This is a genomic window from Leucobacter fengyongliangi (genome assembly GCF_050971685.1).
Lineage (GTDB): Bacteria > Actinomycetota > Actinomycetes > Actinomycetales > Microbacteriaceae > Leucobacter.
The window spans coordinates 57,672-169,621 of the sequence record NZ_JBPCEU010000001.1; the positions used below are offsets into that span (position 1 = coordinate 57,672).

General features: G+C 64.1%; 109 protein-coding genes (1 of these 109 only partly in view). 39 read left to right on the top strand and 70 right to left on the bottom strand.

Annotated features, from left to right (window positions below):
• On the bottom strand, positions 1-649 hold the 5' portion of the coding sequence (locus ACR0R4_RS00220; protein ID WP_433645307.1) for an ABC transporter ATP-binding protein. Its footprint begins 245 nt before the window's first position; only the first 649 of its 894 coding nucleotides appear in the window; its start codon is at positions 647-649; its stop codon lies off the left edge, out of view.
• A gap of 226 nt (positions 650-875) precedes the next feature.
• On the opposite strand from ACR0R4_RS00220, the gene ACR0R4_RS00225 reads away from it, so the two are divergent.
• Positions 876-1,970 (top strand): threonine aldolase family protein, encoded by a 1,095-nt coding sequence (locus ACR0R4_RS00225; protein WP_433645308.1) that lies wholly within the window; start codon positions 876-878, stop codon positions 1,968-1,970.
• On the opposite strand, the gene ACR0R4_RS00230 is transcribed toward ACR0R4_RS00225, so the two are convergent.
• Positions 1,967-2,581, bottom strand: coding sequence for a LysE/ArgO family amino acid transporter (locus ACR0R4_RS00230; protein WP_433645309.1), 615 nt, complete (start codon positions 2,579-2,581; stop codon positions 1,967-1,969). The genes ACR0R4_RS00225 and ACR0R4_RS00230 overlap by 4 nt on opposite strands.
• A 134-nt stretch (positions 2,582-2,715) precedes the next feature.
• Between ACR0R4_RS00230 and ACR0R4_RS00235 the strand changes: the two genes are divergently transcribed.
• From ACR0R4_RS00235 to ACR0R4_RS00245, 3 genes are all read left to right on the top strand, one after another.
• Positions 2,716-3,627 carry a LysR family transcriptional regulator ArgP gene (locus tag ACR0R4_RS00235; RefSeq protein ID WP_433645310.1) on the top strand — a complete coding sequence of 304 codons (912 nt, stop codon included), beginning with the start codon at positions 2,716-2,718 and terminating at the stop codon, positions 3,625-3,627.
• Positions 3,624-4,544: an AEC family transporter gene (locus tag ACR0R4_RS00240; RefSeq protein WP_433645311.1), complete on the top strand. Its 921-nt coding sequence runs from the start codon at positions 3,624-3,626 to the stop codon at positions 4,542-4,544. Before ACR0R4_RS00235 ends, ACR0R4_RS00240 begins: the two co-directional genes overlap by 4 nt.
• Before the next feature lie 273 nt (positions 4,545-4,817).
• Positions 4,818-5,393: a nitroreductase family protein gene (locus ACR0R4_RS00245; protein WP_433645312.1), complete on the top strand. Its 576-nt coding sequence runs from the start codon at positions 4,818-4,820 to the stop codon at positions 5,391-5,393.
• A 12-nt stretch (positions 5,394-5,405) separates the two neighbouring features.
• On the opposite strand, the gene ACR0R4_RS00250 is transcribed toward ACR0R4_RS00245, so the two are convergent.
• Complete coding sequence (locus tag ACR0R4_RS00250; protein WP_433645313.1) at positions 5,406-5,825, bottom strand: hypothetical protein; 420 nt, start codon at positions 5,823-5,825, stop codon at positions 5,406-5,408.
• A 90-nt stretch (positions 5,826-5,915) separates the two neighbouring features.
• Entirely contained in the window at positions 5,916-6,701 is a 786-nt protein-coding gene (locus ACR0R4_RS00255) for a uroporphyrinogen-III synthase (RefSeq protein WP_433645314.1), read from the bottom strand.
• Positions 6,702-7,022: 321 nt separating this feature from the next.
• Here ACR0R4_RS00255 and ACR0R4_RS00260 point away from each other — a divergent pair, with 321 nt between their 5' ends.
• Complete coding sequence (locus ACR0R4_RS00260; protein WP_433645315.1) at positions 7,023-7,913, top strand: hypothetical protein; 891 nt, start codon at positions 7,023-7,025, stop codon at positions 7,911-7,913.
• 17 nt (positions 7,914-7,930) lie between these two features.
• Here ACR0R4_RS00260 and ACR0R4_RS00265 read toward each other — a convergent pair whose 3' ends face one another.
• The 6 genes from ACR0R4_RS00265 to ACR0R4_RS00290 all read right to left on the bottom strand — a co-directional run bounded on the left by ACR0R4_RS00265 (position 7,931) and on the right by ACR0R4_RS00290 (position 12,996).
• Entirely contained in the window at positions 7,931-8,194 is a 264-nt protein-coding gene (locus ACR0R4_RS00265; protein ID WP_433645317.1) for a DUF3618 domain-containing protein, read from the bottom strand.
• A complete protein-coding gene (locus ACR0R4_RS00270; protein WP_433645318.1) occupies positions 8,191-8,631 on the bottom strand; it encodes a phage holin family protein in 441 nt (146 codons plus the stop codon). The genes ACR0R4_RS00265 and ACR0R4_RS00270 overlap by 4 nt, the downstream gene beginning before the upstream one ends.
• Positions 8,628-9,020, bottom strand: coding sequence for a YtxH domain-containing protein (locus tag ACR0R4_RS00275; protein ID WP_433645319.1), 393 nt, complete (start codon positions 9,018-9,020; stop codon positions 8,628-8,630). Before ACR0R4_RS00275 ends, ACR0R4_RS00270 begins: the two co-directional genes overlap by 4 nt.
• A gap of 112 nt (positions 9,021-9,132) precedes the next feature.
• Positions 9,133-10,467, bottom strand: a complete 1,335-nt coding sequence (locus ACR0R4_RS00280) for a hypothetical protein (protein ID WP_433645320.1) — start codon at positions 10,465-10,467, stop codon at positions 9,133-9,135.
• Entirely contained in the window at positions 10,464-11,594 is a 1,131-nt protein-coding gene (locus ACR0R4_RS00285; protein WP_433645321.1) for a CPBP family intramembrane glutamic endopeptidase, read from the bottom strand. Before ACR0R4_RS00285 ends, ACR0R4_RS00280 begins: the two co-directional genes overlap by 4 nt.
• A gap of 16 nt (positions 11,595-11,610) precedes the next feature.
• Entirely contained in the window at positions 11,611-12,996 is a 1,386-nt protein-coding gene (locus ACR0R4_RS00290) for a glycine--tRNA ligase (RefSeq protein ID WP_433645322.1), read from the bottom strand.
• 178 nt (positions 12,997-13,174) lie between these two features.
• On the opposite strand from ACR0R4_RS00290, the gene ACR0R4_RS00295 reads away from it, so the two are divergent.
• The 3 genes from ACR0R4_RS00295 to ACR0R4_RS00305 all read left to right on the top strand — a co-directional run bounded on the left by ACR0R4_RS00295 (position 13,175) and on the right by ACR0R4_RS00305 (position 14,668).
• Positions 13,175-13,420, top strand: coding sequence for a FitA-like ribbon-helix-helix domain-containing protein (locus ACR0R4_RS00295; protein WP_433645323.1), 246 nt, complete (start codon positions 13,175-13,177; stop codon positions 13,418-13,420).
• A complete protein-coding gene (locus ACR0R4_RS00300) occupies positions 13,417-13,830 on the top strand; it encodes a type II toxin-antitoxin system VapC family toxin (protein ID WP_433645324.1) in 414 nt (137 codons plus the stop codon). The genes ACR0R4_RS00295 and ACR0R4_RS00300 overlap by 4 nt, the downstream gene beginning before the upstream one ends.
• Before the next feature lie 70 nt (positions 13,831-13,900).
• Positions 13,901-14,668, top strand: a complete 768-nt coding sequence (locus ACR0R4_RS00305) for an NADPH-dependent oxidoreductase (RefSeq protein WP_433645325.1) — start codon at positions 13,901-13,903, stop codon at positions 14,666-14,668.
• A gap of 9 nt (positions 14,669-14,677) precedes the next feature.
• Here ACR0R4_RS00305 and ACR0R4_RS00310 read toward each other — a convergent pair whose 3' ends face one another.
• Genes ACR0R4_RS00310 through ACR0R4_RS00330 form a run of 5 tightly spaced genes read right to left on the bottom strand, consistent with a single transcriptional unit; the run spans position 14,678 to position 20,434 of the window.
• Positions 14,678-16,216, bottom strand: a complete 1,539-nt coding sequence (locus tag ACR0R4_RS00310) for a peptide MFS transporter (protein WP_433645326.1) — start codon at positions 16,214-16,216, stop codon at positions 14,678-14,680.
• A gap of 56 nt (positions 16,217-16,272) precedes the next feature.
• On the bottom strand, positions 16,273-17,247 hold the full coding sequence (locus tag ACR0R4_RS00315) for a quinone oxidoreductase family protein (protein ID WP_433645327.1): 975 nt from the start codon (positions 17,245-17,247) through the stop codon (positions 16,273-16,275).
• Positions 17,248-17,285: 38 nt separating this feature from the next.
• Positions 17,286-18,278: a DUF2804 domain-containing protein gene (locus ACR0R4_RS00320; protein ID WP_433645328.1), complete on the bottom strand. Its 993-nt coding sequence runs from the start codon at positions 18,276-18,278 to the stop codon at positions 17,286-17,288.
• Positions 18,279-18,313: 35 nt separating this feature from the next.
• Positions 18,314-19,261: a 2-hydroxyacid dehydrogenase gene (locus tag ACR0R4_RS00325; protein ID WP_433645329.1), complete on the bottom strand. Its 948-nt coding sequence runs from the start codon at positions 19,259-19,261 to the stop codon at positions 18,314-18,316.
• A 9-nt stretch (positions 19,262-19,270) separates the two neighbouring features.
• A complete protein-coding gene (locus ACR0R4_RS00330; protein WP_433645330.1) occupies positions 19,271-20,434 on the bottom strand; it encodes an alpha/beta hydrolase in 1,164 nt (387 codons plus the stop codon).
• A gap of 50 nt (positions 20,435-20,484) precedes the next feature.
• Between ACR0R4_RS00330 and ACR0R4_RS00335 the strand changes: the two genes are divergently transcribed.
• Together ACR0R4_RS00335 and lplAB are read left to right on the top strand one after the other, a co-directional pair.
• Positions 20,485-21,357: an alpha/beta fold hydrolase gene (locus tag ACR0R4_RS00335; protein ID WP_433645331.1), complete on the top strand. Its 873-nt coding sequence runs from the start codon at positions 20,485-20,487 to the stop codon at positions 21,355-21,357.
• A 20-nt stretch (positions 21,358-21,377) separates the two neighbouring features.
• Positions 21,378-22,436 carry a lipoate-protein ligase LplAB gene (gene lplAB, locus ACR0R4_RS00340; RefSeq protein ID WP_433645332.1) on the top strand — a complete coding sequence of 353 codons (1,059 nt, stop codon included), beginning with the start codon at positions 21,378-21,380 and terminating at the stop codon, positions 22,434-22,436.
• A 217-nt stretch (positions 22,437-22,653) separates the two neighbouring features.
• On the opposite strand, the gene ACR0R4_RS00345 is transcribed toward lplAB, so the two are convergent.
• From ACR0R4_RS00345 to ACR0R4_RS00355, 3 genes are all read right to left on the bottom strand, one after another.
• Entirely contained in the window at positions 22,654-23,835 is a 1,182-nt protein-coding gene (locus ACR0R4_RS00345) for a zinc-binding dehydrogenase (RefSeq protein ID WP_433645333.1), read from the bottom strand.
• Positions 23,836-23,945: 110 nt separating this feature from the next.
• On the bottom strand, positions 23,946-25,880 hold the full coding sequence (locus ACR0R4_RS00350) for a YhgE/Pip domain-containing protein (protein WP_433645334.1): 1,935 nt from the start codon (positions 25,878-25,880) through the stop codon (positions 23,946-23,948).
• Positions 25,877-28,687, bottom strand: coding sequence for an MMPL family transporter (locus tag ACR0R4_RS00355; RefSeq protein WP_433645335.1), 2,811 nt, complete (start codon positions 28,685-28,687; stop codon positions 25,877-25,879). Before ACR0R4_RS00355 ends, ACR0R4_RS00350 begins: the two co-directional genes overlap by 4 nt.
• Positions 28,688-28,825: 138 nt before the next feature.
• Between ACR0R4_RS00355 and ACR0R4_RS00360 the strand changes: the two genes are divergently transcribed.
• Both ACR0R4_RS00360 and dcd read left to right on the top strand, forming a co-directional pair.
• On the top strand, positions 28,826-29,473 hold the full coding sequence (locus ACR0R4_RS00360) for a TetR/AcrR family transcriptional regulator (protein WP_433645336.1): 648 nt from the start codon (positions 28,826-28,828) through the stop codon (positions 29,471-29,473).
• A gap of 23 nt (positions 29,474-29,496) precedes the next feature.
• Positions 29,497-30,087, top strand: coding sequence for a dCTP deaminase (gene dcd, locus ACR0R4_RS00365; protein WP_433645337.1), 591 nt, complete (start codon positions 29,497-29,499; stop codon positions 30,085-30,087).
• A 142-nt stretch (positions 30,088-30,229) separates the two neighbouring features.
• Here the strand turns inward: dcd and ACR0R4_RS00370 are convergent, their stop codons facing one another.
• From ACR0R4_RS00370 to rpmB, 8 genes are all read right to left on the bottom strand, one after another.
• A complete protein-coding gene (locus ACR0R4_RS00370; protein WP_433645338.1) occupies positions 30,230-30,985 on the bottom strand; it encodes an ABC transporter ATP-binding protein in 756 nt (251 codons plus the stop codon).
• On the bottom strand, positions 30,982-31,809 hold the full coding sequence (locus ACR0R4_RS00375; RefSeq protein ID WP_433645339.1) for an ABC transporter permease: 828 nt from the start codon (positions 31,807-31,809) through the stop codon (positions 30,982-30,984). Before ACR0R4_RS00375 ends, ACR0R4_RS00370 begins: the two co-directional genes overlap by 4 nt.
• A gap of 19 nt (positions 31,810-31,828) precedes the next feature.
• Complete coding sequence (locus tag ACR0R4_RS00380; RefSeq protein WP_433645340.1) at positions 31,829-32,842, bottom strand: aliphatic sulfonate ABC transporter substrate-binding protein; 1,014 nt, start codon at positions 32,840-32,842, stop codon at positions 31,829-31,831.
• 112 nt (positions 32,843-32,954) lie between these two features.
• Positions 32,955-34,949: a bifunctional copper resistance protein CopD/cytochrome c oxidase assembly protein gene (locus tag ACR0R4_RS00385; RefSeq protein WP_433645341.1), complete on the bottom strand. Its 1,995-nt coding sequence runs from the start codon at positions 34,947-34,949 to the stop codon at positions 32,955-32,957.
• Between the two features lie 191 nt (positions 34,950-35,140).
• A complete protein-coding gene (locus tag ACR0R4_RS00390) occupies positions 35,141-35,419 on the bottom strand; it encodes an HU family DNA-binding protein (protein ID WP_433645342.1) in 279 nt (92 codons plus the stop codon).
• 286 nt (positions 35,420-35,705) lie between these two features.
• The gene (gene rpsN, locus ACR0R4_RS00395) at positions 35,706-36,011 is read right to left on the bottom strand and encodes a 30S ribosomal protein S14 (RefSeq protein ID WP_433645343.1); all 306 of its coding nucleotides are present in this window, start codon (positions 36,009-36,011) and stop codon (positions 35,706-35,708) included.
• A 2-nt stretch (positions 36,012-36,013) separates the two neighbouring features.
• Positions 36,014-36,181 (bottom strand): 50S ribosomal protein L33, encoded by a 168-nt coding sequence (rpmG, locus tag ACR0R4_RS00400; protein ID WP_433645344.1) that lies wholly within the window; start codon positions 36,179-36,181, stop codon positions 36,014-36,016.
• Entirely contained in the window at positions 36,181-36,417 is a 237-nt protein-coding gene (gene rpmB, locus ACR0R4_RS00405; protein ID WP_433645345.1) for a 50S ribosomal protein L28, read from the bottom strand. The genes rpmG and rpmB overlap by 1 nt, the downstream gene beginning before the upstream one ends.
• Positions 36,418-36,651: 234 nt before the next feature.
• Between rpmB and ACR0R4_RS00410 the strand changes: the two genes are divergently transcribed.
• Positions 36,652-37,431, top strand: a complete 780-nt coding sequence (locus tag ACR0R4_RS00410) for an SGNH/GDSL hydrolase family protein (RefSeq protein WP_433645346.1) — start codon at positions 36,652-36,654, stop codon at positions 37,429-37,431.
• Between the two features lie 48 nt (positions 37,432-37,479).
• Here the strand turns inward: ACR0R4_RS00410 and ACR0R4_RS00415 are convergent, their stop codons facing one another.
• Positions 37,480-38,187, bottom strand: a complete 708-nt coding sequence (locus tag ACR0R4_RS00415; protein WP_433645347.1) for a GntR family transcriptional regulator — start codon at positions 38,185-38,187, stop codon at positions 37,480-37,482.
• Between the two features lie 367 nt (positions 38,188-38,554).
• Here ACR0R4_RS00415 and ACR0R4_RS00420 point away from each other — a divergent pair, with 367 nt between their 5' ends.
• From ACR0R4_RS00420 to ACR0R4_RS00435, 4 genes are read left to right on the top strand one after another with little or no spacing between them, the layout of a single operon-like run.
• On the top strand, positions 38,555-39,316 hold the full coding sequence (locus tag ACR0R4_RS00420) for an SDR family oxidoreductase (RefSeq protein WP_433645348.1): 762 nt from the start codon (positions 38,555-38,557) through the stop codon (positions 39,314-39,316).
• Entirely contained in the window at positions 39,313-40,596 is a 1,284-nt protein-coding gene (gene lhgD / locus ACR0R4_RS00425; RefSeq protein WP_433645349.1) for an L-2-hydroxyglutarate dehydrogenase, read from the top strand. The genes ACR0R4_RS00420 and lhgD overlap by 4 nt, the downstream gene beginning before the upstream one ends.
• Positions 40,597-40,637: 41 nt before the next feature.
• The gene (locus tag ACR0R4_RS00430; RefSeq protein ID WP_433645350.1) at positions 40,638-41,822 is read left to right on the top strand and encodes an iron-containing alcohol dehydrogenase family protein; all 1,185 of its coding nucleotides are present in this window, start codon (positions 40,638-40,640) and stop codon (positions 41,820-41,822) included.
• 23 nt (positions 41,823-41,845) lie between these two features.
• Positions 41,846-43,300, top strand: a complete 1,455-nt coding sequence (locus ACR0R4_RS00435) for an aldehyde dehydrogenase family protein (RefSeq protein ID WP_433645351.1) — start codon at positions 41,846-41,848, stop codon at positions 43,298-43,300.
• Positions 43,301-43,346: 46 nt separating this feature from the next.
• Here the strand turns inward: ACR0R4_RS00435 and ACR0R4_RS00440 are convergent, their stop codons facing one another.
• The 5 genes from ACR0R4_RS00440 to ACR0R4_RS00460 form a co-directional block, all read right to left on the bottom strand.
• A complete protein-coding gene (locus ACR0R4_RS00440) occupies positions 43,347-44,441 on the bottom strand; it encodes a glycerol dehydrogenase (RefSeq protein ID WP_433645352.1) in 1,095 nt (364 codons plus the stop codon).
• Positions 44,434-45,255, bottom strand: a complete 822-nt coding sequence (locus ACR0R4_RS00445) for an SDR family NAD(P)-dependent oxidoreductase (protein WP_433645353.1) — start codon at positions 45,253-45,255, stop codon at positions 44,434-44,436. The genes ACR0R4_RS00440 and ACR0R4_RS00445 overlap by 8 nt, the downstream gene beginning before the upstream one ends.
• Before the next feature lies 1 nt (position 45,256).
• Entirely contained in the window at positions 45,257-46,237 is a 981-nt protein-coding gene (locus tag ACR0R4_RS00450) for a transketolase family protein (protein ID WP_433645354.1), read from the bottom strand.
• Entirely contained in the window at positions 46,230-47,060 is an 831-nt protein-coding gene (locus ACR0R4_RS00455; protein WP_433645633.1) for a transketolase, read from the bottom strand. The genes ACR0R4_RS00450 and ACR0R4_RS00455 overlap by 8 nt, the downstream gene beginning before the upstream one ends.
• 134 nt (positions 47,061-47,194) lie before the next feature.
• A complete protein-coding gene (locus ACR0R4_RS00460; RefSeq protein WP_433645355.1) occupies positions 47,195-48,832 on the bottom strand; it encodes a flavin-containing monooxygenase in 1,638 nt (545 codons plus the stop codon).
• Between the two features lie 396 nt (positions 48,833-49,228).
• On the opposite strand from ACR0R4_RS00460, the gene ACR0R4_RS00465 reads away from it, so the two are divergent.
• The 4 genes from ACR0R4_RS00465 (at position 49,229) to ACR0R4_RS00480 (ending at position 54,259) form a co-directional block, all read left to right on the top strand.
• Entirely contained in the window at positions 49,229-50,428 is a 1,200-nt protein-coding gene (locus tag ACR0R4_RS00465; RefSeq protein ID WP_433645356.1) for a thiolase family protein, read from the top strand.
• Positions 50,425-50,775, top strand: a complete 351-nt coding sequence (locus tag ACR0R4_RS00470; protein ID WP_433645357.1) for a Zn-ribbon domain-containing OB-fold protein — start codon at positions 50,425-50,427, stop codon at positions 50,773-50,775. The genes ACR0R4_RS00465 and ACR0R4_RS00470 overlap by 4 nt, the downstream gene beginning before the upstream one ends.
• Positions 50,772-52,892: an acetate--CoA ligase family protein gene (locus ACR0R4_RS00475; protein WP_433645358.1), complete on the top strand. Its 2,121-nt coding sequence runs from the start codon at positions 50,772-50,774 to the stop codon at positions 52,890-52,892. Before ACR0R4_RS00470 ends, ACR0R4_RS00475 begins: the two co-directional genes overlap by 4 nt.
• 101 nt (positions 52,893-52,993) lie before the next feature.
• A complete protein-coding gene (locus ACR0R4_RS00480; protein WP_433645359.1) occupies positions 52,994-54,259 on the top strand; it encodes an alkene reductase in 1,266 nt (421 codons plus the stop codon).
• On the opposite strand, the gene ACR0R4_RS00485 is transcribed toward ACR0R4_RS00480, so the two are convergent.
• Positions 54,198-54,992 (bottom strand): IclR family transcriptional regulator, encoded by a 795-nt coding sequence (locus ACR0R4_RS00485; protein ID WP_433645360.1) that lies wholly within the window; start codon positions 54,990-54,992, stop codon positions 54,198-54,200. The two genes, ACR0R4_RS00480 and ACR0R4_RS00485, sit on opposite strands and share 62 nt — an antisense overlap.
• A gap of 101 nt (positions 54,993-55,093) precedes the next feature.
• On the opposite strand from ACR0R4_RS00485, the gene ACR0R4_RS00490 reads away from it, so the two are divergent.
• From ACR0R4_RS00490 to accC, 3 genes are all read left to right on the top strand, one after another.
• Positions 55,094-56,614, top strand: a complete 1,521-nt coding sequence (locus ACR0R4_RS00490) for a hydroxymethylglutaryl-CoA lyase-like TIM-barrel protein (protein ID WP_433645361.1) — start codon at positions 55,094-55,096, stop codon at positions 56,612-56,614.
• 5 nt (positions 56,615-56,619) lie between these two features.
• Complete coding sequence (gene accB, locus ACR0R4_RS00495) at positions 56,620-57,153, top strand: acetyl-CoA carboxylase biotin carboxyl carrier protein (protein WP_433645362.1); 534 nt, start codon at positions 56,620-56,622, stop codon at positions 57,151-57,153.
• 166 nt (positions 57,154-57,319) lie between these two features.
• On the top strand, positions 57,320-58,666 hold the full coding sequence (gene accC, locus ACR0R4_RS00500) for an acetyl-CoA carboxylase biotin carboxylase subunit (protein WP_433645363.1): 1,347 nt from the start codon (positions 57,320-57,322) through the stop codon (positions 58,664-58,666).
• A gap of 186 nt (positions 58,667-58,852) precedes the next feature.
• Here the strand turns inward: accC and ACR0R4_RS00505 are convergent, their stop codons facing one another.
• From ACR0R4_RS00505 to ACR0R4_RS00515, 3 genes are read right to left on the bottom strand one after another with little or no spacing between them, the layout of a single operon-like run.
• Positions 58,853-59,614: an SDR family NAD(P)-dependent oxidoreductase gene (locus ACR0R4_RS00505; RefSeq protein ID WP_433645364.1), complete on the bottom strand. Its 762-nt coding sequence runs from the start codon at positions 59,612-59,614 to the stop codon at positions 58,853-58,855.
• Positions 59,615-59,667: 53 nt separating this feature from the next.
• Positions 59,668-61,122, bottom strand: coding sequence for an NAD-dependent succinate-semialdehyde dehydrogenase (locus tag ACR0R4_RS00510; protein WP_433645365.1), 1,455 nt, complete (start codon positions 61,120-61,122; stop codon positions 59,668-59,670).
• A gap of 28 nt (positions 61,123-61,150) precedes the next feature.
• Complete coding sequence (locus ACR0R4_RS00515) at positions 61,151-62,242, bottom strand: zinc-binding dehydrogenase (protein WP_433645366.1); 1,092 nt, start codon at positions 62,240-62,242, stop codon at positions 61,151-61,153.
• Positions 62,243-62,540: 298 nt separating this feature from the next.
• Here ACR0R4_RS00515 and ACR0R4_RS00520 point away from each other — a divergent pair, with 298 nt between their 5' ends.
• Positions 62,541-63,272, top strand: coding sequence for an N-acyl homoserine lactonase family protein (locus tag ACR0R4_RS00520; protein ID WP_433645367.1), 732 nt, complete (start codon positions 62,541-62,543; stop codon positions 63,270-63,272).
• 527 nt (positions 63,273-63,799) lie between these two features.
• Here the strand turns inward: ACR0R4_RS00520 and ACR0R4_RS00525 are convergent.
• From ACR0R4_RS00525 to ACR0R4_RS00535, 3 genes are all read right to left on the bottom strand, one after another.
• A complete protein-coding gene (locus ACR0R4_RS00525) occupies positions 63,800-66,361 on the bottom strand; it encodes an ATP-binding cassette domain-containing protein (protein WP_433645368.1) in 2,562 nt (853 codons plus the stop codon).
• Between the two features lie 89 nt (positions 66,362-66,450).
• Positions 66,451-67,710 carry a substrate-binding domain-containing protein gene (locus ACR0R4_RS00530; RefSeq protein WP_433645369.1) on the bottom strand — a complete coding sequence of 420 codons (1,260 nt, stop codon included), beginning with the start codon at positions 67,708-67,710 and terminating at the stop codon, positions 66,451-66,453.
• 50 nt (positions 67,711-67,760) lie between these two features.
• Positions 67,761-68,810: an ABC transporter permease gene (locus tag ACR0R4_RS00535; protein WP_433645370.1), complete on the bottom strand. Its 1,050-nt coding sequence runs from the start codon at positions 68,808-68,810 to the stop codon at positions 67,761-67,763.
• A gap of 292 nt (positions 68,811-69,102) precedes the next feature.
• On the opposite strand from ACR0R4_RS00535, the gene ACR0R4_RS00540 reads away from it, so the two are divergent.
• Entirely contained in the window at positions 69,103-70,905 is a 1,803-nt protein-coding gene (locus tag ACR0R4_RS00540; protein ID WP_433645371.1) for a sigma-54-dependent Fis family transcriptional regulator, read from the top strand.
• A gap of 76 nt (positions 70,906-70,981) precedes the next feature.
• Here ACR0R4_RS00540 and ACR0R4_RS00545 read toward each other — a convergent pair whose 3' ends face one another.
• From ACR0R4_RS00545 to ACR0R4_RS00565, 5 genes are all read right to left on the bottom strand, one after another.
• On the bottom strand, positions 70,982-71,386 hold the full coding sequence (locus ACR0R4_RS00545; RefSeq protein WP_433645372.1) for a Fur family transcriptional regulator: 405 nt from the start codon (positions 71,384-71,386) through the stop codon (positions 70,982-70,984).
• A 70-nt stretch (positions 71,387-71,456) separates the two neighbouring features.
• Positions 71,457-72,284 (bottom strand): metal ABC transporter permease, encoded by an 828-nt coding sequence (locus tag ACR0R4_RS00550; RefSeq protein WP_433645373.1) that lies wholly within the window; start codon positions 72,282-72,284, stop codon positions 71,457-71,459.
• Complete coding sequence (locus ACR0R4_RS00555) at positions 72,281-73,141, bottom strand: metal ABC transporter permease (protein ID WP_433645374.1); 861 nt, start codon at positions 73,139-73,141, stop codon at positions 72,281-72,283. Before ACR0R4_RS00555 ends, ACR0R4_RS00550 begins: the two co-directional genes overlap by 4 nt.
• A 2-nt stretch (positions 73,142-73,143) precedes the next feature.
• Positions 73,144-73,950 (bottom strand): metal ABC transporter ATP-binding protein, encoded by an 807-nt coding sequence (locus ACR0R4_RS00560; protein WP_433645375.1) that lies wholly within the window; start codon positions 73,948-73,950, stop codon positions 73,144-73,146.
• Positions 73,947-75,029 carry a metal ABC transporter substrate-binding protein gene (locus tag ACR0R4_RS00565; RefSeq protein WP_433645376.1) on the bottom strand — a complete coding sequence of 361 codons (1,083 nt, stop codon included), beginning with the start codon at positions 75,027-75,029 and terminating at the stop codon, positions 73,947-73,949. Before ACR0R4_RS00565 ends, ACR0R4_RS00560 begins: the two co-directional genes overlap by 4 nt.
• Before the next feature lie 241 nt (positions 75,030-75,270).
• Between ACR0R4_RS00565 and ACR0R4_RS00570 the strand changes: the two genes are divergently transcribed.
• Entirely contained in the window at positions 75,271-76,647 is a 1,377-nt protein-coding gene (locus ACR0R4_RS00570) for an amidase (protein WP_433645377.1), read from the top strand.
• A gap of 122 nt (positions 76,648-76,769) precedes the next feature.
• Here the strand turns inward: ACR0R4_RS00570 and ACR0R4_RS00575 are convergent, their stop codons facing one another.
• From ACR0R4_RS00575 to ACR0R4_RS00595, 5 genes are all read right to left on the bottom strand, one after another.
• Positions 76,770-77,480 (bottom strand): SDR family oxidoreductase, encoded by a 711-nt coding sequence (locus ACR0R4_RS00575; RefSeq protein ID WP_433645378.1) that lies wholly within the window; start codon positions 77,478-77,480, stop codon positions 76,770-76,772.
• A gap of 203 nt (positions 77,481-77,683) precedes the next feature.
• Positions 77,684-78,022 (bottom strand): HepT-like ribonuclease domain-containing protein, encoded by a 339-nt coding sequence (locus ACR0R4_RS00580; RefSeq protein WP_433645379.1) that lies wholly within the window; start codon positions 78,020-78,022, stop codon positions 77,684-77,686.
• Complete coding sequence (locus ACR0R4_RS00585) at positions 78,019-78,348, bottom strand: nucleotidyltransferase family protein (protein WP_433645380.1); 330 nt, start codon at positions 78,346-78,348, stop codon at positions 78,019-78,021. Before ACR0R4_RS00585 ends, ACR0R4_RS00580 begins: the two co-directional genes overlap by 4 nt.
• Before the next feature lie 9 nt (positions 78,349-78,357).
• On the bottom strand, positions 78,358-79,587 hold the full coding sequence (locus ACR0R4_RS00590; protein WP_433645381.1) for a glycosyltransferase: 1,230 nt from the start codon (positions 79,585-79,587) through the stop codon (positions 78,358-78,360).
• A 67-nt stretch (positions 79,588-79,654) separates the two neighbouring features.
• The gene (locus ACR0R4_RS00595) at positions 79,655-80,386 is read right to left on the bottom strand and encodes a maleylpyruvate isomerase family mycothiol-dependent enzyme (protein WP_433645382.1); all 732 of its coding nucleotides are present in this window, start codon (positions 80,384-80,386) and stop codon (positions 79,655-79,657) included.
• A gap of 192 nt (positions 80,387-80,578) precedes the next feature.
• Here ACR0R4_RS00595 and ACR0R4_RS00600 point away from each other — a divergent pair, with 192 nt between their 5' ends.
• The 5 genes from ACR0R4_RS00600 to katG all read left to right on the top strand — a co-directional run bounded on the left by ACR0R4_RS00600 (position 80,579) and on the right by katG (position 87,262).
• Positions 80,579-80,788 carry a heavy-metal-associated domain-containing protein gene (locus ACR0R4_RS00600; RefSeq protein ID WP_433645383.1) on the top strand — a complete coding sequence of 70 codons (210 nt, stop codon included), beginning with the start codon at positions 80,579-80,581 and terminating at the stop codon, positions 80,786-80,788.
• Positions 80,789-81,027: 239 nt separating this feature from the next.
• Positions 81,028-83,415: a heavy metal translocating P-type ATPase gene (locus ACR0R4_RS00605; protein WP_433645634.1), complete on the top strand. Its 2,388-nt coding sequence runs from the start codon at positions 81,028-81,030 to the stop codon at positions 83,413-83,415.
• A gap of 10 nt (positions 83,416-83,425) precedes the next feature.
• Positions 83,426-84,463 carry a cation diffusion facilitator family transporter gene (locus ACR0R4_RS00610; protein ID WP_433645635.1) on the top strand — a complete coding sequence of 346 codons (1,038 nt, stop codon included), beginning with the start codon at positions 83,426-83,428 and terminating at the stop codon, positions 84,461-84,463.
• 65 nt (positions 84,464-84,528) lie between these two features.
• The gene (locus ACR0R4_RS00615) at positions 84,529-85,014 is read left to right on the top strand and encodes a Fur family transcriptional regulator (protein WP_433645384.1); all 486 of its coding nucleotides are present in this window, start codon (positions 84,529-84,531) and stop codon (positions 85,012-85,014) included.
• Positions 85,007-87,262, top strand: coding sequence for a catalase/peroxidase HPI (gene katG / locus ACR0R4_RS00620; protein WP_433645385.1), 2,256 nt, complete (start codon positions 85,007-85,009; stop codon positions 87,260-87,262). Before ACR0R4_RS00615 ends, katG begins: the two co-directional genes overlap by 8 nt.
• A 253-nt stretch (positions 87,263-87,515) precedes the next feature.
• On the opposite strand, the gene ACR0R4_RS00625 is transcribed toward katG, so the two are convergent.
• From ACR0R4_RS00625 to ACR0R4_RS00640, 4 genes are all read right to left on the bottom strand, one after another.
• Positions 87,516-88,712: an NAD(P)-dependent malic enzyme gene (locus ACR0R4_RS00625; RefSeq protein ID WP_433645386.1), complete on the bottom strand. Its 1,197-nt coding sequence runs from the start codon at positions 88,710-88,712 to the stop codon at positions 87,516-87,518.
• Positions 88,713-88,970: 258 nt separating this feature from the next.
• Entirely contained in the window at positions 88,971-90,332 is a 1,362-nt protein-coding gene (locus tag ACR0R4_RS00630; protein ID WP_433645387.1) for a dihydrolipoamide acetyltransferase family protein, read from the bottom strand.
• A gap of 26 nt (positions 90,333-90,358) precedes the next feature.
• Positions 90,359-91,345, bottom strand: a complete 987-nt coding sequence (locus tag ACR0R4_RS00635; protein WP_433645388.1) for an alpha-ketoacid dehydrogenase subunit beta — start codon at positions 91,343-91,345, stop codon at positions 90,359-90,361.
• Entirely contained in the window at positions 91,345-92,523 is a 1,179-nt protein-coding gene (locus tag ACR0R4_RS00640) for a thiamine pyrophosphate-dependent enzyme (protein WP_433645389.1), read from the bottom strand. The genes ACR0R4_RS00635 and ACR0R4_RS00640 overlap by 1 nt, the downstream gene beginning before the upstream one ends.
• A 98-nt stretch (positions 92,524-92,621) precedes the next feature.
• On the opposite strand from ACR0R4_RS00640, the gene ACR0R4_RS00645 reads away from it, so the two are divergent.
• The 4 genes from ACR0R4_RS00645 (at position 92,622) to ACR0R4_RS00660 (ending at position 95,970) form a co-directional block, all read left to right on the top strand.
• Positions 92,622-93,035, top strand: a complete 414-nt coding sequence (locus ACR0R4_RS00645; RefSeq protein WP_433645390.1) for a phage holin family protein — start codon at positions 92,622-92,624, stop codon at positions 93,033-93,035.
• Positions 93,036-93,119: 84 nt separating this feature from the next.
• Complete coding sequence (purB, locus tag ACR0R4_RS00650) at positions 93,120-94,505, top strand: adenylosuccinate lyase (RefSeq protein WP_433645391.1); 1,386 nt, start codon at positions 93,120-93,122, stop codon at positions 94,503-94,505.
• Positions 94,506-94,580: 75 nt separating this feature from the next.
• Complete coding sequence (locus tag ACR0R4_RS00655) at positions 94,581-95,477, top strand: LssY C-terminal domain-containing protein (RefSeq protein WP_433645392.1); 897 nt, start codon at positions 94,581-94,583, stop codon at positions 95,475-95,477.
• Positions 95,470-95,970 carry a hypothetical protein gene (locus ACR0R4_RS00660; RefSeq protein WP_433645393.1) on the top strand — a complete coding sequence of 167 codons (501 nt, stop codon included), beginning with the start codon at positions 95,470-95,472 and terminating at the stop codon, positions 95,968-95,970. Before ACR0R4_RS00655 ends, ACR0R4_RS00660 begins: the two co-directional genes overlap by 8 nt.
• A gap of 31 nt (positions 95,971-96,001) precedes the next feature.
• Here the strand turns inward: ACR0R4_RS00660 and ACR0R4_RS00665 are convergent, their stop codons facing one another.
• The 9 genes from ACR0R4_RS00665 to ACR0R4_RS00705 form a co-directional block, all read right to left on the bottom strand.
• A complete protein-coding gene (locus tag ACR0R4_RS00665; RefSeq protein WP_433645394.1) occupies positions 96,002-96,310 on the bottom strand; it encodes an ABC transporter ATP-binding protein in 309 nt (102 codons plus the stop codon).
• 24 nt (positions 96,311-96,334) lie between these two features.
• A complete protein-coding gene (locus ACR0R4_RS00670) occupies positions 96,335-96,940 on the bottom strand; it encodes a hypothetical protein (RefSeq protein ID WP_433645395.1) in 606 nt (201 codons plus the stop codon).
• A 98-nt stretch (positions 96,941-97,038) separates the two neighbouring features.
• The gene (dnaB, locus tag ACR0R4_RS00675) at positions 97,039-98,421 is read right to left on the bottom strand and encodes a replicative DNA helicase (protein WP_433645397.1); all 1,383 of its coding nucleotides are present in this window, start codon (positions 98,419-98,421) and stop codon (positions 97,039-97,041) included.
• 488 nt (positions 98,422-98,909) lie between these two features.
• Positions 98,910-99,359 (bottom strand): 50S ribosomal protein L9, encoded by a 450-nt coding sequence (rplI, locus tag ACR0R4_RS00680; protein ID WP_433645398.1) that lies wholly within the window; start codon positions 99,357-99,359, stop codon positions 98,910-98,912.
• A gap of 11 nt (positions 99,360-99,370) precedes the next feature.
• Positions 99,371-99,631 (bottom strand): 30S ribosomal protein S18, encoded by a 261-nt coding sequence (gene rpsR, locus ACR0R4_RS00685; RefSeq protein WP_433645399.1) that lies wholly within the window; start codon positions 99,629-99,631, stop codon positions 99,371-99,373.
• Between the two features lie 42 nt (positions 99,632-99,673).
• Positions 99,674-100,213, bottom strand: coding sequence for a single-stranded DNA-binding protein (locus tag ACR0R4_RS00690; RefSeq protein WP_433645400.1), 540 nt, complete (start codon positions 100,211-100,213; stop codon positions 99,674-99,676).
• Positions 100,214-100,216: 3 nt separating this feature from the next.
• The gene (rpsF, locus tag ACR0R4_RS00695; protein WP_433645401.1) at positions 100,217-100,576 is read right to left on the bottom strand and encodes a 30S ribosomal protein S6; all 360 of its coding nucleotides are present in this window, start codon (positions 100,574-100,576) and stop codon (positions 100,217-100,219) included.
• A gap of 151 nt (positions 100,577-100,727) precedes the next feature.
• On the bottom strand, positions 100,728-101,549 hold the full coding sequence (locus tag ACR0R4_RS00700) for a PIG-L family deacetylase (RefSeq protein ID WP_433645402.1): 822 nt from the start codon (positions 101,547-101,549) through the stop codon (positions 100,728-100,730).
• Positions 101,549-102,982 carry a CCA tRNA nucleotidyltransferase gene (locus ACR0R4_RS00705; RefSeq protein WP_433645403.1) on the bottom strand — a complete coding sequence of 478 codons (1,434 nt, stop codon included), beginning with the start codon at positions 102,980-102,982 and terminating at the stop codon, positions 101,549-101,551. Before ACR0R4_RS00705 ends, ACR0R4_RS00700 begins: the two co-directional genes overlap by 1 nt.
• 42 nt (positions 102,983-103,024) lie before the next feature.
• Here ACR0R4_RS00705 and ACR0R4_RS00710 point away from each other — a divergent pair, with 42 nt between their 5' ends.
• The 3 genes from ACR0R4_RS00710 (at position 103,025) to trxA (ending at position 106,619) form a co-directional block, all read left to right on the top strand.
• Entirely contained in the window at positions 103,025-105,274 is a 2,250-nt protein-coding gene (locus ACR0R4_RS00710; RefSeq protein WP_433645405.1) for a DUF6049 family protein, read from the top strand.
• A gap of 75 nt (positions 105,275-105,349) precedes the next feature.
• Positions 105,350-106,273, top strand: a complete 924-nt coding sequence (gene trxB, locus ACR0R4_RS00715) for a thioredoxin-disulfide reductase (protein ID WP_433645406.1) — start codon at positions 105,350-105,352, stop codon at positions 106,271-106,273.
• A gap of 22 nt (positions 106,274-106,295) precedes the next feature.
• Positions 106,296-106,619: a thioredoxin gene (gene trxA / locus ACR0R4_RS00720; protein WP_433645407.1), complete on the top strand. Its 324-nt coding sequence runs from the start codon at positions 106,296-106,298 to the stop codon at positions 106,617-106,619.
• Positions 106,620-106,780: 161 nt separating this feature from the next.
• On the opposite strand, the gene ACR0R4_RS00725 is transcribed toward trxA, so the two are convergent.
• The 8 genes from ACR0R4_RS00725 to rpmH are packed head-to-tail and all read right to left on the bottom strand — an operon-like array spanning position 106,781 to position 111,717.
• Positions 106,781-107,779: a ParB/RepB/Spo0J family partition protein gene (locus tag ACR0R4_RS00725; RefSeq protein WP_433645408.1), complete on the bottom strand. Its 999-nt coding sequence runs from the start codon at positions 107,777-107,779 to the stop codon at positions 106,781-106,783.
• A gap of 2 nt (positions 107,780-107,781) precedes the next feature.
• Positions 107,782-108,681, bottom strand: coding sequence for a ParA family protein (locus ACR0R4_RS00730; RefSeq protein WP_433645636.1), 900 nt, complete (start codon positions 108,679-108,681; stop codon positions 107,782-107,784).
• A gap of 37 nt (positions 108,682-108,718) precedes the next feature.
• Entirely contained in the window at positions 108,719-109,354 is a 636-nt protein-coding gene (gene rsmG / locus ACR0R4_RS00735; RefSeq protein ID WP_433645409.1) for a 16S rRNA (guanine(527)-N(7))-methyltransferase RsmG, read from the bottom strand.
• Positions 109,355-109,367: 13 nt separating this feature from the next.
• Positions 109,368-109,871, bottom strand: a complete 504-nt coding sequence (locus ACR0R4_RS00740) for a Jag family protein (RefSeq protein ID WP_433645410.1) — start codon at positions 109,869-109,871, stop codon at positions 109,368-109,370.
• A gap of 10 nt (positions 109,872-109,881) precedes the next feature.
• Entirely contained in the window at positions 109,882-110,829 is a 948-nt protein-coding gene (yidC, locus tag ACR0R4_RS00745; RefSeq protein ID WP_433645411.1) for a membrane protein insertase YidC, read from the bottom strand.
• Between the two features lie 5 nt (positions 110,830-110,834).
• The gene (gene yidD, locus ACR0R4_RS00750; protein ID WP_433645412.1) at positions 110,835-111,152 is read right to left on the bottom strand and encodes a membrane protein insertion efficiency factor YidD; all 318 of its coding nucleotides are present in this window, start codon (positions 111,150-111,152) and stop codon (positions 110,835-110,837) included.
• Positions 111,149-111,562, bottom strand: coding sequence for a ribonuclease P protein component (rnpA, locus tag ACR0R4_RS00755; RefSeq protein WP_433645414.1), 414 nt, complete (start codon positions 111,560-111,562; stop codon positions 111,149-111,151). The genes yidD and rnpA overlap by 4 nt, the downstream gene beginning before the upstream one ends.
• A 17-nt stretch (positions 111,563-111,579) precedes the next feature.
• On the bottom strand, positions 111,580-111,717 hold the full coding sequence (rpmH, locus tag ACR0R4_RS00760) for a 50S ribosomal protein L34 (RefSeq protein ID WP_382446410.1): 138 nt from the start codon (positions 111,715-111,717) through the stop codon (positions 111,580-111,582).
• Positions 111,718-111,950: the final 233 nt, after the last annotated feature.

A 111,950-nucleotide genomic window follows, 5' to 3' on the forward strand; every position in this document is an offset into this window, starting at 1 on the left:
CACCCGTCAATACGCCAACGCGATCCGCCAGCACCGCCGCCTCGTCGAGATAGTGGGTGGTGAGCACGATCGCGGTGCCCTCGGTCGCCAGCGCCTCGAGCATCGACCAAAACTGGCGCCTCGCCTCGGGGTCGAAGCCCGTGGTCGGCTCATCAAGGAACAAGAGCTCGGGGCGTCCGACGATCCCGAGCGCGACATCGAGGCGGCGCTGTTGCCCGCCCGACATCTTGCTCGCGCGCTTTCCCGCGTGCTCGGCCAGCCCCACCATGTCGAGTACCTCGTCGACCCCACGGGGATTCGGGTAGAAGGTTCGGAAGTGCGCGACCAGCTCTCGCGGTGTGCTCGGGCCGAGGTCTCCGGTCTGCTGCGAGACGATGCCGATGCGGGATCGCCACTCCCGTGAGGCGCCAAGCGGATCCGCGCCGAGCACGCGCACTGTGCCCGAATCGGCGCGACGAAACCCCTCCAGTATCTCGATGGCGGTACTTTTGCCCGCTCCGTTCGGGCCCAGCAGAGCATAGGTTTCCCCGGGGGCGATCGCCAGATCCACCCCGTCGAGCACCTGGCGGTCGCCGTAGCGCTTACTCAGGCCGCGCACCTCAATGACCGCGTCGTGACGGCTCTCACTGTGTGTCGCGTGTGGTTGCATATCGCAAGCCTGTCAGTGTCCGCGTTGCTGCAACAGCGTCTGCTGGGGCGCTGGCCCCGTCGAGGGGGCGCAATTCCACGTCCGGACAGAGTCTCGCGGTGGAATTGCGACTCCTCGGCGGAGGGGGAAGGGCGGGAAGGGAGGGAGGGAAGGAGGGAAGAGAGGGAGAGGGAAAGGGAAAGGGAAAGGGAGAAGAAGGAGGCAGGGGGCTGAGTAGGCTGGGCGAGTGACCGTCAGCGACCCGCAGCACCTGCCAAGTTCAGACCCCACCGCACACCCGCGCGGCTTCGCCTCAGACAACTACGCCGGGGCCCACCCCGAGGTGCTCGAGGCCATCGTCGCGGCCAACGTGGGCCACGCTCCCGCTTACGGCGACGATCCCTGGACCGCCCGCCTCACCGACTGGGCCCGCACGGCATTCGGCCCTATGGCGCAGATCTTCCCGGTGTTCAACGGCACGGGCGCGAATGTGCTCGGTCTGCAGGCATCCCTCCCCCGCTGGGGCGCAGTCATTTGCGCTGCGAGCGCACACATCAACGTCGACGAGGGCGGCGCGCCCGAGAAGGTCGGCGGTCTCAAGCTCCTGACCATCGACACTCCCGATGGCAAGCTCACCCCCGATCTGGTGGATCGCGAGGCCTGGGGGTGGGGAAATGAGCATCGCGCGCAACCGCTCGCGGTCTCGATTACCCAGACCACCGAGTTCGGCACGTGCTACACGCTGGCTGAGATTCGGGCGCTGGCGGATCAGGCCCACCGCCACGGCATGGAGCTGCACATGGACGGGTCCCGCCTCGGCAACGCGGCCGCGCACCTCGGCGCCTCGCTCGCCGAGATCACCACCGAGGCTGGCGTCGACGTGTTGAGCCTCGGGGGCACGAAGAACGGGCTGCTCGGGGCCGAGGCTGTCGTGGTGATCCACCCGGAGAAGGCGCGCGGGCTGCACTACCTGCGCAAAACGAACATGCAGTTGGGCTCGAAAATGCGGTTTCTCTCGGCGCAGTTGCTTGCGCTGTACGACGGCGACCTCTGGCTGCGATCGGCAACCCACGCGAATTCCATGGCCGCGCGGCTGAGTGCCGGCATCGAGCGGCTTTCGATGAGCGGAGGGGTGCCCGGTCTGCAACTCGCGCAACGCACCGAGTCGAACGCGGTGTTCGCTCTCGTGTCGGCGGCCGCTCAGGAACGCGCACGGCGACAGTTTCATTTCTACAGCTGGCCCGGCAATGACGAGCTTGTGCGCCTCATGTGCTCGTTCGACACCACACCCGAAGACGTCGACGCGCTCCTCGCCACCTTCGCCGAGCTTGCTCGTAGCTAGACCCCGACCCCGTCGAACACGAGCCTCGCGGCGATCAGCACCATCACCACGGCGACCGACCAGTCAAGCACCTGCCACGCACGCGGCGACGCAAAGAAGCGGGTCAGCGCGCGTGCACCGTATCCGATCAGCGCGAACCAGGCGAGGCTCGCGATCGCGCCGCCCAGCGCAAACCACCAACGCTCGGGGTCTCCCTGCGCATTCCCGATTGACCCCATGAGCACCATCGTGTCGAGGTAGACGTGCGGGTTCAGCCAGGTGATGGCGAGGCACGCGAGCACGGCCTTCTTGAGCGAAACCTGCGAGCCTTCGGTCGCCACCAACCCGATCGGGCGGATCGCGCGTCGCACCGCGCCCCACGCGTACCAGAGCAGGAACACCACGCCACCCCACCGCACGATCTCGATGACGAGCGGGGCCCGCTCGATCACGAAGCCGATCCCCGCGACCCCCGCAAACTCGAGGAGCGCGTCGGCAAGGCCGCAAATCAGCACGACGGGCAGCACAAACTGCCGCCGGATCCCTTGCTGCAGCACGAACGCGTTCTGCGCGCCGATGGCCGCGATAAGCGAGAGTCCGGTGCCGAAGCCGACGAGCATGGGGGTAATCACCCTTTGACGCTACGACCCAAACCAACGCAGTTCCTAATTTAGAATGCCTAACTTTATTTACGAAGCATTAGCATTACTTCATCAAGCTCCGCCACCAACAATGAGTTCCTGCCGGCGCAGAAACGAGGGAGCGCATGGATCTGCCAGTCGAGCACCTCGCAACCTTCGCGGCCATCGTGGATGAGGGCAGCTTCGAGGGTGCCGCGCGGCGACTCCATATCACCCCATCTGCAGTCAGCCAGCGGGTGAAAGCCATGGAACAGCGGGTGGGCTCGGTACTGCTGCAGCGCACCCGCCCCGTGCTCCTTACCGCCGCGGGCACCACCGTCTTGCGCGTTGCCCGACAGCTCGATCGCATCGTCGACGATGCAACGAGAGAGCTCGGCAGCGGTCCTTCAGGCGGCACGGTCATCCCAATCGTGGTGAACGCCGATTCCCTTGCAACCTGGTTCATTCCCGCTCTCGCGCGCGCCTCGCGGGAGACGTCAGCTCACTTTGAAGTGATCCGCGCCGACGAGACCCTCAGTACTGAACAATTGCGACGAGGAGAGGTGATGGCGGCTCTCACCGCGACCCGCGAGCCAGTTCCGGGGTGCACGAGCACCCGGATTGTCACCGACCGATACCGTGCGGTCGCCGCGCCCGAGTTTGCGGCACGCCACTTCCCCGTTGGCGTCACCCCAGATGCGTTGCGCCTCGCACCAATGATCGAATTCGACCGGCAGGATGCATTCCAGCGTCGATTCATTCGCCGGATCACCCAGACAGAAGTCGATCCGCCACGACATTACATACCGTCGTCGGCGGAGTTTGCTCTCGCGATTGAGCTCGGTATGGGCTGGGGAATGCTGCCAGAACTGCAGTGCCGGACGCCACTTTCGGACGGTCGCCTCGTGGAGATCGGACCGGGATCCACAATCGCCTTGCCGCTGTACTGGCAACGCTGGAACTTGCATTCTGCAGTCCTCGACCGGCTCTCCGAAATCGTGACGGAGGAGGCACGGGCCGCACTAGGCTCGATAGAGTCGAAGGGGGCCCGCGCATGATGGGGGTGATGCAGGGGTTTGCCCTGATTCTCGGCATTATCGGCGCCGGCTATCTCGCGTCACGGTTCGGCGTGGTCAAGGGCGACCAGCGGCTCGTGCTCAATCGGGTCGCCTTCTACGTTGCCACCCCGGCGCTTCTGTTCGTGGTGCTGCAGCGCAGTGATCCAGCGGTCATCGTCTCTCCGGTGATCCTCATTACCGGGCTGGCCGCGGTGGTGGTCGCGGGCATCTACGTGGTCGTGTCTCGGCTCTGGTTTCGCCGCAACCTCGCGAGCACTACGCTCGGGGCCACAAGCGCGGGCTACGTGAACTCGAACAATCTGGGTCTCCCCGTCGCAATCTACATCCTCGGTGATGCTGCGTACGTCGCGCCGCTTATTCTGCTGCAGGTGGTGGTGTTCGCACCGCTGATCCTCGCCATTCTCGAGTCGACCCGGGGCAACCAACGCGGTGCGGTGGTCGCGCTGGGTCGGGCGGCACGCAACCCCATCATTGTCGCCTCGATGTTGGGCCTGCTGGTTGCGTTGCTCGATCTGCGGGTGCCCGAGATCTTCCTGAATCCCATCGAGATGATCGGTGACGCGTCAATCCCCATGGTTCTGTTGAGCTTCGGCATTTCGCTGCACGGGCAGCGCGTGCTGCAAGCCGGTGCGGATCGCCCCGCCGTTCTCGTGGCAAGCGGCATCAAACTGCTCGTGATGCCCGCCCTCACCTGGGTGCTGTGCCTCGCCTTCGGGCTGAACGCGCACGAGACCTTCGTCGCGACCACGATCGCCGCGCTTCCGACCGCGCAAAACGTGTACAACTACGCTGCCACCTATCGGCGTGCAGAAACGCAGGTGCGCGACACCGTGTTCTTGACCACGTTCGCCTCCCTCCCGGTGATCGCGGCGATTGCGTGGTTGTTGGCCGCTTAGGTGGGGAAAGGGCCGTGGACGCTCCAGCCACTGCCACAGTCCCAGTCCCAGTCCCTGTCCCTTATTCAGTTCACGGTGCCCTATTCGCGGAAATTAGGGTGCCTCAGGTGAACAAGGCACCATTTCCCCAGCTTTGTCTCGCGTTTTCGTTACACAGTGGATCACGGCCAGGAATATTGTCCAGCACCGGAGCGTTCACACCCACGGCACTTCCGACAGTTCTAAAGCTCGCCGGGCGCCCACGCAGCTGTGATCCACCAGTAAAGGAACCTCATGAACGCCCGTCACGCCGAAACCAGCGCCCCCATCATTGACCCGATTGCCAGCCGCTGGAGCCCCCGCTCCTTCGCCACCGAGCACTCGCTGCCCGAGGGCGCGCTGCGTGGGGTGTTTGAGGCCGCCCGCTGGGCCCCGAGTGCGAGCAACACGCAGCCGTGGCGCTTCATCATCGCTCGTCGCGGCGGCGAGGCCTTCGCGAAGGTCGAGGCCACGCTGATCGGCTTCAACCAGCAGTGGGCCGGCCGTGCCGCCGCGCTCGTAGTCAACGTCGCGGAGACCGTCGATGCCGAGGGCAAGACGCAGCGCTGGGCCGAGTACGACCTCGGGCAGGCCGTGGCGACGTACTCGCTGCAGGCTCGCGCCGAAGGCCTGTACGCGCACCAAATGGGTGGGTTCGACCCCGAGGCCCTACGAACCGCATTCGGCCTGACCGAGCATCAGGTGCCCGTATCGGTGAGCGCGATCGGCGCGATCGGCGAGCCCGAGCAGCTTCCAGACACCCTCCGCGAGCGCGAAGTGGCCCCGCGCAGCCGCATGGATCTAGACGACCTGATCTTGCTCAACGACTGACGCGGCGATGGGTTACGCGACGGTGCGGTACACCGTATCGTCGCCGTCCAGCCGCAACGCCCTAATGAGTTCGGCGGCGTGCGTCGTCGACAGCACCACGCGGGCAAAGCCATCGAATTCCGACACCCACCCGTGATCTTCCTCAATACTCTCGGGCACATCAATGTCAATCACGATGGCGGATCGCCGACCTCGGACGAGCGCGAAGTCCCGGCCGGAAATGCTTCTCCATGTGCCGAACGCCAGTTTTCCCGGAATCATCGTGCCGGGAGCACGCACCCCCCGCAACCAGACCCACGGATCATCGGTGATGAGCGCAGAGGTGATGGCATCGCGGTCGATCACCACATCGCGCCGATGCATTGCGAGTACTTTTTCGGTCGCGGTGAGCTGGATCACCACTCGGTCTGGGTACACCTCAACTCGCGCCATGCCCCCTAGTTTGCCGGTCGCAGCGAAGTTTTGCCGCATATAACGCCCATGCGGCACCGAATCGTTACCGCGCGGGCACGAGAATGCTCATTAGTCGAGCATGTCGCTCTGGTCGATGGCGGATTCCACCGTCTCGATCAAGGCCCGCTTCACCGGCGAGCTGGTGTGTTCGGGATTGTGGATCAGCCCAGCAGCTTCCGCCTCGTCGTGGGTGCGCGGCCCCACGCAGGCGACGATCGTACCCTCGGGAAGCTCGGGAAATTGACTCGCAACCTCGCGGGCAATTTTCGCCGAAGCAACGAGCAAGGCGTTGATGCGCCCGGACTCGACGTCTTCTCTGATGTGGACGGAAACTGGGATGCCAATGGTCTGGAATGCCACGACCTGGGTGACATCGTGGCCGCGATTGATCAGGCCTTCAGTGAGGACTGGCTTGGCTACGTCTGAGCGCAGGGTGAGCACCTTCAGCACGTTGCCCGCGTCGATCTCTGGCCAGACCTCAAGCAGGCCAGCGGTCGAATAGTTCTCCACGCTCGGCGTGCGGCTCACTTGATAACCCGCCTGCACGAACGCCGCCTCAGTGGCCTCGCCGACCACTGCGACCTGAGTGGTGCTGGGAATGACGGCCTGGTGGTGCGCCAGCACGTCCACCACGGTCGCACTGGTCGCGGTGATCCAGTCGTAGTATCCAGCCTCAAGCCGATGGAGCGCCTCGACCAGTCGATCTTCCTCGCTGGTGTGAGCAAAATCAACGAGCGGAGCGATGACTGGACTCGCTCCTTGCTCCCGGAGCGCCTCTGCAACTAGCTCGCCCCACGTACCGCCGCGCGGCACGAGCACACGGAGACCGCTTAGCGGTTTCGCCTCAGCCGCCATAGACTCCACTCACTTTGTTCGGACACACCAAAAGCCAACCTACGAACGAGTCTTCCGTTGACGCGGTTTCGGCTTTCCGGAAAAGTCGTTCCAGATGTCCCTATTCTGACCCTGCGGGGGCAAAGACGCAAAACAGAGCGGACAGATGCGCGAAACGCAACCGAAACGTAACACTCGGCGCGCGCGGCTTCAGCTTGCTCACGGCGCACCAGATCATATATGACTCTCAGGAAGAGCACGTAACCTGTAGCAGCCCTGCGCCAATGTCGCACGGGTGGACTCAATGGGGAGGCCTGTTCCTTCACTTCCCCGGGAGTCCGTGTGTCATTTTCTGTGCCCAAGTTCGGTGTGGGCCTCGTGCTCAGCGCGCTCGTCGTCACCCAGGTCCTCACCGGCGCCGCGGCCGTCCCGACCCAGGCTGAGCTGCTCCAGCCAGCCGGCTCGGCTGCGACTAGCCAAACTCTGGAGGCCGATGCGAGCGAGCGCATACCTGAGTTATTGGCCGAGCTGACCGACGCTACCCAGGCAGCCACCCAAGCGATCGAGGCAAACGCCGTCAGTTCCCCCGCCATCGATGAGGCCGGCACTGCACTGTCCCAGCACATCCGCGCGGCAGAGCACCTCAGTCCGAGCGCCTGGCTCACCGCGAATGACACGGGTGCCCATCTGGTCGAAGGAAATGCGGAGCTGCTCGCGGAGCTCGAACGCGACTTGAACGAGTTGCGCGGCAGTCTGAGCGCTTGGGAAGGCGCCATCGAAGCGCACCTGGCAGAGGAGGACGCTCGGCAGGCCGAGGCCGCTCGGGTTCTCGCAACGGCCGCTGCGGTCTCCGCTGCCCCCCAGCGGCCCGCGGTCGCTTCGCCGCCAGCGCAGGTGAGCCCAACCCAGTCCGGCTACACGGTGTCACCTGCGGGCTCGGGCGGCCAGGCCCTGATCGACGCGTGCGTGGGCCCCGTGTGGTGGACGCCTTCCTGGTTTCCCTATCTTGCCGAGCACTGGCATTGCGGCGGGGCGGCGTTCCCGAAAAAGGCTGGAGCAATCGTCACTATCGCGGGCAGCGGGGTGTACCAGTCCGCTGGCATCGTGAAGCAGGTCAATGCGTACATGGAAGACATGAACGCGGTTCCGAGTGGTTACGACGTGTACTACCAGACGTGCTTGAACAATGACCCGTCAACATCAGTCATCATCGGGCTCGTGCGGATCGGCTAGTCCGTTACCGGGGCACGTCAGTCGAAGGCGCGCATCACGAGCCGTGCAACACCCCAGACCGTGAGACCAGCGGCGACAGCAGCCCCGGCGACACCAGCAGCGAAGGCCAAGGGATTCTCGTTCCCGACATCCGCCACACGCTGCTTGGCGCGTGCAATGGTGTCGTCAATGCGCTGGGCGTAATCGAGACGTCCACGGAGTTGCCCGAGCGTGTCGTAGAGTTCGGCCCGCGCCAGTTGGGCCTTCTGTACTCCACTTGGAACCTGCGGTGCATCACTCATCGCCAGTTTCCCTTTCCGTCGGCCTGCGGCATATGGGTCGAGGAATTGAAGCGAACCTCAGACATTGCTTGAAAGTCGCCCTCGACACGGTCAATGGTCTGCTCGGGCACAGGGATACCGCGCTTGATCAGGGCGATTCCGCCGAGAATTGCCCCAGCGGCGAGAAGGATCAACCCGAAGGCCACCACGAGCGCGGAGAGCCAGACCGGCCACACCACAGCGATTCCAGCAATCGCCGCCGTCACAAATGCTGCAATGGCAAAGAAGAGGAAAAACAACGCGACGACAATCGACAACAGGCCGATGCCACTCCGCTTCGCCTTCGCGGTAATTTCGCGCTTCGCATTTTCATACTCTGCTTTCGCGAGCGCAATGAATTGCTGTGGCAGCCGCGCGAGGAGCTCGAACGTGCCCGCCTGATCACTCTTACGGCTCATGACTTGGCTTCCGGTTTCTTGGCTTCGTTCTTCCTGTCACCGGCAGCGGTGGCCGCCGGTTCCGGTGCGGGCGCTGCGGTCTTTGTCGTAGCTGCGGCCTGAGCGGGCGATGTGCCCGTCGAAGCCGTTTCTGAAGTCCGCGATCCACCGCCCGCTTTCTGGGCAATGTTGCTGACCGCGTCTGCGCCCACTCGCTTGGCGAATCCCTTGAGATTGTCGATCTGGCCGTCGACCGTCTCGCGCCAGGCCGCCACCCCGCGCTGCACTGGTTCCGTATTCCAGACCGCCTCCGCGCGCCGCTTGATTTGTTCGTAGCGTTCACGACCCGCGCGGGCACCGAGTACGTACCCCACGGCTGCTCCGAGAACGAATGCGAGTTTGCCCTTCATGGTTCCTCCGATTCCCGTGACGAGCGCCACCATTCCTAGTTCAGCCAGCCTACAGAACTTCGAGCCTGAGAGATATTCCAGAATCGAGATACATCAGGATTGCGGCCAGGAACTAGGCGGTGAGCCCGGTGAGTTCGCGCCGCAGCGCAACAGCGTCGGCGTGTGCCGCGGCAAGTGCCGACGGAAGGTCGTCTCCGAAAAGCGCCCGGCCCACCGCACGCATGGGTGGGTGTTGTGCCGCGATGCTGGCCACACGCGATGCCGCCTGGCCTCGGTCAGCATGCGACGAGAACGGGGCTGCCGCAACACCCATCGACCATTCGGCGCCTGGCAGCGGTTGGAGCGCATAGTCGAGGAGGATCCGCGAGAGCACCCCGTCAAGACCGTCGAGTGCGGGAGGCTCTGAAAGCACATCACTGGACAGGATTACCCGAGCTGTGCGACCAGTTCGACATTCGGCGAGGATCGTCCAACCTCCGCGCACCGCGAGCGCTCGCTCTCCCTCAGTGAGCCAATCCGGGCAAGATATGTCAATTTCAGCATGAACACGAACTTGTTGTGCATGAAGCCCGGGTGCGAGCTCGGAAAGCAGTTCAGTGCGGGTCGCGTTCCGGCTGAAATCGAGGATCAGGGACCGGGATTCGAGCGCCCGACCATCGCTCAGAGTAACTGACCAGGATCCGACGTGTGGCTCGGCTGCCTGGCCGAGACCCTCAGACGCAACCGCCTGCGTCACCCGCCCGTCAAAGAACTCGGCACCATAAAGCGTGAGCTTTCGCAGGAGCTCCGCCTTGAGCGCTGTTCCCCCGCCCGCAGGCTCCACTCGCGTTTCACGTGCAACATTCCGATCGGAGTATGCAAGCGCCGCACCCGTCAACGACCCGACTCGCGAGAGCGCCTCGTTGAGTCCAGGGGCCGCGAGCGCCACTTCCACTTCATCGGCACCCACTCCGTACCGCTCGCGCACTTCTGGCTCGACCAGGCGCGCGAGCGTCCGGGCTCCGACGCGTTTCCGCACGAGGGGCCCGAGTGTCTTCGCCTTCCCCACTGCGAGGAGGGGCATGACGCGATCGAGGTACGCACGAATGGCGGCACCCGTGCCGAGCAACCGCACGGTCTCGGTCGCGAGGGGAGATGCCGGGATACCCAAAACCGCGGGAGTAGCTTGCGGCGCCCACTCGCCGGCGCGATCCTGCAGCAACGGGGGCTCGGGTGAGCTCACACGCGGGAGCGCACCAGCTGGCGGCGCCGCATCGGTGCCGGCGATGGGTGCCGCAACACGGTTCAGAAACTCGGTCACGATCCCATCCGGGTCCCGCACCGGAGCCGCGGGAGGCTCACCCACACGTTCGTCGGTCGCCAGGCCGACACGGAGGCCCACCTCGGCAAGATCGAGCGCGGCAAGCAACGCGGCGATGCTGCGCCCAGTCACCAGCGCGTCAATCATGGGGCCACCTGCGGGGTCGCAGTGGCGGTCGCCGGCGGGGCGGCGAGTCGCGACTGCACGAGGTCGATGCGGGTGCGCGGGCCGCCCTTGCGCACGAAGATGCGCTCCACCCACCAGACGTACAGGCCCAAACCAACGATTTCGCCAATGAGTGCACCCGGGCCAGCACCACTCGCGGTTTGCTTGGTTTCGCCTCCGATAGCGAACACCATGAGTCCAAATGCGATCCAGTTATTCACGACATGAATGGTGATTGCGGCCTCGAGCCCACCCGTGCGCCAGCTCAGCCAGCCGGCAACCAAGGCAAGCAGCACCACTGCCATCCAACCCCAGATGTCGTAGATGTGTGCGAACCCGAAGATGATGCTGGGCACGACGATCGGGATCCACGGCCCACGCAAGAACGCCCCAACCGCACCCGCCGCGCGGGATCCACCGAACCAGGCGCCGAGCGTCTGCATGAACATGCCGCGGAACACCAGCTCCTCGGCCGTCGCCTGAATCGGCACGAGCAACAGGATGATGAGCGCAGACCACAGCGCGAGTGTCGGGTCGATGGTTGGCACCTCGGCGATCGGCGTCGAGTCACCAATGACGGCAGCGAACGCGAGCTCAAATGCAATACCGACCACGTTCATCACCACGAGCGCAACGAACGCGGGGATGACGGTACGGAACAGCAACCGCCAGCGAATGCGGAGAGCGACCGACCAGCCGCGACCGATCGGGGTCAGTCCGGTGCTGAGCATCGCAAGCCACACCGCCGGGATCATGAGCGCGACCGATCCGAGGGTGACCACCAACGAGATCGGCTGCTGTGTGTCGGGGATCGCGAGCGCGAGAATGGTCTCTTCGCTGAGCTCCGCCCCCGAGAGCAGAAGATAGGGCACCATCACCACGACGCTGAACACCACGGTGAAGGTCAGATAGTAGAAGAACCCCAACACGAGTGCGAGCAGCGGCTTCCACCAGCGATATTTCGGTGCCCCGCGCAGCAGTCGGTGGTATTCGAGCGGTTCAGTCTCAACCCAGTGGATCGGCGCAGCTGCACGCTGCGCCCACCCCCACTCCTCAGGTGGTGCGGGTCGCTCCACTGGCCCCTGTTGGGGGTGCTGTTCGTTGCTCATGCGCTGAACCGGTGGGCTACGAGCCGCGCAGGCGCTCGGCGAGGTATGCGTGAAGCTCGGCGCGAGGCACGCGCTCCTGCTGCATGGTGTCGCGGTCGCGCACGGTCACGGCGTGATCTTCGAGCGAGTCGAAGTCGACGGTCACGCAGAATGGCGTGCCAATCTCATCCTGGCGGCGGTAGCGGCGGCCGATCGCCCCCGCGTCGTCAAAGTCAATGTTCCAGTCGTCACGCAGCTCGGCGGCGATCTCGCGCGCGAGCGGAGACAGCGCCTCGTTGCGGCTGAGCGGCAGGACCGCGGCCTTGATCGGCGCGAGTCGTGCGTCAAGCGCGAGCAGTGTGCGAGTGTCGGTGCCGCCCTTGGCGTTTGGCACCTCCTCCTCACGGTACGCGTCGACGAGGAACGCCATCAGCGAGCGCGTCAGGCCCGCGGCCGGCTCGATCACGTAGGGCACCCAGCGCTCGTTTTTCGCCTGATCGAAGTACGACAGGTCTTTGCCCGAGTGCTTCGAGTGGGTGGTGAGGTCGAAATCGGTGCGGTTCGCGATGCCCTCGAGCTCACCCCACTCGCCGCCGGTGAAGCCGAAGCGATACTCGATATCGGCAGTGCGCTTCGAGTAGTGCGAGAGCTTCTCCTTCGGGTGTTCGAAGAAGCGCAGGTTGTCCGGGTCAATGCCGAGCCCGACGTACCACGACATCCGCTCGTTCATCCAGTACTCTTGCCACTCCTCGTCGGTGCCGGGCTCGACGAAGAACTCCATCTCCATCTGCTCGAACTCGCGGGTGCGGAAAATGAAGTTGCCGGGGGTGATCTCGTTGCGGAAACTCTTGCCGATCTGACCGATACCAAACGGGGGCTTCATGCGAGCCGACTGCAGCACGTTCGCGAAGTTCACGAAGATCCCCTGCGCGGTCTCGGGGCGCAGGTAGTGCATGCCCGCCTCGTCGTCGACGGGCCCGAGGTAGGTCTTCAGGAGGCCAGAGAATGCCCGCGGCTCGGTCCACTGGCCGCGGGTGCCACAGCTCACGCAGACGATCTCGGCGAGCCCACCCTCGGGTGCCCGCCCCTTCTTGTCTTCGAACTCCTCGATGAGGTGATCCTCGCGGTACCGCTTGTGGCACTGCAGGCACTCGACGAGCGGGTCGCTGAAGACCTCGACGTGGCCCGAGGCCTCCCAGACCTGCTTCGGCAGTATCACGCTCGAGTCGATCCCGACCACGTCGTCACGCCGCTGCACCATGGCCTTCCACCACTGGCGCTTGATGTTCTCCTTCAGCGCCGTGCCCAGTGGGCCGTAGTCCCAGGCGCTGCGCGATCCACCGTAGATTTCACCCGCCTGGTAGACGAAGCCGCGGTGACGGGCGAGGGCGATGACTTTATCGAGACGGGACTGTTCGGCCATGGTGAAGCACACTCCAAGGGGCAAGCGGGGATCTTGGGAAAGGCCCGGCGAGAGCGCCGGGCACACCGCTCAAGTCTAGCTGGGCGGGTGAAGGGGCACCGGGCAAACGGTGTCGGATCGGCCCTGTCACAGGCATCCTGGCTGATATCATCGATATCAATACACACAGGAGGCAAGAATGGCGCAGTTACTCATCAGAAATCTCCCAGCGCCGGTGAAGGAGGAACTCCGGGCCAGAGCACGCAGCCATGGGCGCTCAATGGAAGCAGAAGCCAGGCAAATTCTCGTCGATATTGTGACGCCGACGGCTTCAGATCCGATTTTGATGTGGCTTGCAGAGGGCGAAGAATCGCGGCTCGCAGAGCAGGGTATCGACATCCAGCTCCCCACGCGCGGCGAGGCTCGCGAGGTACCGCCGCTGTGATCCTCGTCGACACCAACGTCTGGTCGGAAACGTTGCGGCAAGAACCAGACACACGGGTTCTTGAGTGGTTGCGGGCAGAGCGCCACGATCTCGTGCTGTGCGTCATCACGGTGCACGAGCTGAAGTTCGGGGTTAATCGGCTGCCAACTGGGCGGCGAAAAGAAGCGCTCTCCGCTCGCATCGATGCCCTGTTCGAGGGGATGGCCCAGCGGGTGTTAGCTTACGATCAGCATGCTGCTCGACTCCACGCTGAGATCCGCGGGCGAGCGGAGCGCGCTGGCCGGGGGCTCAGTTTCGCCGACGGCCAGATCCTCGGCATCGCGCAGGCCCAGGGTGCACGGATCGCGACCCGCAACACGGGTGATTTCGAGGGACACGGCACGGAACTCATCAACCCCTGGCTCGCGTGAACCCCGAGCGCAAATTCTTCCCGGGCTAGGCTGTACCACGTCGAAGACGTGCGTACTCGAGAGGACCACCATGCAGAAAGAACTCGAATCAGCAGTCATCGCGCAGCAGTTCGCGCACAAGTCGGTGCGAAAGTACCTCGACGAGCCCGTCACCGACGCGCAACTCGAACTCATCGTGGCCGCGGCCCAGCGGGCATCGACCTCGTCGAACCTGCAGGTGTGGTCGGTCATCGCCGTGCGCGATGAGGCTCGCAAGGCACGACTCTCCGAGATGCTGGGGGGTCGCGACTACGTGGCCGAGGCGCCCGTATTTCTCGTGTGGATCGCGGATCTCAGCCGTAACGATGCGCTCATGCGCGCGCACGGTGCCGAACCCGAAACCCTTGGCCTGATTGAAAACACGCTCATCAGCGCGATCGACGTGGGCATCGCCGCGCAGAACGCGCTGCTCGCCGCAGAATCCTTGGGTCTCGGCGGGGTGTTCGTCGGGAGTCTGCGCAACGCCCCCGAGGCGGTGTGCGCCGAGCTGGGGCTCCCGAAGCACACGTTTCCGCTGGTGGGGATGTCGATCGGCGTGGCGGATCCGTTCGAGGGTACCGGGGTCAAGCCGCGGTTGCCGCTGACGGGCGTGCTGCACCACGAGGTGTACGACCCGGAACGGTGGCGATCCGCCACCGACGAGTATGAGGTGAGCTACGAAGCGTACTTCGCCGGGCAAGGGCACCCGGGGCGCAGTTGGGCGCGCACCGTCGTCGGCCGCCTCGCGAAAATTGCGGGATTGCACGGCCGCCACACGATGCGCGCGTCGCTGCGGGCGCAGGGCTTCGAGTCAGAGTAGACGCGCCAGCTACCGAACCCCGCGCATGAGCTTCAGCACCGGCTTCACGGCGACAAGCATCAGCAGGCCGATACCGATCGCGATCGCTCCGAGCAGCGCAAAGTAGGGAACCTCGGTGGCGGGGTCATAGAACTGTGCGAGCCAGCCAGCGATCGACGTGCCGAGCGCAACCGAGAGGAAGTACAGCGCAACCATCTGCGTGCGGAAGCGCTCGGGGGCGAGCTTCGTGGTGACCGAGAGCCCGGGAGGCGAGATGAAGAGTTCGGCAACGGTGAACACCAGCAGGATCAGCGCCATCGCGAGAAGCGGCGTCGATGACGGGCCGCCGCCCGCCCACGGGATGAAGAGCAGGAACGCCGCGCCCATGATGATCGAGCCGAGCCCGAACTTCGCGGGCGCCGCGGGCGCGCGAGTGCCGAGCTTCGACCAGACCGCTGCGAACACTCCCGACAGGATGATGACGAAGATCGGGTTGATCGAGTTGATCCACGAAATCGGCATCTCCCAACCAAAAATCGTTCGATCGAGCTGCTGATCTGAGTAGATCGTGAGCACCGTGAACTGCTGCTGGTACAGCGACCAGAACCCCACGTTCACAATGAAGAGCGGGATGAAGCTGATCACCCGCGAGCGCTCCGTCGCGTCGATGTGCTTCGAGCCGATGATCACGATGAAGTAGGCGATCGCCGCGGCGAGGATGATGATGATGGCGATTGTCGCGAGATTGTCAGCGCGGATCACGCCGGTGACCACCCCGATCGCGAGCACTGCCACCCCGGCGACGCCCGCAACAACGAAGCGGCCCCGCTGGTTTCGCGGCAACGGGTTCGCGACCAGCCGGGAATCTTCGGGGAGGTGCTTTCGCCCGAACGAGTACTGCACGAGGCCGATCGCCATGCCGACGGCGGCCGCGCCGAAGCCCCAGTGAAAGCCCATGGTCGACTGGAGCAGGCCCGTAATGATTGGCCCGAGGAAGGCCCCGAGGTTGATGCCGAGGTAGAAGAGGGAGAAGCCGGCATCGCGCCGGGTGTCACCCTCGGCATACAGCGTGCCGACGACCGCGGTGGCGTTGGCTTTCAGCCCGCCCGAGCCGATCGCGACGAGGGCGAGACCCACGCCGAGCCCCCAGGCGTTCGGAAGCACCGCGAGAGCGACGTGCCCGGCCATGATCACGATGGCGCTGTAGAAGAGCACCCGCTCGGAGCCGAGCACCCGGTCGGCGAGCCACGCACCCAGAATGGCAACAAGATAGACGGTGCCGCCGTAGGCACCCACGATACCCGTCGCCACGGCACGATCGATACCGAGGCCGCCCTCCGACACGGTGAAGTACATGTAGATGAGCAGGATGCCCTGCATGCCGTAGAAGCTGAAACGCTCCCACATCTCGACACCAAACACGTTGGCGAGCGCCCACGGCTGTCCGAAGAATCGCGTGTCGTGCGAACCCTCGTGATGCGTCGGTCGTCCGGCCTCCGCGGCCACCCCGGTCTCGGCGGGAGCGCCCACCGGCACCTGTTCGGGTAGGTTTTCGCGTGTGTCAGCCATTTCGCCAGAATACCGCTACGGGCAAGGCCGCCGAGGGTATCCGTGCGGCGCGGCGATTAGGGGATGAGGATCACCTTGCCGGTCGTGCCCCGACCCTCCAGGGCGCGGTGGGCGCCCGCGGCATCAGCGAGAGGAAACCTCGCGCCGATCCGCACCTTCAGCGAGCCCGCTGCGATCGCGTCGAATAGTTCGCGATAGCGCCAGGCGCGCTCGTCGGGGGTACGCAGAAAGTGCGGCAGCGCAGGCCGCGTGATGGACAGGGATCCACCCGCGTTCAGCCGTTGCAGGTCGAAGGGCGGCACCTGGCCGCTTGCGCCGCCGAAGAGCACCATCTGGCCGCGCACGCGGAGGGCAGAGAGGGAAGCGTCGAAGGTATCGCGGCCCACCCCGTCAAAGACCACCGCGGCACCCTCGCCGCCGGTGAGCTCACGCACACGATCGGCGAATCCCTCGTATCCCAGCACCTCTGCGGCACCGGCCTCACGGCTCAGCGCGCGCTTTTCCTCGGTCGACGCGGTGGTGAGCACCCGCACCCCTCGCGCAACGAGTAACTGGGTGAGCAGCAGCCCCACCCCTCCAGCCCCGGCGTGCACGAGCACGGTGTCGCCGGCCTGCACGCGAGCGGCCGATGTGGCCAGGTAGTGCGCGGTGAGTCCCTGCAGGGGGAGGGCGCCAGCCGTGTCGAGATCCACCGCATCCGGCACCCGCACGGCACGCTCTGCCTCGACGAGAAAGCGCTCGGCGTAACTCGACCGTGCCTCACTCGTGGTCACCCGGTCGCCGGGAACAAACCCCGACACCCCGTCGCCGACCGCAACCACGGTGCCCGAGGCCTCGGCTCCCGGTGTGAAGGGGAACGACACGGGGTACACGCCCGAGCGCTGGTAGGTCTCGATGAAGTTGACGCCGATCGCGGCGGCTTCGACGAGCAACTCGCCAGCCGCCGGTTCGGGAACGGGCACCTCGTGCAGCGTCAGCTCATCGGGGCCTCCGGCCTGCAGTGCAACGATCGCGCGCATCTCGTCCTCCATCGTCGAAGTGTTCTCAGTATCGGCTCTTCTCGCGGCGCTCACCAGCGGTTGTGCACTTCCTCGGCCCACCCGAGGATCCCATCAAACTCGATAGGCGCTGCCCCCTCGGGGGTGAAGGTGCCCCTCCAGAACCCGAAGCACTGGTCAGTGTGACCCTTCAGGATCAGGAGGTTCGTGCGGGTCGTCTTGTTGTGAAACGGCTCAAACGTCGCATCCAGCCCACTGCCTCGCACCCGCCACGGTGCACGCCAGTTCTCGATGTCATACTCCCAGTCGGTTTCGCCGTGGATCTTGTGCATGCGGCCGTCAACGAAGAACGCGTTCTCAGACACCCCCGTGCCCGCTGTCCACTGTGCGCCGACCTGCACGCCGATCACGTGCCCGTTCGAGCAACCGGATCCCGCGCCCCAGTTCCAGCTGATGTCGTACGGCCAGCGCCCACGCCCGTGGTCGAGCACCGCCCACGATTCGCCGGCTAGCACCGGGTGATCCACCGAGCCGATGCGCAGCGTGCCACTCGCCGGGCGGGCAAGATCCTTCACCGTGTATTGGAACCGGGTCTCGCTCCAGGGCACGACCAGGGCGAGCCGCTCGTGACCCTCGGGCAGCTCGGCGAGCACGTCGAAGAAGAGACCGGGGATCTGCGCCCGCAGCCGCGTGCCCTCTGGGGTCTGGTCGATGTCGATTGCCAGGTTCTTCGCCCGCGCCATCGAGCGACCCTGCTCGAGCACCGGGGCGAGCACCGCACCGCGGGCCGGAATGACGGTGGCCGATTCGCCCCAGGTTTGCCCCGTCTGCCGGTCGTAGACCCACACCTCGTGCACGCACGCATAGTCGATCGACGAGACGGTGAGCCCGATGATGTGCGTCGGCGTCGTGACGTTCCAGTATTCCCAGCGCTTGTTGCGCCCCCGTCCCGCGCCGAGGTCGCTCGTGTCAACCACGGGCTGCGCCGCCCAGCCGACAGCGTCGGGGTTCAGTGTGCCGTCGTGCCGCGTCAGCGCTACCGGACCAGTGAGGGCTCGCTCCATCGCGCGTCTCCTTGCGTCTGTCGGGGTGGGTGAGTTCAGGCCGCGGGCCACGTGCCGAGCACGAGATTCTCGGGCGTCTCGCCCCGCTGCAGGTGTGCGATTTGACGGTGGATCAGCGCCGCCATTCGCGGCATCATCGCCGATGAGTCACCGCCCACGTGCGGGGTGATGAGCAGATTCGGGCAGGCCCAGAGCGGGTGCTCCCCGGGCAGGGGCTCGGGATCGGTCACGTCGAGCGCCGCGCGCAGGCGGCCCGCTGTGAGCTCGGCGACGAGTGCGTCCGTGTCAACGACCGGACCGCGGGCGACGTTCACGAGCAGCGCGCCGTCGGGCATGGCGGCGAGCGCCGACGAGTCGATCAGTGCGGTGGTCTCCGCGGTCAGCGGCACCGCGAGGAACACCACCTCAGCATCGGCGAGCGCGTCGTGCAGTTCGTCGAACCCGCGCACGGGCACAGCGGTGCCAGACGAATCGCGATCCACCCGTGTCGTGCGAGCGAGCCGCTCGACATGCACCTCGAAGCCGGCAAGCCGCGCCTCGATCGCCTTTCCGACGCCGCCGTAACCGACGATCAGCACGCGCCGACCCGCGAGGCTCGGGAGGGTGGGGGTCACCCACTCGCGCCGGTCGCCCTGGCGCACGAACTCGGGAATGCCGCGCTGGGCGGCGAGCGCGAGGCCCAGGGCCAGCTCCGCGGTTGAGGTCTCGTGCACGGTGGCGGCGTTGGCGAGCGGCACTCCTGCCGGCACATACTTCTCAACCCCGTTAAAGCCAATCGATTGCCACTGCACGAGTCGCACGTCGGCCCGAGCGAGCGCTGCAAGCTGGCGGTTTCCGCCCCAGTAGGGCGGCACCACGATGTCGAGCCGTTCGGCCGGCGACGGTCCGTCGAGATCCCAGGGAACGAAAGTGACACCCGAAACCTCGCCCACCGCCTCCGCGAGACCCGCATCGGACGGAAGTGACACTGTGAGATGAGTCATACGTCGAGTCTATTCAGGGTGGATCGCGCGCACCTCGGTCACGAACCGATCGATCGTGGCGCGGGCATCGGCCCGGGCCCGATCCGACTCCTCGGGCCGGTTGAGGTAGCCGTGCAAGGTGCCCGGCTGCAGGGTGAGCGTCACCCTCACCCCGGCTGCGGTGAGCTGCTCTGCGAAATGCTCACCCGACGCGCGCAGGTCGTCGGCATCGGCGTTGATGATGATGGTCGGTGGGAGCTGCCGCAGTCGCTCGGGTGGGAGTTCCCCGACCACGGTGGGGGCGTCCGGGTACGCGAGCGGATCGACCCGGCCAACGATCGGCGAGCTCATTCCCGGGTCTGCACCGGCATCGATTCCAGTTCCCGGGGCTGCGTCGGCCCCGGGTTCTTCGCCAAGGAAATACGCGTACATCTCGGCGATGCGAGCGGAATCAAACCGACGCGCTTCGGGCAGTACCGCGGTGAGCGCGGCGATCTGCGGGTCTTCGCGCTGCACCCGGTGCGCGGTCGGGTAGAGCATGAGCAGGGCATCGACTGACCGTGCTGGTGTGGGCGAGTCGGCAGCACCGCCGGTGCCTCCAGGCTGTGGCTCGGAACCCGCCCAGTCGGCCTGCGCGAGCGCGGCCAGGGCCGCGAGGTGTGCCCCCGCGCTCGCGCCACCGACGACGAGCAGCCCCTCGTGGCGCACGGCGACCGCACGCACGACCGCCGCCAGATCGTTCGCCGGCGCGGGGGCTTTGACGGAGTCGCTCGCGAGCGCGTAGTCGACGGAGTACACCCGCATGCCGGCCTCGGCGAAGGCGCGCGCCACCCAGTCGGCCTCGGGCCAATCCAGGGTGCCACGCACGAACGAGCCCCCGTGCGCCCACACGAGGGTTGCCCATGGCGCTTGGCCCTGCGGCTCATAGACGCGCACCGGCACGGCGGCCGAGCCGAGGCGGTTCGGCGATCCACTGGGGCCAGCGCCCGCTGTGTCTGCGGGCGCGCCGGGTGCGGCGGCGGCCGGGCCAGGCAGCAGCTCGTTGCGCACGGACACCCCGATCTCCTCGTCACGTATTGACACCGAGAACTCCTCGCCCGTCGTTCCTGTCATCCAATGCACCCCCGTGAGGGTGAGCGCGGCGACTCCGCACGCCACCGCGGCCAGTCCCGCGATCCACCGCCATCTGCGCACCCACTCAGTCTAGGGAAACACGGGAGGCCACCGACCGGCAGAATGGGAGGATGAGCACTGACGCTGGCACGCACTTCACCCGCTTCGATTACACCGACGCACACGACATTCAGATCGCCGCATATGAGTGGGCTGCGGACGACCCGCACGCCATCGTGCAGATCGCGCACGGGGTCGGCGAGCACGCCCTGCGTTACGCCGCGTTTGCCCAGGCGCTGCGCGACGCGGGCTTCACGGTGGTGGCAAACGATCACCGCGGCCACGGCGAGACCGGCCGGCGGCAGTGGGGCGGCGACCTCTCGAAGCTCGGCACGCTCGGCCCGGGCGGCCTGCGCGCGGCGGAAGCCGCGATCCACCAGCTCACTGATCTTGCCCGCGAACGGCACCCCGGCCTGCCCGTAATCATGTTCGGCCACTCGTGGGGATCCCTGATGGCGCAGCGGATCATCAACCGCGAGCCGCGCATCTACGACGGCGTCGTGCTCTCGGGAAGCGCCAAGCGCACCCCGATGTCGATGGAATCCGGAGACCTGAACAAGCGCTGGCGCGGTGAGGGGGCGAACGGGTTCGAGTGGCTGAGCCGCGACCCCGAGGTGCAGCGCGCGTTTATCGCAGACCCACTCTGCTTTCCGGCCGACATCATCAAGCTGTTCGGGCTGCCAGACGCCCTGCGACTCTTCGGCACCCCCGCGGCGAGTGCCGCGCCCGACGTGCCGATTCTCATCGTCTCGGGCAGCGACGACCCACTCAGCCGCGGCGACAGCCTGCGCCTCCTCGCCGACGCGTACCGCATTCGCGGCGTGCGCGATGTCACCATGCGCGTGTACCCTGGCGCGCGGCACGAGCTGCTCAACGAGACCAACCGCGACGAGGTGACCGCAGAAATCATCACCTGGATGCTTGATCGCTTCCCGCGCGGGTAGCTGCGGCGTACTCTGGTGACATGGCTACACATCACGGCGAGTACAAGGTTCCCGGCGGCAAGCTGGTGGTGGTCGACTTCGAGTTGGTTGACGATCGCATCGCCGATTTTCACCTGTCTGGCGATTTTTTTCTCGAGCCCGACGAGGCGCTGAATGACATTAACCGCGCGGTGAACGGGCTCAGCCCAAATTCGACCATTGACGGGTTCGCCGAGGCGATCCGCAAGGCACTTCCGAGCGAGGTGCACCTGCTCGGTTTCACGCCCGAGTCGGTGGGCATTGCGGTGCGCCGAGGCGTGACCGGGGCGGCGCACTGGCGAGACTATGACTGGCAGATCGTGCACGAACCGGCGATGTCGCCAATGATGAACGCGGCACTCGACGAGGTGCTCACGATCGCCGTGGGCGAGGGCCTACGCGGGCCCACGCTGCGCATCTGGGAGTGGGATCGCACGGCCGCCATCATCGGCAGCTTCCAGTCGGTGCAGAACGAGGTCGACGAGGCGCAGCTCGCGGCCCGAGGTGGGCAGCTCGTGCGACGCATCTCCGGCGGCGGGGCCATGTTCATGCAGCCCGAATCGAGCATCACCTACGCGCTGTACGCGCCCGAGGAGCTGGTGCGCGGCATGAGCTTCGCCGAGTCGTACGCGTTCCTCGACGAGTGGGTGCTTGAGGCGCTGAAGTCGGTCGGCATCGACGCCGTGTACAAGCCGCTGAACGACATCACGAGCCCGCACGGCAAGATCGGTGGGGCCGCACAGAAGCGCCTCGCCTCGGGCGCGGTGCTGCACCACGTCACGATGGCCTACGACATGGACGGCGACGCCCTCACCCAGGTGCTCCGCATCGGTCGCGAGAAGCTCTCCGACAAGGGCATCGCGAGCGCACAAAAGCGGGTGGATCCGCTCCGCACCCAGACCGGCCTCGCGCGCGCCGAGATCATCGAGAAGATGGTCGACACGTTCGTGCGCCGTCACGGCGGTACCCGTGGCGAGGTCACCGAGGGTGAGTACGATGCGGCCGAGCGGCTGGTCGAGAAGAAGTTCGCAACCGAGGAGTGGCTGCGCCGAGTGCCGTAGGCACCGAGGCGCAGCGATCCGCCACCCCCTGCGACCCCGCGTGGCAAGGCCTGCCGGCCCTGCCCAGCCCGCCCGGCCCGCCCTGCCTACCCGGCCAACGTGGCGATCCGCTGATGCCCCCACCACCACCCCCACGGTGCGCTATTCACCTCAAGGTCCCCTATTTGCGCAAATAAGGCACCCCGGTGTGAACAGGGCACCTTGAGTTGAGGCGGAACTACCGCTGGCGCAGCGCGGCCGGGGTGACGCCCACGCGCACCTCGCGTCGGAACGCCGCACGATCGAGCGCGGCATCCAGCTCAATGAGCGGGTAGACGCGCCCCACGAGTTGCTCGAAGGGATAGGTGCGCCAGTTCGACGCTAGGAATTCGAGTGCACCTCGCAGGTGCTCGGGTGCATAGTTGTGCACGCCGGTCACGGTCACTTGCGAGCGCACCAAGCGCTCAGGCACGAGTGCCACCGGGTCAGTGGGAAACACGCTGCCCACTAGCACCACGACCCCGCCCGGGCCGACGGCGTCGATCCCTGCCGCGACAGCGAGGGGTGACCCCGACGCCTCGATCACGACATCGATTTCACGACCCTTTAAACCCGATGACGCGAGCACACTTTGCGCGGTGCTGTCAGAGAGAGGATCGAACGTCGCCGCGGCCCCAAATCTGCGAGCCAGGTTGCGGCGCTCCTCGTCGATCTCGGCGAGGATGACCGTGGCCCCCCGTTCGCGAGCCATCGCCGCGGCTGAGAGACCGATCAGCCCACCACCGGTCACGAGCACAGTCGCGCCGCGAAGCGACACTGTTCGCTCGGCCGCAGCGAGCGCCGCCCATGCCGTTGAGATGCCACATCCGGCGGGCGCGAGCACCGCAGCGGGAATCCCCTCATCGACGCGGATCACCGTCGTACCCTCACGCAGGTGCACGTGGGTGGCGAATCCTCCGGTCAGTTCCCAGCCCTGGCCGATCCGCTCATGGCCATACTTACGCAATGTACGGCAAGTCTGAGGGATCCCGCGCCGGCACCGGTCGCACGTGCCGCACTGCGCGACAACTGACCACACCACCCGATCCCCAGGAACGAGTGGTACGCCGTCGATGGCCGGTACCACCCCACCGATGGCCGAGACCCGGCCAACAGCCTCGTGACCGAGCACGGCCGGCGCGGGTTCGACGCGGTGGCCGAGCGCCGTGTGAATGTCTGAGCTGCACACCGTCGCGAACTCCACCTCGACCAGCAGTTCACCCGAACCCAGCAACACCTGAGGCACGGCCACGGGCTCGTGGGGGCGACCCGACTTCATGAACAGCATCGCGGTCGCGTGCGGCCGGGCACGAGTAAGGGCTGGTCCGGTGGGTGGATCGGTGGGCTCAATGTAGTCGGAAGCGCGCTTCTCTCCCGCCATACCAACAATCGCAACAGGCGCGGGAGAAGTAACCATATTGTTATCTTGCCCGACGGGCCGCCGTGTGGGGAGCCTCGAGGGCCCCCCTTCACTCAGCGTTCAGGCAGGGTTCATTCTGCGGTGCGTTTCCGCGCCCGCGCGACCGCGAAGGCGGTCAGCACCAGGCCACCGCCGGCCCACACCGCCAGAGCCCAGATCGCGCTCCCGGTGCCCCCTACTCCCCCGGCAATCGCCTGGAACCCGGAGAAGAGCGCCCCGAGCGGGCTCGCATCGCCGATCGATTGCAGGAGCGGGGGCGCGGTCGAGATGACCCCGATAGCGAAGCCCACGACGAGCAGCGCAAACGAGATAAACCGGCCGAACCCTCCCAGCAGCGCGGAGAGACCCTGGTTCACCAGCGCGAACGAGATTCCGGCCACGAGTGCCAAGGCGAAGAACCCCAGCCCCTGTGCAAGGTCGTACCCGAGCATGATCGGGAGCAGTACCCCGGCGATGCCGCCCTGCGCCGCACCGATGCCCGCTGCGGGAAGCGCACTGCGCAGGGTGATCGCGCCGATGCCGCGGGCGGCGTCGTGCGTGCGACGCCACAGCGGCGACAAGACTAGGAAGGTGGCGAGTGCACCAGCCCATAGGGCGATGCCCGCAAACAACGGCACACCGGCCGCGTTAAACAGCTCGTCGCTCCCACCCACTGCGGTGACCGGCTTCACGGCCGTCTCGGCGAGCTTCTCGCGCTCCGCGTCGGTGTAGGCCGGAATCTCGTTTGCTGCGGTGTACAGCCCGTCTGCAAGTTCGGCCGTACCGTCGGCGGACAGGCGCGCGCCGTCAGCGAGCTGAGCCGCACCGTCGGCGAGCGCAGGAGTGCCCGCGGCGAGCGCGCCCACTCCACCCACGTACTGGGAGATGCCTGAGGCGTATTGCGCGACCCCCGCCGAATACTGCGAGAGCCCGCCGGCGAGTCCCTCAACGCCGGAGGCGAGCTGCGCCTGCCCATCGGCCGACGCGCGGATACCAACGGCTAGAGCGGATCCCGATCCTCGAAGAAGGCCCAGTTGATCGCCAATTCCAGCGAGTTGCGCCCTCAATTCGGCAATTCCGGCAAGCACCTCTTTTTTCAACTCCGCCTCGGGGATCGGAATCTCACCACTTTCTATATCGGCCACGAGCTGGTCGAGTTGCGTGATCAGTTCGGCTCCGCCAGACAATGTTGGATCGATAATGCCATTAATGGCTCCGACATACCCCTCGACCCCGGTCGCCAGCTCGGCGCCGCCGGTGGCGGCCGCGCGCGCACCCGTGGCCAACTGCCCGGCTCCACCCGAGAGCGCGGCGGACCCACTGGCGAGCTCGTTCGCACCCGAGACGAGGGCCCCGCCCCCGCTCGCGAGTTGGCTCGCACCCGAGGAAAGTTCGGCTGCGCCGGAGGCCAGTTCGGCGACCCCGTCCGCGAGCTGGGATCCACCATCGGCGAGCTGCGCAGCGCCGTCCGCCGCCTCACCGATGCCAGTGCCCAGCTCGGTGAAACCAACGAAGATGTTGCCGACGAACTGCGCGCCGAGCTGCTCGTTGAGCACGGCCGTCGCGGTGCTGGTCACAATGCCTGAGAGCGCGGAATCGAGCAGGCGCCCGCGATCGCTCGTGGTGATGTCAATGGTCGCGGTCTCGGCTTCGTCAACTCCGCGCGAGAGTGAGGTCGCCGCGCTCGAGAAGTTCTCGGGAATCGTCACGACCGTTCCGTAGCGACCGTCGTCGAGCCCCGCCGCGGCGTCCTCCTCATCGGTGAGAACCCACGTGAAGTTCGTCTCTGAGTCGCCCCCGATCAGTTCACCCGCAAGCACGCGCCCCATGGGCACGAGCTGCCCGTCGAGTTCCACCGGTTCGTCAAGATTCACCACGGCGGCGGTGATGGTGTCGAGGCGGTCGGTCGGATTCCACAAGCCCCACAGCAGCAGCCCAGCAGCCGTGAGCGGCACGAGGATCAGGCCGACGATCGTGCGCCAGCTCACGCGCTTCGTGCTCCGCAGTCGGGTCAGCGACAGGCTCATCGGGTCGTCTCCTTCGAAATCTGCACGAGCGTGGTGTTCACGGGAAGCACGCGGGAGGCAAGCTCGCGACTGCCCAGCACCACCACGGTGACGGCGGGAACGTCGCCGCGTTCCGCCTCCACCTCACGGGCGCTCAGCATCGAACGCGCAGCCTCGATCTGCTCGGCCTCGTGCAGATTGCCCGCTTCGGCGCCCGCAGATCGGAGATCGAGCACGACGAGCGACGGGCGATCCGCCAGAGCCTCGCGCAGCAACGCGGGGGTCGCCCACGCAGCACGCGAGCGCAGGGTCGAGGCGCGCTCGGGCAGCAGCAGATCCACCGCTTTCAATGTACCCGTGTGGATCGCGCCGCGCCCGCTGAGCACCTCGGCCAGCCGGGCCGCATACGGCTCGGAGGGGTCGAGCAGCAATGCCTCACCGGGCGCAACCCGCAGGTCGGGCACCGAAAGGTTGCCGGGCAGCACCAGCCGGGAGCTCGCGACGCGGGCCGTGGGCTGATCCCCCGGCCACTCGGCGTGGGCAAGCTCGCGCGCCAGCCCCTCGCCCTCGACGTCGAAGGCGGGCAGCAGCCGGTCGAGCCAGCGCGGCATGCGCCAGGCGCGGTCGCCGAGCAGCTGCAGCACCGCGGGCACGAGTGTCATGCGCACGATGAACGCGTCGACGAATACGCCGACGGCGAGACCCAGCGCGATCACCTTGATCGACGGGTCGCCCTCAGGCACGAAGGCCGCGAAGACGGCGAACATGATAATTGCGGCGGCGGTCACCACCGGCCCCGAGCCTATGAAACCGCGGCGGATCGCTGTGGTCGCGTCGGCACCGTGCACCACCTCCTCGCGGATGCGGGAGACGAGAAACACCTCGTAGTCCATGGCGAGGCCGAAGAGCACGCCCATCAGGATGATCGGCATGAAGCTCAGCACCGGCCCGACGGAGTTCACGTGCAGCGCGTCGGCGAACCATCCCCACTGGAAGACGGCGACGACCGCGCCGAAGGCGGCCCCAACCGAGAGCAGGTAGCCGAGGGTCGCCTTCAGCGGAACCCACACCGAGCGAAAGACCATCGCGAGCAGCACGAGCGAGAGGCCGACGACCAAGATGCCGAACGGCAGCAGCGCCTCGAACAGCAGGTTCGACACGTCAATTCCGACGGCCGTGTACCCGGTGACGGCGAGGCTCACGCCGTATTTCGCCTCCCACTCGTCGTGGTGCGCGCGCAGCTCGGCGACGAGCTCACTCGTGCTCTCCGCGTGCGGCCCGTCCACGGGCACGACCTGAATAATGCCGGTGTCTGCCCCCTGGTTCGGGGTCGCCAGTGGCACGTCGGCGACGCCCGGGATCGCGCGCACCTCATCGGCCAGATCCTCCATCAGGCCGAGCGGATCGGTGCTCGTGATGATCGACCCGGTCAACAGCAGCGGGCCGTTCGACCCCGCGCCAAAGTGTTCTCCGGTCAGTTCATAGGTGATGCGGGCCGGGTTATCGAGCGGCAGTTGCTCGGCACCGGGGAGGGCAAGCCGCAGGTCGAGCACGGGAATCGAGGCGATGCCGAGCGTCACCAGCACGGCCGCAATCGTGATGAGCGGCTTGCGCGTGACCGTCTTCACCCAGCCACCGTAGAAGCGTTCGGCCTTGCCCGGCTTGTGGGTGGATCCGGCCTGCTCGGCCCCGGTCGTTTCGCCGGGGGCAGGCTGTGCCGATCCACTGTCTGCGTTGCCTGATGCATCGGCACCAGCACCGTTGCCCGCACCCGCACTCGCACCCGCGAGCCGGGCCCGCTGCTTCTTCGACAGGATCTTCATGCCCGCCATCGCGAGGATCGCGGGGGTGAGCGTGATCGCGATGAGCACGGCGACCGCGACACCCGCGGCTGCCGCAACGCCGAGCGCGGTGAGGAACGGAATGCCCGCGACCGAGAGCCCGACGAGGGCGATGATGACGGTGATGCCCGCGAAGACGACCGCGGAGCCACTCGTGGCCGTCGCCCGCGCGATCGATTCGCGCACGCTCAGCCCGGCTCGGAGTTGTTCTTGGTGTCGGCTCACGATGAAGAGCGTGTAGTCAATACCCACGGCAAGGCCGAGCATCAGCGCGAGCATCGGCGTGGTCGAGGTCATCGGAATGAACGCAGTCGTGAAGAAGAGTCCCGCGATACTCACGCCGACGCCAAGGATCGCGATAATCAGCGGCATGCCCGCGGCGATGAGCGAGCCGAGCGTGAAGATCAACACGATGAACGCGATGACGACGCCGAGGGCTTCGGTGATCGTGAAGCCGGGAATTGAGGTCGCGTAGAGGTCGCCCCCGTACGAGGCGACCGCACCCTCGGGCAGGGCCTTTTGCAGCTCGGCCGCGACATCGATGATGCCCTGGTTCGTCGCTTCGGGCACCTCGAATGAGCTGGCATCGATCTGAGTGCGGATCAGCGCGGCTTGGCCGTCGTCGCTCAACCCGCCGCTCGCGAGTTCGGTAAACGGGGTCTGCACCGCTGAGACGAGATCGAGCGCCTCGAGTTCGCTCGTCGCCTGCTCGATGAGCCCGATGTAGGGCTCCTCGTCGACCCGTTCGCCGCCCGGCGCAACCACGATGATCGTCGCGCTCGTGCCGCTCACCTCGGGGAACGTGCGGCTGAGCGTGTCGATTGCTGCCTGAGATTCGGTACCCGGGATCGTAATGGGAGCGTTCGCACCCTGGCCCAGAAACAGCGCGCCTGCACCGAGCAGGGCGAGCAGCGCCACCCAGAGCATGAGTACCAGGATCCTGGCGCGGGCAGCCCACGTGCCGAGGGCATACAACACAGACGACATGCGAACCTTTCGAAGGCGGGCGACGAGCCTGCGCCGAGCGGAATTCGGGGCCCACGAATCAGTACCCCGGCCCCGTCGCGCAGTTCGATACACTAATGTATCCGTTCGTGCTTCGAGGCGACTGTGAAGGGGTACGTTGTGAAAGATATTGAGCCGAGCCCCCGCAGGCAACGCACGCGCCGCCGCCTGGTGGAGGCCGCGGCGGAGGTGTTCGTCGCAGAGGGCGTGCAGGCGACCTCGGTCGAGGCGGTCTGCACGCACGCCGGGTTCACCCGCGGCGCGTTCTACTCAAACTTCGACAGCAAGGAGCAGCTCTTCCTCGCGGTGCTAGCCGACCAGTACGAACGGCGAGCCGTGCGGCTGCAGGAGAATTCGACGCTACTTGCGCCGCTCCTCGGAAGCAACGAGGCGCCCATCACCCTCGACGCGACGACGAAGCTCATCGAAGAGTACTTCGCGCCGACCGGGGAGGAGCCCGCGTGGTTCGCCCTCGAGACCGAATTCCTGCTGCTTGCCATGCGCGACCCATCGATCGCGCCGGGCTATGTCGATTTCATGGAGCGCTTTCGCGGCCAGCTCGCGCAACTGGTCGAGCCGTTGCTCGCCGCAGCTGGGCGCCGCTTCACGTTGCCAGCGGATCACGCGGTCGCCGTACTCGGCGGGGTGCACGAGCGCGCTCTGACGATCACGGCGATCGCCGGGCCCGACGCGCCCGAGGGTCTCGGTGAACTCGGCTGGCGCCTCGCCGAACTACTCTTCGCGATCACTGAGCCGCTGCCCGCATAGCCGACACGTTCTAGACTGGTGCCGTGCTGCTTTCAGATCGCGACATCACTGCCGAGCTTGCCTCCGGCCGCATCAGCCTCTCGCCGACCGAACCCGAGATGGTGCAACCCTCGAGCATCGATGTGCGCCTCGACCGGTACTTTCGGCTGTTCGACAACCACAAATATGCCGTGATCGACCCCGCAGAAGACCAGCCCGACCTCACCCGGCTAATCGAGGTCGACCCCGCTGAGGGATTCATCCTGCACCCCGGAGAGTTCGTGCTCGGATCCACCTATGAGACGGTGAGCCTGCCCGACGACATCGCCGCGAGGCTCGAGGGTAAGAGTTCACTTGGCAGGCTGGGCCTCCTCACTCACTCGACCGCCGGCTTCATCGACCCGGGGTTCGAGGGGCACATCACGCTCGAGCTCTCGAACGTCGCGACTCTGCCGATCCGGCTGTGGCCGGGCATGAAGATCGGGCAGCTCTGCTTCTTCCGGCTTTCGTCACCGGCGGATCGCCCCTACGGCGCCGGCGCCACGTTCTCGCGGTATCTCGGGCAGCGGGGGCCGACGGCCTCCCGCTCCCACCTCAATTTCCACCGCGCAGATTTCTCAGAGGGAAACGCATAGCGTTTCCAGAAATCTGCGCTGGCGCTACAGCGCCAGTTTCTCAGAGAAGGACGCGTAGCGTTCATCGAAATCTGCGCTGGCACCACCGCCCGGGCTCAGCCACCAGCGAAGCAGCACACCCCCGGGTTCGGGGCCGCTCCGGTCACGCCCCGACAGTGTGAATAAGTCCCAGGATCTCCCGTGACCGTTCGCGAAATTCCGGCCGTTCGGCATCCTCCCGAGTTCGCGGGCGGTGGATCGGCACGTCGATCTCGCGCAGCACCCGACCCGGGCGGGGGCTCATCACGACCACACGATCACTGGTCAGCACCGCTTCGTCAATGTCGTGCGTCACGAGCAGCACGGTGAGCCGATGCCGCTCCCAGATCTCGATCAGCAGCTCCTGCATCGTGCGCCGGGTGAGCGCGTCGAGCGCACCGAATGGCTCGTCCATGAGCAACACCTCGGGGCCATACGAGAGCGACCTAGCGAGCGCGACGCGCTGCTGCATGCCACCCGATAGCTGCGCAGGGTAGGCCCCTTCGAAACCGTCGAGTCCAACGAGCCCGAGGAACTCCCGGGCGCGATCCGCCCGCTCTGCTTTGTTCAGCGATTCGCCCCGCAGTGCGAACTCGACGTTGCGCTGCACCGTGAGCCACGGCATCAGCGTGGCCTGCTGAAACACCACGCCTCGGTCGCGGCCCGGGCCGGTCACCTCTTCGCCGCCCACCAGGATCTGTCCGTCGGAGGCATCATCGAGACCGGCGATCACCGACAACAGCGTGGACTTGCCGCAGCCCGACGCGCCGACGATCGACACGAACTCGTTCTCTGCAACCTCGAGGTCCACCCCCTCGATCGCCGTCACGTCACCAAAGCGCTTGGTGAGTCCCTTGATTCGAATCTTTGGCGCGCTCATGCTCGACCCTCCTGGTAAGCAAACAGGCGGCGCCCGGAGGCCCGCATCGCCTGGTCAAGGATCAGGCCGAGAAGGCCGAGCACGAACACGTAGCCCAGGATCGTTTCGGTATCGAAATAGCGCTGCGCCACCGTGATCCGGTATCCCATGCCGCTCGATGCGGCAACGAGCTCGGCCACCACCAGCCAGGTCCACGCCCACCCGAGGGTGATCCGCAAGGCATCCCAGATGCGTGGCATCGCTGAGGGAACCACAATGCGAAAGAGGAGCGCCGTGCGGCCCATACCGAGGGTCTCACCCAGGCGGATCAGCCCCACCGGCGTCCGCCGCACCGCGTCGGCAACCATAAGCACCTGTTGGAAAAACGTGCCCATCCAGATGATGAGGAACTTCTGCGATTCGTCGATGCCGACCCACACGATGGTGAGCGGCACAAACGCTACCACCGGCATGTAGCGGATGAAATCCATGAGTGGCTCGAGCGCGGCTTCGACTCGCGCATTCACGCCCATCAACGTACCGATCGGGACGGCCATGGCCGTCGCCAGAAGGAAACCGACGACGATGCGCACCGAACTCGCACCGATGTCGCTCCACAGCTCACCCGTGGCTGCATGATCGATAAGCGCCTGGGCCACCGCGATCGGCCCAGGCAGAAACATAGGGTCGATGAGGCCCAGTGCGGCGACTACAGACCACAGCAACAGCAGCAGCGCAAACGTCGCGATGGCAGTCGTGACGTAGGAGCGGCGGGACAGTCGGTCGCCGATCCGGCGCCGGCGCCGGCGCACCGCAGGCTTCACCGCTGCTGTGGCTGTGGTCATTGTCTGAGTCTCGCTGAGACTATTTGCCGAGGAAGGAAGCGTCGATCGTCGATGCGGCATCGACCGATCCCGAGATCAGACCGATGCGAGCCGCGACCTTGGCGAGTGCCGGAAGCGTCTCTTCTAGGTAACTGCCGGCGAGGAGTTCCCGGTTCTCCTCGAGCGTGTAATAGTGCACACCGTCAAACGCGGTCGAGAGTTCCTCGGGCTTCGACCCAACGCCCGCGGCAATGATGGCGCGGCCTTCGTCGACGTTCTCGGTGGAGAACGTCACGGCATCGCCCCATGCAGCGAGGACTTCGCGCACCTCATCGGGGCGTTGTTGCAGCACCTCATTCCGCACCACCAGCACATCTGAGATGAGTCCCGGGTGATCCGCCGCGCTCTCGATCATCTGAATCCCGTCGCCGGCGGCGAGGGCCTCGCTTACGTAGGGCTCATAGGTCACCCCGGCATCAACCTGACCCGCGATCAGCATCGGCGCGACCGTGTCTGCGCCAGTGGGCACGACCGTGATGTCAGTGAAATCGAGACCCGCACCGGCGAGCGCCTCAGCCAGCAAGATTTCGCTGGTCGCACCCTCCTCGAACGCGACCCGCTTGCCCGCGAGGTCGGCGGTGGAGTCGATGCCCTCGCCCGAGAGAATCGCATCAGCGGTCGTGGCAGAGTCGAGCAGCATGACAATCGAAACGTCGAGACCCTCTTCAATGAACTGCAGCGCGGCCTGGCTTCCCACGTTCGCCATGTCCAGCCGGCCGGCCGCGAGCGCTGCGTTCACCTCAGCATCGGCGGCGAAACTCGAAATCTCGACCGCAACTCCGCGGTCGGCAAAGAACCCCTGATCCTCGGCGACATACCACTGGCCATACCCGAGCCACGGTTGGGTACCCATGCGAAACGCGGAGGTCGCTTCGGGGCCTTCAGTGGTGGCCGTATCGGTCGCGCCGTTCGAGGCGCAGCCGGTGAGGGCGAGCGCGGCGGCGGCGAGGATGCTCGCAGTCGAAGCGAGCATGGTGGGGCGGCGTCGAGTCACGTTTTGATCCGTTTCCCCGCGCAGGCGCGGTGAGAGTGTCGGCAGCAGGAGATCGCCCACAGGGCGGCCAAAGATATATTCTAGCCCGCTCTTGGTACGCGTGCCTCGGGGCTTATACGCGACGAGTGCGCGCGTCGCGCCTGGCCTGCGCAGACAGCATCTCGTTGTAGGCGTTCAGCTCGGCATCGCCCGAGCGATCCGCCGCACGATCCTTCCGCTTCTGCACCTTGTCGTCGTTGAGCGACCACTGCACCGCGACGATCAGCGCGAGCGCGAGCGTCGGCAACTCGCCAATGCCCCAGGCGATCCCGCCGCCGAGGTTCTGATCCTCAAGCGGGGTGGCACCCCAGGTGCGACCCATCGCGCCAAACCAGTCCGCGAGCATGAGCGCATTACCCGTCATAATCGTCACTCCGAAGAACGCGTGGGATGCCATGGTTGCGAAGAGGGTGACAATTCGCATCGGGTACGGGAAGCGGTACGGCACCGGGTCGATACCGATCATCGAGAGCGAGAACAGGTACCCCGAAATGAGGAAGTGCACGATCATCCACTGGTGACCGAGGTGCGTCTCCATCGTCCAGCGGAAGATGGGCGAAAAATAGAACACCCACAGCGAGCCGGCGAACACGACGGCTGCCACCGCCGGGTGCGTGATGACCTTCGAGTACGGGGTCTGCACCGCCCACATGATCCACTCGCGGCCACCCCACGAGCCATCTGTGCGTTTGCGCGTCGCGCGCAAGGCCAACGTAATCGGGGCCCCGAGCACGAGGGCCAACGGAATCAGCATCGTGAGCAGCATGTGCGCGAGCATGTGCACGCTGAACAGGTAGGCCTCGTAGGCGTTGAACGGGCCGTTGGTTGTGTAGAAAAGGATCGCAAGCCCGGCGACCCAGGCGATGGAGCGACCGATCGGCCACTTGTCACCACGGCGGGCGAGGCGGATCGCGCTGGCCACATAGAGCATCACGCCGAACGCGCACACGAGCGCCCACAGGAGGTCGAATTTCCATTCGGTGAGGTAGCTCATCGGGGTGAGTTCGGGTGGCAGTGGATCGCCCGTGAGCCACTCGGCTGGCGAAACATCAATCGCACCGGTGGCCCGCGCCGATTCGAGCGACACCGGCGTCGCCGTGCGGCCGAGCGCACCCGCGAGGCCACTCGCGAGCCCCATGAAAGCGAGTTCTGCGACCACGAACCAGGCGAAGACCCTCGTACCCGAGGGCCCAGCGATGCGGCCGATGAGGCGCTGCCGCCACAGCACCCCGAAAACTCCGAGCACCACAAGGGCGCCGACCTTCAGCAGTACGATCTGACCGTAGCCCGTTCCGAAAAGGTCGGCGGTCGAACCGATCCGCAGCCACGCACTGACCACTCCGGAGGCGGCGACACCGATGAAGGCGAGGAGCGCAAGTGTTGAGTAGCGGGCGACGAGCGTCGCGAGGCGAGCGCGATCCACCGTCTTCGCGAGAAACACCAGCGTGATGAGGCCACCGAGCCAGACCGACGCACCCACCAGGTGCACGAGCAGGGAGTTAACTGCCTGAGCATGCCCCGAGGCTCCCGCCGCGTGGCCCTGCTGTGCAAGCGGGATCGTCGTGGCGAGCGCCGCGACGAGGGTGAGCAGCGCCCAGCGGCGGTCGCGCACCGCGAAACACAGCACGGTGGTCGCTGCCGCCAACAACAGTTGGATCAGCCACAACTGGCCGAGCTCAATCTCGGTGACGAACTGCGCGAGCCCGGCACCAAATGTCTCGTCGCCCGAAAAGGCAAGCCCCGAGACATCAACATAGGTGAAGATGAGCGTGGCGGCACTCGCCACCGTGAGCACGGCCGCACTACCCGCGGCGAGGTCGAGCGCGAGCCGCCCCTCGGGCTTATCGGCAGACAGGGCCCAGACTGCCATCACGAGGGAGCCGATGAGACCCGCCACGCTGATGTTCACCAGCGTGCGGGCCATGGGCAAGCCGAATCTCACGACCGCACCGGGGTCGGCCAGAGTACGCTCGGCAGCCGCACCGCCGATTGCGAGGGCCACAAGCAGTGCGGCGAGTGTCGCGGCGAGTAGCACGGCGGGCGCGAGAATGCGCAGGGATCGAGGCATGATTCCTCAAGCCTACGCCCCCGGTACCTCAGGAACGGCGTGCGGTCTCGCCCCTCGAGTGGACAAGACCGCACGCTTCACGAGCCCGAAGCCCTGCGATGTCGTCCACCCCAGCGCTGCCCCGTGCCCAAAACCGCGAATCCCCCGGTCGCCCATGCGGGCCCCGGGGGATTCGAAGAAGTGTGTGAGACCTACTTGACTGCAGCCTTCAGCTTGCTGCCAACCGAGACCTTCACGCGCTTGCCAGCGGCGATCTCAATGGTCTCACCGGTGCGCGGGTTGCGGCCGGTACGAGCAGCGGTGGTTGCGGTCTCGAACGAGAGCCAACCGGGGATCGAAACCTTGCCGCCGTCAGCAACGGTCTCAGCAACGGCGGCGAACAGGCCGTCGAGAACTGCGGAAACGGCAGCCTGGCTCTGGCCAGTTTCAGCGGCAACCTTTGCGACGAGCTCAGTCTTGTTCAGTGACATGTTGTGTCCTCCCAGGGGGCCCGGACGAGCCTGCCCCTGAATTCCAGTTGAACCCCGCAAAACGGGGCCGATCGGGTGATCGCGTACGAATCTACCCCAGAATTGAGCGAATGTGGCGGAATTACGCGGATTTTCATAGATTCCCGTGGCAAATTTCGCTCACAGCGACCGCCGCGCCGGAGAAAACAAGAACGGGCGCGGACCCCGGAGGATCCACGCCCGTTCTGAAGCGCTACTTACCGACTCACCTGACCGCTTGCGCGCCCAGATGCACTCGGTCGAGCTGCTACCAGCTCGACTTCGTGATGCCGGGCAGTTCGCCGCGGTGCGCCATGTCGCGGAAGCGAACACGGCTCACGCCGAACTTCGACAGCACACCACGGGGGCGGCCGTCAATGACGTCGCGTCCACGCACGCGCACTGGCGACGCGTTGCGGGGCAGCTTCTGCAGACCCACGCGAGCGGCCTCGCGGCTCTCGTCGGTGCCGTTGGGGTCAACCAAGGCCTTCTTCAGTTCCAGGCGCTTCTCCGCGTAGCGGGCAACGATAACCTGGCGCTGCTTGTTCTTCGCGATCATGCTCTTCTTGGCCATGATTAACGCTCCTCTCGGAACTCAACGTGCTTACGAATAACCGGATCGTACTTCTTGAGCACGATACGGTCGGGAGTGTTGCGACGGTTCTTTTTGGTCACATAGGTGTAACCGGTTCCAGCCGTCGAACGGAGCTTGATGATCGGACGGACATCCTGCTGCTTAGCCATTAGATCTTCACCCCACGCTTCTGCAGATCTGCGACCACGGACTCAATGCCGCGGGCATCGATCATCTTGATGCCCTTCACCGACAGGGTGAGGGTCACCTTGCGGCCCAGCGAGGCCACGTAGTAGGTCTTCTTCTGAATGTTCGGATCGAACCGACGCTTGGTGCGACGGTGCGAGTGTGAAATGCTGTGACCAAAGCCGGGAACGGCTCCAGTCACCTGGCACACTGCTGCCATGGTGATTCCTCTCATACCGTGAGACCGGACGGCCTCACCCAAGATTTCTTGTCTGCGTGGATCGCCTGTTCAGTTCCGACTCACGTCGAATCCGCAGCGCTGCTTCCACACGGTCTGCGCAATGGGACTTTGCACAGCCAAAGACCTACTCTATCACGAGTTTCGGGCGCGCTGACGTGGGGGTGGATCGGCGACCCGCCTGGACTCTGCACGCCCGGGGCGTAGGCTGAGGGCGTGGCAGACGCAGAACCCCGGGCAGCAATCAGGTACGTCGCGATCGGCGACAGCTTCACCGAGGGTGTCGGTGACGAGTTGCCGGGTGGGCGCGTGCGCGGGTGGGCCGATCTCGTAGCCCAGGGCCTCGCGGATGCGACCGGCGAGCCGATCCAGTATGCGAACTTCGCGATTCGTGGCAGGCTGCTCGCCCGGATTATCGGCGAGCAACTCGAGGCGGCGCTCGAGCTGGAGCCCACGCTCGTGAGTTTCAACGGCGGCGGTAACGACATGCTGCGCCCGGGCACCGACGTGCCGTGGATCGTCGCCGAGACCGAGCGCGCGCTGATCCGTATCCGTGAGGCGGGCGCCGAACCGCTGCTGCTCGCCGGCGCAAATCCGACCATCGGCATCCCGCGCGGCGCCCAGGTCAAGGTAAAGGGCGATCAGATGACCCGGGCGGCGGGCGTCCTCGCCGAGGCCCTCGGCATTCGCTTCTGCGACAACTGGAGCGACCCGGTGCTCGCGCGCCGCGAATACTGGTCGCACGACCGCCTCCACCTCGCACCCGTCGGTCACGCGCGAGTCGCCGCAAATGTGCTCCGCACGCTCGGGTATGCAAACCCGACTGACTGGATCCTCGACGCCGACCCGATCCCGACCCCCACTCGTCGCGAGGACCTTCGCTACGCTCGCGAGCACGTACTGCCCTGGATCAAGCGCCGCCTTACCGGCCGCTCGAGTGGCGACGGTCGCACCGCGAAGTTCCCGACGTGGGAATGGATCGAGCCCCGCTCCTAGGGTGAAGCGCTCTGGCACGTTTGGCACGACGCCACCACCCACGGCTCTCTATCTCTTGAGGTTCTGTGCAGTGCCATCCACCTCGTCGAGCGTCGCAAGCAAATCGTCTCGAGTGCGTTCGATGTGGTGCTTCACTATCGCTGCGGCAACATCTCCGTTTCCATCCCGAATAGCTTGTATGAGTAGGCGGTGATCGGAATAGGCGTGCTGGAAGCTGCGATCCGAACGAACTAGGGCATATCTGCGACGATAGTGCTGAGTTGTGTTCCAGAACCGCTCCACCAACTGAGTGATCAGCGGGTACTGAGCACCCTGATAGCTCATGAGGTGAAATTCGCGGTCGGTGGCGAGGAACTCCTCGATGTCGGTCGATGACTCCATCCGAGCCGCAAGCTCTTCAAGCTCGAGGATGTGCTCCTCAGTAAGCTGAGAGATGCTCTGGGATATTGCCAGCGGCTCGACCGCAATTCTCAACGTGTAGATCTGTTCCAGTTCAAATCGGTCCACCGACGCCACACGAGCGCCGCGACGCGGTTGGATGATAACGAGGCCCTCGGCCTCAAGCGTGCGGAGCGCCTCGCGCACAGGGATCCTACTGAGCTGAAAGCGCTCGGCAATCTCTTCCTGGCGAATCCACTCACCGTGTGAAAACTCACCTCCGAGGATCAGTTCGCGCAATTCATTGACCACGTTGAGGCGAGCGACCTGACGAGGCTCCTCGCGAACCGTGGGCACAGTGGCGGGTGTGGATCCCATCGTTCACGCGTTCCTTCCCTGCTCGGATCGTGCGTGCTCTGATCGTGCACCGTACTCGCGGTGCACTTGCGTAACACTGGCACCATGTTGTCTTTGCCATGATCTCGGCATGGCAACGGTTCAGAGTATTGCACACTTGCAGCATTCATCGGCGAGAACCGATGTCATTTCGGATCCAAAAATGCTGCACATTCGGGCCCGAATGTCAGCAAAACAGCACTTTTTGCCTGACGCAACCGTGATACGAAGTTGTTTTGGATCCAGATTAATGCCAGACTGTCGACGTCGAAGCAAACGTCGAACAATCGAAATGCGCGCGCGGATGCAGAAGTTTCCCGTCGCGCAGAGCATGAAGGAGTGCGGGCGCATGAGCACCTCAGCGGAGCAGCCACTCAGCAGTAAGCGGGTCCTTGTCACCGGCGGAAGCCGTGGTCTCGGTCGCGGCATCGCAGAGGCGATGACGGCCGCAGGAGCGCGGGTCGCGATCGCGGCACGGACACCGGAGCAGGTCGATCGTACCGCGCAGGAAATCGAAGGGGTCTCGGGTCATGTGTTCGACATCGCCGATTACGCGCGGATTCCCGAGCTACTCGCGGAGGTCGAAGAGGAGCTCGGGGGCCCGATCACGAGCGTCGTCCATTCCGCCGGCGTGCAGCACCGGCAGCCAGCTGAGGAGTTCGATCTCGACGCGTTTCGCAAGGTCATCGAGGTGAACCTGATCGCACCATTCGCGCTCACCCAGGCCATCGCCAGCCGTCAGCTCGAACTGGAGATCGGGGGAGAGCACGTCTTCATCGGGTCGCTCACGAGCTTCATCTCTATGCCTGGTATCCCCGCATACGGAGCAGCGAAGTCGGGCGTGTATGGTCTCGTGCGCAGTCTCAGTTCGGAGTGGGCGAGTCGGGGGATCCGAGTGAATGGCATCGCGCCGGGCTACATCCGAACGGAGCTGACCGAGGCAGTCTTTGCAAACGAGGACTGGCAGCGCGTCAACCTCGCGCGGATCCCCCAGGGCAGATTCGGCGAAGCCGCCGACATCGGGGGTGCTGCCGTGTTTCTCGTCTCCCCGGCAGCAGGCCACATCACCGGCCACATGCTCCCGGTCGACGGTGGGTGGCTCGCCGCATGAGCCCCACACGCGCCCACTCCGACTTGCACCCCCGATCAAACCCGGCGTCACTCCCCGAGTACGACGTCGCCATCATCGGGTGCGGCATCGTGGGCCTCGCGGTGGGCACTGAATTGCTGCGCCGCCAGCCCGGCCTCCGGCTGCTGATGCTCGAGAAGGAGTCCGAGGTCGCCGCTCACCAGACCAGTCACAACTCCGGCGTGATCCACAGTGGTGTGTACTACGCGCCGGGCTCGCTGAAGGCGAAACTCTGCGTCGAGGGCGCGGCACTCACCTACGAGTACTGCGATCAGAAGGGCATTCCGTATGATCGCTGCGGCAAGCTCATCGTGGCGCGTACCGACGAGGAGGTGCCTCGCCTCGAAGAGTTGTTCCGGCGGGCAAGCGTGAACGGCGTCGTAGGTGTCCGTTGGCTCGAGGCATCCGAGATCCCCGAGATCGAACCGAACTGCGTCGGGGTGGCCGCGGTACACTCACCAAACACCGGAATCGTTGACTACCGTGAAATTTCACTTTCCCTCGCGGGTGACCTGCGGGCCTCTGGCGCGGACATTCGATTGTCGTCGAAAGTAGATCGACTCACGCGAAGGGAGGATCGAACGGTCGTCGAGCTCGCCGCAGGCGAGCAAATGGCTGTCGGATACGCCATCGCTTGTGCGGGATTATGGTCCGACCAGCTCGCCGAGGCATCGGGGTCGATGGCGGATCCGCAAATTCTCCCGTTCCGTGGCGCATACCTGCATCTCGATTTACAAGGGAAGGATCCTCGAGACGTGGTTCGCGGCATGGTGTACCCGGTGCCCAATCCGAATCTCCCTTTTCTTGGCGTGCACATCACCCGTCACGTCGACGGCAACGTCTCCCTCGGGCCAACCGCGATGATCTCGCTCGCGCGCAACGGGTATGGTACGTGGAGCTTCAACCTGGCAGATGTCTGGTCGATCGCTACCTGGCCCGGAAGCTGGAGAGTGCTCCGCGGATTCTGGAAAACAGCCCTCTCAGAGCTCCGTTTCCGGATGAGCCGAAAGACCTTCGTTGCGGCATGCGCCGAGTTCATGCCGAGCCTTGCCGGCGTGCGCCTGAAAAAACATGCCAGCGCTGGTGTTCGAGCGCAAGCAGTGTCGCGCGATGGTCGGATGGCCGATGACTTCATCATCTCTAAAGAAGACGGCATCGCCCACATTCGGAACGCGCCTTCGCCCGCAGCAACATCTGCGTTCGCGATTTCCCGCTACATCGCAGACGAACTCGAACCACACCTCACGGCTCAGGCCAGCTAACCAAGCCGCGGCGCAAGGCACCAGGAAGGACCCTCCTCGAAATGTTTGAAGATATCGGCAGATTTCTTGCCCCTCGAGAAATGATCTCAACAACCGGCGGTGCCGATCGATTGATCACCGCTCTCTCCGCTTGGGGGGTCGAATCGGGCTGCGTTGTCATCGTCTGCGACCGCCTCGTCGACGAACTCGGACACACACGTCCGTATCTTGACGCACTCACGGCACACGGCTTCTCGGTCGAGGTCTTCAATGAGATCGCTGGGGAGCCCACGGTGGAGATGATTGACGCTGGGATCAGCTGGGCACGTCGCCACCGGGCCGACCTCGTAATCGGCATCGGGGGTGGGAGCGCGCTCGACACGGCCAAGCTTGTCGCCTATTCGGTGGCGTCTGGTACCAGCATCGAGGAGCTCAAAGGCGAGGTGCCGAGCGTCGCCGGATTCCCGCCGCTCGTGCTAATTCCCACGACTACTGGCACCGGTTCTGAAGCGACCAGGGTCGCGATGTACTCCCGTGGCGACCTCAAGGTCGCGGTCGTATGCAATCAGTTCCTTCCTCTCATCGCGCTCCTCGATGCCGCAATGGTCGAGCATCTGCCGGCTTCGGTGGTCGCCGCCACAAGCCTCGATGCGCTCTCGCACGGCATCGAGTCCATGTTGTCGACGAACCGCAACCACCTCACGAAGACTCTCGGCACGACTGCAGCCCGCACCGTGATCCGCGCCCTTCCTGTGGCGTTCCACAGTGGATCAACCGAAGCTCGTGGCGAGTTGCTGTATGCCTCATACCTCGGCGGGCTCTCGCTCAACGCTGCGGTAGTGGTCGGACACAGCCTCAGCTACGCGATCGCTTCCAGGCAGCATCTCTCGCACGGGGCCGGGTGCGCACTCGCGCTCCCATTCTGCCTGGCCTTCAATCATGAGGCCGACCCGGCACTCGGGCAAGAGATCTCCTCACGCGTGATCGGTGAACCGAGTACGACACTTCGAGAACTCGCCCACGTGGTGAAAACGCTGACCGCGACCGTCGGGCTCCCGACAAGTCTGAGCGAGGTGGGTCTCCCGGTCGACTCGGAGGCCGAGGTCGCCCGCGAGATCGTGAGTTCGTTCCCGCGCGCCAACAACCCGGTCCCACTAAGCGAGGCCGCGCTGGTCACCCTGCTCGGCCACATGCGCACCGGCGACGTCGACGGCGCATTCACCAGCACCTACACAGCAACTCGCTGATCCCCACCCAAGGAGCACTTGCCATGTCAACAGCCATCGAACAGTCACCCGCATACGTCGCCGGAAAGTGGGTCACCTCCCCCGATCGCATCGAGGTTGTGAATCCCGCAACAGGTTTGGTCATCGGCGCGGTACCGCGTCTCGGCCCAGAGTTCGCCGCGCGTGCGTTAGACGCACTCGCTTCCGGTGCGACTGCGTGGTCGACCACCGGGATCCTTGATCGCGGGTTTGCGCTACAGCGGGTCGCTCGATTAATTCGAGACGAAGCCGGCGACCTCGCGAAGCTCATCGTGAGCGAGAACGGCAAGACACTCGCGGAGGCCTCCGGTGAGGTGGAGAAATCAGCGCAGTTCTTCGAGTACTACGGCGGGATGAGCCGTAATCCCTACGGGTACCTGCTCGCCGACGGACGTCCGGGCACGCATGCCGAGGCGCGCTATGAAGCGGTCGGCACAGTGCTCGTCATCACTCCGTGGAATGATCCGCTCCTCACCCCCGCACGCAAGCTCGCACCCGCACTCTTCGCCGGCAACGCAGTAATCTTCAAGCCTGCCTCAGAGACGCCGCTGATCGCCCTGGCACTCACGCGAATTCTGCTCGCTGCTGGACTCCCCAGTACCGCTATCAGCGCGTTGACGGGCAAAGGTGGCGAGATTGTGGATCCCCTCCTTGAGGCGGGCCATGGCCTGAACGCAGTGTCCTTCACTGGGAGCACCGCGGTGGGCTTGCGCATTCAGCGCGCTCTCGCCGGATCGAACGTGCGGGTGCAGACCGAGATGGGTGGCAAGAATGCCGTCGTAGTGATGGCCGACGCCGACCTCGAGCTCGCGGTGCCGACAGTGATCGCCGGCGCGTTCGGGCAGTCGGGTCAGCGTTGCACGGCAACCAGCCGGATCCTCGTAGCCCGAGAGATCGAGGAGCCGTTCACTACGAAACTTGCAAACGCGGTGTCTGCCCTCCGCGTGGGCGACGGCCTCGATGCCGAAACCCAGGTCGGTCCACTCGTGTCGGCCGGACAACGCGATACCGTCGTCGGGTTCGTCGAGCGCGCGGAGCAGGCTGGCGGGGTGATCCGCGCCCAGGGCATTGTCGCAGACGGCCTCCGACATGCGGGATTCTTCGTCAGCCCCACACTCCTCACGAACGTGTCGAATAGTGCTGAGCTCTGGACCGATGAAGTCTTCGGACCGGTCATCGCCACGCGCACATTCGAGACGCTCGACGAGGCCATCGGGCAGGTCAACGCGTCAACGTATGGTCTTTCTGCGGCGATCTTTACCGAGAGCCTTGCAAGCTCGACGAAGTTCACGAATCAGGTCAACGCAGGTCAGGTCTCGGTGAATCTTCCGACGAGCGGCTGGGACATTCACCACCCGTTCGGGGGGTTCAAAGACTCCGGCTCGGGCTACAAGGAGCAGGGTACCGAGGTGCTCAACTTCTACACCCGGGTGAAGACGGTCGCGGTCCGGGCGCAATGAAATAGGTTACCGATCGCGCCCGAATGGGCGTCTCGACCCGCACCGGCTACCCAAATCGGCGCTCGACGCGCAGGATCGCGTCCGTGAGCGACCCTGCGTCGACCGGTGCCGGGAAGTTCACAATGTGTGGCGCAGTCAGCGCAGCTGACACGATGGTGTCGAGCACCGAGCCCGTTGGTTCACACCCGAGCGCATGCAACGAGTCGGGGAGCCCGATGGAGCGGAGGAACTCGGCGTGGTCATCGAGAACTTCATCCGCCTCGGCGGCGAGCGCAAGCTGCACGAGCAGCCCATATGCAACGTGTTCCCCATGCAGGTGTGCGGAGGTCTCTGAAACTGCCATAAGACCCCGCGTGACCGCGTGCGCGATCGAAAGCCCGCCGTTCTCAAATGCCAACCCCGAAAGCAGGATGACGGCTTCGAGGGTGTGCTCGTAATCTTCGTTGAGTTCTCCGCGCTTCGCGGCAGCCGTCGCCGCAGGTCCATGCGTTCGGAGCACGTCGTAGGCGCCATCCGCAATCAGCCTGGCGACCTGCAAGCTCCGAGTGCCCTGCGGAGTCAGTCCTTCCGCCAACCGGCACGCCTCAGCCTCGAATCGCTTCGAGATCGCATCGCCGATGCCGGCCGCCAAGAACTTCGCGGGAGCGTCGAAAATCACCTCTGAGTCGACCACCACGAGCGCCGGGTTGCTATCCATCGGCACCACCTCTGCGAGACGGTGATCGTCATCGTAGACCGCAATCACCCGGCTCGCCGGGCTGTCGTTACTCGCAATCGTTGGCACTGTCACGATCGGGATGCTCAGACTTCGGGAGACTCCCTTCGCGATGTCGATAGCTTTTCCTCCGCCAACGCCAACGATAAAACCCGGATCAAATGCCTTGACCCGCGCAGCGAGTGCGGCAATGCGCGCCGGCGTGACCTCGCCCTCGATGGGAGTGATTTTGCTCGTCACTGATGCATCGGCGAGCGAGCGCTCAATCCGCACTCCGAGACGTGGGAGCATAAAAGCATCGATAAGGACGACTGCGCGGTTACCCAGATGTCCCGCATACTGGCCGAGCGCATCAAGCGCCCCTGGACCCTGCACATATCGAGAGGCCGAGCTGAACACTCGCAGCTCGGCGCTCTGGTCAGTCATCTTCGCCCACCGAGTGCGTGCCGAAGACACCGGGATACGCGTCTGCCGGGGCACCGTGCGCCATATAGGCGCCGTCGACCGGAAGAATGGCACCACTGATGAACCCCGCCCGATCCGAAGCGAGAAAGGTGAGGGCTTCGGCCACGTCGGAACTCGTGCCCATGCGACCGGTAGGTGATCGTCGCACCACGGTGTCGAGATCGAGCTTGCCCTCACGCATCAATCGTTCGGTCATTGGGGTGAGAATATAGCCGGGCGCAACCGCGTTAACGCGAATTCCGTATGGCCCCCACTCAGATGCCAGGACTCGGGTGAGCATCCCCACCCCTGCCTTCGAAGCGCTGTATGCGCTGCGTTGCGGAAGCCCGATGACTCCCGCGATGGAGCTGAGATTGAGGATCACGCCTCCGCCGTGGTCACGCATGTGGGCCGCGACCGCCTGGCTCGCCAGGTAGGTGCCGGTGAGGTTGATGTCGATGATCCGCTGCCACGTAGCGAACGATTCGTTAATCGTCGGGCTGGCGCCCTGACCAATGCCCGCACTATTGACCAGAATGTCGATGCGTCCCGCATGCGAGATCGCGCCCTTCACCGTCTCTTCGACGCCCTCGGGCTTCGACAGGTCGCCGACGGCCATTGAGTGATCCCCGCCGCCCAGCATTTCCAGCGTTTCTTCGAGTCCCGCGACGTTGATGTCGGCGGCGACGATACGGGCGCCTTCTGACGCCATCGTGAGCGCGGTTTCCCGACCAAGCCCGCTCCCGGCTCCCGTGACGAGTGCCGCTCGCCCGCACAGCAGCTGAGACTCGCGCATTTCAGGCACCCGTAATCACCGCCCTCGTGATGCGCTCTTGATCGAGACCGTACTTCGCCTCGATGTAGGCCTGTGAACCGCACTCATGGAAGACGTTCTGAATGCCAATTCGGATCATCGGCCGGTGCACCCCAGTCTCGTAGAGCGCCTCGGTGACGAGGGTGGCCAAGCCTCCGGTCATCTGGTGGTTCTCGGCGACCACGAGTCGATCCACGCTCCGGGCAAATTCAACGACCGCCTCGGAATCGAACGGCTTGATCGTCGGCACGTGGAGGACACCGACAGACAGTCCATGCTCGGTCGCAAGATCGGCGGAACGGAGGGCGCGCTCCGTCATCGTGCCAGTACTGATGACGCCAACATCGCTCCCCGAACGAAGCCGCTTCGCCTTGCCCACATCGAAGGTGTAGGTATCGGGGTCGAGCACGACGGGCACCTTTCCCCTCAGCGAGCGAACGTACACAGTCCCAGGAATATCCGCCACCGCGGCCGTCACCTGAGCAAGCTCGGTGGCGTCGCACGGATCAATGATCGTAATATTCGGGATCAGCCGAAGGATCGACAAATCGTCGGTGGCCTGGTGGGTCGCGCCATATGGGTTTGTCAACCCGGGCATGCCGCCAAAAATCTTCACGTCGGCATTGCTGTGCGCGCAGGCGATCTGCAGAAAGTCCAGAGCGCGCCGAGTCACGAAGACAGAGTAAGTAGTGCAATAGGCCACCTTGCCGGTCTTCGCGATGCCAGCCGCGACCATCAGCAAATCCTGCTCCGCCATGCCAACGTTGAAGAAGCGCTCCGGATACATGTCACGAAACTCGTTCATGTCGCTGAAGCGACCCATGTCTGCCGTCAATGCGACCACCTCTGGGCGTTCGGCTCCGAGCTTCAGGAGCGCCTTCGCAAACGGGGCCATCTCGTAGGGACCCTCGACATCGAGGATCTCACCCATTGCACCGGCTCGATTGGACATCTGACTAGACATAGTTCTCCTCCAGCTCAGCGTGCAGCTTGTCCCATTCGTCCTGGCCCACACGAACAAAGTGCGCCCGTTCGCGGCGCTCAAGCGTCGGGATGCCCTTACCGGGCGTGGTACGCAGAATGATGGCCTTCGGACGACCATTCGCTTCACGCAAGCGATCGAATGCGGCCACGATCTCTGCGATGCTATTTCCGTCTACCTCGATGGTCTCCCAGCCGAACGCGGTCCACTTGTCAGCAACTGGCTCGATGTTAATGACCATCGGTCCGTCGGCCTGGATTCCGTTGCAGTCGACGATCGCAATCAGACGATCAAGCTTGAAATTTGAGGCAACCATTGCTGATTCCCACACGGAGCCTTCCTGGAGTTCACCGTCTGACAGCTCGCAGATGACACGCGCATCGTTCGCGTCGAGGCGATTGCCCAGGGCCATGCCCACGGCCTGACCCAAACCGTGTCCGAGCGAGCCACCGGTAATTTCCACACCCGGAACGTCGTCGAAGGTGCTCAGCGCAAGTTCGCTCCCGTTCAGCCCAAATCGGTCGAGCTGATCCTCGGGCAGATACCCAGCGCGATAAAGCGCAGCATAGAGCGCAATTGAATAATGACCAGTCGACAACACAAAACGGTCGCGATCTGGCCATTCGGGATTCTGGGGGTCATAGACAAGCTCGCGGTTGAAGACGACTGCCAGCATGTCGGCAATGCCCAAGCCTTGCGCGATGTAGCCTTCGCCCTTGTCGGAAGCCATGCGCATCATTGTTCTGCGCAGTTCCATTGCGTGCCCCCGGAGCTCTGCAGGACCTAGGTCTCGTGCCGGCCCCATGGGATTTCGTGTGTCGAACTTCGTTTCAGATGTCACGTGGTTGCCCACCTTTCCTCAGTTTCTCGCATCGCCATTGGTGCGGATCGACGAAGCGGAGGGCGCATCTACACGCGCCCTCCGGTTCGTCACTCGGGTTATACCGCCGCCGGTTCCTTCCGCTCAATGCGGAAGTGCTCGCTGAAATTCGAGGCCTTGTCTGCGTCGGTGATTGCCGCGTACGCGTCCATCCCCCCCATGAAGAAGTAGTTCACCACGGGCTTTCCGGGAACGTTGGCGCCGTTGATCCAGGAGTTCACCTTCGGGAACAGGGTGGCCGCGGCACCTTCGTCACACGTAACCATCCACTGATTCTCAGCCTCAGCGGTCGGTTCGATCGTGGCCGCACCCGACTCGAGCGTGTATTTAATGGCGTCTGCGATCCAGTTGATCTGGAACTCATGCACGGGAGGCTGGTTCGTGAACGGGCCCATGGGTCCGTAGACCATGAACAGATTGGGGAACCCGTTGATGGTCATGCCCAAGTAGGACTTCGTGCGTTCCTTCCACTTGTCGCGGAGCTCAAGCCCATCGCGGCCCTCGTGGTGGATCCGGAGCTGGTTACCGGAGACCGCGTCGAATCCGGTGGCGAGTACGATCACGTCGACCTCGTACTCGGTGTCGCCTACCTTCACCCCGTTCTCTGTGAACTCGGTGATGGGAGTCTCCTTGACGTCCACCAGGGTGACGTTGTCGCGGTTAAAGCTCTCGTAGTAGTTGTCGCAGCACAACGGACGCCGAGCATAAATTTCAGACGGGATCAGCTTCTCCGCAAGGGCAGGATCCTTCACCGTTTCACGAATCTTCTTCTCAATGACATCGGTCGCGGCCTTGTTGGCAACCATGCTGGTTCCGACGTCGTTGAATGCCCGGAACATGTACTGGAAGCCGCCGCCATCGTTGTAGACCTCTTCGAACCGCTTGTGTCGCTCGTCCTCAGAGACGGACTCCGCGGAGATCTGGCTCTCGTCAAAACCAAACGAGGTCGTGGAGTGGATCACGCTGTGGTGGTAGCCCTCGTAGTCGTCGTGAATACGCTTTGTGAGCTCCGGGTCAATCGGCCGGTGCTTCGAGGGAACCACCCACTGAGGAGTGCGCTGAAATACCGTCAGGTGGTCGACCACCGGAGCGAGTTCGCTAATGACCTGGATGCCGCTGGAACCCGTGCCGATGACCGCGACGCGCTTTCCGCTCAGGTCTACGTCCTCGTGGGGCCAACGAGCGGTGTGATAGATCTGGCCCTTGAAGCTCTCCTGGCCCTTGAACTCCGGAACGTTGGTTGCAGAGAGGAGTCCGACGGCCTCGATGAGGAACCGTGCGGCGAAGGTCTGGCCGCGGTCAGTAGAGATGATCCAGCGGCTCGATTCTTCGTCCCACACGGCACTCTCTACCTGAGTATTGAACTGGTAACTGCGGCGCAGGTCATACCGGTCTGCCACGTGATTGAGGTATGCGCGAATCTCGGTGTGACGCGGGTATCGTTCGCTCCACTCCCACGACTCGTACAGATCGCGATCGAAGAAGTAGCAGTACACGTTGACCTCAGTGTCTGATCGAGCGCCCGGGTATCGATTCCAATACCACGTGCCACCAACGCCACCGGCGTTATCGAGCCCCTGAACGCTCAGACCCATCTCGTTTCGCAGCTTATGAACCGAATAGAGTCCGGCGAATCCCGAACCGATAACGACTGCGTCGATTTCTGTGGCGTTTGTCCGTTCGGCGACGTTGCTCATGTTCGGACCGTCCTTTCAATATCCATCTCATTCACGCTTGACGGCGTCAAGCGTTCGGTACACACACGGCAGTATCTGCCCGTGCAAACAGTGTGTGGTGCGCGCGCTCTTCACGGTTGTCCCATTTCGCGACGTTTTCCATGAGCCGCATCTGGGAGGCCGCAAAGGTCAGAGAAACACAGTGGAAAACGCTGATCCTTCACCCATGCCCGCAGGTAAGCGCGGAACAAGGCATCTTGACGCAGGCGAACACGTTGCAATTTGGGACAGCCAGGTGACACCGATTCCGTGAACACTGGGGTTCGCAGGGTAGAGAGTTCTGACCAGACGTCAATGGCGACCGGTGAGCTCCCCTTCGGCTACCCGCCGTTTCGCAATCGGAGGAACCGAGTAACTATGAATGACACAGCCCAGAGGTTCCCGGAAACCGCACACATCACTGGCATCGGGCTCACGCCCTTCGGCAAGAACCTCGGAATGAGCGCGCTCGAACTCCAGGGGGTTGCCTCGTTCGCCGCGCTCGATGACGCCGGCATCACCGCGAGAGATCTCGATACCGTTATTGCCGGCTATGCCACCACAATCCAACACCTGATGCCCGCGAACCTCCTTGCCGAGTACATCGGAGCGAAACCCAACAAGGCGTTCGGGATGTCGATTGGCGGCGCGACTGGGATCGGGATGGTGGCAGAAGCGGCACGCCTTGTTCGGCGCGGGGAAGCGGAGACGGTTCTCGTCGTCGGCGGAGAGAACCGTTCCAGCGGCCAAAGCCGTGACACGGCCATTTCCACGCTCGCACAGGTCGGCCATTCGACGCACGAGGTTGCCCTTGGAGCCAACATTCCGGCCTACTACGCGCTCCTCGCCTCCGAATACCTGCATCGACACGGTCGAGCTCGTGAGGATTTCGCGCATCTTGCGGTGCAGATGCGCGGTCACGCGAGCACTCACCCGGGAGCCCAATTCACGAAGCCGAGCACAGTTGCGGATGTGCTGGCTGCGCCCGCCGTCGCGGAACCACTCGGGCTGCTTGACTGCTGTCCCGTCTCTGACGGCGGCGCGGCGTTCGTGATCTCGAATCGTACCGACAGTGGCCGAGGGGTCGCAATTACCGGCACGGGTCAGGCGAATCGCCACCAGCACATCAGCGAGGCAGACTTTCGCGACTTCGGCGCTCGGGAAAGCTCCCAACAGGCCCTCGACGAGGCCGGCATCGGTCTTTCTGACATCGACGTGCTCGGGGTCTACGACAGCTTCACCGTGACGCTCGCCATTCTCCTGGAAGAGATCGGTTTCGCTGCACCTGGTACGGCGGGCGAAATGGCGAAGGCTGGTGAATTCTCGGCATGCGGGCGCTACCCCCTGAACCTGCACGGTGGCCTCCTGTCCTATGGCCACTCCGGCGTGGCCGGTGGAATGGCGCACCTCGTCGAGGTAGTCACCCAGATCCGGGGGGAGGCAGGTGCGCGGCAGCTGGTGGATCGCCCTCGCCGGGGCTTCCTGCACGCCGACGGCGGTGTGCTCTCGGCGCACGTTTCCCTCGTGGTCGACAGCGCCCCCGAATTTCAACAGCGAACGACGGAGGTCAGCGAATGATCGAACATGAGGACTGGAGCCGCGGAGAACCGCGCATTCTGGCTCAGAAGTGCGGCGCGGGCCATGCCTGGTATCTTCCGCGCCTCAGATGTCCGAAATGCGGCGGCGAGGCGACTTCCTTTGAACCGGGCAAGAGCGGAACGATCGTCGCGCTGACCAAGTTGCACCGACGAACCGATAGCGCACCCGAGGTCGTACAGATCGCCCTCGTAGATCTTGATGACGGTGTTCGGCTGATGACACGCGCTTCCGGCCCAGTAACGGTGGGCTCGCGCGTTGCGGTGTCGGTCGCGGAAATCGGACCAAGTCAAACTCTCCTGCCAAACTGTGAGGTGCTCTCAGCATGAAATCCCTTTCCGCCTTCCACACTCCCAGGTCTGTTGCGATCATCGGCGCGTCAAACGATCCGGAAAAGATTGGTGGCCGCCCGATCCGCTATATGCGTGAGTTCGGTTTCACGGGTGCCATCTACCCCGTCAACCCCGGTCGCGCAGAAGTGCAGGGACTCGCGGCGTACCCTTCGATCAGAGATCTCCCGGAGGTCCCCGAAGTCGTCATCGTCGCGGTTGCGGGTGCGAACGCGGTCGAGCAGGTCATCATGTGTGCTGAAATCGGGGTGTCGGGCTGCATCGTGATGGCTTCCGGCTTCGGTGAAACCGGCGACGCGGAAGGACTCGAGGCGCAGGAACGGATGCTCTCGGCGGCCCGGAAGAGCGGAATGCGCATCGTGGGCCCGAACTCCCAGGGCCTCGCCAACTTCGCCAACGGAGCAGTGTTGGGGTTTTCGACACTGTTCACCGAGCAGCCTCCTCTCGATGGGCCCGTCGCCATCATCAGCCAGAGTGGTGCGATGTGTTCAGTTCCGTACGGCATGCTGCGCGAGGCCGGCATTGGGGTGCGGTACGCCCACGGCACCGGCAACGACATCGATGTCTCGGCGGCTGAGCTCGCCCTCGACATCGTGGCGGATCCCGATATTCAGCTGTTGCTCTTGTACCTCGAGGATCTGAAGGATCCAGATTCCTTGGCACTTCTTGCCGAGGCTGCGCGAAAACGGGATCTCCCGGTGATTGCGTTGAAGGGTGGTCGAAGCGAGGCGGGGCAGCGCGCCGCCGCATCACATACCGGAGCGCTTGCTAACGAAGAACGGGTGGTCGACGCTTTTCTCAAGAAGCACGGGATCTGGCGGGCCAACAGCACTCGTGAATTGGTGTCGGCGACGCAGTTGTATTTGCGTGCCCGCGTGCCTCACGGAGACCGCATCGCCATCGTCAGCAATTCAGGTGCTGTGTGCGTGCTGACCGCGGATGCGGTCGACGACCACGGCCTAAAGCTGGCCGAGTTCGCGCCGGCAACTCGCGGTGCGCTCGGCGAGGTACTTCCTGCCTTCGCCGCAATTGACAATCCCATCGATGTCACTGCGGCTCTCTTGACCGATAGCTCGTTGTTCGGCAAGGTGCTTCCTATCGTCGGGGCAGACAAAGCGGTTCACGCCTGCATCATCGGGATCCCTGTGGCCGGCCGCGGATACGATGTCGATCGGTTTGCCGACAACATTGAGACGTTCGAACGCGACTCCGGTATGCCGATCGTCTTGGTGGTTCCGCAGAACAACATTGCCGAGGTGTTCCGCAAGCGCGGTCTGGTGGTGTTCGCGGACGAAGCCACGGCGGTGCAAGCGCTCGCGCAGTTCCTGCACCACCATCAGCTGATGGCGCGGTCAGCAGGTGCACAGCACGTACCCTACACACCGGTGACCGGGCATCGATCTGAAACAGTCACGCTCAATGAGGCTGAAAGTCTCGAGGTTCTCCAGCAGATCGGGATTCCAGTGGCGCAGCACGTGCTGGTTCAGGATCCACAGGATGCGGCGGCGGCAGTCGCACAGCTTGGCGACGGTCGCGTCGTCGTGAAGGGCTGCACCTCGGACACCACGCACAAGTCCGATTTGGGATTGGTCCGTGTAGGCGTCGATGGCCCCGATGAGGTTGCGGCAGTTGTGCGCGAGATGTTCGCGATCATGGAGCACCATGGTCTGCGAAATGAGGGTGCCATCATCTCCCAATTGGTGAAGGGAGTGCACGAGGGAATGCTCGGTGGGCACGTCGACCCATTGTTTGGCCCAGTCGTGCTCCTGGGTGCGGGAGGGGTGTATGTCGAAGCGATGCCCGATGCGACTGTGCTCATCCCACCGTTCACCGTCGACGACGCGCTGGACGCTATCGGTCAGCTTCGCATCGCCGCCGTGCTCGACGGGGTGCGAGGCGAGGCTCCCGTCGATGTCGAGGCGTGGGCACAGGCGGCGGTGCGTCTCGGTGACGCGCTCGTGTCCGATGGCTCCCGCATTGAGTCGCTCGATATCAATCCCCTCATGCTGCTTGAGCGGGACGGGGCGTTGCAGCCGACCGTGCAAGCGGTCGACGGCGTGGTGATCCTCCGGGAGGCCCCCGCCGGGGCGAAGTAGAGGTCAGCTGAAATACAGACGCAAGGGAGCCGGCATATCCACATCCGGCTCCCTGAGTTGTATCCCCGCACTTGCGGAAACGTGGAATAACAGGAGGAACAATGAAGCTCTTCACACCCGTCACCCTCGGCTCCTTCGAGCTCAAGAATCGCGTCATCATGGCACCTCTGACCAGGCGCAGAGCCGGGGCGGACGCGGTTCCCTCCCCCTCCGCGCGCCTGTACTACGAGCAGCGCGCAGGCGCGGGCCTTATCGTCAGCGAGGGAACGTGCATCTCGGCGGAGGGCATTGGTGATCGCCGACTCCCCGGGCTGTGGACTGCCGAGCAGATCGCCGCGTGGCGCGAAATTACCCAGGCGGTGCACGTTCGTGGTGGCAAGATTATCGCTCAGCTGTGGCACACGGGCCGCGCATCTCACCCTCTTCTGCAGCCAGATGGTGCCCCTGCAGTCGCTCCGTCTGCGATAGCGATTGAGGGAGATCGCGAGCTCGATGGAGAGATGATTCCATCCGCGGTTCCTCGTGCGCTTGAGACCGAGGAGATTCAGCGGGTGGTTGCAGATTACGCCCGGGCGGCAAAAAACGCCATCACCGCAGGATTCGACGGCATCGAGCTCCATGGTGCCAACGGCTATCTCATCGATGAGTTTCTGCAGGACGGCACGAACCAGCGCACCGACCAGTACGGCGGTTCAATCCAGAACCGGATCCGGTTCCTTCGGGAGGTTCTCGACGCGACGACGGAAGCCATCGGTGCGGATCGCGTCGCCCTCCGCCTTTCGCCATCGAGCATGTTCCAGAGCATGCACGATTCCGATCCCTACGAGCTCTGGGCACAGGTGCTATCTGCGGTGTCAGAGTACGACTTGGCGTTCCTGCACCTCGTGGAGCCAGGCATCTCGGGCTCAGAGTCGCACCGCAGCCACGCAGAAGGTATCGACTCGGCGTGGGTGCGAGAGTGCTTCTCCGGTCGCCTGGTCGCCGCAGGCCGTTACGACCGTCAGAGCGCAGAGGCGGCGCTCGAGTCCGGGCGTCTCGATGCCGTGGCGTTCGGCCGGCCGTTCCTCCCCAATCCAGATCTGGTCACCCGCTTTGAGCAAGACGCACCGCTTCGACCGCTTGACCGCGACACTCGCTACACCGCGTTTGACGAAGGCTACATCGATGAACCTTCCTACAAGGCCGAACAGTATCTGGCCAGCTTGCTGGATGGTTCGCTCACCCCGGAAACGCTTCGCGCAGAAACCGGGGCCGGAGAATGGTCGAACCGGATCCCGTTCGAACAGTGGGAGGCATCGTGGGCTCTCAAGCGATTCCAGGTGCTCCAGGAGTCGAGCGAGGCGGGAGGGGAACCTGCTCACGCCTAGCGTCATCCGGCAGTGCGGCACATTCTCTGATTGCTGCGAGATAGGCGGCTTCATTCTCTCGGAAGCGGTCGATCGGTGCGGTTAAGGATAGTGCCGCACGCACTTCGCCGTCGATGAAGATCGGGGCAGCGAGCGAGTGGACGCCGATCTGCAGTTGTTCGCGGTCGATCGCGACCCCGGTTTCGCGGATCTGCTGCAGCACCGCCTCGAGCTCTTCGCGGCTGCGCACCGTATTGGGCGTAACCGCTGCGTAATCACAGCTAGCAAGTACCCAGTCCCGATCCTCACCACCTGCGTAAGCGAGCATCACTCGTGCACCCACTCTCGCATGGATATTCTCCGAGTAGCCCACCACGAGACCCTCTACACGCACCGCCTGGTTTCCCTCCACTGCGGCAATGACGGAAATCCGATCTCCGCGCCACGCAGTGAGATAGCAGGATTCCCCCGTGCGCCTCGCGAATTCATGTAGCGCTACGCGCAATTTGGTCGGCGGGCGTAGTTGCCGAATCGCACGTTCTGCGATCCGCTCAGCAGCCGGTCCGAGCTCGTATTGCCGTGCCGCATCTTTTTTCAGGAGACCCGTTTGAACCAGGGTATTCAACATGTGATGAGTTGTTGGCGCAGTGAGGCCGAACTTCTCGGAGATTTCACTCGCCTGCACTCGGGGGTGATCCGCGACATACAGGAACACGCGGGCGGCCCGTTCGACGGACTGAATGGTAGTGGCCATGATGTTCTCCTTGACAGCGAGCACGAATACTTTCATACTATCAACGCTAGAGGCAGTTCACTTTCAGGATATGAAAGTACTCACTACAAAGGGGTGTGACGATGACGAATGACCGTGAGTCAATTGCGTCGATAATGAGCACGGGCGGACGTCCCGTTGGCAGCGAACGTGAGATCCGCATCATTGACACGACGCTGCGCGATGGACATCAAAGCTTGTGGGCGACTCGGATGCGCACGGACCACATGCTTTCAATGGTGGATGACTTCGCGGCTGCAGGTTTCGAGCAGGTGGACCTGGTTGCTCCGATTCAGTTCGATGTCTCGGTGCGCTACCTGAAGGAGGATCCGTGGGAGCGGGTGCGTTTGATGCACCAGGCCGCCCCGGGCCAGAAGTTTCGTGCCCTGATCCGCTCTCGCAACATTGCGGCGTTTGACTTCCTCGCGGATGACATCATCGAGAATTGGGTCGACCGATTGTACGCGAACGGATTCCGCGTGATCGGTTCGTTCGACGGCCTGAACGACTACGACAACATCGTTCCGGGGCTGATTCGGGCGAAGAAACTCGGCGCGTCGACGTTCGGGGCAGTCTCGTTCTGCGAGTCACCGGTGCACACCGACGAGCTCTTTGTCGCAAAAACAAAGGAGCTCATCGAGCGCGCCGACGTGGACGCGATCATGCTGAAAGACGCAGGCGGCCTCCTCACTCCGGAACGCACGCGCGTGCTGGTGCAGAAGATGAAGGCCGTGATGGGGGATCGCACCCTCGAGGTGCACACGCACTCGATGACCGGGCTTGCCCCGCTCGTGTACCTCGAAGCTGTCGAGGGCGGCGCTGACGTGCTGCACACCTCAATCGCCCCGCTTGCGAATGGCACCGCACAGCCGGCGACCCAGCGACTCGTGAAGGATCTGCGTGCGCTCGGATACGTCGTGAATGTTGACGATGCCCGGGTGGATGCGATCAGCAAGCGCATCACTGAGATCGCCGAGACCGAGGGAAAGCCGCTCGGCGCTCCGATGGAGTACGACGGCATGCACTACATGCACCAACTCCCCGGCGGCATGCTGTCGAACTTCCACATGCAGCTCGAGGCGGCCGGCATGAGTGATCGCTTCGAAGAGCTCCTTCTGGAGACCGCTCGAGTACGTCAGGAACTAGCTTTCCCGATCATGATCACGCCATTCGCGCAGCACGTGGGCACGCAGGCGGTCATGAACGTCATCACCGGCGATCGCTACAGCATCGTGCCGAACGAGGTCAAGAAGTACGCCCTCGGCTACTACGGCAAGCTCCTCGCCCCGATCGAACCGAGCGTGCTGGAGTTGATCCTGAAGAACGGCGCATCGGACATCGCGTCGGAGCCCACCACCATTCCCCCGATGCTGCCAGGGTTGCGCGAACGGTACCCGGATGCATCGATCGATGAACTGTTGCTGCGCGCGATGTTCGCGGGCACCCAGGTCGACGAAATGAAGCGGACGGTCGCGGCTGGCGGGAACCCGGATGAGGTGCCTCAGCCGCTGCTCGGACTCATCAAGGCGCTCTTTGCGAGCACCGACTCCGGCGTGCAGATATTGAAGACTGGCGATCTCGAGATCGCCCTGGAAAAGGAGTAACAACCATGTCGGTAAATGCAACTGATATTCGTGAGCTGAAGGCGATCGTCGACTGGGCGAGCCTGACCGAGGGTGTGCGCGAGCTGTCGCTGAAGGTGGGCGATGTCGAGCTGTTTATTTCGAAGAATGAGCACACGCGGAATTCCGCAGCCTCCTCCGCTCCGGTCGCCGCCCCCGCTGTGTCCCCGGCACCAGCTGCAGCTGCTCCGGCCGCAGCTCCCGCACCGGCAGCTGCGGCACCCGCTGCCGCGCCCGCTGCGGCACCTCAGAAGTCGTCGGAGCTGGTGCTTGCGCCGGGCGAGATCGTCGTAAAGTCGCCCATGGTGGGTACGTTCTACGCTTCCCCGCAGCCTGGTTCCCCCGCGTTCGTGTCGGTGGGCGACACCGTCGCGCCCGACACAGTGACCTGCATCGTCGAGGTCATGAAGTTGATGAACAACGTTGAGGCTGGTGTCGCCGGCACCGTCGTTCAGGTGCTGGTCGAGAACGAGGCTGCGGTTGAATACGGTCAGCCCCTGATTGTCATCAAGCAGGCCTAGTCGTCACGATCACGGCATGTCGTCGGTGGGGTGTTTCGCTGTTGCGGGGCACCCCACCTGCCGCTTCAGGGTCACATCGCTCTGACGGCGAAGCAAATATCTGTTCTTCCGAACCGGGTGCCGAGGCAGGCTCCGCGAATCGGAGCGCGAAAGGAAAGTGTGAGAAATGGCTCTGCAGAGTGTACTAATCGCCAATCGCGGCGAAATCGCGCTGAGAGTGGTGCGTGCCTGCAAGGAACTCGGAATTCGCAGTATCGTGGCCTATTCCGAGGCCGATGCGGACTCGCTCCCAGTGAAGCTCGCTGACCAGGCGGTGTGCATTGGCCCCGCAAACGCAAAGCTCAGCTACCGGGATCCGCGCCTAGTGATCAGCGCCGCACAGGCGTTCGGTGCCGACGCGATCCACCCCGGCTACGGCTTTCTGGCGGAGAACGCCGAGTTCGCGGCGCTGTGCGAGCAGGAAGGGATGGGCTTCGTCGGTCCGTCCTCACAGGTGATCTCCCGCATGGGTGACAAGATCGAGGCCAAGAAGATCGCTCGCCAGGCAGGGGTGCCCGTCGTTCCCGGCTCTGATGGCGCGATCAGCGACTACCAGGAGGCCCTGCAGGTCGCGACCGAGGTGGGGTACCCTCTGCTCATTAAGGCCTCTGCGGGCGGCGGCGGGCGGGGTCTGCGCGTCGTGCAGGCAGCAGAGACGCTAGAACGAGATCTGTCGGAAATCATGTCAGAGGCGGAGGTCGCGTTCGGGGACCCCTCGGTATATATCGAGCGGTACCTGACGGACATTCGACATATCGAGATTCAGGTCATCTCCGACGGGGAGACAGTGTTGCACCTTGGCGAGCGTGACTGCACCGCGCAGCGCCGCAACCAGAAGCTCGTTGAGGAGTCGCCCTCTCCCGTGCTCGATTCGGAGCTTCGTGCGGGGCTCGCGCAAGCCGCGGTCGCATTGTGCGAGGAGGTCGGTTACAAGAACGCGGGTACGGTCGAGTTCGTGTTCGACAACGTTGAGCGCAAGTACTACTTCATCGAGATGAACACCCGCATCCAGGTTGAGCATCCGGTGACAGAAATGGTCACCGGCATCGACCTGATCAAGTGGCAGCTGCGGATCGCAGGCGGCAAAAAGCTCGACCTTTCGCAAAGCGATATCCGCCTCAACGGCCACGCAATCGAGTGCCGCATCAACGCGGAAAACCCAACTCAGAACTTCGCGCCGAACCCGGGGCAAATCGACAAGTTCCGTGCGCCGGGTGGGTTCGGTGTGCGCTTCGATTCACACATCGAGGCAGGGTATAGCATTCCTCCGTTCTACGACTCGATGGTGGGCAAACTCATCTGCTGGGGCAACGACCGAGACGAAGCGATCACGCGTATGCTGCGCGCGCTCGACGAGATGGTGATCGAAGGGGTGGTCACCACGGCCGAGTTCCAGGCCGAGATCCTCGACAGTCCCGGCTTCCGTTCAGGAGAGTTCAACACCGGGTACGTAACGAAGCTCCTGAGCGAGTAGCCGCGAAGCTGAAGGGCCGATGGGTATTTCTCCCATCGGCCCTCACTGTGGTCGAGTATCCGTCGGTGCGCGACGCAGTGACACGGGGAAGCAGCCGGAAACTAGAAATGTGGTGGGGGCTCCGCAGAGCTCCCACCACATTTTCGTTCGGTCTGGGCTTCTTGGGCCGCGGTCGATCCGAATGAATCAGAGAACGGTCCAGCCGCCGTCGATCACGTAGGAAGCGCCATAGACGAAGCTCGACTCGTCGCTCGCGAGGAAGAGCGCCAGATTTGCAACCTCTTCGGGCTGGGCGTGGCGACCCGCGGGCACGGAGCGGATCGAGTCCATGACCGCAGCGTCACCGGATTCCAGGATGGCCTTCGTCATTCCGGTCTCAACGGCCCCTGGGCAGACGGCATTCGCGCGGATACCTTGCTTGCCGTAGTCGGCTGCGAGTTGCTTGGTGAATCCGATCACCCCATGCTTGGCTGAGGTGTAGGCGATTCCGCCGCCGCCCGCGACGAAGCCGGCGATCGATGCGGTGTTCACGACTGAGCCGCCACCACCTGCAATCATGGTCGGCAGGAAGGCCCGAGACACCAGGAACATGCTCTTCAGGTCGACCCCGATGATGCGGTCCCACAACTCCTCGCTCGTGTCCAGGAGCGGTGCGTAGCCGTCAAGCATTCCCGCATTGTTCACGAGCACATCGATGCCAGGCAACTCCGTGATCACACGTTCGCTCGCGGCCGTCACCGATGCACTGTTTGAGACATCGCAGGCCACGGCAAGCGCTTGGCCGCCGGCCCCGCGAATGAGATCCGCTGTTGCTTCGGCGGTCTCAAGGTTCAGGTCGAGTACCGCGACGCGGGCACCCTCTTGCGCAAAGCGTTGAGCGATCGCGCGGCCCATCCCAGAGCCGCCACCGGTGACCACTGCGTTCTTACCTTCAAGCCTTCCGGCCATGAGTGAACTTCCTTTCTTTTCGGCGCGTCGTCGCGCCGGTAAACGTAGGTGTCTTATGCCAAACCGGCGAGGGAGATGTACTTGATGTCCATGTACTCGTCGAGCCCCCAGTGCCCGCCTTCGCGGCCGATGCCGCTCTCCTTCACGCCACCGAACGGTGCCTGCACCGCCGAGATCATGCCGTCATTGGCACCGACGGTGCCGTACTCCAGCGCCTCAGAGACACGGACAATGCGGTTCACGTCGCGGGTAAAGAAGTAGGCGGCGAGACCGAACGGAGAGTTGTTCGCCTGCTCAATGACTTCCTCCTCGGTGTCGAACTCGAAGATCGGCGCGACCGGGCCGAAGGTCTCTTCACTCGCCACGAGCATGCTGCTGTCGACCCCGCGGAGCACCGTCGGCTCGTAGAAGTGACCGTTTGCGAATTCCTCACCTTCGGGACGATGCCCACCGAACAGGATTTCAGCACCCTTCGCGAGTGCGTCGGCGACGTGCTCCTCAACCTTGGCGACCGCGGGCCCGTCGACCAGCGGACCCACCTCAGTGCCTGGGGCTATACCGTCTCCGATCGGCATCGCACGGAGCTTCTCCACGAATCGCTGTGAGAACTCAGCTGCGATACCCCGCTGCACGTAGATTCGGTTGGCAGAAACGCACGTCTGGCCCATGTTACGCATCTTGACCGCTACCGCCTGATTCACCGCGTGCTCCAGGTCAGCATCTTCAAACACGATGAACGGAGCGTGACCGCCCAATTCGAGTGACAGCCGTTTCATCGAGTCGGCACCCTCGCGCATAAGGATCTTGCCAACTTCGGTTGACCCGGTGAAAGACACCACGCGAACCCGCGTATCCTGCATCAGAGTCGGGCTCACCCGCGAGGCGCGAGAACTCGTGATGACCTGCAGCACGCCGTCCGGTAGCCCTGCCTCGGTGAAGAACCGACCGATCTCCAAGGCAGACAGAGGTGTCAGAGCGGCTGGCTTCACGATCATCGTGCATCCGGCGGCGAGCGCGGCACCCAACTTGCGCAGGATCTGCAGCGACGGAAAGTTCCACGGGGTGATCGCTACGGAGATGCCAGCCGCTTGCTTGATCGCAACGATGCGCTTGTCTGGCCCGGTCGAGGGAACGGTCGTCCCGTATGCTCGGCGCCCTTCCTCAGCAAACCAGTCGAGAAAGTCGAGCCCATAGTTAATTTCACCAATTGACTGAGCAACCGGTTTACCCTGCTCTTCAGTCAGGATCTCAGCGAGACGCTGGATGTTCTCGCGACCAATCTCGGCAGCACGACGGATGATCCGCGAACGCTCGAGTGCCGGAGTCGCCGCCCACGACTTTTGCGCCCGCTCTGCGGCGTCTATTGCCTGCGTGACATCTTCGGCCGAGGCATCAGCGATGCGGACAAGCTCGGCGCCAGTCGAAGGGTTCGTAACTGGGAATGTCTCCCCGGAGACGGCATCTCGCCATTCACCGTCGATCAGCAACTTGCTCAGGTAGGAAGCCATAGTTTGTGTCCTCGGTTCTCTCGGTCAATCAGTTAAATATGATGGATGCTCTGGTGACCTTGCGAGCCTCGCTGTCCGAGATCGCGGTCGTCAGATCTTCAAATGGATACGTGCGTTCGGTGAGCGACTCGAACGGATAGCGATCCTGGGTGCGGAGCAGGAAGGCGAGGGCCTTTTGCAAGTACCACGGGTCGTAGCGGAGGACGCCGTGAATGGTGAGGTTCTTCCGAGTGATAAGACCAGGCGACAGGGTGACTTGGAAGCCCTCACCGACGTTCAGGTTTCCGACCGAGACGATCTCCCCGCCGACGCGTGCGAGTTCCACCGATTCGGGGAATGCTGCAGCGACACCGGTGACTTCCAGAACCACGTCAGGTCCATCCCCGTTCGTGAGTTCGAGTACGCGTGCGACTCGAGCCTCCACGGTCGCGTGTTCCCTCATGTCGACGATCTCGTCGGCGCCGAAGTTCCGAGCGAGCTCAATGCGCTCGTCCACACCTTCAACCACTAGCACGCGGACCCCGCGTTCTTTAGCGACCGCGGCAGCATAGAGACCGAGTCCGCCGGCACCCTGGATGAGCAATGTTGACCCAGCAGAGAGCCGAGTCTTGTCGAGCGCGAAGATCATCTGCGACAGCCCGCAGTTTGCTCCAGCAACCACCGCATCGGAGAGCCCGTCGGGGACCTTGAAGAAGTACTGATCCGGATGAAGGTAGTAATGCGTCGCGAAAGCCCCTGTGAAGTGCGGTGCCAACTCCGGGTTCTTCGCCCACTCGCGTAAGGAATTCTGGCACATTCCGAACTCACCGCGTAGGCATCTCGCGCACTTGCGGCAGGTGATGTAGTAGACCGGGGCGACACGGTCGCCCACCGCTACCGGCTGGCCAGCGTTGTCCTTGGTGATTTCACTCCCGAGTGCGCTAATTTCGGCGACGAATTCGTGCCCAAGCGCCGCCTCTCGGAGTGCAGCGCTGTGGTAGTGAAACTGGTGAATATCGGATCCGCACACATTCGCGCGTCGGATCTTCAGCACGACTGCGTCAGGTGCCGGTGTCGGTACATCGAAGTGTTTCACTTCGATCTGCGACGGGCCGACGAGCGCTGCGATGCTTCCCTGCATGATGGCTCCTCATTGATCTCTTACTCACGGGTTTCGGCTGTGAATCCATGCGAGTAACCGTGTGCCCAATGCTAGGTTCGCGGCCCCCGGGCAGTGTGTCCTAGTTCGGTACACACCGCGTGAAGTGGCCGATTCCCACGGCTCGATGATTCAAAAAGGGACAACTGGATCCGCGTATTCAGAGACAGACTGAATCTCGTACGACGACGTACGCCGACGAGATGAAAGGACCACGTTCGCTATGAGTAATCACGGACACGCTCTCCGACTTTGGGCTCTCGATTCACCGACATTGACAGTGCAATCGGAAACCCTCCTCTACGGAACCAGTGGTGAGATCACCATCCCGGTTCCTTCCTTCCTGATTCAACACCCCAAGGGCCTCATCCTGTTCGACACGGGACTGCACCCCGATGCCGTTGAGGATCCCGAGAAGGCCTACGGCAAAGAGCTCGCCAGTGTTCTGGGCATCGGTGGCGGCCCGGACGCGCGCCTCGACCGGCAGCTGGCCGCACTGGGCTTCAAGCTCAGCGATGTCACCCACGTGATCTCGTCGCACGGCCACTTTGATCACACCGGCGGCATCCATCTCTTCCCCGAAGCGAAGCACTACTTCGGCGAGGGTGAGCTGCGCTTTGCGCACTGGCCCGATCCGATCCAGTCTTTTGTGTATCTTCCGGAGGTCCTCAACCATCTCCGCGCCCTCGATGTGCGCGAGGTCGTCGGAGAACTCGATCTCTTCGGCGACGGTGCCATCACGATTCTCCCGACTCCCGGTCACACCCCCGGCGAGGTCAGCTTGGTTGTGCGCCTCAAGTCTCGTACCTTCATCCTGACCGGAGACGCAATCCACTTGCGTGCGGCGATGGAGCAGGAGTTCCATTTCCCAATCGACTCCGATACTAAGGAAGCACTTCGATCGCTTCGCAAGCTCAAGCAGCTGAAGGAAACCCTCGACGCCACCATCTGGATCAGCCATGACCCAGATGACTGGGCGGAGTTCGCGCACGCGCCGGGCTTCTACGAGTAGGGCTCCGAGGATGACGATTCTGGTCGATTATCGCTGCAAGCATTGCAGCACAATCACCGAGGCCTTCGTGGAGTCTCCGGCACCGTCTGAGCGTCTGTGCGCGACCTGCGGGGAGACCAGTCAACGTGCCTGGTCCCCCGTGGGCCTGATCGCTGGCTCCTCGAGTGGAAAATCAGCACCGCAGGCACCGATCGCTAAGTCAGGTGGGCGTTCACTGTGTGCCACGAACCCCGGCGTTCCGGGGCTCTGCCACATGTCAGAGAGTGCTGGCCGCGCCTGGATCGCGCGGTACAAGGGTGATGGGCGTTCGCTCGATCGCGAGCTCGAACTTCAGGAGAAAGCCGCAAAAGTCAGTACGCCGACCATGAGCGATGCAATCTCGCACAACCACAGCCATCCTGCCTCACACACACCCAGTCACGACCACGACTAACGCACAATCAACAAAGCAGCGGGGGGCGGTGTGGCGGCCGCCGCTGCTTTTTTTTTTTGGGGGGGTGTGGTACGACAGCTCACACCCGCCTGTCTCACGCTGAAGTGCGCTTCTTCTTCGACTGCACTCGAATCGAGTAGCTGGCCATGGCGATCAGAGTGACGACTCCAATGAAGACCAGGTTTGCGCCCTGGGAGATGCGCAGCACCACGGAGAGGGTCATAGCGAGCCCAAGTAACAGCGACCCGAGGAGTACGCCAATCAGCGTGCCGCGACCTCCGAGCAGGCTCGCGCCACCGATCACCGGTGCCGCGATGGCAAGCAGTGTGTAGGTATTTCCAACGGTCGCGTCGCCGATACCGACCTGCCCTGCAAGGAACACACCCGCAAGAGCCGCCAGCAACCCGCACAAGACGTAGGCACCGCCACGAACAAGGTTCGATCGGATCCCCAGACGCTCTGCGTAGAGACCATTCATTCCCACCGCACGCACTCTCATGCCCATTCCAGTGCGCCGCAGTGCCAGATCTCCAACAACCGCGAGAACTGTCAGGAATAGGAGTGCGACCGGGAGGATGCCGATACTTGCGGTGAGTGCAGACATCATCTCGAAGCCAAATCTGCCGCCTGGGGTTGGACGCAAAGCCAACGCGATACCACTCACAATGCCGAGAGTTGCAATGGTCGCGATCACTGCGGAGAGTCGCATCTTCTCAACGAGCCACGCGTTCACCAATCCGACTACTGCACCACAGGCAAGTGACGCGATGAACGAGACAACTATCGACTGAAAAACTCCGCCGGACTGCACCACAAAGGAAATAACGACCACGCTGAGACTCATAGTCGCTCCGACAGACACATCTATTCCCCCAACCAGGAGAACGAAGTACTGCGCTATCGCCACCGCTGCCAGGGGTGTCGCAATGACAAGAATGTTCTTCAACCCAATTTCCGTCAGGAAGCTAGGATTGACAGAACCCGCAAATGCGCCGATGAGCACGATGAAGAGCGCAAGAACACTCAATCTGATTGTCTCTCCATTGCGCAACCAGCGTGGCACCTTCGAGTCACCCGAGACTTCCAACTTCATGAGCTCGGTGGAGAGAATCTCTCCTTCTTCGTGGACCCGAGATTCCACGGCGAATGAACCGACGATCGAAGTTTCGGTCGCTCCCATTCCAGGCATCTCGTCAATGATCTGCCCTCTGGACATGACAACGATGCGATCTGCGACACCTGCAAGTTCAGAAGCATCAGAACTTACGATGACCACTGAGTTGCCAGCGTCGGCACATTCGCGGAGCATGCGGTAGATATCCATGCGCGAACGCACATCTACACCCTGAGTCGGCTCGTCGATGAGGAACACCTGCGGTTCGGTCGCAAGGGCTCGGCTGATAGCAATCTTCTGCTGGTTTCCGCCAGAAAGTGAGCTTGGCAGATGCGAGGGACTTCCTAACCGAATGCCGAACTTCTCGATTTGATCCTTGATGAAGCCTCGCTCTGGGCCACCACGAGTAAAGCCCGCGGTCGAGATCTTGTCCAGCACGCCAGCGGTCAGGTTCTCCTGAATCGTTAATGGCTGGAAGAGTGACTCCTGCTTCCGATCCCCGCTGAGGAAGATCACGTGGTTTGCGGTTGCCTGCTTGTAATTCTTGATGGCCTTGACACCGACGCGCAGGTCACCCGATGCGAGTCCGAGACCGGCAAGACCGCGCAGAAGCTGCGCTTGGCCGTTTCCGTCGGCTCCAGCAATCCCGAGGATTTCTCCGCGACGGAGTTCCAGAGTCACCGGACCGAAGTTCTCGCCACCGATTCGATCCGCCTGAAGCACAGCCTCAGCGGCCGAATCAAGTGCCCGGCGATCAGGAAACTCCATCGAGACCTTTGTGCCAGCCATGAGATCAACGATCTCGGCGGGTGAAGTTTCGTCTGCCCTCAGCGTGTCGACGAAGTTGCCGTCTCGCAAGATCGAGACTGTGTCAGCGACGCGGAACACCTCGGAGAGGCGGTGGGTCACAAACAGGACGCCGGAACCCTGGGAAGCCGCCACGCGCATGAGTTCGAGCACTCGATCTACACCCGCGGAATCGAGCGCTGAAGTGGATTCGTCAAAGAGCAAGACCCTGGGTCGCGCCATGACCGCGCGAACGATCTCCAGCAGCTGCCGGTCTCCGGGCGCAAGTTCTGCCACCTTCAACAGCGGATTGAGGTCAAGATCATAGTCTGCAAGCCGGGCTCTCGCCCATTGGAAGACCTCACTGAACTTTGGTCGTTGCGCCTGCGGGGTTCCGATATACAGGTTCTGCGCAACTGTGAGGTCGTTGAGAAGGGAGCCATCCTGGAACACAGTGAACGCACCAGCGCTCTGTGACTCAACGGGGAGGTGTTTATGCAACTGTCGGTCGGCGATCTTCACGCTACCCGTTGTGGGAATCACAGTCCCGCTCACTATTCCGACGAAGGTCGACTTGCCGGATCCATTCTCGCCAACGAGCGCTCGCACTTCGCCAGCATCAACTGTAAGTGACATCTCTTTGAGCGCCATCACCGGACCGTATTGTTTGCTTAGTCCGATGGCCTCCAGTGCCACCTCGCGGTGCTGGCCCTCCCGCACGAGCGTTTTGCCCGGCTGCGCCTTGGTTGCTTCCATGTTGTCCTACGCTCCTTGCAGGAAGAGGTCTGTGAGTGTTGGGGTGCCGGCCACTTCAACAGTGGCCGGCACCCCGAAGCGCGTGAGCGCTACTGGGTCATACCGATGATGACGTCTTCGGGAATCAGGGCGCTCCAACCGGGGAAGTCCCCGGGCAGATCTGCCTGGTAGATACCCTTTTCAGCCTTGATCACCGGGAGCTGCAGCGGAGTACGCTCAGGTACGTCGCCACCCGCGAGGATGGTCATTGCATTTGTGAGTGCCAGACGTGACTGGTTGATGAGCGCGTTGGTGTAAAATAGATCGAATTCCTTGTCGGTACCGAGACGGGACTCCCAAATGCCGAAGAACTCATTCATTTCGGTCCAGGTGAGGATCGCGGGGACGCTTTCACCGGCCTGATCGTACGCGTCAACAACCTGCGGCATCGGGTCCGAGTAGGTATTCAGGATCGCCTTTACCGGAACACCCGAGGAAATAAGTGCAGACGACGCTGCAGCCACGCCGGGCCGTGACCAGTCAGTGTCTTGGTTGAACCCGATTGAGGGCCCGCCATCCGCGAGCTCCTCTTCGAGGCAAGACTGCACGAGCGTGTCCTGCGGGTTACCCGGGGTGCCGAAGAAGAAGGCGATCTCGTCGCTCTCGGTCAGACCCAGGTCGTCCTTCAGCACGCCACCCATCGCGGTTCCCGCGTCGCACGCCTCTGCGTAGACCTGGTTGTTGATAACGTCGCCACCCACATCCGGGGTTTCACCCACGTAGGTAGTGATCACGGTTCCAGCGGCTTGCGCTTCCTGGAACACCGGTGCCATCGCCGACCCGAAGGGATTGTAGCTCACGATCGCGTTGACACCGTCGGCAACCATGCTTCGTACAGCTGATTGCGCCGAAGGCAAGTCGTTGACGAATGCGTAGGTGATGGTGCCGACCTCGGGGTAGGTCATCGCCTGCAGCATGACATTCATTGCCGCAGCTGTCTGCCACAGGTTGTCAACCGCATTGAAGGTGCCCACGTGAATGTCACCGTCGCCGATGGTGCACTGCGGCTTCTTCCAGCATCCGAGTGCCGTCTCGACCTGCTCGGGGGTGAGCTCGACCGATGCCCGGGCGAACCCTTCAAGCGTCTCCTCCGGAAGGTCCGAAATCGGGAAATCAACACCGAACGCAGTGTTCACAATCTCCTGGACAACAGCTTCATCATATTCAAAGCTTGTGTCGATCTCCGTGGCAGGCGCTTCTTCGCCGCCGGTGTTTCCACCTGAGCTGCAGCCCGTGAGGATGAGTGCCAGGGCAGAGCCAGCGGCGAGAACCGTCGCGGCCTTCCGCCATTTGCTTTCGCTAGACAGCATTGTCTTCTCCTTATTTATGTGGGGTTGTGAAGATTCGGGGGGGGGGAACCCTACGTCGTCTGCAAGACACTTGCGTCTGTCGTGGGTTGTTCTTCGTCGGGCTTGACCCGGGAAGTTTTTGCGGCACGCGGCCGCATGAGGAGTCCGACGCCGGCGAGACCCAAGGCCAAAACCACGCCCTGCACGAGCAGTCTCGCGCCCGTGGAGTAGCCCATCACTGCGAGACCGTGATCGAGCAGGATGATGAACGTGGCGCCAAGGAGGGTGCCCATGGGGCTCACCCGCCCGCCGGTGAGTACTGCGCCACCAAGCACCACTACAACGATGCTCGAGAGGAGGTATGGCCCACCGGATGACATGTCGGGGGACGCGATCTGCCCAGCCATGAGCACACCGCCGACGCCTCCAATTAGCGCCGCGATCACCCAAGCCGAGACTCGATAGCTCCGGTGGGAGACACCGACGAGTTCGCTTGCCCGGGCAGAGGCACTGGCCAGAACCAATCGACGGCCGAGTACGACGCGACGCACGAAGAGCACAGTGAGTGCTACCAGCACAACTGCGGTAATGAGGATGATACTCACGCTGAAGGCACCACCACGCACCCAGCCATACAGTGCCTCCGGAACACGTGTGGTGTTGAGCGATGCTCCACGGTAGATAATGGTCGCACCCATGATCACCTGTCCGGTAGCGAGCGTGGTCACGAGCGGGTTGAATCCCATCACCTCAATCAAAATTCCGTTGACCAAGCCGATGATGATGCAGACAACGGCGGCCACCAGGAGAGCCCAGGGCAACTGTGCGTCAAGCCCGCCTGACTCCTTGAGCATGATGATTCCCATGAGCGTCACGACGTGCGGGACACTCAGATCGATCCCGCCGGTGCCGATCACAAACGCCTGGGCAAGTCCGATGATGACCATGATGCCGAGGAGCGGGGTAAGCGTTGACAGCGTCCGAGGGTCAAACAGGTTCTGTCCGGCCACAAACTGAAGGAACAACACGAGCAAGACATTCGCTGCCAAGATCACCTTGAGCGGTGTCCACTGAAACTGTAGGCGCGACCGGCCTGCTCCGGTTGCGGAAAGCTGCGACATTCAAGCCTTCTTTCATTAATATCGTGCGGCACTGCACTTCGTCCGTTGTCATATGAGGTTGCTCTAACTCCAGGAGCGACACCCAAACTGCTTTTCTCGGAGCATTACGCTGAGCAGTCTCTCAACAAGAAAAGCAATGGCTGGGCAGTTTGACCCAAAACGAGACAGTGGCCCACGCCTTCGTTATCTTCTCGACACAATTGAATCCAGCAGCGGAGCGTACTATATTGCTTACCCCCTCAGATTTGATTGTCACAATGAAGTGCGAAGGAGGTTCAAAATTTCTGGGTCGTTGAATACTGACAAGATTCGTGAGCGGTTTCTCGCAGGTGAGTCTCTCGATGCCAACCAAGAGTCACTGATTCGCGAACCCATCCTCCGCTCATGGAGGCGCGCACGGCTCTCTGGAGCGACGGATCGATCCGCACGGCTGCCCTTCGGTTCTGTCTCCGTGAGCGATTCGGTGCTGATGCAAGCAGCGGATCCGGTTCTCTCCGCACTGGCAGAAGATCTGCTTCTTGACCAGTCCAGTTTGTTGGTGGCGGATCGACACACTCACATACTTCGCACATGGGCGCCTGACGCAATGTTTAGCCGTCGAATGGAGAGTATCGGATCTGCTCCCGGCCATTTTGCAACGGAAGACGTTGTCGGCACAAACGGGATTGGAACTCCTGTCGAGGAGCGCCGCTCGTACACAGTCATCGGTGCAGAACACACCGCCGACGTGCTCACTGACTTCGCCTGCTTTGGCGCCCCGGTTTACAACCCGATCTCGAAGCGCCTCCAAGGTGTCATCACCCTGACCGCACTGGCCAAGGACGCAAGCCCGCTCCTTTCCGGCTTGATCAACCATGCCGCCCGCACCATTGGAGAGAGGATGCTCGACCTTTCGAGCATCCGGGAACGTGTGCTCTTCGACAAGTTTCTGGTTGCTTCCAAGCAAAGCCGAAAGACCGCCGTTGTCGGCGGAGACATCCTCCTCGAAAGCCCTGGTGCCTCTGAACACCTGCGCAACATCAATCAGAACGTGCTCTGGGCAACGATTTCGGAAAGCCTATCGACGAGTCATCCCAAACGGGTTCTGCAGTTTCCCACCGACACTGAAGTGGTGGAGATTCTCTGCTCTGCTGTCATCTTCAACGACCAGATCATTGGCGCCATTATCGAGATCCTCGATCAGGCGGTCTCGCCGGAAGCGAAGAAATCATTCGCTGCTGAGCCCGTACGTGAACGCTGGGCACCTCTCTCTAAGAGCCTCCCCGGAAGCAGCCCGGCATGGCTCTCCACGCTCGAGCAGGCTGAGGCCGCGATGAAGGCAAGTATTCCGGTTGTGGTGTTTGGGGCTCCCGGCACTGGCAAGACCACACTACTGCACAACATGCTTGAGCGCCTCGTCGCAGACCGCCGCCCGCTGATCATTGATGCGGCCACGGCCGTGGAGAACGCGAATGGCTGGATCGAGGAGCTTCAAGAGGCGTTCACCGAGGGCGCACCTCTCATTCTGAAGCACATCAACCTACTCGACGACGACACGGCGAGGCGCACCACGGAGGCCATTCTCCGTATGCCTCAGCAGCTCGAACGTGGTTTGCTACACGCTACCTCGAGCGCTCAGGGGCTCCATCCGATCTCGGATGAGCACCAGGCCTTGCTTGATGTTCTCGCGGTCGGTCGAATCGACATTCCCAACCTTCGTGAGCGTAAACAGGACTTCCGTGCGCTGCTCAAGCTGCTCGAGCATCGATTCGCCTCTACGAAGAGCATCACCTACACCCAGGGGGCATTCAATGCGCTCACGCGCGCACCCTGGCCAGGGAATTTGCGACAGCTCGAATCGGTCATGCGCGGGGTATTCGCGCTCGGGCGCAGCTCAGAAATCACTATCGACCAGTTGCCGCCATCGATTGCGGAATACGCGTCGCGTCGTGACCTCACAATGCTCGAGCAACTTGAGGTCGACGGCATTACCAACGCACTCATCAAGTGCGGAGGCAACAAGGTCGTAGCGGCCGAGATGCTGGGGGTTTCCCGATCGACGCTGTATCGCAAGATGGGCACATACAAGCTTGATGCCGAGAGGTTCTTCTTCTAGCCCGGTGGTCTTGCTCATTGCTCTGGCCAAACTAACCTGTCTAACTTGGACAAGCAGCGGAGACACCCCCGAACCTTCACTTTCGGGCGCACGACTCGCACACCCCAAAGAGATCCACCACATGCTCGATGTCGGTGAAACCATGCTCGGCACCCACCCGGCTCGACCACTCCTCCACCACGCTCGCCGAAAGCTCACGGGTGTCGCCGCAACGACGGCAAATGAGGTGGTGGTGGTGCCCCTCCATCGCGCACGAGCGAAACAGGTTCTCGCCCTCGGGCGACTGTAGCGAGTCGGCCTCGCCTGATTCGGCAAGGCCGGCAAGCGCCCGGTAGACGGTCGCAAGACCGATGGTGGATCCCGCCTCGCGCAAGCTCTGATGCAACTGCTGGGCACTGACAAAGCCGCGCGCCTCGGCGAGCGCCGCACGCACCGCCTCGCGCTGCCAGGTATTGCGTTTGGGCTGGGTTTCCTGCGTCATGAACCAGTCACCTCTCCGTTTACTCCTCCGAGGCTACCTGCTTGCCCCGAATGCGGTGCGTGCTTCCACTTCACCTTCCCTCGGTCGCGGCGAACCGACGGGTGCGGCGCGAACGCGCCGCGATCCACTGCGCCACAAATGCGAGCAGGAAGACGCCAGTGGTCACAAGCCCGATCGCGCCGCCCGCGGCCACGTCGAACTCGCGCGACACCCAGAGCCCGGCAAGACCCGAAGCGACGCCGATGACCGCCGCGATCGGCGGAATAAGCCACAGGTTGGGTGCGAGGATGCGGGCGGTCGCGGCGGGAGCGATCAGGATCGCGACCCCCAAAATCGCGCCGACCGCTGGCATCGCAACCACGACCCCGGCTGCCACGACACCCGTGACCACGAGCTCCACTGGCCACGAACGGAAGCCCGCGGCGGCGAACCCGACCGGGTCGAAGGTGTGCAGCAGCACCCCGCGCCCTGCGACGAGCATCACGAGCAGCGCGAGCACCAGCACCACCGCGGTGGCCGTGACATCGGCGGTGGTCACCGCGAGCGGAGAGCCGACGAGCAGCGCCTCGACCGGCACCCCCAGCCCGGGGTTGAGGCTCGCGAGCATCGTGCCGAGCGCGAAACCGAAGGAGAGCACGACCCCGCTCGCCACCTGTTTGCCCTGCCCCGGGATCCGCGCCAGGAGCGTCATGATGAGCACGAGCAGGCCAGCAAACAGCGCCTGCCCGATCAGGAGATTCCAGCCGACCAGGGCGAAGACGACGCCGCCGGGGAAAGTCGCGTGGCTGAGCGCCACCGCGAAGAACGAGCGGCGGCGCAGCACAATTAGAGTGCCGACCACGCCGGAGAGCAGGCCGAGCAGCGTGATCTCGAGTGCAGCGAGGGCGAAGTAGTTCATGCGCGGCCTCGCGATCCGCCGGCGAATGCGAAGCGTGCCATCGCGGCCAGGCCGTAGATCACAACGAGAAGCAGCACGACCACGGCACCGGGAGACACGGTCGCGCCGACGTCGACCGACCAGGTGAACGATAGCCACAGCCCGGTGATGCCGGCGACCAGGGGCACCAGGATCGCGATCGGCACGAGCAGCGCGAAGCGCGGAGTCAGCAGCCGTGCGGCAGCCATCGGCACTGTGAGCAGCGCGATCACCATGAGCACGCCGAGTGCCTGCACGCCGGCGACGACGAGGAGGGCGACCGAAACCCCCAGCGCGAGGTCGGTGCGAAGGGTGCGAAACCCTGCGGCCTCGAAGCCCGCCGGGTCGAACGCGCGGAAGAGCTGCGCCCGAGCCGTCAGCAGCATCACCGCGACCGCTGCGATCGCGACAACCACCGTCTGCCAGAACTGCGCCTCGGTGACCGTGAGGAGTCGCCCGAAGAGCAGCTCCTGCAGCTGCGAGACGTACCCCTCCTGGCGCGAGACCAGCACCACGCCGAGGCTGAACAGGCCCGTCAGTACCACCGCGATCGATGCGTCTGCGCCCAGCCCGCCGCGCCGTTCGAGCACGGTAAACAACACCGCTGCGGCGAGCGCCGCCACCACCGCGCCTGGTAGCAGGCCGGCTGTGCCGCCGATCGCGGCGCCCACCACGAGCCCCGGGAACACCGCGTGCACCAAGCCATCGCTCACGAACTCCAGCTCGCGCAGGCTGATCCCGAGGCCGACCACCCCGGCAGCGATCGAGAGCACGACCACGGTGGCGAGCCCACGCGCCATGAACGGCAGCTGGAACGCCTCGATGAAGCCGAACTCCACGGCTACTCCGTCTCGCGGGTGGTGGTGATGGTGTGCTGGTCGAGCTCAACCGTGGTGTCTTGGAACGCGTGCTTCACGGCCTCGAGCGTGAGCGCCTCGTCGAGCGGGCCGAACGCGGCCGGGTGCCCGGGCTGGCCGGGTTTGTGGCCGGTGGCGAGCAGCAGCACGTGGGTGCACGCCTCCTGCGCGATCTCGAGGTCGTGCGTCGACACGATCACGGTGCGCCCCTCGGCGCGCAACTCGCGCACCAGTTCAAGCAGCGTGTCGCGGTTTTCGCGATCCAGCCCATTAAACGGTTCGTCAAGCAGCAACAATTGTGGATCGGAGGCCAGCGCCCGGGCCAGAATGCCGCGCTGCTGCTGCCCGCCTGAGAGCTCGCCGAAGCGCTGACCGGCGAGGGCCGAAAGCGCGACGCGTTCGAGGGCGTGGTCGACGGCCGCCCGGCCCGCGCGCCCGACAGGGCGGATCGGGCCGAGGCTGCGGTACAGCCCCATGGTCACGACCTGACGGAGGGTAACTGGAAGTTCGGCATCGCGGCTATCGGCCTGCGGGAGGGTGCCGATGTGTCTGCGTGCCCGCACCGGGTTGGTACCGAGTACCTCGATCTCACCGGCGGTGAGCTCGGCAAGGCCGAGGATGCCGCGCAGAAGCGTCGACTTGCCCGAGCCGTTTGGCCCGATCAGCGCGACGGCGGATCCACTGGGAATGTCGAGGGTCAGGTCAGAGACGCGCGTGCGCCCTGCGTAGCCGAAGGCGGCTCCGCGCAGGGCGACGGCGGGGGTGACGGGGGTGCTCAGGGATGAGATCATTGCAGCTCCGACGGCAGGTCGTCGGGAGTCACCCCCCACGCTTCCAGGATCACGCGGGTGTTGTGAATCGTAGCATCGATGTACGTCTCGGCTCCGCTTCCGGGTGCCCCGAGCGAATCAGCGTAGAGCGATTCTCCATCGACCACGGTGACCCCGGCCTCCTGCGCGATGGTCTGGGCGAGCTTCGGGCTCATCGAGGATTCGACGAAGACCGCCTTCACCCCATTTTCCTTGATGCTTGCGACGAGTTCGTCGATCTGCGCGGCGCTCGGCTCGGCGTTGTCTTCGAACGACGGCAGGATCGAGCCGGCGAAGGCAATGTCGTAGTCGTGCAGGTAGTAGCGCAGCGAGTCGTGGCCACTCACGAGCACGCGATCCGCCTCGGACACGCGGTCGAACTGTGCGGCAATCCACTCATCGAGTGCGTCGAGTCGCTCGGTGTAGGCGGCGGCGTTCTCGGTGAAGAGCTCGGCGCGCTCGGGATCGGCCGCCCCGAGGCCCTCAGCGATCTGATTCACCATGTCGGCAGCATACTGCGGTGAGGTCCAGAGGTGTGGGTTGATGTCGCCGTGATCGTGACCATCGTGCGACTCCTCGGCCGGCTCGGCGGGGTGCTCCTCCGCCGCGTGATCATGGTCACCGCCCAGACCCTCGGCGGTGATCTCCTCGGCCTCGTGCAGGTCGACGCCCTCGCCCGCCACGATGATCGTGCCGTCGAACCCTGACGATTCCACTGCGCTGTCAATGAAGGTCTCGAGGTCGACCCCATTCACAATGAGCACGTCGGCACGCCCGAGCTCGAGCAGGTCGGCCGGAGAGGGGTCGAAATGGTGCGCCGATGCGCCCGCCGTGAGGAGTCCGGTGAGTGTGATGTGGTCTCCCCCGATCTGGCCTGCAAAATCGGTGAGCTGCGTGGTGGTGGTCACCACGCGGAGGGTGCCGGTCTCGTTTTCGGCGCCGGAGTCACCGGATCCGCTCGTGCAACCGGTGAGGGCGAGCGCGGCCGCGGCGGCGAGGGAAACGGCGGCGAGCGCGCCCCGGCGAGTCGGGCGAGCGGTGCGAGAATCTGCGGTGTTCACGGGGAACCTTTCCAGTGGCCACGTCGGCCGGTCTAAATGAGAACGAGTCTCACTTTATCCCTAATGAGAACAGTTCGCAACAAGGTGGATCGCGCGTGCGCAGAGGCAGCGAGTGGATCGCGCACGGCGGCCTGTCCGAGGTACTCGTCGCGGGCGGGCTACACCTGCTGAAGGGGTTCGACTGAGCCACACAGGCAGGCCGCGAACCGGCGAAGTCGGCTGTTGAGCCTACGCTGGAGTCGTGCCCCTCACCGAACCAACCGCACTCGACCTGCGTGACGCGCTCCGCCGCCGAGAGGTCACCGCCACGGAGCTCGCCGAGGCTGCGCTCGCGCGCATCGCCGAGCGGCCTGATCTTGGTGCGTTCGTCAGCGTAAACGCAGAGCTCGCGCTCGCGGACGCGGCCCGGGCGGATGCGCGGATGCACGCCGCCGCCGACCCCCGCGACCTGCCGCCGCTCACCGGCCTGCCGACCGCCCACAAAGACCTGGTTGACGTGCTCGGCTTCGGGACCACCCACGGTTCGCGCGCCGTACCGCACCGGCTCGCCGACAGCGATGACCCGATCGCGGCGGCGGTGCGCGCCGCCGGTGCCATCACGCTGGGCAAGACCCAGGTACCCGAGTTCGGCATCGCCGGGTACTCGGAAAACTCGTTGGCCGCGCCTGCCGCGAACCCGTTTGACACGTCACTGACGGCGGGTGGATCCAGCGGCGGCACAGCCGCCGCTGTCGCCGCTGGGCTCATTCCGGCGGCCATCGGCAGCGATGCGGGCGGATCGATTCGCATCCCCGCCGCGGCTTGTGGCCTCGTCGGACTGAAACCCAGCCGAGGCACGATTCCGGCGGATCGTTTCCGCGGCGCGACAGACCCCGCGGGGGCGCCGACGATGGGCGTGTCCGGCCCGATCGCGCGCACTGCACGCGACGCGGCGCTGTTCTTCGACGCGATTCTGGGAGGGCACGGCGAGCCGACCCTCGCCTCGGTGAACCGCGCGGAGGACCTGCGCGGCCTGCGCATCGGAGTGAGCCTCGCCTCGCCGTTCGAGGAGTGGGTCGAGATCGGCTTCTCGCCCGAGGCACATGCGGCCGTCGCAGCCGGGGCCGCGGCGCTCGAGGCAGCGGGTCACCACGTCGAGGCAGCGGCGATCCACTACGAACCGCAGTACCCAGAGGCCTTCACGACGGTCTGGACCGCGGGACTCGGACGCATCGAGTTTGCGCCGGGCGGAGAGGAGTTGCTCGGCGACCTCGCGCGCATGTTTCTCGAACGCGCGCGCCGCACCTCCCCCGAGGCGCTCGGCATCGCCGTCGAGGGCCTCCGCTCGTTTGCGGAGAGCGCGACCCGACAGTGGGCACGCTACGACGTGGTGCTCACGCCGGCACTCGCCACCCTGCCGCCGGCGCTCGGCGCGTTCACCGCCCTCGGACCAGAGGGCGACTACCGGCTGCAGTGCCAGTGGGCACCGCAGACCTCGATGGTGAACGTAGCCGGGCTGCCCGCGGTCACCGCGCCGACCCATTGGACTGCCGCCGGGTTGCCCATGGGGGTACAACTCATCGGTCGCCCCGGAAACGAGGCGCAGCTGTTGCAACTCGCTGAACAGCTGATGCGCTAAACCCCCGCAATCGGCCAGTAGGTGTCGCCTCTGATCGCTGCAGGCGACGCCAACTGCCCGATTGCGGGTTGGAAGAGCGCCGGGGCGAAGCGAGGCGGGGCAGCGGGGCCTCGCCTGCACGATTACACCGGATTGACCCCAACCGACAATCCTCCACAGGCATAGAGCACCTGGCCGGTCACAAACCCCGCATCTGCATCGAGGAAGAAGCCCGCGGCTCGGGCGACCTCTTGCGGTTCGCCCATGCGTCCAACGGGTATCGCGTCAACGATGGCGCGAGTGCGGGGCGAACCGGGAGGGTTGGCTTTCAAGAACAGGTCAGTGGCGATCGGGCCAGGGCCAACCGCATTCACAGTGATGCCGTCGCGGGCCAGTTCCAGTGCCCAGACCCGGGTCATCCCGATCAAGCCTGCCTTCGCCGCGGCGTAGGCGGTGCGATGTTCTTTGCCGAGCGCTGCCCGCGAGGTCATGTTCACAATCCGCCCGAATGAGCTTTCCTTCATCCCGGGCAACAGGGCCTGGGTCACCTGTACCGCGGAACGCAAGTTCAGATCAAACGACGCACTCATGTGCTCGAGCGTCTGGTCTTCGACCGCGGCCGGAAAGACCGCGCCGACGTTATTGACCACGCGGGTGATGGGGCCGCCGCTGAGCGCCTCATCGAGCGCTGCCGCCGTGCTCGCAACGTCTGCGAGGTTCCCGATGATCGACCGACCGACAGAGGCCGGGGACTGATCGATCACGATGACATCCCAGCCTGCACCCACCCCCCGCTCAGCGATGGCCTTGCCGATTCCGGCGGCGCCTCCGGTCACGAGGAGTCGTTCGTTCATGTCTGTGAGCCTCTTCCCTGCCGGGGTCCGACCCACCTCGTGTCGACACCCCTGTCGCGTGGTCTCAAAATTACCCGTGTTCCGCGTCGTTCGGGCCGCCCGCACTGTCCCAATTTCCGACAGTAGGTGGAAAGTTCACGTCTACAGACTGACCGGCAATTACTGAGCCCCGAGGCTGGCCGGGGCTCTCATGCGCCTGAAACTCAGTCGTGTCGAATGTGGCCGCGGAGCGCAGTCGCGAGTGCTGGCAGGTGGATCTGAATTACATCGCGACCCGTTGCGACGTCGACGCCAAAGTAGTGATGTACAAGTATGTTGCGAAAACCGCGAATCTGTGGCCAGGCGATTTCCGGGTGGGCAACGGTGATCTCAGGCGGGAGATGGTTCGCAGCTTCCCCAATGATCTGCAGGTTTCGTTCGACGGCATCTTCCGCCATGTCGACCAAGTCTGTGTCACCACTTTCGAGCGCGTCTAAGTATCGCTGGCAACGGTCGATCGACTGCAAGATGTCTGCGACACGCTCATCGATGCTCCGGCTCACAGCGCGACCGCATGGGCGAGTGCCGATTCTGCGATTGGTTGCTTCAGCAACTGCACCGGGAAGATGTCGATGTCGCCCCGTCCAAAGAGAGTTCTGGTCTCCTCCATGAGTCCGGAGGCTCGCATGAGCAGATTCCCATCCGCTGGGTCCATCTCAACGAGGATATCGATGTCGCTGCCTGTCTTCGCCGTACCGCGAGCAATCGAGCCAAAAAGCCTCGGGTTCGTCGCCACGTACTTCTGTAGAAGCGCCTCAAACTCTTCGCGACGCGCGTCAAGGAGCTCGCGGAGGGCGAGCGTCTCTGGCGTGACAACGGGCGCGGACATGCTTCCAGATTACCTGGGGAGTGCTACCTCGCGATAGGCACCAAGGAGGGCTTCAGTCGACGCACGCCAGGAGCGAGTGAGGGCGCTCGCGCGTGCGGCGCGGCCCAGCCGATCAATGCGATCGTGGTCGCGAAGCAGCGCGTCGATCTCAGCCGCCCACACGCGCGGCTCGTCGCTGTCGACGAGCAGCCCGGTTTCACCATCGAGCACGGCCTCACGCAGCCCGCCGGCCGCGCGCGCGAGCACGGGTACCCCCGAGGCTGCGGCCTCAAGCGCCACCAGCCCAAACGTCTCAGAATGCGAGGGAATCAGCACCAGGGTCGCGTGCCGCAGCCGCTCGGCAAGTACGCCGCGGTGCAGCGCCCCGTCGAAGGAGGTCGTGGCGAGCATCCCCGCGTCCGCCACGGCCTGGTGCAGCAATCGCACGTAGGCATCGCCATCGGGCGGGGGCGCGCCAACGATACGCAGCGAGGGCCGCCGCTCGGGCGCGATTGCCGCCACGGCCGCGATGGCCAAGTCGAACCCCTTCAGCGGGTGCAATCTGCCCGCGACGAGCACCTCGGGCAGGCCGCCGTGCGTGATCCACTCGCTGCCCTCTGCGCGCTCGCGATCGGTGCAGGGTCGAAACACCTCGGTGTCAACACCGGGTTCGACCACCCGCACCCGCCCGGGATCACCACCCAGTCGCCCGAGCACGGTCGCCCGCTCGGCCAGGCTCACGGTCACGACCAGGTCCGCCTCGCGTGCCAACAGCTGCTCGCCGGCGAGCCTGCCGGGCGCCTCGGGCCGTTCCCCCTCGGTCAGCGGGGTCGCCTCGGGCGCCGCGATGCTGTGGTAGCTCTGCACCAATGGCACACCAGTGGATCGCGCGACCGGCAGGGCCGCCAGGCCTGAATACCAGTGTTCGGCGTGGAGGAGGTCGGCCGGGTGATCCACCAGGTGTGCAGCCAGCGCGTCGCCAAATGGGGCAATCAGCACCTCGTGCTCCCCCTTTGCGAGCAGGCGCGCGGGCCCCACATCGAGGTGATGCACCGTGAGGCCGGGAGCAAGAGCGACCTCCGCGGGTAGCTCGGGCGAGCTGCGACGCGTGACAATCCGCACCTGGTGCCCGAGGCGCGCCAGCTCAGCAGCCTGCGCGCGAATCACGACGTTCATGCCACCCGCGTCTTTGGTGCCGGGCTCGTCGAGCGGCGAGGTGTGCAGCACCACGAAGGCGATGCGCAGCGAGGCGTTTTCCATCCTTCGACCGTACCGCAGCGCTGACCGGTTGCGGGGTGGGTGGTGGGCTGGTTCGGGGGGCGCGGAGCTAGAGGCTGGTCGGACCGTCGAGAAGCGCCTTAGCGGCCTCACCCTGAATGTCAAGCCTGTCAATGGGGGTGCGCCCCCACAGGGCGAAGTAGAGATCTTGAGCAGTGCCCTCAATCGTCGCGTCTACCGCGCTACCCGTGGGGAGCAACTCGGGTATCTCGCCTGGGCCCACAACCCAAGTGGTTCCGATATCTGTTGCAGTGATGCGGATATTCTCGCGCACATCAGGCGGTGACCCGTTCGCCACCAATCGCCGAAAGAAGACCGTCAGCAGCTCATCGATGCCATCGGCCGCGAGCTCAGCAGGTAACTCCGGTTCGGCCATGCCACGCGCCCTCGCGAGATCACAGGTGTGCACAATCACTTCGTGCAGCTGTCGGCGCACCCAAAAAGCCGCGGTCTCATCCAGCGTGCCGAAATTTGGAACAGGTTCGTCTGGCTCGACCGCTTTCAGCGCGGCAACGAGCGCTGAACTGGTGCCCGAATACCAGTGCGCGAGTCCCCCACGAACGATTGGGCGGGGCTTACGTGCCATCTGACCGCTGAGCACTATCGCTGCGGCCCAACGATGAATTGTGCCCAGGTGAATAACGAGATCGCGCACGTTCCAACCCGGACAGGTCGGAACCTCTTCTTCTCCGCTCGCCTGTGAGAGCAGTCCGGTGAATCTGGCGATCGCAGCCTCAAGCGCGTCGATCGCGTCGATCTCATTCCCAATCCGCGCTTCCATACGCAGGAGCCTACTGGGGGTGTGCGGTCTCGAGGGAGGGAATATGGTTCAACAGTTTGGCGTTTCAGCCGATAGTTCCCCCAGGTGGGTATGTGGATCCTCTCTCATCCGAGAGAGACTGGATGCACCGAACACGAGATCGCTGCCGCGGGGCACACGACGACGCGCTTGAACAACCGAATGGAGCACTACATGACCACCACCGAATACACCGTCACCGGGATGACCTGCGGCCACTGCGAGCGGGCGATCCGCGAGGAGGTGGGTCAGATTGAGGGCGTGACGAGCATCGAGGTCGACGCCACGACCGGCCACCTAGCCGTTACGAGCGACGCGCCCGTCGATGATGCCGCGGTGCTCGCCGCGGTTGACGAGGCCGGGTACGCCGCCGAGCGAGCCTGATCCACCCCGCTGCCCTGCAGCCCTGCAGCCCTGCACGCAGTGGACAACTTCGCGACCTTGGCGGCAGTCGAAGCTCGCGAAACCGTCCACCCGACCAGTAACGCCCCAGCCCCACACCACCCGCACCCAGAGATCGAAGGCCCACCGTGGCACCCGCACCCGCACCCGCACCGACCCCGGCACCGACCCCGACCCCGACCCCGACCCCGGCCAAGAGCGTCGAACTCGAGATCGGCGGAATGACCTGCGCCTCGTGCGCGCTGCGTATTGAAAAGAAGCTGAACAAACTTGACGGCGTCGAGGCCGCGGTGAACTACGCGACCGAGAAAGCGCGCGTTCAGGTGCCCACGGGCTTCGACCCGCAGCTCCTCATCGCCGAGGTCGAGAAGACCGGCTACACCGCCCAGCTGCCCAAGCCGAAGGCAACTGCGCACCGCAATGTGACAGTAGATGTCCCAAACAACGCTGGTAAAGAACATCTACTGTCAACTTACGAGGAGGGTGACCCCCGCGCACCCCAAGACCCCCCAGACCCCGAGCTCACCTCCCTCCGGCAGCGGCTCATCGGCTCAATCTGGCTGTCGGTACCGGTGATCCTGATCTCAATGATCCCGGCGCTGCAGTTCACCTATTGGCAGTGGGCGATGCTCACCCTGACCGCGCCGGTGGTCGTGTGGGCGGCCTGGCCGTTCCATCGGGCCGCGTGGATCAACCTCCGGCACGGTGCCACCACCATGGATACCCTCGTCTCCGTCGGGGTAAGCGCCGCCTTCCTCTGGTCGCTGTACGCCCTGTTCTTCGGGCACGCGGGCATGCCCGGCATGACGCATGCCTTCGAGCTGACCGTGCAGCCAAGCGACGGAGCGGGCAACATCTATCTCGAGGTCGCCGCCGGGGTCACCACGTTCCTGCTCGCCGGGCGCTACTTTGAGAAGCGCTCGAAGCGCACTGCGGGTGCGGCCCTCCGCGCCTTGCTCGAGTTGGGTGCGAAGGACGTGGAGGTGGTGCGGCCGAGCTCGGCTCCGGCAGAGAGCGTCGCAGGCGCAGCCGGATCCGCCGCCAACGAACCCACCGACGGCTCAGGCCTCGCATTCCCCGCCACCGGGGTTCGCGTTCCGATTGAGGCGCTCAGTGTGGGCGACTACTTCGTTGCGCGCCCCGGCGAGAAAATCGCCACCGACGGCGTGATCGCCGAGGGGCACACGGCGATCGACGCCTCGATGCTCACGGGCGAGTCGGTGCCCGTCGAGGCGGCACCCGGCGACGCGGTCGCGGGCGGCACCGTCAGCACCAGCGGCCGCATCGTCGTGCGGGCGACACGCGTCGGCAGCGACACCCAGCTCGCGCAGATGGCGAAGCTCGTCGAAGACGCACAGTCGGGGAAGGCCGAGGTGCAACGCCTCGCCGACCGCATTTCGGGCGTCTTCGTGCCCATCGTCATCGGCCTCGCGATCGTCACCCTCGTCGTCTGGCTGCTACTCGGCAACCCCGCGGCGAGCGCGTTCACCGCAGCGGTCGCGGTGCTCATCATCGCCTGCCCGTGCGCCCTGGGCCTCGCGACCCCGACCGCGCTTCTCGTTGGCACGGGCCGAGGCGCACAGCTCGGCATCCTCATCAAGGGCCCCGAAGTACTCGAATCGACCAGACGCGTCGACACGATCGTGCTCGACAAGACCGGAACCGTCACGAGCGGCAAGATGACCCTCACCGATGTGGTGCCCGCGACGGGTGTGGATCGCGCCGAACTGCTTCGTCTGGTGGGCGCGCTCGAGCTCGCCTCCGAGCACCCCATTGCGCAGGCGATCGCGCGTGACGCCGCCAAAGAGTTGCAGATTTCCCCGGTGGATCTGCCCCCCGTTGAATCGTTCCGCAACGTCGCAGGCACGGGAGTCACGGGCGTCATCGAGGGCATCGCGGTGCTCGTCGGCCGCGCGTCGCTCCTCACCGAGTGGGCGATCCCGGCAGACCCCGAGCTTCTGGCGGAAAAGGAGCGCCTCGAGCGGGAGGGCAAGACCGCCGTCATCGCCGCCTGGGACGGGCGGATGCGCGGAGTGGTCGCGGTTGCCGACACCGTGAAGCCCTCGAGTGCTGAGGCGATCCGCCAGTTTCAGGCGTTGGGGCTGGAACCGATGCTGCTCACCGGCGACAATCGCGCGGTGGCCGAGCAGATCGCCAGCGAAGTCGGGATCTCACGGGTCACCGCGGAGGTGCTGCCCGGCGACAAGGTCGACGTGATCAAGGCACTCCAGGCTGAGGGCCGCGTGGTTGCGATGGTCGGCGACGGGGTGAACGACGCGGCGGCGCTCGCTCAGGCTGATCTTGGCATGGCGATGGGTACCGGCACCGACGCGGCCATCGAGGCCGCCGACATCACCCTGGTGCGTGGGGATCTGCGGAGCGCGAGCGACGCGATCCGCCTCTCGCGCCGAACCCTCGGTACGATCAAGGGCAATCTGTTTTGGGCGTTTGCTTACAACGTCGCGGCGATTCCGCTTGCTGCCCTGGGCCTGTTGAACCCGATGATCGCCGGGGCCGCGATGGCGTTCTCGAGCGTGTTCGTGGTGGGCAACAGCCTGCTGCTGCGGCGCTTCCGGAGTGCCTCCAGCGAGCCAACGGCGAGTTCCTGAGTTGGCCGATGTGACCGGCAACGAGGACGGGGCAAGAGAGCGCCCCGACGCCTCGAACGCATGCGCGCCCGGCTTTAGCGCTGACCACCCGGATCCACCCGAGCATCCACCCCGGCACCGCGGGCATACGCACGGAGCCGCGCACGCGCTTCCCATTTCCACCGCGAGCGAGTTCCACCGGCGCCGATTTGTGATCGTGCTCGTGGTCACGCTCACGGTGGTGGCGGTGCAGGTGATTGGCTCCCTGCTCTCCGGGTCGCTGTCGCTGCTCGCCGACGCGGCGCACATGCTCACCGACTCCGCGGGCGTGGCGATCGCGCTCGGTGCGAGCTATCTTGCAGCGTTGCCCGCCACCGCCGCCCGCACCTTCGGCTATCTGCGCGTCGAGGTACTTGCGGCGCTCGTCAACGGCCTAATCCTGTGCGTCGTGTCGGTGGTGGTGCTCATCGAGGCCATCCGCCGCATCGGTGAGCGGGTCGAGGTGGATCCCGGCATCATGCTCATCGCCGCGGTCATTGGGGCGGTCGCGAACCTCGTGTCGCTCCTCATCCTGAGGAAGGGACAGCGGCAGAACCTCAACGTGCGCGGCGCATATCTCGAGGTGCTGGGCGACCTGCTGGGGTCGGTCGCGGTGATCGTGGCCGCCCTGATCATCTGGGGTACGGGATGGATGTGGGCCGATCAGGCCGCGTCGATGCTGATCGCGGTCCTGATCTTGCCGCGCGCACTCAGCCTCCTGCGCGACGTCGTTGAGGTGCTCCTCGAGGCCACTCCGCGCGGAGTCGACACCGAGCAGATCCGCACCCACCTGTGCGCCATTCCCGGCGTGGTCGAGGTGCACGACCTCCACGCCTGGACCATTACGAGCGGCGTGCTCGCCCTCTCCGCGCACGTCACATTGTATGGCGACACCTGGGACGATCAGCAGGTGCACGCGGTGCTCGACGAGGCGAAGGCGTGCTTGCGCGAACATTTCGGGGTGGATCACTCGACCCTGCAGCTCGAACCCGAGGGGCACCGACGCGCCGGACCGCACCGTCACCAGTGAACCACGCGTGTCAGCTTCGCAAACTTTTAGATTTGATCCACTCAAAATAGAGTAGAATGACAGCGATGCACCCCCTCGAGACCACCTCCCCCGAGCGCTGGAGCGAACTCCTGCGCGAGGCAGGGCTGCGCGTGACCTCCGGCCGCCTCGCGGCACTCGCGCACATTGAGGCTCACCCCCACTCGAGCGTCGCGCAGATCCACACCGCGCTTGCGCACGATTTGCCCTCAATGTCGACCCAATCCGTGCATAACATCACGCACGACTTGACCATGCACGGCATTCTGCATCGCATCGACACGCCCGATTCGGGCAGCGCACTGTATGAAACACGCACGGCAGACAATCATCACCACGTGCAGTGCATCGTGTGCCACCGCATCGAAGACGTCGACTGTGTCGTCGGCGAAGCTCCGTGCCTCACGCCGCATGACGCGCACGGTATGCGAGTGCTCGAGGCCTCAGTCACGTTCCGCGGTATCTGCGCTGCGTGCGACGCAAGCCCCTCTACTTCACCTACTCACCCCCAACGAAAGGATCAGCATGTCTGATATGGACAAGTGCCCCGTCGATCACAGCGGTGGCGCCCACGCCGCTGGTGGCGCAAACCCGAAGGATCAGCCCTTCCCGAGCGGCAAGGCAAAGGGCACCGGGCCCGGCACCGGCAACAAGGAGTGGTGGCCCACCCGCCTCAACCTGAAGATCCTTGCGAAGAACCCCGAGGTGGCGAACCCCCTCGGCGGCGACTTCGACTACAAGGCCGCGTTTGAGGCCCTCGATCTTTCCGCAGTGAAGCGCGACATCGCGAGCGTGCTCACCGATTCGCAGCCCTGGTGGCCAGCCGACTTCGGCAACTACGGCCCCCTCATGATCCGCATGGCATGGCACAGCGCCGGCACCTACCGTGTGTTCGATGGTCGCGGTGGTGGCGGAACCGGCCAGCAGCGCTTCGCCCCGCTGAACAGCTGGCCCGACAACGTCAACCTTGACAAGGCCCGCCGCCTCCTGTGGCCCGTGAAGAAGAAGTACGGCAAGTCCCTCTCGTGGGGTGACCTGATGATCCTCGCGGGCAACGTTGCGCACGAAGAGATGGGCATGCCGACCTTCGGTTTCGCCGGCGGTCGCCCCGACGTGTGGGAGCCCGACGATGACGTGTACTGGGGCTCGGAGAAGAGCTGGCTCGGCGACGAGGACCGCCTCGACGAGAGTGGCGAGCTTGCGAAGCCGCTCGGTGCGACGATGATGGGCCTCATCTACGTCAACCCCGAGGGCCCGCGGGCAAACCCAGACCCGCTGCTCGCGGCGCACCAGATCCGCGAGACCTTCGCACGCATGGCGATGGACGACGAAGAGACCGTCGCGCTGATCGCCGGCGGCCACACCTTCGGCAAGACCCACGGCGCAGCGCCCGAGGAGGGCCACGTCGCCGCAGACCCCGAGGCTTCTCCCATGGAGCAGCAGGGCCTGGGCTGGAAGAACAACTTCGGCTCCGGCAACGGGAATGACACGATCGGCAGCGGCCTCGAGGTCACCTGGACCTACCACCCGACGCGCTGGGACAACGAGTTCTTCCACATCCTCTTCGCGTACGAGTGGGAACTCACCACGGGCGAGGGCGGCCACTTCCACTGGCGGCCGAAGGATGGTGCCGGATCCGACATGGTGCCGATGGCGCAGGGCGAGAGCCGTCGCGAACCGCGCATGCTCACCACCGACGTGTCGCTGCGCGAGGATCCGATCTACCGCGAGATCTCGCTGAAGTTCCGCGACGATCACGAGGCCTTCACCGACGCGTATGCACGCGCCTGGTTCAAGCTCACCCACCGCGACCTGGGCCCGAAGGCCCGCTACCTGGGCCCCGAGGTTCCGGCGGAAGACCTGCTGTGGCAGGATCCGATCCCGGCGCGCGACTATGAGCTTATCGACGCGGCCGATGTCGCGGCGCTCGAGCAGAAGGTCATCGATTCGGGCCTCTCGGTTGCCGAGCTGGTCTCCGCCGCCTGGGCATCGGCTGCCTCGTTCCGCGGCAGCGACAAGCGCGGTGGCGCAAACGGCGGGCGGATTCGCTTGGAGCCTCAGCGCAGCTGGGAGGTCAACCGCCCCGAGCAGCTTGCTCGCGTCATCGGCGTGCTCGAGGGCATTCAGGCCGAGTTCAACGCGCAGGCCGCGGCGGGCAAGCAGGTCTCGTTCGCAGATCTCGTGATCATCGCGGGCAACGCCGGCGTGAAGCAGGCCGCGAAGGCTGCCGGTGTCGCCATCGACGTGCCGTTCACCCCGGGCCGCACCGACGCCTCGCAGGAGCAGACCGATGTCGAGTCGTTCGGCTTCCTCGAGCCCGCCGCAGACGGCTTCCGCAACTACGAGAGCGAGCGCGGCTTGGGCCTGCCAGCCGAGCACTTGCTGGTGGATCGCGCCAACCTCCTCACCCTCTCGGCCCCCGAGATGACGGTGCTCGTGGGCGGTCTGCGCGTGCTGGGTGCGAACTGGGACGGCTCGGAGCACGGCGTGCTCACCGAGAACCCAGGGCAGCTCACGAACGACTTCTTCGTGAACCTGCTCGACCTGAACACCACGTGGAAGCCGCTCGACAGCGAATCGCGGGCGTTCCAGGCCACGAACGACGCCACCGGCGAGCAGACCTGGACCGGCACCCGCGCCGACCTGGTGTTCGGCTCGAACTCCGAGCTGCGCGCCCTCGCCGAGGTCTACGCGAGCGATGACGCCAAGGAGAAGTTCGTGCAGGACTTCGTCGCGGCATGGGTCAAGGTCGCAAACCTCGACCGCTTCGACCTGCAGTAGTCTCTCGCACACAGGAATGGCCCGCCCCTCCGGGGGCGGGCCATTCCTGTGCCCCCCTCTTTCAGAGAGGGCGCTAGTGGCGCTTTCATCTCTGATGAAGCAGCCCTTTGCGCCCTACAAGAAGGGGGTGTGGGGGAATCGCGATCCACCCAGACTTTCGGTGGGCGCAAGTGGTTGCTTCACCTGGTGGCAAGCAGCCACTTGCGCCCTACCTCGCGGGGCGCTGAGGTCGTGAAGTGCTGAGGAGTTGGCGCTACGCGCCGGGCTGTACCGCACCCATCACGGCGCGGGCGACGGCCTCGGCCACGCCGGGCGCGAAGGGATTCGGCACGATCTCGTCGAACGCCGGGTTCGGAACCTGATCGGCGATCGCCTGCGCCGCCGCCAGCTTCATCTCGGTGGTGATGCGACGCGCGCCCGCGTCGAGCGACCCGCGGAAGATACCGGGAAATGCGAGCACGTTGTTGATCTGGTTCGGGAAGTCGCTGCGGCCCGTGGCGACAACCGCGGCGTGCTTCTGCGCCACGTCAGGCGCGATCTCAGGGTTCGGGTTCGAGAGTGCAAACACGATCGAGCCCTCCGCCATCGAGGCGATATGCGCCTCCGGCACCTGCGACGAGGACACCCCAATAAACACGTCGGCACCGGCCAACGCGGCCTCCGTACCACCGGAGACCCCGCGAGGGTTCGAGCGCTGCGCCATATCGAGCTTCATGTGCTCGATGTCGTCGCGCTCGGTGTGCAGCGTGCCCTTCGAATCGATCACGATGAGGTCGGTGACCCCGACCGCGAGCAGAATCTCGGCGACCGCGATACCGGCGGATCCCGCTCCCGAGATAACGATGCGAAGATCGCGCAGCTGCTTGTCCACGACCTTCACCGCGTTGGTGAGCGCGGCCAGCACCACGACGGCGGTGCCGTGCTGGTCATCGTGCATGACGGGCATGTCGAGGGCCTCGATGAGCCGACGCTCCACCTCAAAGCAGCGCGGTGCGGAAATGTCTTCGAGGTTGACCGCGCCGAAGCTCGGCGAGATCCGCACGATGGTCTCTACGATCTCATCAACATCGGTGGTGTTGATTACGATCGGAATCGAGTTCAGGCCTGCGAAGCGCTTGAAGAGGGCGCTCTTCCCCTCCATCACGGGCAACGAAGCGCTCGCCCCAATGTTGCCGAGCCCGAGCACCGCGGTACCGTCTGAGACGACGGCAACCAGGCGCGAGGCCCAGGTGTGCGACTCGGCCAGAGCCGGATCTTCGGCGATGGCCGCGCTCACCTGCGCGACACCGGGCGTATACGCGATCGAGAGGTCGCGGCGATCCTCGAGCGGCTGCGTCAGTTCGACGCTGAGCTTGCCACCGAGGTGCGCGGTGAAGATCTCTTCTCGGGTGATGGTCTGGGCCTGCGACAGGCCGTTGGTCGCAGTGGCGTGGGAAGTCGCTGATGACACGGAGATTCTCCTTTAGGGCAACACGAAGACAGCGCTACTCAGAGAGCGCCGTCAATACTGGGGAGGACGTCGCTTGGCCTGTGGCCGTACATGTTCAGTGGCTTGTGGCCGTTCATGGGGAGCGGGATCAGTCCGCGTCACCGCGTCCTCTAGGTACGACGATACAGCCCCTTTTCACCCCAAAAGCGAAAATACCGAGAAATTTTCAAATATATTTCTACTTTGCGGCAAGCGGGCCTCGAAGAACCCCGATATTACTCAGTCGAGCAGCAGCGCGGGCTCCTCCAGTACCGAGGCCACGTCTGCCACAAAGCGCGAAATCACATCACCGTCGACGACTCGGTGGTCGAAGGATCCACCCACCGTCGTCACCATACGCGGGCGCACCTCGCCATCCACCACCCACGGCTTCTGGCGGATCGTGCCCATCGCCATGATCGCCACCTCGCCGGGGTTCAGAATCGGCGTGCCGAAGTCCATGCCGAATACCCCGATGTTCGTGATGGTGATCGTGCCGTTCTGCATGTCTGCCGGCTTCGTGCGACCGTCGCGCGCGGTGATCGTGAGCTTCTCGATCGCCTGCGCGAGTTCAAGCAGGCTCAGGTCTTGCGCCTCCTTGATGTTCGGCACGATGAGCCCACGTGGGGTCGTCGCCGCGATGCCGAGGTTCACGAAGTGGTGATGGATGATCTCGGTCTCGGTGAAGGTCGAGTTGATCTCCGGGTTGCGGCGGATCGCCCACAGCATTGCCTTCGCGAAGATCAACAGCGGTGACACCTTGGTGCCCGCAAAGTCGGTCGATGTCTTGAGTCGCTTCACGAACTCCATCGTGCGGGTTGCGTCGACATCGGTGAACACGCCCACGTGGGGCGCGTCGAACGCGCTCGCGACCATCGCCTCGGCGGTGAGCTTGCGCATCCCCTTCAGCGGGATCCGCTCCTCGCGCGCCGCGGGTGCGTCGGGAGTCACGATGTTGCGGAAGAGGCTCGCCTCGTTCGCGTTGCGCACCACGTCATCGCGCAGGATCTCTCCCGCGATGCCCGAACCGGTGAGCCGGGTGAGATCCACCCCGAGGTCTTTCGCGAGCTTGCGGATCGGCGGCTTCGCAATCACGGGAGAGGCCTCGGCTACCGGCAGCGGCGCGTGCTTCGTCGGGGAACCGTTGAGAAGCGGCTCGCCTCCGCGGCGCCTCCGGCTCTTCACCGCGCCGGCGGCACCATACCCGACCAGCACGGCACCTCCAGCGCTTTCGTCAGCGCCGTTTCCTTCTCGTTCCACGCTCGCGGCGGCATCGGCGACCACATCGTGCGTCTCGGCTTCAGCCTCGGCATCCGCGGCGAGATCAGCCGAATCATCGGGTTCATCGGCATCTACACCGCCCGAGGTGCGGATCCGCATGATCGGCTCCCCCACCGGCACCGTCTGCCCGATTTCGGCCAACAGTTGTGTCACGACCCCGCTAAACGGCGACGGCAACTCAACGAGTGACTTCGCGGTTTCGATCTCACACACCACCTGGTTCAGCTCGACGGTATCGCCGGGTGCGACCATCCAGGTCACGATCTCCGCCTCGGTCAGACCCTCGCCCACATCGGGAAGTGGGAACGACTGCTCAGTCATCGGGGCTCCTTCGGCTCAGTCACGATCTAGTAGTTCATGGTGCGGTCGACGGCCTCAAGCACGCGATCCGCGTCGGGGAGGAACAGGCCCTCGAGCTTCGCCGGCGGGAACGGCACGTCGTATCCGCTCACCCGCAGCACGGGTGCCTGCATCGTGTAGAACGCGTGCTCCCCCACGTAGGCTGCGATCTCGCTGCCGAGGCTCGCGTTCGCCGACGCCTCCTGCGCCACCACGAGGCGCCCCGTCTTACGCACCGAGGCGAGCAGCGGCTCGTAGTCAATGGGAGAAAGGCTGCGCAGATCCACCACCTCGAGGCTTGTGCCCTCAGCCTGCGCAACCTCGGCGGCCTGCAAGAGGGTCGTCACCATCGCACCAAAGCCCACCACCGTGCAGTCGGTGCCCGAGCGGGCGATGCGCGTGCGGTGCAGGTCTGCAGCTGGGGCTGCGGGATCCACCTCGCCCTTCTGCCAGTACTTCGCCTTCGGCTCGAAAAAGAGCACGGGGTCATTTGACTGGATGGCCTGCTGAATCATCCAGAACGCGTCGTGCGCGTTCGACGGCGAGACCACCCGCAAGCCCGGGGTGTGCGCGAAGTACGCCTCGGGGCTTTCCTGATGGTGCTCGATCGCGCCGATGTGGCCGCCGTAGGGCACGCGGATCACAATGGGCATCGAAATCTTGCCATCGTGGCGGCTCGTGATCTTCGCGAGCTGCGAGACGATCTGGTTGAACGCGGGGAAGATGAAGCCCTCGAACTGGATCTCGATGACGGGGCGGTAACCGCGCATGGCGAGGCCGATCGCGCTGCCCACGATGCCCGATTCAGCGAGCGGGGTGTCGAGCACCCGGGCGGATCCGAATTCCCGGTGCAGCCCGTCGGTCACGCGAAACACGCCGCCCAGGGGCCCGATGTCTTCGCCCATCAGCAGCACCCGCTCGTCGGCCGTCATTGCGGCGCGCAGGCCCTCATTGATCGCGCGGGCGATCGGCAGGGTCTCTCGTTCAGTCAGCATTACTTCGTATCCTCGGTAAACGATGCCTCATACTGTTCGAGCCAGGCACGCTGCTCGTCAATGCGCGGGTGGGGCTCCCTGTAGACGTGGGCGAACATGGTGTCGGGCTCGGGCGCGGGCAGGTGCAAAATCTCGTCGCGCACACGCTTCGCCTCGACCTCAGACTCCGCGCGCACCCGCTCGAAGAATTCTTCCTCGACACCAAGGGCCCGCAGGTAGTTTTCAAAGCGGTGGATCGGATCGCGCTTTTGCCATGCCGCAAGCTCGGCGTCATCCCGATAGCGAGTGGGGTCGTCACTCGTGGTGTGTGCACCGATGCGGTAGGTCAGGGCCTCGATGTAGCCCGGGCCGCCGCCCGTGCGCGCCTCCCGCAGGAACCGGCTGCCCACCGCGAAGGCCGCGAGCGGATCGTTGCCGTCGATCTGCACGCTGCGCAGACCGAATCCCAGCGCCCGGCGGTAGAGCGGGGTGCGGCTCTGCCGGGCGACCGGCACCGAAATCGCCCACTGGTTGTTCTGCACCACGAAGACCTCGGGGGTCTGGTAGCTGGCGGCAAAGATCATCGACTCGTTGGCATCACCCTGGCTGGAGGTGCCGTCGCCGTAGAAGACCATCGTGGCCTCGCCGGTCGAGGTGCCCGCCTCGCCCGGATCGAGGGTCGTGTCGGCCGCGCGTCGCTTCGCGTCGAGCACTTGTGCGAGGGCCATGCCGGTCGCATGCTGGGTCTGCGCGCCAAGCACCAGGGTATAAAGGTGGAAATTACCGTTCTTCGGGTCGGTGACATCCCACCCGCCGTGCGTGAGGCCGCGAAACTGCGCCGCGACGCTCGTGAGGCTGACCCCGCGCACCCGGGCCACCAGGTGCTCGCGGTACGCCGGAAAGATGTGGTCTTGCGGCTGCGTCGCGTGAACGAGCCCGACCTGGCAGCCTTCCTGCCCGACGCTCGGCACCCAGAGCGCGAGCTGCCCCTGGCGCTGCAGGTGCGTGCACTCGGTGTCGAACGCTCGGGTGGCGACCATGTCGCGGTACCACTGCCGAAACTCGGCCTCGCCGACCTGCGCGAGCTCATCGGCGTACGCGGCGGCGGACTCGGACGGGGCGTAACGCCCGTCGTCGTCAAGGAAGCGGATCGGTTCGGGATCCACCATGTCGAACGCGAGGGTAGGTGTCTGACTCATCCTGACCCAGTGTAGTAACCACACTTTTCCGTGGGCGGATATATGCAGGATCGGCGAAATTCTGGCCGGAGCCGTGCTGACGGTGCGAGACTTGATGCATGAGATCTGTCATGCGAATTCTGGTCGGCGCATTCGCGCTGTGGCTCACCACGCTGATTGTGGGCGGCAGCGGCGATCACGGCGTGTGGATCGTGCCCCTCGCCGAAGACAACTGGGGAGTGATCGCGACCTACGTCATCATCGCGCTCATCTTCGGCCTCGTAAACGGCACCCTCGGCCGGGTGGTGAGATTCGTCTCGATCCCGATCCGCATCCTGACGCTGGGGCTGTTCGGCCTCATCATCAACGGGTTCCTCATTTGGGTCGTCGCCTGGATCTCGGGGCTGCTCGGCTTCGGCCTGTGGGTTGAGGGTTTCTGGTGGGGCGTGCTCGCAGCTCTGGTGCTCTCCATCATTTCTGGGATCCTGAACGGCCTGCTCGGCACCGGCAAGCCGAAGCGCGGCGAGGTCTAGTCCGGCCGAGAGTGGCGCACCGCGCCGAAGTGCGAGAATAGAGAGTGGACCGCGATCCACCCTCGACGCATCGGAGACCCGCACATGACCGTACTGCCCCCACAGCCGCTCAGCCCGCTCGACGGACGGTACCGCAAGGCGGTCGAAGGGCTCGGCGACTTCCTCTCGGAGGCGGGGCTGAACAAGGCGCGCGTGCACGTCGAGGTCGAGTGGCTCGCGTACCTCACCAGCCACTCCCTGCTGGGAGCGACCCCGCTCGGCGACTCAGATCTCGAGGCGCTGCGCGCGTGGGCCGCGAACTTCGGGCAGACCGAGATCGACCAGCTTGCCGAGACCGAGGCGCGCACCCAGCACGACGTCAAGGCTATCGAATACCTGGTGCGAGACCAGCTGAAGGCGCAGGGCCTCGGCCACCTCGCCGAGCTCACCCACGTGTGCTGCACGAGCGAAGACATCAACAATCTCTCATACGCACTCACCGTTCAGCAGGCGATCGCCGAGGTGTGGCTGCCGAAGCTTCGGGCGGTCATCGCCGAGCTTGAGCGCCAGGCCGAGCAGTACCGCGAGCTCCCCATGATGAGCCGCACCCACGGACAGCCCGCGACACCCACGACCCTGGGCAAGGAACTCGCGGTCTTCGTGTACCGCCTGAATCGCCAGGTCGCGCAGATCGAGCGGATCGAGTACCTTGGCAAGTTCTCTGGCGCGACCGGCACGTTTGCCGCCCACCTCGCGGCGGATCCCGCTGCCGACTGGGCCGCCATCTCGCGCGAGTTCGTCGAGGGGCTGGGGCTCGACTGGAACCCGCTCACCACGCAGATCGAGTCGCACGACTGGCAAGCCGAGCTCTACGGCCGGGTGGCCCACGCGAACCGCATCCTGCACAACCTCGCCACCGACATCTGGAGCTACATCTCCATCGGCTACTTCCGCCAGATTCCGGTCGAGGGCGCAACCGGTTCGTCTACGATGCCGCACAAGGTAAACCCGATCCGCTTCGAGAACGCCGAGGCGAACTTCGAGCTCTCGAACGCGATCCTCGATTCGCTTGCCGCGACGCTGGTCACGAGCCGCTGGCAGCGCGACCTCACCGATTCCTCCGCACAGCGCAACATCGGCGTGGGGCTGGGGCACTCGGTGCTCGCCCTCGACAACGTGCTGCGCGGCCTCGGGCAGATCGACGCGGCACCCGAGGTGCTCGCTGCCGATCTCGATGGCAACTGGGAGGTGCTCGGCGAGGCAATTCAGACGGTGATACGCGCCGAGGTGACGGCGGGTCGATCCACGATCGAAGACCCGTACGCGGCACTGAAAGATCTCACCCGCGGGCGGCGGATCGGCCAGGCCGATCTCGTGGAGTTCGTGCAGGGGCTCGAGATCGGCGATGAGGCGAAGCAGCGCCTGCTCGCCCTCACCCCGGCCACCTACGTGGGCTCGGCAGCGCAGCTGATTGATTTCCTCGGGGATTAGCACCTCGCGGGGACTGCACGTTTCGCTTCGTCGATGCCGCACCCTCGTCTCGCCATACCGGTCTACGATGTGGGTATGAGCGGGGGCACCGGGGGAAAGCAGCGATCGCGACGAAGCCGCGTCTCACTGACGGCCGTGCTCGATGAGTTTTTCTTCATCTTCGCGGGCGTCGCCGCGGTGTGGCTCGCGTGGCTCCTGCTCACCGAATCCTTCCAAATCGGTTGGTGGGGCATTCTCGTTGCAATCCTGTTCTGGGGGCTGCTCGCCTACCTGGTACTCCCCCGCATTCACCGGGTACTGACCACGATCTACGTGCCCGACTATTTCATCGGCCGCACCCGCACGAGCGATGGGTTGCTCGGTGATCCCATCAACCTCGCGCTCCTCGGCGAGGCAGAGCAGTTGCATCAGGCACTGCGCGCGGCGGCCTGGACCCGGGCCGACCCCGTGACTGTGCGCTCGTCGCTGCGCATCGTCACTTCGACGGTGACCCGCCGCAGCTACGACGAGGCCCCCGTGAGTCCCCTGTTCCTGTTTGGCCGCATGCAAGACTTCGCCTACCAGCAAGAGGTCACGGGCAATCCCGCGAAGCGGCACCACGTGCGGTTCTGGCGCACTCCCGAGGGGTGGCTGCTGCCAGGGGGCGAGCGGGTCGATTGGCTCGCGGCGGGCACGTTTGACCGCGCGGTGGGGTTCTCGCTCTTTACGCTGCAGATCACCCACAAGATCGATGCCGATACCGATGTTGAGCGCGATCACATCGTCGGCACGGTTCTGGCCCACAATGAGGCCGCTCGACTGCGGGTCCTTCCCGACTTCTCCACTGGATATCACTCGCGAAACGGGGGTGGCGACAGCATCCGCACCGACGGTGACCTGCCGATCCTCGACCTGCGAGCGCTTCCCGCCGAGCTGGGTGGATCACACCAGGTGCAGATCGAGGCAGCGATCCGGGGTGTGGATCGTGACTGAGCCACGCAAGCGCGCAGCCATCGAGCCGGCCCTGGTGCTTGTTGAGCGCGAATCTTCCGCTGAGTTTCCGTCCAAACGACCGGCAACCACCGTACTGGGAGCCGTATTCGTTCTCACCCGCGCGCTGGCCGGTCTGCTTTGGCTCGGTGCCTTCCTGCTGGTTTGGCCAGAGATTGTGGCAGAGGAAGGATTCGACACGGAGGAGGCTCAGTTCGGAGGCTGGCTCGTCTCAAGCGTGAGCGGTGTGGGGATCATCGCGCTCTTCCTGCTTGCCTGGCTGATTTGGCGTGGCAATAACACCGCGAGAATTCTCGTGATGTGTGGGCTCACGCTGAGCATCACCACCTCAGCGATCGGATACTTCGCGCTGGGGGAAGAGATCACCATCCGCACGACGCTCGTAGTGCTCGCGCTCGACATCCTGGTGTTGCTTGCGCTCTCGAGCCGCGATTCACGGGCCTGGGCTCGCCGCAGGAGCACGGCAACGACCTGAGCCGGGAATGGTCGGCTCACACAGACGAAGGCTAGTGCCAGTTCTCGGTCTTATCGGGTGACTGAAGATCCTTGCGGGCCTGCACGTCTTCCTCGCTGGGCTTCCCCCCGAGTCCAATCAGCGCAACCACCATCAGCGCGACAATGAACGCGATACCAGCGGCGATACCGGCAAACGCAAAGTCGGGTGTTCCCTCAGGTGTGCGCAGCACGAGCAACACGACGAGAGCGGCAAAGATCGCCAGGACACCCGAAAAGCCCACCAACTCGAGTGGGCGCAGCCGGTCGCGACGCGATGGGGTCACGCGCTGTGGTTCATCGGGCGGGGTGAGCTCGGTCATGAAGTGCTTTCGGGTCGGTGAGTGTTAGTTGGCGGGCGCGAACGCGTCGTCGCCGGGCGCGGTTTCTGCAGGATCGACGGTGGTCGTGCCCCGCGTGTCAAACGCCGAGATGCCGAGGAAGACTCCCCGGACGATGGCGTAGGCACCGAAGAAACCGATCACGGCGATGAGGTCATCGCGGAACACAAGGACGAGCACGGCGAGTGCTCCGCTGAGGATCGCGGACGGAAAGGCGACTCCCCGTGCCTGTGATCCTTGGGTGACGCGCACCACCGCGATGATCACGGAGGTGGCTGCCCAGACTGCGAGCACTAGGGAGGTGTCGAAGGCACTGCTCGACACCAAGATGGCGGCGGCGGCAACGAGCGCGAGCGTCGCGCGCGCGGCAACGAGCCAACTTGCCGGCGTCGCGCGAACCGCGAAAAACTCAATGATGGTCGTGATGCCGATGGCGAGCAGGCTCGCACACAGCACCCAACGATCAAACGCCGGGTCGCTGTGCATAGTCGCTGTGAACGCGATGACGATGCCCGCCACGAGTAGCACCACTGCTCGCAGCAGTCGCGCCCGACGCAGGTCTCGACTTTCGGGGTTTCCTGAGCGCGACGAATCGTGTATCGCTGTCGTCATGACGCTCAGCCCTTCTCTCAGCCTGGCTTCAGTCTATCGCTCGCTCCTCAGCGCATCCCGAGTGAACGGTGTACGCCGACTCGAGAGCTTGCCTGCAGCTAGTGCCCACTCGGCATGTCTTGGAACCGCGAGTAATGACCCTGGAATGCCACCGTCACGGTGCCCGTCGGTCCGTTACGCTGCTTCGCGAGAATCAGGTCGGCCTCCCCCGCGCGCGGGTTGTCTTTCTCATACGTCGACTCGCGATGCAGCAGAATCACCATGTCGGCGTCCTGCTCGAGTGAGCCTGACTCACGGAGGTCGCTGATCGCTGGCATCTTGTCGGCACGTTGCTCGGAAGCACGGTTGAGCTGTGACAGCGCGATGACCGGCACCTCGAGCTCTTTCGAGAGCAGCTTCAACGCACGCGAGAACTCGCTCACCTCCTGCTGACGGCTCTCTACCTTCTTGCCCGAGGAGAGCAGCTGCAGATAGTCGATGACCACCATCTTGAGATTGTGGCGTTGCTTGAGCCGGCGACACTTCGCTCGAATCTCGACCAGGGTCAGGTTCGGGCTGTCGTCGATAAAGAGTGGGGCCTCGTTGATCCGAGCCTGAGTGGCCGCCAGCTTCTGAAAGTCGCGCTGATCGAGTTCGCCCTTGCGCAACTTCTGCAGCGGTATCGTCGCCTCGGCGGAAAGCAAGCGCATCGCGATCTCGGCGCGACCCATTTCGAGCGAGAAAAACACCGTGGTTTGATTGTGGTGGATCGCGCCCGAGCGGGCAACGTCAAGCGCGAGCGTGGACTTACCCATGGCGGGCCGTGCGGCGATGATGATCATCTGCCCCCCGGCGAACCCGTTCGTCTTTTCGTCGAGCTCGGCGAAGCCGGTGGGCACGCCCATCATGCCGCCGTCAGCCATCTGGGCTTTTTCGATCTCGTGCACCGCGGCTTCGACTGCGAGCGAGAGCGGCACGTAGTCTTCGGCCTTGTCGGCTCCGGTCACCGAGTAGATCTCTGCCTGCGCGTTGTTCACGAGGTCGATCGCCTCGCCCTCGGCCGCGTAACCCATCTGCGCAATACGCGTACCGGCCTCGACCAGGCGACGAAGCAGCGCCTTCTCGCCGACGATGTCGGCGTAGAAGCTCGCGTTCGCGGCGGTCGGCACCACGCTGGTCACCGTGTACAGGTACTCCGCCCCGCCGGCGCGCTGCAGGTCGCCGCTCTTGGTGAGCTGGTCGGTGACGGTAATCGCATCAGTGGGCTCGCCGCGCGAATAGAGCTCAAGGATCGCGTCGTAGATGACCTCGTGCTTGGGCACGTAGAAGTCGACCCCGCGGAGCATGCCGTACACGTCGGCCACCGCGTCTTTGGAAAGCAGCATTCCGCCGAGCACGCTCTGCTCTGCCAACAGGTCGTACGGTGGCGTGCGTTCGTACGAACGTGGCTCATCACCATAGTCGGCGGGGGCTTCGGGAAACCCGAGATGTGCGATCGACACTCGATCCTCTTTCTGCGATTACGTCCTGCGAACCGCGCTCGGTTCGCTCTCGTGGTGTTCACCCATCAGACACCGAGCTACCGACATTCACCGTAGGGGGTGGCGTCGATTCCACCAAACGCGGCCTGGGTAACCCTGTGTATAACTTGGTGCATAACTTGTCTGATTTCGTCGTGTTTTGTCCACAGGTCTGTGGACAGCCTGTGGAAACTATTCCCGATGCAAGAAGAATTGCCGCTCTGAACTGGGGTTTCGCTTTCGCACAGCTGTGGAGTTATCCAAGTCTCATGTGCAACTTGAAGCTTCGCTACCTGTCGCAGTTGTGGAAAAGTACAGACGATTTGCCGACTTGTCAACACCCAATTTCACACAGCGTCCGATTTCACACGAAGGCACCAATCCTCCGCACAGATGTCCTCCACATGAACAACGAAAGCGGGGTGATCAGCCCGTGAAGGCGATCACCCCGCTGTGGGTGTGTGCGAGAACTAACGCTGAGCGATGACCTGCAGGGTCACCTCGGCGTCGACACCCTCATGCAGGTGAATCGTCGCGACGTACTCACCGGTCGACTTGATCGTCGGAAGTGTGATCTTCCGCTTGTCGATCTCACCAATACCGGATTCCGACACCGCGGCCGCAACAGCGGCTGGCTTGATCGAGCCGAACAAGCGACCCTCTGCGCCACTCTTCGCGAACAGACGGATCTTGCCGCCCTGCAGCTTCGCCTTCAATGCCTGAGCATCTTCGACCGAAGCGTGCGCACGCGCATCGCGAGCCGCGCGGATCTGAGCCACCTGGGCTTCGCCACCGCGGCTCCAGTGCACGCCGTATCCCTGGGGAACCAGATAGTTGCGTGCGTAACCGTTTTTGACCTCGACCACGTCACCCGCGGAACCGAGACCCAAAACCTCGTTTGTAAGAATCACCTTCGCCATGATGCGCCTCCTTAGCGGCCGGAACCGGCATAGGGGAGAAGCGCCATCTCGCGGGCATTCTTAACTGCCTTTGCAATGAGTCGCTGCTCTTGAACAGAAACGCCGGTTATCCGACGCGCGCGAATCTTTCCGCGCTCAGAAATGAACTTGCGCAGCGTCGCGACATCTTTGTAGTCGATGACGCCAACGGTCTGCTTCTTCGCGGGAGCGAGAACCTTTGCGTTCTTCCCGCGGCTCGGCTTGCGACTCGCGCCGCCCTGCTTGCCTGCCATATTGATCTCTTTTCGTGAACTGCCCCGACGGGGCGGAAGTGTTTAGAAAGGCTGCTCGTCGTCGAAGCCCGAGCCGAAACTGCTCGCTGCCCCGCCCTGCCCTGTGTTACCCCAGGGGTTGTCGTTCGACTGCTGCGCCGCTGGCTGGCCCCATTCGGGCTGACCTGCGGGCTGCTGCTGTCCGCCGCCTCCGCTGAAGCCGCCACCCTGGCCACGCGACTGTGTGCGCGCGATCTGAGCGGTGGCGTAGCGAAGCGAGGGGCCGATTTCGTCGACATCGAGCTCGTAAGAGGTGCGCTTTTCGCCCTCTTTCGTCTCGTATCCGCGCTGACGGAGGTTTCCGCGAGCGATGACACGAGCACCCTTGGTCAGCGAGTTCGCCACGTTCTCCGCGTATTCGCGCCAGACCGTGCAGCGAAGGAACAGCGCTTCGCCGTCCTTCCACTCGTTGGACTGACGATCGAAGGTGCGAGGAGTCGACGCGATCGTGAACGACGCGAGTGCGACACCGCTATTGGTGAACCGCAACTCGGGATCGGCGGTCAGGTTTCCGACCACCGTGATCACTGTCTCGCCGGCCATGAGCTATGCGCCCAGCTTCGCGGCGCGTGCGGCCTTCGCCAGATCGCGCGAGCTCTGGGCGGCACGCTGAGCAATGAGCTCGTCGGCGCGCAGCACCTTGGTACGCAGCACGGCCTCGGAGAGACCCAGCTGACGGTCAAGCTCGGCGGTTGCCTCGGGGCTTGCGGTGAAGTTCACGACGACATAGATGCCCTCGGACTGCTTCTTGATTTCGTAGGCCAGGCGGCGCTTGCCCCAGATATCGACCTTCTCAATGTCGCCGCCCGCGTTGCGGATGACGCCGAGGAACTTGTCGATGCTCGGAGCTACGGTGCGCTCGTCAATGCCGGGATCGAGGATCACCATGAGTTCGTACGTATGCATTATTGACCCACCTCCTTCGGACTATACGGCCACAGGATTTCTGTGACAGGAGGGTATTGATGCACTGTTTTCGGCCTCCGCGCAGATCGCACGGTAGGCAGACAACCTGTACAGCCTAACAGCTTGCGGCCCCAAAATCGACCGATGGATGTCACCCGAGCCGGGGGAGCCTGCGGAATCGCTCGATTACGTCGATCGGCTGTCGCTGGCCTCCCACGTGCACGATGGCATCGCCGTCAACGGTGAGCTGCGTGGCATGCGATCGCAGCGCCGCAGTCTTGCGCTCAATCCAAGGGCTCACGTCATACGCGACGGTGTCCTCGGCGGGCTCACCCGCTTCACCCACTTCACTCACGTGTGGATCGGCGCCTCCGGCGCCAGCATTCGACCGATCGGTCACGATCTCCCAATAGGGGAGATCGAGTCCGTGGGCCACGGCGCGCGCGAGCCGATGCGCGAACACGTGATCGGGGTGGCCATACCCGCCGATGGCGTCATAACTCACGATCGCCTCCGCCTCCCAGTTGGCGGCGAGTGCGAGGAGGTCATTCAATGGTTCGATGGCGCTCGCCCGGGTGAGCGCATCAGCTGCGGCATCGGGGGAGGCCGTGGCGAGTCCGTCGGCGCCCCACATCATGCCCGAATCGGCGTACACGCGTGGCCCCAGCCCCGCAGCGCGCGCCGGGGGAGTGCCCAGGAACGCGTGGCGATCCACCCCCAGCATGAAGAGGGCCGCGGCGAGCTCGGTCTCTCGGTGGGCCGCCAGCTGGGCAGTGCCAGCGAGCGCAGCAAACGGACCAGGTGTGACCTCGCCGCGCCCTCCTCGAGTGAGCGTCACCAGTCCGGGCTCAGCACCCGCCTCCGCGAGTGCCGCGAGCGTGCCGCCCGTAGCGATCGTCTCATCATCAGGGTGTGCGTGAACGAACAGCACCCGCCCGGTGCCGTCGAACCATGTGGTGGGATCCTGATCCACTATTTCCTCACTGTCTCGTACCAGGCGAGCAATCGCTCCGTGGCGAGTTCCTCGCCGATTGGCCCTTCGTCGAGCCGCACCTCGAGCATGTGGCGGTAGGCCTGACCCACGAGCGGCCCCGGTCCGATGCCGAGCAACCGCATAATTTGCTCGCCATCGAGCTCCGGCCGCACCGAGGCAAGCTCCTCGGCCGCCATGAGTTCTTCGATGCGGTGTTCGATGTCGTCATAGGCGTGCTCGAGCCGCTCCGCCTTGCGCCGGTTGCGGGTAGTCACATCGGCGCGGGTGAGGATGTGCAGCTGCGGCAGCACGTCGCCGGCATCGCGCACGTAGCGCCGCACGGCCGAATCCGTCCACTGTTGATCGCTGTACCCGAAGAAACGCAGGTGCAGCTCGACGAGTCGGGCGACCTGTGCGATCGTGTCATTGTCGAAGCGGAGGGCGCGCAGTCGCTTCTTGGCAAGCTTCGCCCCCACCACGTCGTGATGATGAAAGGTCACCCCGCCGCGTTCGAAGCGACGGGTCATCGGCTTGCCGATGTCGTGTAGCAGTGCCGCAAGGCGCAGCACCAGGTCGGGGGAGTGAACGCCCTCGCCCCTCCGTTCGAGTTCTAGCTCGATCGCCTGTCTCAAAACGGTGAGGCTGTGCTCGTAGACATCTTTGTGCCGCCCGTGGTCGTCTTGAGTGGCAACCAGCGCGGTGAGCTCAGGCAAAAATCGCCCGGCGAGACCCGTGTCAACCAGCAGACGAATGCCCGGCACCGGATCATCGGTGGCGAGCAGCTTGACGAGTTCGTCTCGCACGCGCTCGGCCGAGATGATCTCGAGTCGGGGGCCATACTCCGCCATCGCAGCCTGCGTCTCCGGCGCAACCTCGAAGCCGAGCTGAGCCGAGAACCGCGCGGCACGCAGCATGCGCAACGGGTCGTCAGTGAACGAAGATTCGGCGCTGCCCGGGGTCACGATCCGCCCCGCGAGCAAGTCTTCGAGGCCGCCCGCCACATCCACGAGCCGCATTGAGGGCAGCATGAGCGCCAATGCGTTAATCGTGAAATCGCGCCGCACCAGATCCGCCTCGATGGTGTCGCCGAAGTTCACCTCGGGTTTGCGGGAGTCGTCGCGGTAGATCTCCGCACGATACGTGGTGATCTCGACAGTCTCGCCGTGAACTTTGGCGGCAATCGTGCCAAAGTCACGCCCCACGTCCCAGACCTGCTTCGTCAGCGCGTCGACAATCGCACGAGTCTCATCGGGCCGGGCCGAGGTGGTGAAGTCGAGATCAGTGACCGCACGGCCCAGCATCGCATCACGCACCGGACCACCGACCAGCGCAAACTCGTGGCCGGCCGCGGCGAACGCCTCCGAGAGGGTGCGCACCGGCGGGGAATCGGCGATGGAGCGCAGGGCCGCCATCGATTCGGCAATAGGACGCATCCCTCCAGGGTACCGGCAGCCTGGTCGCCCTACACTTGCCCTATGTCACGTGCGCCGCGCCAGCGTCCGCGCCGTCGCCTCGCTTCGCGCCGGTCGCTCGCCCGCGCGTGCACTGCCGCGCTCCTCACTGCCGTGCTCACGCTCGCCGCATCGACAGCGGCGGGTGCCAGTGGAACTGGAACCGAATCCGAGACCACCGCGGTCACCGCAGAGCTCGTCGTGGCTCCGGCCCTGCCGGTGTTCGATACAGGTGAGGAGGACTACCAATTCACTGTTCTCCTCCGCAATACCGGGCAGGATGCGATTTCCGCTGGCGAGCTCCGGCTGCTGCTTCACCCAGAACGACTCGAATCCGCGGCGCAGCTCACCTCGGGCGAGCCCAGCGCGCAGGTCACCCAGATCGCTCGATCAGCCGTGAGCGCCACCGCGAGCGGGGGTGAGCAGACCCTTACCCTCACCGTGCCTCGCGAGTTCTTTCCACTCAATCCGTTGAGCCAGCGGGGCGTCTACACGGTGCACGTCGAGTTGCGCCTGCCCAGCACCGAGCCCCTCGAGACGCGGGCCGATCCACTGCTTGTCTCAGAGGCGACCCCCTTTGTCTGGCAAGATTCCGGCACCGAAACTCGCGTTCCGGTGACTCTGGTTGTGCCGTTCACACTTCCGGGAAGCGTACGCACCATGCCCTCCGCAGAGCAGCTCCGGGAGATCGCGCCCAGACTCACGAGTCTGCTCGATGAGGCCGAGCGCGCCGGGGCCACGCTGGCGGTGGATCCCCGCATCGTGGCTGGCACTCGGGTGCTCGGGGAGGATGCCCCGGCATCGGCCCGCGATCTCCTCGACCGACTGGAAGCCTCCGCTCAACCACTGTTCATGCTGCAGTTTGCCGATGCGGACCCGGCTGCGCAGGCCGCCCTTGGTCTCGAGCAGCTGCTCCAGCCGCTTGGGCTCAGTTACCTCCTTCGCGGCTCGTCCGCTGAGACAGGCACCGAGGAAGCACCCGGGTCTGATTCGACCACCGACACGAGCGAGGGCGACGACACCGCGCCGAGCGAGGGCGGTTCCCCGCCGGCTGATTCGGCTCAGATCGGGGGAAACTCCGCGTTTGACGGGGCCGTCTCTGCCCCGAGCATAGACGAGCTGTCAGCCCTGCCCCGGGCGATTCCCGGCGCATGGCCGGCTGCCGGCGGGGTCGACACCGCGACGCTCGACCTTCTCCGCAATGGGGGGATCTCCAGGGTCGTGCTCGACTCGGGGAGCGTCGCGGACGCGACCGGCACCCGCGTGCCCATTGGCGATTTCTCGGCGCTGGTGGCGGACGCGAGCCTTTCCGAGTCATCCCGGCGCACCCTCGCCGGCAACAGCCCCTCCGAGCGTGCGGCCGGGATCGCCAGTCTGGCCTCCCGCCTCGCGCTCGAGGCGCTGCAGGGTTCCCCGGGCCTCGTACTCGCAGTGGATCGCGGTGCCCTTGCCGACTCGGAAGATCCGGCGGAATTCCTGACCTCCGTGCTGGGCCTCGGCTGGGTGGACTCCGTGCCCGAGACCTTGCAACCCGTGGGCACCGGCATGATCCGCTCGGGAGAAACGCTCGAACAGCGCCGCGAATTCCTTCGTGCCACAATCGGACGATCCGATGAGATTGACGAACTAGCCCCCCTCCTCACTCGCCCGCAGTACCTCTTGGAGTACCAGCGTGTGCGACTTCTCGAGGCATTTGCTACGCGGTACGCCAACGCCGACGTGGATTTTGACGTTATCGACGATCGCATTCGCGCGCGCGACGCGGAGCTCCTGACCGGGGTGCAGATCGTCGGAACCGAAAACACACAGCTGGTCGGCACCTCCTCCCGGGTGCCAGTGACCCTGCACAATGCCCTGCCGTTTGATGCGCGGGTGACTCTCAAGGTCGCACCAACCTCTGCAGGTATCGCAATTCCTGCGCGCGCATTTCCAGATCAGCTGGTAGGCGCCGAGGGGAATCATGTGGTGCTCGTCGGTGTCAATACGCGGGTGTCTTCGGGGGAATCAGGGCTCCGAGTCGAGCTCACTGATGTAGCTGGTGAGCAGGCGTTCGCCGAGCGTGTGCTGAAGCTCACGATTCGTAGCTCTTACGAGACCATTCTGCTGACATCACTTTCGACAATTGCGCTCTTGCTTCTCGGTTTTGGTATCTGGAGGAGTCTCCGTCGCCGCGAGCGCGCCACCCCGGCCGATGCTGCGGCCAAAGCCGCCGACGCGAAAGACCGCACACAAGCGTCGGGTCGTTCCCCCGAAATTCACCTGCCCAGGGAATGATGCATGCCTAGGATTGGTTGTATCACCCAGAGGCGGCCGCGGGCCGTGATCCACACATCGCGTGCGAGGAGCAGAATGCACCAGATCATCATTATCGGCAGTGGCCCGGCGGGCCTGACGGCGGGCATTTATGCGGCGCGCGCAGGGCTTGAGCCGTTGCTGTTTGCCAGCTCGGTCGAGCCGGGCGGCGAACTGATGAACACGACGGACGTCGAGAACTTTCCCGGCTTCCCCGAAGGCATTCAGGGCCCGGAACTGATGGAAAAGATTCAGGCGCAGGCCGAAAAATTCGGCACCAAAGTTGTGTACGACGATGTCACGGCGCTTGATCTCTCGGGCGACGTAAAGAAGGTCACCACGAGCGACGGTACCGTGCACGAGGCGAAGGCGGTCATCTTCGCGACGGGATCCGCCTATCGGAAGCTTGGGCTTCCCGAGGAGGAGAAGCTCAGCGGTCACGGCATCTCCTGGTGCGCGACGTGCGACGGGTTCTTCTTCCGTGAGAAGACCATCGCCGTAGTTGGCGGGGGCGATTCCGCGATGGAGGAGGCGACCTTCCTCACCCGCTTCGCCGCGAAGGTCTACGTGATCCACCGCCGAGAAGAGCTCAAGGCCTCGAAGATCATGCAGCAGCGTGCCTTCGACAACGCGAAGATTGAGTTCGTCTGGAACTCCGAGGTCGCAGCGATTCGCGGCGAGACCGAGGTCACAGGCATCACCCTGCGCAACACGGTGAGTGGTGAGGAGTCGGAGCTCACGCTCGACGGTTTGTTCATCGCGGTCGGGAATGACCCCCGCACACACCTGGTGCATGATCAGCTCGAACTCACGCCCGACGGCACCATTGCGGTTGATGGACGAAGCTCGAAGACCTCGGTCGAGGGTGTTTTCGCCGCTGGCGACGTCATTGATGCCAGCTACCGGCAGGCCGCAACCGCTGCGGGCTCCGGTGTGGTCGCCGCCCTCGACGCCGAGCATTTCCTCGCCGCACAAGATTAATTACGATTCGTTAGGAGACAACATGTCTGAACCCATCATCGTCGGAGAGCAGACCTTCGATAAGGTCGTGCTGCAAAGCGAGACCCCCGTGCTCGTGGATTTCTGGGCCGAGTGGTGTGGCCCGTGCCGCATGGTTGCACCCGTGCTTGCGCAGATCGCCGCCGAGCACGACGGCAAGATCGTCATTGCAAAGGTGAACGTCGACGAGAATCCGGGGCTGGCCGCAAAGTACCGCATCACCTCGATTCCCGCCATGAAGGTCTTCAAGGGCGGCGAAGAAGTACGAGAGATCATCGGTGCCGTACCCAAGACCGTGCTCGAGGAGCACCTCGCGGGCATCATCTAAAGACGCACGCGCAGCGAACAGTACAGCGCCCGGATTCCGCGATTTACGGGACGGGCGCTGTGTTGTTTTTCCTGCGTGGGTGCCTTTTCACATTCCCACTTACGGGGTCGAGATTGAGATCGGGGAGACCCTCCACATTCTCATTCCGAGACAGCAATCCGTTAGTTAAAACCCGGGTCACCCAGTTCCTCGAGAATGCGCTTGAGATCTGCGATCGTCGCGAAGTCGATGAGTACCTGTCCCTTCTTGGCACCCAGCTTGATTGACACGCGTGTGTCGAAGCGGTCTCCCAGGCGCTCGGCGATCTCACCCAGCTGCGCCTGCACCCCGCCCGGGCGCGCCCGCGGGCGCTTCTGCTTCGGCGTTTCACCGGCCACGGCTTCGGCGGCCCGAACTGACAGCCCCTCATTCACAATTTTGTCGGCGAGCCGCTGCATCGATGCCGCGTCGCCATCAAGCGACAGAATCGCTCGGGCGTGGCCAGCGGTGAGCACTCCCGCCGCCACACGCGCCTGCACGGGCTCGGGCAGGCGGAGGAGACGAATGGTATTGGAAATCTGCGGACGGGAGCGGCCGATGCGAGTCGCCAGTTGCTCCTGGGTGATGCCAAAATCGCTGAGCAATTGCTGGTAAGCCGAGGCTTCTTCAAGCGGGTTCAGTTGCGCGCGGTGCAGGTTCTCGAGCAACGCGTCGCGCAACATGTGCTCGTCGGCGGTGCTGCGGATGATCGCCGGGATTGTCTCACGCCCGGCCCGCTGGCTCGCCCGGAACCGACGCTCACCCATGATGAGCTCGTAGTGTGGCTCGCCCTCGGGGGGAGTGGGTTCAATAGCACGCACGACCACCGGTTGAAAGACCCCGAACTCCCGGATGGAGTGGGTAAGTTCCTCGAGAGCTTCGTCGTCGAACTCGGTGCGGGGTTGCGCCCGGTTCGGCACAATGTCGGCGAGGTCAAGGCTGGTGAGTGTCGCACCCGGCACCTGACGAAGCCCAGAGTCTACTGTCTCCATCTCGGCATGCACTTTTGCTGCAATCGCCTGCTCATCAGAACTGCGATCCGCCGGAAAAAACACGTCTACGGGGCGTTCGCCCTCGCTCGTGCTCTGTGGAATGAGGGCTCCGATGCCGCGCCCCAGCCCGCTGCGCTTCTTGGTGGCCATGGTCAGGCTCCTTCGATCGTGAGAGGGTCAGCGCTGCGCTCGGCAATCTCGGCAGCTGCCTCCAGGTAGGCAATTGCGCCAATCGACCCCGCGTCATAGGCGTGCACTGTCTGGCCGTAGCTGGGCGCTTCTGAGATGCGCACCGAGCGCGGCACTACAGCAGTGAGCGTCTCGGTGGGGAAGTGGGTGCGCACCTCCTGTGCGACCTCCTGGGCAAGATTCGTTCGTGCGTCATACATCGTCAACAGGATCGTCGAGACCTGCAGCCCGGGGTTCAGGTGCTTCTGAATCAACTTGATGTTCCCGAGCAACTGACTTAACCCCTCGAGCGCGTAATACTCGCACTGAATGGGGATCAGTACCTCGCTTGCGGCCACAAACGCGTTCACGGTCAACAGACCAAGTGAGGGAGGGCAATCGATGAATACATAGTGAAAGTGCGTCTCAGATTCGCGCAGAAAGCTCTCCAGCGCGGTGCGCAGACGCTGCTCTCGAGCGACGAGCGACACCAGCTCGATTTCCGCGCCAGCCAAGTTAATTGTTGAGGGGACGCAGAACAGTCGCTCATGATCGGTGGTCGGCTGAATTGCCGCTTGAATGTCTTCCTCGCCAAGGAGCACGTCATACACGCTCGTAACCTCGGGGCGATGCATCACCCCCAACGCGGTGGAGGCGTTTCCCTGCGGGTCAAGGTCAATCACCAGCACATTGGCACCGCGTCGCGCGAGTGCCGACGCCAGGTTGACGGTCGTCGTTGTCTTGCCGACGCCGCCTTTCTGGTTTGACACCGTGATGACGCGTGTCTCGTTGGGCAGCGGCGACACGGTCTGCTCGAGGGCGCGGCGACGGCGTCGCTTGTCGACCAGATGCTTGGCCACAAGTGCGTTGTCGGTGTCGGTCATCGCTTCCTCAGTCACGTCGCGAGCGGGTTCAAGTGGATCACCGTACCCGGGCTCTCAACACTCTAGTCGTCTCTTCGAGCTGACCCAGTCCAAGTTCTTCAACGACGACGTCGTGCACGCGATGCGCGCGCAATACCTTCTGGGCAGCATCGATCTCAGCATCGATCGAAGCCCCCTTCAAAAAGAGCATCTCCCCACCATCGCGCAACAGCGGGGCGGTCAAGGGAACAAGTTTCTTGAGCGCCGTGACCGCTCGAGCCGTGACTTGGTCGACCAGAAGCTCTCCATGGAACTCCTCGGCGCGACCCCGCCTCACCTCGACGTTTTCGAGATCCAGCATGCGCGTCTGCTCGGTCAGCCAGGCGCAGCGCCGCTCCATGGGTTCGACCAAATGGAAGTGGGCGTCCGGACGCAAGATTGCAAGCACCAATCCAGGCATGCCCCCGCCGGTACCGATATCGGCGACGTTCGAGCCTTCGTGAATCAGCGGAGCTAGGACCGCGCTATTGAGTATGTGTCGGGTCCAGAGTCTGGGCGCTTCGAGCGGACCAATAAGCCCCAACGTCTCTCCGCGCATTCCGAGATCCTGTGCGAATGCGCGAAGTACCTCTATTCGATCCCCTGCGATTTCCGCGGAAACAGACGGCTCGGACTCGATTTCAGCCTCAGTCATGTTTCACGTGAAACTACTCCGCGCGCCGGATCACGAGTCGGCGATCCCGACCTTCACCACGCGACTCGGAATGATACCCACGCTCGGCGACGAGATCGTGCACCAGCTTCCGCTCATACGACGACATGGGCTCAAGCCCCACCTCAGCACGACCGGCCGCAATCTGTGCCGCAGCAGCGTCAACCATGCCACGGAGCTCAGTGGCGCGAGCATCCCGCGATCCACCAATGTCGAGAATGAGGCGCGAAAAGCGACCGGTTTCGCTCTGGATGGCGAGGCGAGTGAGATCCTGCAATGCCTGAACTACATCTGGCATTGCCAGGTGATCGATGTCTTCTCCGCCGCCCGTCACCGAAAGGTACGCGCGGCCGCTCGCCACAGAAATGTCGAGATCGCCGTCGAGGTCGGCAATGTCAAGCAGACCCTCGATGTAGTCAGCCGCCAGATCACCCTCAACTTCGAGCTGATCGGCGGTGGGCTCTGCAAGCAGTTCGCTCAATCCTTCACGTTCTCCCATCAGCGGTGCCTCACTTCTTCTTCTTTGAACGCTTGGCGCTCTTCGGTTGCTGTCGTTGCCCCTGGGCCTCGGCCTTTGCCTCGCGGGCCTCTTCGATCTCAAGTTCCTCTGGGCTGAGCTTTCCCTTGGCACGCAGACGAGCCTGTCGCGCACGCCATGCATCACTTCCGGGCGTCGGCATGTTGTGAATCACAATGAACTGCTGACCCATCGTCCACAAGTTCGAGGTGAACCAATAGATGTTGAGTGCGAGCGGGAAAGCGACACCGGAGAACAGGAAGGCGAACGGGATGATGTACAGCATGATCTTCTGCTGTCGGTACATCGGGGATGCCTTGGTCTCATCAGAGATGTTCTTCGACATGATCTGCAACTGGGTGAAGAACTGCGAGGCGATCATGGCAATGACGATGAAGCCCAGCAGAATCACAACGCTCCACTGTCCGGATTCCCAGCCCTGAGTGAAGGTCATCTTGAGTGGCGCCCCGAATACCGTGGCCGCATTGAAGCTTTGCGTCAGGTCTTCGCCCATGAACCCGATGCCCGGCTTGTTTTCCGAGGCGTTGCGCAGCACGTAGAAGAGCGAAAAGAAGATGGGCATCTGAATCAAGATGGGTAGGCACGAGGAAAATGGATTCGTTCCGTGCTTCTTATAGAGCGCCATCGTCTCGCGACTCATGGCCTCGCGCGAGAACTGATCGCTCTTGCCCTTGTACTTCGCTTGCACCTTCTTCATCTCGGGCGCGAGATCCATCATTCGCCGCTGGGCCTTGATCTGCCGAACGGTGACGGGGATGAGAAGCGATCGAACGACCACCACTAGCCCAAGGATGGAGAGCACCCAAGCTGCCCCCGATGCCGGATCAAGTCCGATAAGAGTGAAGAGCTGGTGCCAGAGCATGAGCACTAGCTCGACGAGCCAGCGCAACGGCCACAGAATTGTCTCGATGAAATCCACCGTGATCAGGCCTTTCGTGTGGTGGGGCGAACGAATCCGCGGGAATTGATAGAAAATCTTGGGTGTCGTCGCTCGGGAGCATCATCGATACCGCCGGGAGTCCAGGGATTGCACCGGATCAAGCGCCAGATAGTGAGGCCGATCCCTGCCACACATCCCTGCCGTTGAAACGCTTCCAAAGCGTAGCGTGAACAACTGGGATAGTACCTGCACACCTCGCCATAGAGGGGCGACAGTACCCGGCGGTATCCCAACATGAACGCGATTGCGATATTGCGGGGGAGCAGCCAGACTTCCTCAAGAAGCCGAATCACGACGCTCATGGTGAGACCGCTTGTTGTTGAGTCAGGGCCCACCGCTCGACCCGTTCGAGAGCTCTATCGATCTCCCGGTTCAAGTCTGAGAACTGAGCGCTCCCGCTTGTGGGTAATGCACGAAGCACTATGTCGACTCCGGTGAATCCACTCCCCAGATGCCGTTCAACGATTCCTTTGAGGCGTCGACGCACCAGGTTTCTAGTGACGGCCCCGCCAACAGCTTTTGAGACGATGAATCCGAAGCGTGCGGGTAGTGGTTGCTGTGTCGAGCGAGTTTCGTCGCTCGCAGCCCCGGTGTCATCGTGCACACGCAAAACCGCGTGGGTGATGCACAAAGCACCACCCACGCGGTATCCGTTTCGTACGATGCGCCGATAGTCATCGCCCCGAGTAATTCGGTGCTGCCTGGCAGGCACGATCGTCTGCGTGAAGGCTACGCAGTGAGCTTCGTGCGGCCCTTGCCGCGACGTGCGGCAACGATCGCACGGCCCGCGCGGGTACGCATACGAGCGCGGAAACCGTGCACCTTGGCACGACGGCGGTTGTTTGGCTGGAAAGTGCGCTTGCTCATTGTGAAGACTCCGTGACTTATGGAATAGATCCCCGACGCTTCAGTGACGAGGAAGTCGAATCTGGGCAGGGCGACAACTGGGTTGCACCCATACAAGGATCCAAAGATACGCCGATTTCCCGGGTAAGTCAAAGTCGAGCACTCGGAGACGATTGATTATCCGCCCACCCTGCGTGAAACAGTTCAGCTTCCGCGGCGTGTTCTGGCAGGTGACTTGCCTGTGGACAATTCTG

What these genes read in the sequence shown, in the direction of transcription:
- yidD (WP_433645412.1), bottom strand. Translation starts at nt 111,152, where the DNA reads ATGAGCGTCGTGATTCGGCTTCTTGAGGAAGTCTGGCTGCTCCCCCGC.
- ACR0R4_RS00285 (WP_433645321.1), bottom strand. Translation starts at nt 11,594, where the DNA reads ATGAGCAACGAACAGCACCCCCAACAGGGGCCAGTGGAGCGACCCGCA.
- ACR0R4_RS00505 (WP_433645364.1), bottom strand. Translation starts at nt 59,614, where the DNA reads ATGGCCGGAAGGCTTGAAGGTAAGAACGCAGTGGTCACCGGTGGCGGC.
- ACR0R4_RS00345 (WP_433645333.1), bottom strand. Translation starts at nt 23,835, where the DNA reads ATGGCGGGAGAGAAGCGCGCTTCCGACTACATTGAGCCCACCGATCCA.
- ACR0R4_RS00320 (WP_433645328.1), bottom strand. Translation starts at nt 18,278, where the DNA reads ATGGAGCGAGCCCTCACTGGTCCGGTAGCGCTGACGCGGCACGACGGC.
- ACR0R4_RS00475 (WP_433645358.1), top strand. Translation starts at nt 50,772, where the DNA reads ATGAAATCCCTTTCCGCCTTCCACACTCCCAGGTCTGTTGCGATCATC.
- ACR0R4_RS00290 (WP_433645322.1), bottom strand. Translation starts at nt 12,996, where the DNA reads ATGGCCGAACAGTCCCGTCTCGATAAAGTCATCGCCCTCGCCCGTCAC.
- ACR0R4_RS00355 (WP_433645335.1), bottom strand. Translation starts at nt 28,687, where the DNA reads ATGTCGTCTGTGTTGTATGCCCTCGGCACGTGGGCTGCCCGCGCCAGG.
- ACR0R4_RS00550 (WP_433645373.1), bottom strand. Translation starts at nt 72,284, where the DNA reads ATGAACTACTTCGCCCTCGCTGCACTCGAGATCACGCTGCTCGGCCTG.
- ACR0R4_RS00420 (WP_433645348.1), top strand. Translation starts at nt 38,555, where the DNA reads ATGAGCACCTCAGCGGAGCAGCCACTCAGCAGTAAGCGGGTCCTTGTC.
- ACR0R4_RS00385 (WP_433645341.1), bottom strand. Translation starts at nt 34,949, where the DNA reads ATGCCTCGATCCCTGCGCATTCTCGCGCCCGCCGTGCTACTCGCCGCG.
- ACR0R4_RS00245 (WP_433645312.1), top strand. Translation starts at nt 4,818, where the DNA reads ATGAACGCCCGTCACGCCGAAACCAGCGCCCCCATCATTGACCCGATT.
- rpsR (WP_433645399.1), bottom strand. Translation starts at nt 99,631, where the DNA reads ATGGCAGGCAAGCAGGGCGGCGCGAGTCGCAAGCCGAGCCGCGGGAAG.
- trxB (WP_433645406.1), top strand. Translation starts at nt 105,350, where the DNA reads ATGCACCAGATCATCATTATCGGCAGTGGCCCGGCGGGCCTGACGGCG.
- ACR0R4_RS00590 (WP_433645381.1), bottom strand. Translation starts at nt 79,587, where the DNA reads ATGGAAAACGCCTCGCTGCGCATCGCCTTCGTGGTGCTGCACACCTCG.
- rpmG (WP_433645344.1), bottom strand. Translation starts at nt 36,181, where the DNA reads ATGGCTAAGCAGCAGGATGTCCGTCCGATCATCAAGCTCCGTTCGACG.
- ACR0R4_RS00630 (WP_433645387.1), bottom strand. Translation starts at nt 90,332, where the DNA reads ATGACTGAGCAGTCGTTCCCACTTCCCGATGTGGGCGAGGGTCTGACC.
- ACR0R4_RS00415 (WP_433645347.1), bottom strand. Translation starts at nt 38,187, where the DNA reads ATGGGATCCACACCCGCCACTGTGCCCACGGTTCGCGAGGAGCCTCGT.
- ACR0R4_RS00605 (WP_433645634.1), top strand. Translation starts at nt 81,028, where the DNA reads ATGACCTGCGCCTCGTGCGCGCTGCGTATTGAAAAGAAGCTGAACAAA.
- rpmH (WP_382446410.1), bottom strand. Translation starts at nt 111,717, where the DNA reads ATGAGCAAGCGCACTTTCCAGCCAAACAACCGCCGTCGTGCCAAGGTG.
- ACR0R4_RS00525 (WP_433645368.1), bottom strand. Translation starts at nt 66,361, where the DNA reads ATGGAAGCAACCAAGGCGCAGCCGGGCAAAACGCTCGTGCGGGAGGGC.
- ACR0R4_RS00515 (WP_433645366.1), bottom strand. Translation starts at nt 62,242, where the DNA reads ATGCAGGGAAGCATCGCAGCGCTCGTCGGCCCGTCGCAGATCGAAGTG.
- ACR0R4_RS00315 (WP_433645327.1), bottom strand. Translation starts at nt 17,247, where the DNA reads ATGGAGGACGAGATGCGCGCGATCGTTGCACTGCAGGCCGGAGGCCCC.
- ACR0R4_RS00370 (WP_433645338.1), bottom strand. Translation starts at nt 30,985, where the DNA reads ATGAGCGCGCCAAAGATTCGAATCAAGGGACTCACCAAGCGCTTTGGT.
- lplAB (WP_433645332.1), top strand. Translation starts at nt 21,378, where the DNA reads ATGGCTACACATCACGGCGAGTACAAGGTTCCCGGCGGCAAGCTGGTG.
- ACR0R4_RS00235 (WP_433645310.1), top strand. Translation starts at nt 2,716, where the DNA reads ATGGATCTGCCAGTCGAGCACCTCGCAACCTTCGCGGCCATCGTGGAT.
- trxA (WP_433645407.1), top strand. Translation starts at nt 106,296, where the DNA reads ATGTCTGAACCCATCATCGTCGGAGAGCAGACCTTCGATAAGGTCGTG.
- purB (WP_433645391.1), top strand. Translation starts at nt 93,120, where the DNA reads ATGACCGTACTGCCCCCACAGCCGCTCAGCCCGCTCGACGGACGGTAC.
- ACR0R4_RS00640 (WP_433645389.1), bottom strand. Translation starts at nt 92,523, where the DNA reads ATGAGTCAGACACCTACCCTCGCGTTCGACATGGTGGATCCCGAACCG.
- ACR0R4_RS00280 (WP_433645320.1), bottom strand. Translation starts at nt 10,467, where the DNA reads ATGATTGACGCGCTGGTGACTGGGCGCAGCATCGCCGCGTTGCTTGCC.
- ACR0R4_RS00485 (WP_433645360.1), bottom strand. Translation starts at nt 54,992, where the DNA reads ATGGCCACTACCATTCAGTCCGTCGAACGGGCCGCCCGCGTGTTCCTG.
- ACR0R4_RS00490 (WP_433645361.1), top strand. Translation starts at nt 55,094, where the DNA reads ATGACGAATGACCGTGAGTCAATTGCGTCGATAATGAGCACGGGCGGA.
- ACR0R4_RS00575 (WP_433645378.1), bottom strand. Translation starts at nt 77,480, where the DNA reads ATGAACGAACGACTCCTCGTGACCGGAGGCGCCGCCGGAATCGGCAAG.
- lhgD (WP_433645349.1), top strand. Translation starts at nt 39,313, where the DNA reads ATGAGCCCCACACGCGCCCACTCCGACTTGCACCCCCGATCAAACCCG.
- ACR0R4_RS00545 (WP_433645372.1), bottom strand. Translation starts at nt 71,386, where the DNA reads ATGACGCAGGAAACCCAGCCCAAACGCAATACCTGGCAGCGCGAGGCG.
- ACR0R4_RS00335 (WP_433645331.1), top strand. Translation starts at nt 20,485, where the DNA reads ATGAGCACTGACGCTGGCACGCACTTCACCCGCTTCGATTACACCGAC.
- ACR0R4_RS00510 (WP_433645365.1), bottom strand. Translation starts at nt 61,122, where the DNA reads ATGGCTTCCTACCTGAGCAAGTTGCTGATCGACGGTGAATGGCGAGAT.
- ACR0R4_RS00440 (WP_433645352.1), bottom strand. Translation starts at nt 44,441, where the DNA reads ATGACTGACCAGAGCGCCGAGCTGCGAGTGTTCAGCTCGGCCTCTCGA.
- ACR0R4_RS00655 (WP_433645392.1), top strand. Translation starts at nt 94,581, where the DNA reads ATGAGCGGGGGCACCGGGGGAAAGCAGCGATCGCGACGAAGCCGCGTC.
- accB (WP_433645362.1), top strand. Translation starts at nt 56,620, where the DNA reads ATGTCGGTAAATGCAACTGATATTCGTGAGCTGAAGGCGATCGTCGAC.
- ACR0R4_RS00665 (WP_433645394.1), bottom strand. Translation starts at nt 96,310, where the DNA reads ATGACCGAGCTCACCCCGCCCGATGAACCACAGCGCGTGACCCCATCG.
- ACR0R4_RS00585 (WP_433645380.1), bottom strand. Translation starts at nt 78,348, where the DNA reads ATGTCCGCGCCCGTTGTCACGCCAGAGACGCTCGCCCTCCGCGAGCTC.
- ACR0R4_RS00645 (WP_433645390.1), top strand. Translation starts at nt 92,622, where the DNA reads ATGAGATCTGTCATGCGAATTCTGGTCGGCGCATTCGCGCTGTGGCTC.
- ACR0R4_RS00430 (WP_433645350.1), top strand. Translation starts at nt 40,638, where the DNA reads ATGTTTGAAGATATCGGCAGATTTCTTGCCCCTCGAGAAATGATCTCA.
- ACR0R4_RS00265 (WP_433645317.1), bottom strand. Translation starts at nt 8,194, where the DNA reads ATGAGTGATGCACCGCAGGTTCCAAGTGGAGTACAGAAGGCCCAACTG.
- ACR0R4_RS00250 (WP_433645313.1), bottom strand. Translation starts at nt 5,825, where the DNA reads ATGGCGCGAGTTGAGGTGTACCCAGACCGAGTGGTGATCCAGCTCACC.
- ACR0R4_RS00530 (WP_433645369.1), bottom strand. Translation starts at nt 67,710, where the DNA reads ATGCTGTCTAGCGAAAGCAAATGGCGGAAGGCCGCGACGGTTCTCGCC.
- ACR0R4_RS00310 (WP_433645326.1), bottom strand. Translation starts at nt 16,216, where the DNA reads ATGGCTGACACACGCGAAAACCTACCCGAACAGGTGCCGGTGGGCGCT.
- ACR0R4_RS00460 (WP_433645355.1), bottom strand. Translation starts at nt 48,832, where the DNA reads ATGAGCAACGTCGCCGAACGGACAAACGCCACAGAAATCGACGCAGTC.
- ACR0R4_RS00560 (WP_433645375.1), bottom strand. Translation starts at nt 73,950, where the DNA reads ATGATCTCATCCCTGAGCACCCCCGTCACCCCCGCCGTCGCCCTGCGC.
- rpmB (WP_433645345.1), bottom strand. Translation starts at nt 36,417, where the DNA reads ATGGCAGCAGTGTGCCAGGTGACTGGAGCCGTTCCCGGCTTTGGTCAC.
- ACR0R4_RS00535 (WP_433645370.1), bottom strand. Translation starts at nt 68,810, where the DNA reads ATGTCGCAGCTTTCCGCAACCGGAGCAGGCCGGTCGCGCCTACAGTTT.
- ACR0R4_RS00350 (WP_433645334.1), bottom strand. Translation starts at nt 25,880, where the DNA reads ATGAGCCTGTCGCTGACCCGACTGCGGAGCACGAAGCGCGTGAGCTGG.
- ACR0R4_RS00325 (WP_433645329.1), bottom strand. Translation starts at nt 19,261, where the DNA reads ATGACTCATCTCACAGTGTCACTTCCGTCCGATGCGGGTCTCGCGGAG.
- ACR0R4_RS00455 (WP_433645633.1), bottom strand. Translation starts at nt 47,060, where the DNA reads ATGGGGCCGGCACGAGACCTAGGTCCTGCAGAGCTCCGGGGGCACGCA.
- ACR0R4_RS00305 (WP_433645325.1), top strand. Translation starts at nt 13,901, where the DNA reads ATGCAGAAAGAACTCGAATCAGCAGTCATCGCGCAGCAGTTCGCGCAC.
- ACR0R4_RS00670 (WP_433645395.1), bottom strand. Translation starts at nt 96,940, where the DNA reads ATGACGACAGCGATACACGATTCGTCGCGCTCAGGAAACCCCGAAAGT.
- ACR0R4_RS00375 (WP_433645339.1), bottom strand. Translation starts at nt 31,809, where the DNA reads ATGACCACAGCCACAGCAGCGGTGAAGCCTGCGGTGCGCCGGCGCCGG.
- ACR0R4_RS00275 (WP_433645319.1), bottom strand. Translation starts at nt 9,020, where the DNA reads ATGAAGGGCAAACTCGCATTCGTTCTCGGAGCAGCCGTGGGGTACGTA.
- ACR0R4_RS00740 (WP_433645410.1), bottom strand. Translation starts at nt 109,871, where the DNA reads ATGGGAGAACGTGAAGGATTGAGCGAACTGCTTGCAGAGCCCACCGCC.
- ACR0R4_RS00270 (WP_433645318.1), bottom strand. Translation starts at nt 8,631, where the DNA reads ATGAGCCGTAAGAGTGATCAGGCGGGCACGTTCGAGCTCCTCGCGCGG.
- ACR0R4_RS00480 (WP_433645359.1), top strand. Translation starts at nt 52,994, where the DNA reads ATGAAGCTCTTCACACCCGTCACCCTCGGCTCCTTCGAGCTCAAGAAT.
- ACR0R4_RS00390 (WP_433645342.1), bottom strand. Translation starts at nt 35,419, where the DNA reads ATGTCACTGAACAAGACTGAGCTCGTCGCAAAGGTTGCCGCTGAAACT.
- ACR0R4_RS00450 (WP_433645354.1), bottom strand. Translation starts at nt 46,237, where the DNA reads ATGTCTAGTCAGATGTCCAATCGAGCCGGTGCAATGGGTGAGATCCTC.
- ACR0R4_RS00240 (WP_433645311.1), top strand. Translation starts at nt 3,624, where the DNA reads ATGATGGGGGTGATGCAGGGGTTTGCCCTGATTCTCGGCATTATCGGC.
- ACR0R4_RS00705 (WP_433645403.1), bottom strand. Translation starts at nt 102,982, where the DNA reads ATGCGTCCTATTGCCGAATCGATGGCGGCCCTGCGCTCCATCGCCGAT.
- rsmG (WP_433645409.1), bottom strand. Translation starts at nt 109,354, where the DNA reads ATGACTGAGGCTGAAATCGAGTCCGAGCCGTCTGTTTCCGCGGAAATC.
- rpsF (WP_433645401.1), bottom strand. Translation starts at nt 100,576, where the DNA reads ATGCATACGTACGAACTCATGGTGATCCTCGATCCCGGCATTGACGAG.
- ACR0R4_RS00435 (WP_433645351.1), top strand. Translation starts at nt 41,846, where the DNA reads ATGTCAACAGCCATCGAACAGTCACCCGCATACGTCGCCGGAAAGTGG.
- ACR0R4_RS00465 (WP_433645356.1), top strand. Translation starts at nt 49,229, where the DNA reads ATGAATGACACAGCCCAGAGGTTCCCGGAAACCGCACACATCACTGGC.
- ACR0R4_RS00730 (WP_433645636.1), bottom strand. Translation starts at nt 108,681, where the DNA reads ATGACCGACACCGACAACGCACTTGTGGCCAAGCATCTGGTCGACAAG.
- rplI (WP_433645398.1), bottom strand. Translation starts at nt 99,359, where the DNA reads ATGGCGAAGGTGATTCTTACAAACGAGGTTTTGGGTCTCGGTTCCGCG.
- ACR0R4_RS00445 (WP_433645353.1), bottom strand. Translation starts at nt 45,255, where the DNA reads ATGCGCGAGTCTCAGCTGCTGTGCGGGCGAGCGGCACTCGTCACGGGA.
- ACR0R4_RS00470 (WP_433645357.1), top strand. Translation starts at nt 50,425, where the DNA reads ATGATCGAACATGAGGACTGGAGCCGCGGAGAACCGCGCATTCTGGCT.
- rpsN (WP_433645343.1), bottom strand. Translation starts at nt 36,011, where the DNA reads ATGGCCAAGAAGAGCATGATCGCGAAGAACAAGCAGCGCCAGGTTATC.
- ACR0R4_RS00635 (WP_433645388.1), bottom strand. Translation starts at nt 91,345, where the DNA reads ATGCTGACTGAACGAGAGACCCTGCCGATCGCCCGCGCGATCAATGAG.
- ACR0R4_RS00710 (WP_433645405.1), top strand. Translation starts at nt 103,025, where the DNA reads ATGTCACGTGCGCCGCGCCAGCGTCCGCGCCGTCGCCTCGCTTCGCGC.
- ACR0R4_RS00725 (WP_433645408.1), bottom strand. Translation starts at nt 107,779, where the DNA reads ATGGCCACCAAGAAGCGCAGCGGGCTGGGGCGCGGCATCGGAGCCCTC.
- ACR0R4_RS00615 (WP_433645384.1), top strand. Translation starts at nt 84,529, where the DNA reads ATGCACCCCCTCGAGACCACCTCCCCCGAGCGCTGGAGCGAACTCCTG.
- ACR0R4_RS00595 (WP_433645382.1), bottom strand. Translation starts at nt 80,386, where the DNA reads ATGGAAGCGCGGATTGGGAATGAGATCGACGCGATCGACGCGCTTGAG.
- ACR0R4_RS00600 (WP_433645383.1), top strand. Translation starts at nt 80,579, where the DNA reads ATGACCACCACCGAATACACCGTCACCGGGATGACCTGCGGCCACTGC.
- katG (WP_433645385.1), top strand. Translation starts at nt 85,007, where the DNA reads ATGTCTGATATGGACAAGTGCCCCGTCGATCACAGCGGTGGCGCCCAC.
- ACR0R4_RS00690 (WP_433645400.1), bottom strand. Translation starts at nt 100,213, where the DNA reads ATGGCCGGCGAGACAGTGATCACGGTGGTCGGAAACCTGACCGCCGAT.
- ACR0R4_RS00295 (WP_433645323.1), top strand. Translation starts at nt 13,175, where the DNA reads ATGGCGCAGTTACTCATCAGAAATCTCCCAGCGCCGGTGAAGGAGGAA.
- accC (WP_433645363.1), top strand. Translation starts at nt 57,320, where the DNA reads ATGGCTCTGCAGAGTGTACTAATCGCCAATCGCGGCGAAATCGCGCTG.
- ACR0R4_RS00255 (WP_433645314.1), bottom strand. Translation starts at nt 6,701, where the DNA reads ATGGCGGCTGAGGCGAAACCGCTAAGCGGTCTCCGTGTGCTCGTGCCG.